At 67.7% G+C, this 112,930-nt stretch carries 97 protein-coding genes (1 of these 97 cut by a window edge); 41 read left to right on the top strand and 56 right to left on the bottom strand.

What is annotated here, in order from left to right; genetic code table 11:
- Positions 1 to 45: 45 nt before the first annotated feature.
- The 7 genes from ACIGJB_RS24200 to ACIGJB_RS24170 form a co-directional block, all read right to left on the bottom strand.
- Complete coding sequence (locus ACIGJB_RS24200) at positions 46 to 2,145, bottom strand: acetate--CoA ligase family protein (RefSeq protein ID WP_483732522.1); 2,100 nt, start codon at positions 2,143 to 2,145, stop codon at positions 46 to 48.
- 26 nt (positions 2,146 to 2,171) lie between these two features.
- A complete protein-coding gene (locus ACIGJB_RS24195; protein ID WP_483732521.1) occupies positions 2,172 to 3,158 on the bottom strand; it encodes a tripartite tricarboxylate transporter substrate binding protein in 987 nt (328 codons plus the stop codon).
- Between the two features lie 75 nt (positions 3,159 to 3,233).
- Positions 3,234 to 3,587: a Zn-ribbon domain-containing OB-fold protein gene (locus tag ACIGJB_RS24190; protein WP_483732520.1), complete on the bottom strand. Its 354-nt coding sequence runs from the start codon at positions 3,585 to 3,587 to the stop codon at positions 3,234 to 3,236.
- The gene (locus ACIGJB_RS24185) at positions 3,584 to 4,729 is read right to left on the bottom strand and encodes a thiolase family protein (protein WP_483732519.1); all 1,146 of its coding nucleotides are present in this window, start codon (positions 4,727 to 4,729) and stop codon (positions 3,584 to 3,586) included. The genes ACIGJB_RS24190 and ACIGJB_RS24185 overlap by 4 nt, the downstream gene beginning before the upstream one ends.
- Position 4,730: 1 nt before the next feature.
- On the bottom strand, positions 4,731 to 5,972 hold the full coding sequence (locus tag ACIGJB_RS24180; protein WP_483732518.1) for an ABC transporter substrate-binding protein: 1,242 nt from the start codon (positions 5,970 to 5,972) through the stop codon (positions 4,731 to 4,733).
- Positions 5,973 to 6,039: 67 nt separating this feature from the next.
- Positions 6,040 to 7,101 carry a cyclase family protein gene (locus ACIGJB_RS24175; protein WP_483732517.1) on the bottom strand — a complete coding sequence of 354 codons (1,062 nt, stop codon included), beginning with the start codon at positions 7,099 to 7,101 and terminating at the stop codon, positions 6,040 to 6,042.
- Position 7,102: 1 nt separating this feature from the next.
- On the bottom strand, positions 7,103 to 7,921 hold the full coding sequence (locus tag ACIGJB_RS24170) for an IclR family transcriptional regulator (protein WP_483732516.1): 819 nt from the start codon (positions 7,919 to 7,921) through the stop codon (positions 7,103 to 7,105).
- Positions 7,922 to 8,185: 264 nt separating this feature from the next.
- Between ACIGJB_RS24170 and ACIGJB_RS24165 the strand changes: the two genes are divergently transcribed.
- The 3 genes from ACIGJB_RS24165 (at position 8,186) to ACIGJB_RS24155 (ending at position 12,720) form a co-directional block, all read left to right on the top strand.
- Entirely contained in the window at positions 8,186 to 10,297 is a 2,112-nt protein-coding gene (locus ACIGJB_RS24165; protein ID WP_483732515.1) for a 3-hydroxyacyl-CoA dehydrogenase NAD-binding domain-containing protein, read from the top strand.
- Between the two features lie 72 nt (positions 10,298 to 10,369).
- Positions 10,370 to 11,620: a CaiB/BaiF CoA transferase family protein gene (locus ACIGJB_RS24160; protein ID WP_483732514.1), complete on the top strand. Its 1,251-nt coding sequence runs from the start codon at positions 10,370 to 10,372 to the stop codon at positions 11,618 to 11,620.
- A 122-nt stretch (positions 11,621 to 11,742) separates the two neighbouring features.
- Entirely contained in the window at positions 11,743 to 12,720 is a 978-nt protein-coding gene (locus tag ACIGJB_RS24155) for a Bug family tripartite tricarboxylate transporter substrate binding protein (RefSeq protein ID WP_483732513.1), read from the top strand.
- Between the two features lie 85 nt (positions 12,721 to 12,805).
- On the opposite strand, the gene ACIGJB_RS24150 is transcribed toward ACIGJB_RS24155, so the two are convergent.
- Positions 12,806 to 14,536, bottom strand: a complete 1,731-nt coding sequence (locus tag ACIGJB_RS24150; RefSeq protein WP_483732512.1) for a sigma-54 interaction domain-containing protein — start codon at positions 14,534 to 14,536, stop codon at positions 12,806 to 12,808.
- A gap of 183 nt (positions 14,537 to 14,719) precedes the next feature.
- On the opposite strand from ACIGJB_RS24150, the gene ACIGJB_RS24145 reads away from it, so the two are divergent.
- From ACIGJB_RS24145 to ACIGJB_RS24130, 4 genes are all read left to right on the top strand, one after another.
- Positions 14,720 to 16,267: an acyl-CoA carboxylase subunit beta gene (locus ACIGJB_RS24145; protein WP_483732511.1), complete on the top strand. Its 1,548-nt coding sequence runs from the start codon at positions 14,720 to 14,722 to the stop codon at positions 16,265 to 16,267.
- 63 nt (positions 16,268 to 16,330) lie between these two features.
- Positions 16,331 to 19,645 (top strand): acetyl-CoA carboxylase family protein, encoded by a 3,315-nt coding sequence (locus tag ACIGJB_RS24140; protein WP_483732510.1) that lies wholly within the window; start codon positions 16,331 to 16,333, stop codon positions 19,643 to 19,645.
- Positions 19,646 to 19,697: 52 nt separating this feature from the next.
- The gene (locus ACIGJB_RS24135) at positions 19,698 to 22,160 is read left to right on the top strand and encodes a CaiB/BaiF CoA-transferase family protein (RefSeq protein ID WP_483732509.1); all 2,463 of its coding nucleotides are present in this window, start codon (positions 19,698 to 19,700) and stop codon (positions 22,158 to 22,160) included.
- A gap of 45 nt (positions 22,161 to 22,205) precedes the next feature.
- Positions 22,206 to 23,228, top strand: coding sequence for a Bug family tripartite tricarboxylate transporter substrate binding protein (locus ACIGJB_RS24130; protein ID WP_483732508.1), 1,023 nt, complete (start codon positions 22,206 to 22,208; stop codon positions 23,226 to 23,228).
- Positions 23,229 to 23,264: 36 nt separating this feature from the next.
- Here the strand turns inward: ACIGJB_RS24130 and ACIGJB_RS24125 are convergent, their stop codons facing one another.
- The 5 genes from ACIGJB_RS24125 to ACIGJB_RS24105 all read right to left on the bottom strand — a co-directional run bounded on the left by ACIGJB_RS24125 (position 23,265) and on the right by ACIGJB_RS24105 (position 30,668).
- Entirely contained in the window at positions 23,265 to 23,918 is a 654-nt protein-coding gene (locus ACIGJB_RS24125; protein ID WP_483732507.1) for a DUF2894 domain-containing protein, read from the bottom strand.
- The gene (locus ACIGJB_RS24120) at positions 23,911 to 24,561 is read right to left on the bottom strand and encodes an OmpA family protein (protein WP_483732506.1); all 651 of its coding nucleotides are present in this window, start codon (positions 24,559 to 24,561) and stop codon (positions 23,911 to 23,913) included. Before ACIGJB_RS24120 ends, ACIGJB_RS24125 begins: the two co-directional genes overlap by 8 nt.
- Positions 24,558 to 27,956 (bottom strand): DUF802 domain-containing protein, encoded by a 3,399-nt coding sequence (locus ACIGJB_RS24115; protein ID WP_483732505.1) that lies wholly within the window; start codon positions 27,954 to 27,956, stop codon positions 24,558 to 24,560. Before ACIGJB_RS24115 ends, ACIGJB_RS24120 begins: the two co-directional genes overlap by 4 nt.
- A 10-nt stretch (positions 27,957 to 27,966) precedes the next feature.
- A complete protein-coding gene (locus ACIGJB_RS24110; protein ID WP_483732504.1) occupies positions 27,967 to 28,698 on the bottom strand; it encodes a DUF3348 domain-containing protein in 732 nt (243 codons plus the stop codon).
- A gap of 179 nt (positions 28,699 to 28,877) precedes the next feature.
- Positions 28,878 to 30,668, bottom strand: coding sequence for a cytochrome c biogenesis protein DipZ (locus ACIGJB_RS24105; protein ID WP_483732503.1), 1,791 nt, complete (start codon positions 30,666 to 30,668; stop codon positions 28,878 to 28,880).
- A gap of 206 nt (positions 30,669 to 30,874) precedes the next feature.
- On the opposite strand from ACIGJB_RS24105, the gene ACIGJB_RS24100 reads away from it, so the two are divergent.
- The 3 genes from ACIGJB_RS24100 to ACIGJB_RS24090 all read left to right on the top strand — a co-directional run bounded on the left by ACIGJB_RS24100 (position 30,875) and on the right by ACIGJB_RS24090 (position 34,138).
- Positions 30,875 to 31,618 carry a response regulator gene (locus ACIGJB_RS24100; protein WP_483732502.1) on the top strand — a complete coding sequence of 248 codons (744 nt, stop codon included), beginning with the start codon at positions 30,875 to 30,877 and terminating at the stop codon, positions 31,616 to 31,618.
- 35 nt (positions 31,619 to 31,653) lie between these two features.
- A complete protein-coding gene (locus ACIGJB_RS24095; protein ID WP_483734650.1) occupies positions 31,654 to 32,922 on the top strand; it encodes an ATP-binding protein in 1,269 nt (422 codons plus the stop codon).
- Between the two features lie 616 nt (positions 32,923 to 33,538).
- A complete protein-coding gene (locus tag ACIGJB_RS24090) occupies positions 33,539 to 34,138 on the top strand; it encodes a thioredoxin family protein (protein ID WP_483732501.1) in 600 nt (199 codons plus the stop codon).
- 258 nt (positions 34,139 to 34,396) lie between these two features.
- Here ACIGJB_RS24090 and ACIGJB_RS24085 read toward each other — a convergent pair whose 3' ends face one another.
- The gene (locus tag ACIGJB_RS24085; protein WP_483732500.1) at positions 34,397 to 34,690 is read right to left on the bottom strand and encodes a GYD domain-containing protein; all 294 of its coding nucleotides are present in this window, start codon (positions 34,688 to 34,690) and stop codon (positions 34,397 to 34,399) included.
- A 247-nt stretch (positions 34,691 to 34,937) separates the two neighbouring features.
- A complete protein-coding gene (locus ACIGJB_RS24080) occupies positions 34,938 to 35,450 on the bottom strand; it encodes a MarR family winged helix-turn-helix transcriptional regulator (protein ID WP_483711855.1) in 513 nt (170 codons plus the stop codon).
- Between the two features lie 136 nt (positions 35,451 to 35,586).
- Between ACIGJB_RS24080 and badH the strand changes: the two genes are divergently transcribed.
- The 4 genes from badH to aliA are packed head-to-tail and all read left to right on the top strand — an operon-like array spanning position 35,587 to position 40,056.
- Positions 35,587 to 36,354 carry a 2-hydroxycyclohexanecarboxyl-CoA dehydrogenase gene (badH, locus tag ACIGJB_RS24075; RefSeq protein ID WP_483732499.1) on the top strand — a complete coding sequence of 256 codons (768 nt, stop codon included), beginning with the start codon at positions 35,587 to 35,589 and terminating at the stop codon, positions 36,352 to 36,354.
- 42 nt (positions 36,355 to 36,396) lie between these two features.
- Positions 36,397 to 37,179 carry a 2-ketocyclohexanecarboxyl-CoA hydrolase gene (gene badI, locus ACIGJB_RS24070; RefSeq protein WP_483732498.1) on the top strand — a complete coding sequence of 261 codons (783 nt, stop codon included), beginning with the start codon at positions 36,397 to 36,399 and terminating at the stop codon, positions 37,177 to 37,179.
- Between the two features lie 29 nt (positions 37,180 to 37,208).
- Entirely contained in the window at positions 37,209 to 38,360 is a 1,152-nt protein-coding gene (gene aliB, locus ACIGJB_RS24065; protein ID WP_483732497.1) for a cyclohexanecarboxyl-CoA dehydrogenase, read from the top strand.
- Between the two features lie 46 nt (positions 38,361 to 38,406).
- The gene (gene aliA, locus ACIGJB_RS24060) at positions 38,407 to 40,056 is read left to right on the top strand and encodes a cyclohexanecarboxylate-CoA ligase (RefSeq protein ID WP_483732496.1); all 1,650 of its coding nucleotides are present in this window, start codon (positions 38,407 to 38,409) and stop codon (positions 40,054 to 40,056) included.
- 73 nt (positions 40,057 to 40,129) lie between these two features.
- Here aliA and ACIGJB_RS24055 read toward each other — a convergent pair whose 3' ends face one another.
- The 3 genes from ACIGJB_RS24055 to ACIGJB_RS24045 form a co-directional block, all read right to left on the bottom strand.
- A complete protein-coding gene (locus tag ACIGJB_RS24055; protein ID WP_483732495.1) occupies positions 40,130 to 40,432 on the bottom strand; it encodes a DUF2917 domain-containing protein in 303 nt (100 codons plus the stop codon).
- Between the two features lie 36 nt (positions 40,433 to 40,468).
- Complete coding sequence (locus ACIGJB_RS24050; RefSeq protein WP_483732494.1) at positions 40,469 to 41,437, bottom strand: alpha/beta fold hydrolase; 969 nt, start codon at positions 41,435 to 41,437, stop codon at positions 40,469 to 40,471.
- Between the two features lie 144 nt (positions 41,438 to 41,581).
- Entirely contained in the window at positions 41,582 to 42,190 is a 609-nt protein-coding gene (locus ACIGJB_RS24045) for a TetR/AcrR family transcriptional regulator (protein WP_483732493.1), read from the bottom strand.
- 295 nt (positions 42,191 to 42,485) lie between these two features.
- Between ACIGJB_RS24045 and ACIGJB_RS24040 the strand changes: the two genes are divergently transcribed.
- From ACIGJB_RS24040 to fahA, 4 genes are all read left to right on the top strand, one after another.
- Entirely contained in the window at positions 42,486 to 42,860 is a 375-nt protein-coding gene (locus ACIGJB_RS24040) for a helix-turn-helix domain-containing protein (protein ID WP_483732492.1), read from the top strand.
- 462 nt (positions 42,861 to 43,322) lie between these two features.
- The gene (locus tag ACIGJB_RS24035; protein ID WP_483732491.1) at positions 43,323 to 45,026 is read left to right on the top strand and encodes an FAD-dependent oxidoreductase; all 1,704 of its coding nucleotides are present in this window, start codon (positions 43,323 to 43,325) and stop codon (positions 45,024 to 45,026) included.
- Positions 45,027 to 45,083: 57 nt separating this feature from the next.
- Positions 45,084 to 46,403, top strand: coding sequence for a homogentisate 1,2-dioxygenase (gene hmgA / locus ACIGJB_RS24030; protein ID WP_483732490.1), 1,320 nt, complete (start codon positions 45,084 to 45,086; stop codon positions 46,401 to 46,403).
- A gap of 82 nt (positions 46,404 to 46,485) precedes the next feature.
- A complete protein-coding gene (fahA, locus tag ACIGJB_RS24025) occupies positions 46,486 to 47,754 on the top strand; it encodes a fumarylacetoacetase (RefSeq protein ID WP_483732489.1) in 1,269 nt (422 codons plus the stop codon).
- Positions 47,755 to 47,769: 15 nt separating this feature from the next.
- Here fahA and ACIGJB_RS24020 read toward each other — a convergent pair whose 3' ends face one another.
- The 9 genes from ACIGJB_RS24020 to ACIGJB_RS23980 form a co-directional block, all read right to left on the bottom strand.
- Positions 47,770 to 48,165, bottom strand: a complete 396-nt coding sequence (locus tag ACIGJB_RS24020; RefSeq protein WP_483734649.1) for an ApeP family dehydratase — start codon at positions 48,163 to 48,165, stop codon at positions 47,770 to 47,772.
- A gap of 67 nt (positions 48,166 to 48,232) precedes the next feature.
- A complete protein-coding gene (locus tag ACIGJB_RS24015; protein ID WP_483732488.1) occupies positions 48,233 to 49,060 on the bottom strand; it encodes a beta-ketoacyl synthase chain length factor in 828 nt (275 codons plus the stop codon).
- Positions 49,057 to 50,262: a beta-ketoacyl-[acyl-carrier-protein] synthase family protein gene (locus tag ACIGJB_RS24010; protein WP_483732487.1), complete on the bottom strand. Its 1,206-nt coding sequence runs from the start codon at positions 50,260 to 50,262 to the stop codon at positions 49,057 to 49,059. Before ACIGJB_RS24010 ends, ACIGJB_RS24015 begins: the two co-directional genes overlap by 4 nt.
- Before the next feature lie 41 nt (positions 50,263 to 50,303).
- On the bottom strand, positions 50,304 to 51,092 hold the full coding sequence (locus ACIGJB_RS24005) for a polysaccharide deacetylase family protein (protein ID WP_483732486.1): 789 nt from the start codon (positions 51,090 to 51,092) through the stop codon (positions 50,304 to 50,306).
- 85 nt (positions 51,093 to 51,177) lie between these two features.
- Complete coding sequence (locus ACIGJB_RS24000; RefSeq protein WP_483732485.1) at positions 51,178 to 53,604, bottom strand: MMPL family transporter; 2,427 nt, start codon at positions 53,602 to 53,604, stop codon at positions 51,178 to 51,180.
- On the bottom strand, positions 53,601 to 54,209 hold the full coding sequence (locus ACIGJB_RS23995) for a LolA-related protein (RefSeq protein ID WP_483732484.1): 609 nt from the start codon (positions 54,207 to 54,209) through the stop codon (positions 53,601 to 53,603). Before ACIGJB_RS23995 ends, ACIGJB_RS24000 begins: the two co-directional genes overlap by 4 nt.
- Positions 54,210 to 54,213: 4 nt before the next feature.
- Positions 54,214 to 55,185 carry an LpxL/LpxP family acyltransferase gene (locus tag ACIGJB_RS23990; RefSeq protein WP_483732483.1) on the bottom strand — a complete coding sequence of 324 codons (972 nt, stop codon included), beginning with the start codon at positions 55,183 to 55,185 and terminating at the stop codon, positions 54,214 to 54,216.
- Positions 55,179 to 56,900 carry an AMP-binding protein gene (locus ACIGJB_RS23985; protein ID WP_483732482.1) on the bottom strand — a complete coding sequence of 574 codons (1,722 nt, stop codon included), beginning with the start codon at positions 56,898 to 56,900 and terminating at the stop codon, positions 55,179 to 55,181. Before ACIGJB_RS23985 ends, ACIGJB_RS23990 begins: the two co-directional genes overlap by 7 nt.
- Before the next feature lie 13 nt (positions 56,901 to 56,913).
- Positions 56,914 to 57,624: a COG4648 family protein gene (locus ACIGJB_RS23980; protein ID WP_483732481.1), complete on the bottom strand. Its 711-nt coding sequence runs from the start codon at positions 57,622 to 57,624 to the stop codon at positions 56,914 to 56,916.
- 255 nt (positions 57,625 to 57,879) lie between these two features.
- Here ACIGJB_RS23980 and ACIGJB_RS23975 point away from each other — a divergent pair, with 255 nt between their 5' ends.
- From ACIGJB_RS23975 to ACIGJB_RS23960, 4 genes are all read left to right on the top strand, one after another.
- Positions 57,880 to 58,140, top strand: a complete 261-nt coding sequence (locus tag ACIGJB_RS23975) for a phosphopantetheine-binding protein (protein WP_483711837.1) — start codon at positions 57,880 to 57,882, stop codon at positions 58,138 to 58,140.
- 41 nt (positions 58,141 to 58,181) lie between these two features.
- Positions 58,182 to 58,931 carry a 3-oxoacyl-ACP reductase FabG gene (gene fabG / locus ACIGJB_RS23970; protein ID WP_483732480.1) on the top strand — a complete coding sequence of 250 codons (750 nt, stop codon included), beginning with the start codon at positions 58,182 to 58,184 and terminating at the stop codon, positions 58,929 to 58,931.
- Positions 58,915 to 59,745, top strand: coding sequence for a glycosyltransferase family 2 protein (locus tag ACIGJB_RS23965; RefSeq protein WP_483732479.1), 831 nt, complete (start codon positions 58,915 to 58,917; stop codon positions 59,743 to 59,745). The genes fabG and ACIGJB_RS23965 overlap by 17 nt, the downstream gene beginning before the upstream one ends.
- 135 nt (positions 59,746 to 59,880) lie before the next feature.
- Complete coding sequence (locus ACIGJB_RS23960) at positions 59,881 to 60,384, top strand: cupin domain-containing protein (RefSeq protein ID WP_483732478.1); 504 nt, start codon at positions 59,881 to 59,883, stop codon at positions 60,382 to 60,384.
- A gap of 40 nt (positions 60,385 to 60,424) precedes the next feature.
- Here ACIGJB_RS23960 and ACIGJB_RS23955 read toward each other — a convergent pair whose 3' ends face one another.
- Positions 60,425 to 61,852 carry an aminotransferase-like domain-containing protein gene (locus ACIGJB_RS23955; RefSeq protein WP_483734648.1) on the bottom strand — a complete coding sequence of 476 codons (1,428 nt, stop codon included), beginning with the start codon at positions 61,850 to 61,852 and terminating at the stop codon, positions 60,425 to 60,427.
- Positions 61,853 to 62,129: 277 nt separating this feature from the next.
- On the opposite strand from ACIGJB_RS23955, the gene ACIGJB_RS23950 reads away from it, so the two are divergent.
- The 5 genes from ACIGJB_RS23950 to ACIGJB_RS23930 are packed head-to-tail and all read left to right on the top strand — an operon-like array spanning position 62,130 to position 66,176.
- The gene (locus ACIGJB_RS23950) at positions 62,130 to 63,722 is read left to right on the top strand and encodes a cbb3-type cytochrome c oxidase subunit I (protein WP_483732477.1); all 1,593 of its coding nucleotides are present in this window, start codon (positions 62,130 to 62,132) and stop codon (positions 63,720 to 63,722) included.
- Between the two features lie 23 nt (positions 63,723 to 63,745).
- Positions 63,746 to 64,423 (top strand): cbb3-type cytochrome c oxidase subunit II, encoded by a 678-nt coding sequence (locus tag ACIGJB_RS23945; protein ID WP_483732476.1) that lies wholly within the window; start codon positions 63,746 to 63,748, stop codon positions 64,421 to 64,423.
- Positions 64,386 to 64,988, top strand: coding sequence for a c-type cytochrome (locus tag ACIGJB_RS23940; RefSeq protein ID WP_483732475.1), 603 nt, complete (start codon positions 64,386 to 64,388; stop codon positions 64,986 to 64,988). Before ACIGJB_RS23945 ends, ACIGJB_RS23940 begins: the two co-directional genes overlap by 38 nt.
- Entirely contained in the window at positions 64,988 to 65,614 is a 627-nt protein-coding gene (locus ACIGJB_RS23935; RefSeq protein ID WP_483732474.1) for an SCO family protein, read from the top strand. The genes ACIGJB_RS23940 and ACIGJB_RS23935 overlap by 1 nt, the downstream gene beginning before the upstream one ends.
- Positions 65,601 to 66,176 (top strand): hypothetical protein, encoded by a 576-nt coding sequence (locus ACIGJB_RS23930; RefSeq protein WP_483732473.1) that lies wholly within the window; start codon positions 65,601 to 65,603, stop codon positions 66,174 to 66,176. Before ACIGJB_RS23935 ends, ACIGJB_RS23930 begins: the two co-directional genes overlap by 14 nt.
- Positions 66,177 to 66,186: 10 nt before the next feature.
- On the opposite strand, the gene ACIGJB_RS23925 is transcribed toward ACIGJB_RS23930, so the two are convergent.
- The 7 genes from ACIGJB_RS23925 to ACIGJB_RS23895 form a co-directional block, all read right to left on the bottom strand.
- Positions 66,187 to 67,893, bottom strand: a complete 1,707-nt coding sequence (locus tag ACIGJB_RS23925) for a nitrite/sulfite reductase (RefSeq protein WP_483732472.1) — start codon at positions 67,891 to 67,893, stop codon at positions 66,187 to 66,189.
- Positions 67,894 to 68,021: 128 nt separating this feature from the next.
- Entirely contained in the window at positions 68,022 to 68,585 is a 564-nt protein-coding gene (locus ACIGJB_RS23920; RefSeq protein WP_483732471.1) for a YcbK family protein, read from the bottom strand.
- Positions 68,582 to 70,234 carry a L,D-transpeptidase family protein gene (locus ACIGJB_RS23915; protein WP_483732470.1) on the bottom strand — a complete coding sequence of 551 codons (1,653 nt, stop codon included), beginning with the start codon at positions 70,232 to 70,234 and terminating at the stop codon, positions 68,582 to 68,584. Before ACIGJB_RS23915 ends, ACIGJB_RS23920 begins: the two co-directional genes overlap by 4 nt.
- Before the next feature lie 206 nt (positions 70,235 to 70,440).
- Positions 70,441 to 70,617: a glycine zipper 2TM domain-containing protein gene (locus ACIGJB_RS23910; protein WP_211946512.1), complete on the bottom strand. Its 177-nt coding sequence runs from the start codon at positions 70,615 to 70,617 to the stop codon at positions 70,441 to 70,443.
- Positions 70,618 to 70,762: 145 nt separating this feature from the next.
- Positions 70,763 to 71,638 (bottom strand): NAD(P)-dependent oxidoreductase, encoded by an 876-nt coding sequence (locus ACIGJB_RS23905; protein WP_483732469.1) that lies wholly within the window; start codon positions 71,636 to 71,638, stop codon positions 70,763 to 70,765.
- Between the two features lie 228 nt (positions 71,639 to 71,866).
- Positions 71,867 to 71,989 (bottom strand): hypothetical protein, encoded by a 123-nt coding sequence (locus tag ACIGJB_RS23900; RefSeq protein ID WP_483732468.1) that lies wholly within the window; start codon positions 71,987 to 71,989, stop codon positions 71,867 to 71,869.
- 193 nt (positions 71,990 to 72,182) lie between these two features.
- Positions 72,183 to 73,202, bottom strand: coding sequence for a tripartite tricarboxylate transporter substrate binding protein (locus ACIGJB_RS23895; protein WP_483732467.1), 1,020 nt, complete (start codon positions 73,200 to 73,202; stop codon positions 72,183 to 72,185).
- 257 nt (positions 73,203 to 73,459) lie between these two features.
- On the opposite strand from ACIGJB_RS23895, the gene ACIGJB_RS23890 reads away from it, so the two are divergent.
- The gene (locus ACIGJB_RS23890; RefSeq protein WP_483732466.1) at positions 73,460 to 75,223 is read left to right on the top strand and encodes an IlvD/Edd family dehydratase; all 1,764 of its coding nucleotides are present in this window, start codon (positions 73,460 to 73,462) and stop codon (positions 75,221 to 75,223) included.
- Positions 75,224 to 75,226: 3 nt separating this feature from the next.
- Positions 75,227 to 75,907 carry a GntR family transcriptional regulator gene (locus ACIGJB_RS23885; RefSeq protein ID WP_483732465.1) on the top strand — a complete coding sequence of 227 codons (681 nt, stop codon included), beginning with the start codon at positions 75,227 to 75,229 and terminating at the stop codon, positions 75,905 to 75,907.
- A gap of 12 nt (positions 75,908 to 75,919) precedes the next feature.
- Here the strand turns inward: ACIGJB_RS23885 and ACIGJB_RS23880 are convergent, their stop codons facing one another.
- The gene (locus tag ACIGJB_RS23880; RefSeq protein WP_483732464.1) at positions 75,920 to 76,885 is read right to left on the bottom strand and encodes a GlxA family transcriptional regulator; all 966 of its coding nucleotides are present in this window, start codon (positions 76,883 to 76,885) and stop codon (positions 75,920 to 75,922) included.
- Between the two features lie 208 nt (positions 76,886 to 77,093).
- On the opposite strand from ACIGJB_RS23880, the gene ACIGJB_RS23875 reads away from it, so the two are divergent.
- Together ACIGJB_RS23875 and ACIGJB_RS23870 are read left to right on the top strand one after the other, a co-directional pair.
- Positions 77,094 to 78,326, top strand: a complete 1,233-nt coding sequence (locus ACIGJB_RS23875) for an MFS transporter (protein WP_483732463.1) — start codon at positions 77,094 to 77,096, stop codon at positions 78,324 to 78,326.
- A gap of 23 nt (positions 78,327 to 78,349) precedes the next feature.
- Positions 78,350 to 78,553, top strand: a complete 204-nt coding sequence (locus ACIGJB_RS23870; protein WP_483732462.1) for a hypothetical protein — start codon at positions 78,350 to 78,352, stop codon at positions 78,551 to 78,553.
- A 61-nt stretch (positions 78,554 to 78,614) separates the two neighbouring features.
- Here ACIGJB_RS23870 and ACIGJB_RS23865 read toward each other — a convergent pair whose 3' ends face one another.
- The 4 genes from ACIGJB_RS23865 to ACIGJB_RS23850 all read right to left on the bottom strand — a co-directional run bounded on the left by ACIGJB_RS23865 (position 78,615) and on the right by ACIGJB_RS23850 (position 83,038).
- On the bottom strand, positions 78,615 to 79,790 hold the full coding sequence (locus tag ACIGJB_RS23865; RefSeq protein WP_483732461.1) for an L-rhamnonate dehydratase: 1,176 nt from the start codon (positions 79,788 to 79,790) through the stop codon (positions 78,615 to 78,617).
- A 193-nt stretch (positions 79,791 to 79,983) separates the two neighbouring features.
- Complete coding sequence (locus ACIGJB_RS23860; RefSeq protein WP_483732460.1) at positions 79,984 to 81,006, bottom strand: 4-hydroxythreonine-4-phosphate dehydrogenase PdxA; 1,023 nt, start codon at positions 81,004 to 81,006, stop codon at positions 79,984 to 79,986.
- Positions 81,007 to 81,028: 22 nt separating this feature from the next.
- On the bottom strand, positions 81,029 to 81,994 hold the full coding sequence (locus ACIGJB_RS23855; protein ID WP_483732459.1) for a Bug family tripartite tricarboxylate transporter substrate binding protein: 966 nt from the start codon (positions 81,992 to 81,994) through the stop codon (positions 81,029 to 81,031).
- A gap of 93 nt (positions 81,995 to 82,087) precedes the next feature.
- A complete protein-coding gene (locus ACIGJB_RS23850) occupies positions 82,088 to 83,038 on the bottom strand; it encodes a LysR family transcriptional regulator (RefSeq protein WP_483732458.1) in 951 nt (316 codons plus the stop codon).
- A 143-nt stretch (positions 83,039 to 83,181) separates the two neighbouring features.
- Between ACIGJB_RS23850 and ACIGJB_RS23845 the strand changes: the two genes are divergently transcribed.
- Positions 83,182 to 84,114 (top strand): dihydrodipicolinate synthase family protein, encoded by a 933-nt coding sequence (locus ACIGJB_RS23845; RefSeq protein WP_483732457.1) that lies wholly within the window; start codon positions 83,182 to 83,184, stop codon positions 84,112 to 84,114.
- Between the two features lie 25 nt (positions 84,115 to 84,139).
- Here ACIGJB_RS23845 and ACIGJB_RS23840 read toward each other — a convergent pair whose 3' ends face one another.
- From ACIGJB_RS23840 to ACIGJB_RS23830, 3 genes are all read right to left on the bottom strand, one after another.
- Entirely contained in the window at positions 84,140 to 85,069 is a 930-nt protein-coding gene (locus ACIGJB_RS23840) for a LysR family transcriptional regulator (RefSeq protein WP_483732456.1), read from the bottom strand.
- 126 nt (positions 85,070 to 85,195) lie between these two features.
- The gene (locus ACIGJB_RS23835; RefSeq protein ID WP_483732455.1) at positions 85,196 to 87,397 is read right to left on the bottom strand and encodes a cation:proton antiporter; all 2,202 of its coding nucleotides are present in this window, start codon (positions 87,395 to 87,397) and stop codon (positions 85,196 to 85,198) included.
- A complete protein-coding gene (locus ACIGJB_RS23830) occupies positions 87,394 to 88,335 on the bottom strand; it encodes a LysR family transcriptional regulator (RefSeq protein WP_483732454.1) in 942 nt (313 codons plus the stop codon). The genes ACIGJB_RS23835 and ACIGJB_RS23830 overlap by 4 nt, the downstream gene beginning before the upstream one ends.
- Positions 88,336 to 88,504: 169 nt before the next feature.
- Between ACIGJB_RS23830 and ACIGJB_RS23825 the strand changes: the two genes are divergently transcribed.
- Together ACIGJB_RS23825 and ACIGJB_RS23820 are read left to right on the top strand one after the other, a co-directional pair.
- Entirely contained in the window at positions 88,505 to 89,470 is a 966-nt protein-coding gene (locus ACIGJB_RS23825) for a 3-hydroxyacyl-CoA dehydrogenase family protein (RefSeq protein WP_483732453.1), read from the top strand.
- Positions 89,467 to 90,336, top strand: a complete 870-nt coding sequence (locus tag ACIGJB_RS23820; RefSeq protein ID WP_483732452.1) for a beta-keto acid cleavage family enzyme — start codon at positions 89,467 to 89,469, stop codon at positions 90,334 to 90,336. The genes ACIGJB_RS23825 and ACIGJB_RS23820 overlap by 4 nt, the downstream gene beginning before the upstream one ends.
- Before the next feature lie 11 nt (positions 90,337 to 90,347).
- Here the strand turns inward: ACIGJB_RS23820 and ACIGJB_RS23815 are convergent, their stop codons facing one another.
- Complete coding sequence (locus tag ACIGJB_RS23815) at positions 90,348 to 90,590, bottom strand: hypothetical protein (RefSeq protein WP_483732451.1); 243 nt, start codon at positions 90,588 to 90,590, stop codon at positions 90,348 to 90,350.
- A 253-nt stretch (positions 90,591 to 90,843) separates the two neighbouring features.
- Here ACIGJB_RS23815 and ACIGJB_RS23810 point away from each other — a divergent pair, with 253 nt between their 5' ends.
- The gene (locus tag ACIGJB_RS23810; RefSeq protein WP_483732450.1) at positions 90,844 to 91,173 is read left to right on the top strand and encodes an H-NS family nucleoid-associated regulatory protein; all 330 of its coding nucleotides are present in this window, start codon (positions 90,844 to 90,846) and stop codon (positions 91,171 to 91,173) included.
- A 35-nt stretch (positions 91,174 to 91,208) separates the two neighbouring features.
- Here the strand turns inward: ACIGJB_RS23810 and ACIGJB_RS23805 are convergent, their stop codons facing one another.
- On the bottom strand, positions 91,209 to 91,706 hold the full coding sequence (locus ACIGJB_RS23805; protein WP_483732449.1) for a hypothetical protein: 498 nt from the start codon (positions 91,704 to 91,706) through the stop codon (positions 91,209 to 91,211).
- A 125-nt stretch (positions 91,707 to 91,831) separates the two neighbouring features.
- Here ACIGJB_RS23805 and ACIGJB_RS23800 point away from each other — a divergent pair, with 125 nt between their 5' ends.
- Together ACIGJB_RS23800 and ACIGJB_RS23795 are read left to right on the top strand one after the other, a co-directional pair.
- Positions 91,832 to 92,521, top strand: a complete 690-nt coding sequence (locus ACIGJB_RS23800; RefSeq protein ID WP_483732448.1) for a heavy metal response regulator transcription factor — start codon at positions 91,832 to 91,834, stop codon at positions 92,519 to 92,521.
- Positions 92,518 to 93,954, top strand: a complete 1,437-nt coding sequence (locus ACIGJB_RS23795) for a heavy metal sensor histidine kinase (protein WP_483732447.1) — start codon at positions 92,518 to 92,520, stop codon at positions 93,952 to 93,954. The genes ACIGJB_RS23800 and ACIGJB_RS23795 overlap by 4 nt, the downstream gene beginning before the upstream one ends.
- A 22-nt stretch (positions 93,955 to 93,976) precedes the next feature.
- On the opposite strand, the gene ACIGJB_RS23790 is transcribed toward ACIGJB_RS23795, so the two are convergent.
- Entirely contained in the window at positions 93,977 to 94,924 is a 948-nt protein-coding gene (locus tag ACIGJB_RS23790; RefSeq protein ID WP_483732446.1) for a LysR substrate-binding domain-containing protein, read from the bottom strand.
- A 112-nt stretch (positions 94,925 to 95,036) separates the two neighbouring features.
- Here ACIGJB_RS23790 and ACIGJB_RS23785 point away from each other — a divergent pair, with 112 nt between their 5' ends.
- From ACIGJB_RS23785 to ACIGJB_RS23775, 3 genes are all read left to right on the top strand, one after another.
- On the top strand, positions 95,037 to 96,866 hold the full coding sequence (locus ACIGJB_RS23785; RefSeq protein ID WP_483732445.1) for a gamma-glutamyltransferase family protein: 1,830 nt from the start codon (positions 95,037 to 95,039) through the stop codon (positions 96,864 to 96,866).
- A gap of 75 nt (positions 96,867 to 96,941) precedes the next feature.
- A complete protein-coding gene (locus ACIGJB_RS23780) occupies positions 96,942 to 97,913 on the top strand; it encodes a Bug family tripartite tricarboxylate transporter substrate binding protein (RefSeq protein WP_483732444.1) in 972 nt (323 codons plus the stop codon).
- 1 nt (position 97,914) lies between these two features.
- Entirely contained in the window at positions 97,915 to 98,421 is a 507-nt protein-coding gene (locus tag ACIGJB_RS23775) for a GAF domain-containing protein (protein ID WP_483732443.1), read from the top strand.
- A gap of 19 nt (positions 98,422 to 98,440) precedes the next feature.
- Here ACIGJB_RS23775 and ACIGJB_RS23770 read toward each other — a convergent pair whose 3' ends face one another.
- From ACIGJB_RS23770 to czcI, 4 genes are all read right to left on the bottom strand, one after another.
- The gene (locus tag ACIGJB_RS23770) at positions 98,441 to 101,665 is read right to left on the bottom strand and encodes a CusA/CzcA family heavy metal efflux RND transporter (RefSeq protein WP_483732442.1); all 3,225 of its coding nucleotides are present in this window, start codon (positions 101,663 to 101,665) and stop codon (positions 98,441 to 98,443) included.
- A gap of 12 nt (positions 101,666 to 101,677) precedes the next feature.
- Positions 101,678 to 102,901, bottom strand: coding sequence for an efflux RND transporter periplasmic adaptor subunit (locus ACIGJB_RS23765; RefSeq protein ID WP_483732441.1), 1,224 nt, complete (start codon positions 102,899 to 102,901; stop codon positions 101,678 to 101,680).
- Between the two features lie 20 nt (positions 102,902 to 102,921).
- Entirely contained in the window at positions 102,922 to 104,202 is a 1,281-nt protein-coding gene (locus tag ACIGJB_RS23760) for a TolC family protein (RefSeq protein WP_483732440.1), read from the bottom strand.
- 172 nt (positions 104,203 to 104,374) lie between these two features.
- Positions 104,375 to 104,743, bottom strand: a complete 369-nt coding sequence (czcI, locus tag ACIGJB_RS23755; protein ID WP_483732439.1) for a cation efflux protein, CzcI family — start codon at positions 104,741 to 104,743, stop codon at positions 104,375 to 104,377.
- A gap of 149 nt (positions 104,744 to 104,892) precedes the next feature.
- Here czcI and ACIGJB_RS23750 point away from each other — a divergent pair, with 149 nt between their 5' ends.
- A complete protein-coding gene (locus ACIGJB_RS23750) occupies positions 104,893 to 107,241 on the top strand; it encodes a heavy metal translocating P-type ATPase (protein ID WP_483732438.1) in 2,349 nt (782 codons plus the stop codon).
- Positions 107,242 to 107,609: 368 nt separating this feature from the next.
- On the opposite strand, the gene ACIGJB_RS23745 is transcribed toward ACIGJB_RS23750, so the two are convergent.
- The 6 genes in view from ACIGJB_RS23745 to ACIGJB_RS23720 are tightly spaced (at most 43 nt apart) and all read right to left on the bottom strand, a layout consistent with a single transcriptional unit that may run on beyond the window.
- Positions 107,610 to 108,509, bottom strand: a complete 900-nt coding sequence (locus ACIGJB_RS23745) for a polysaccharide deacetylase family protein (RefSeq protein ID WP_483732437.1) — start codon at positions 108,507 to 108,509, stop codon at positions 107,610 to 107,612.
- A 10-nt stretch (positions 108,510 to 108,519) separates the two neighbouring features.
- Positions 108,520 to 109,572, bottom strand: a complete 1,053-nt coding sequence (locus ACIGJB_RS23740; protein ID WP_483711794.1) for a bifunctional UDP-4-keto-pentose/UDP-xylose synthase — start codon at positions 109,570 to 109,572, stop codon at positions 108,520 to 108,522.
- A complete protein-coding gene (locus ACIGJB_RS23735; RefSeq protein WP_483734647.1) occupies positions 109,569 to 110,501 on the bottom strand; it encodes a formyltransferase in 933 nt (310 codons plus the stop codon). The genes ACIGJB_RS23740 and ACIGJB_RS23735 overlap by 4 nt, the downstream gene beginning before the upstream one ends.
- Entirely contained in the window at positions 110,501 to 111,478 is a 978-nt protein-coding gene (locus ACIGJB_RS23730; RefSeq protein ID WP_483732436.1) for a glycosyltransferase, read from the bottom strand. The genes ACIGJB_RS23735 and ACIGJB_RS23730 overlap by 1 nt, the downstream gene beginning before the upstream one ends.
- Positions 111,457 to 112,632: a DegT/DnrJ/EryC1/StrS family aminotransferase gene (locus tag ACIGJB_RS23725; protein WP_483732435.1), complete on the bottom strand. Its 1,176-nt coding sequence runs from the start codon at positions 112,630 to 112,632 to the stop codon at positions 111,457 to 111,459. Before ACIGJB_RS23725 ends, ACIGJB_RS23730 begins: the two co-directional genes overlap by 22 nt.
- 43 nt (positions 112,633 to 112,675) lie before the next feature.
- Positions 112,676 to 112,930 carry the 3' portion of a DMT family transporter gene (locus ACIGJB_RS23720; RefSeq protein ID WP_483732434.1) on the bottom strand. 117 nt of this gene lie beyond the right edge of the window, so the window shows 255 of its 372 coding nt (coding positions 118-372); its start codon lies off the right edge, out of view; the stop codon is at positions 112,676 to 112,678.

Genomic DNA, 112,930 nt, shown 5'->3' with positions numbered 1-112,930 from the left:
GGAGAATGTTCGTATGCCGCCCGGGAACGCCGGATCCACCGATCCTTAGAGTGCGTCTGGTTCCACTTCGATCAACGCGTCCACCACCACCACGCCATCGGCGTTCACCATCACCGGATTGAGGTCGACCGACCGGATCGCGCCGCCAGCCTTGTGAACCAATTCTCCGACTTGCACTGCTAACCGGCACAGCGCGGCGATATCCACCGCGGGCTCGCCGCGCACGCCGTGCAGCAGCGGCGCGATGCGCAGCGTAGCCAGCGCCCGGGCCACGTCGGCCTGCTGGCAGGGCGCGAGCAGCACGGCGGTGTCGCACAGCACCTCGACGTACTTGCCGCCATCGCCCACCACCAGCACCGCGCCGAATACCGGGTCCCAATGCGCGCCGATCATGCATTCGCGCTGGCCGCGCGACATGCGCGCCACCACCACGCCCTCGCAGGTGGCGCCCATGGCCTGCAGCGTGCGGGTCTGGGCCGTGAAGGCGCTGGCCACCGCTTCCGGGTCGTTGCAGTGCAGGGCCACCAGCCCGTGCTCGCTCTTGTGCGGCACCTGCGGGGAACTTGCCTTGACTGCTACCGGGGCGCCGATACGTTGCCAGGCCGCGACCGCGGCATCCACGTCGTGGCAGACGTAGTGTTCGACCACCGGCATGCCAGCAGCGGCAAGACGGACGAGACTGGCGGCCTCGCTCAGCGTCGCGCCGGTTCCGGCACTCGCCCGCTGCGCCGGGGCCACTGGCAGCGCAGGCTCGCCCTCGGCCGCAATCTGGCGCAGGCGTTCCTGGTGCGATACCAGTTGCGAGAAAGCGGATAGCGCTTCGGCGGTGTTGGCGTAGGTCGGCAGGCCGGCTTCGCGGAATACGTCCGCCACGGGCTGTTGCCAGACCGCGACCGCGATGGGCTTGCCCGCGGTGTCGGCAAACGCGGCGGCGTCGCGTGCAAAGCGCGGCACGTCGTAGCCCATGCCGGAGACGGGAATGTCGAGCAGGAACAGGTCGGCAGCGGGATCGCTTGCTACCACTGGCAGCACTTCCCCGAACAGCGCGCTGTTGGAGAGCAGCGCCGCGGTGACATCGACCGGGTTTGTAGTCGTGGCAAAGCCGGGCAGGCGTTCGGCGAGCGCGGCCCGCGTGGCGTCGGACAGCGGCGCAAGCGTCAGTCCGAAAGCCTGTGCCGCGTCGGCGGCCATGACGCAGCTCGCGCCCGAGTTGCTGACCGCCACCAGCCGGCGCCCGCTGGTATCCCAGCCACGCAGGTACAGCGGCGCGCAGCGCGCCAGTGCGTGCGCATCATTCACGCGCCAGATGCCGTGGCGGTCCAGGAAGGCGTCGACCGCGCGGTCTTCGTTGGCAATCGCGCCCGTGTGCGACGCCGCGGCGCGCTGGCCGTCCTGCGACCGGCCGGCCTTGACCGCCACGATCGGCACGTTGCGGGCCCGCGCCACGCGCGCGGCTTCGGCCAGCACTTCGGGATCGGTCAGGCTTTCCAGGTACAGCAGCACCAGCCGCACGCCGGGATCATGGGCGACCGACAGCGCCAGTTCGCTGACCGTGACGTCGGCCTGGTTGCCGGTGGCGTGCATATGGCGCACGCCGATGCCCTGGCCGCGCAGCAGCCCGTAGACCATGGCCGCCACGCCGCCGCTCTGGCTGACGACCGCCACCGGCCCGTCCTGCGGCGGCACCTCGATGAACATGGTGGAGAAACTCGCGATGGCGCCACTGCCAAAGTTGGCCAGCCCCTGGCTATTCGGTCCCACCAGCCGCAGGCCGCTGGCGCGCGCGGCGCGCACCATCTCGTCCTGCTGGCGACGGCCTTCGGCGCCGGCCTCGCCAAAGCCGGATGCGATCACGATGGCCGCCGCCACGCCGAGCCGCGCGCAGTCATGCACGGCCTGCACGGCGGCCTCGCCGGCGACGATGATGATGGCCAGTTCGGGGACTTCCGGCAGCGCGTCGAGCGAAGGGTAGGCACGCAGGCCCTGGAGGGAATCGCGCTGCGGGTTGACAGGGTAGAGCGTGCCGGCGTAGCCGTGCGTCTTCATGTAATGGATGGGCCGGCCGCCGATCTTGTGGATATTGTCGGAGGCGCCGATCACGGCAATAGAGCGTGGGGAGAGCAGGGACTGGAGTGGGGCGGTCATGAGCAGGGCGTAGGCGTTGAGAGAGGTCAGTCGATGGTGGCGCCAGAGGTCTTCACGACCCCGGCCCACTTGTCGATTTCCCGCCCGATGAAGCGGACGGTGGCCGGAGGATCGGTCCATTCGGCGGCGAAGCCCTGCGTGGCGAAGCGCGCGCGCACCTCCGGATCTTGCAGCACGGCCTTGAGCGCGCCATTGAGCGTGGCGATCACAGCGGGCGGCGTCCCGGCCGGGGCCAGCAGCGCGTTCCATGCGCTGGCCTCGTAGCCGGGCAGGCCGGCCTGCGCGATGGTCGGCGTGTCGGGCGCGGCCGGCGAGCGCGTCGCGCCCGTGATGGCGAGCGCCTTGAGCTTGCCGTCGCGCACGAACGGCATGGCCGACAGCATGGTGTCGAACATCACGGTGGCCTGTCCGCCCATCACGTCGGTCAGCGCGGGCGCGCTGCCCTTGTATGGCACGTGGGTCATGTGGATGCCCGCCATGCTGTTGAACAGTTCCGCGGCGAGATGGGTGGACTGGCCGTTGCCGGAACTGGCAAACGTGACCTGGCCCGGCCGCGCTTTGGCTAGCGCGATCAGCTCGGCCACGTTGCCAGCCGGCGTCGCCGGTGCGGTCACTAGCACCAGCGGGCCACGCGTGAGCAGGCTGACCGGCGCGAAGTCCTTGCGCGTGTCGTAGCCGGGTTTGCTGAACAGCGTCATGTTGATCGCGTGCGCGGTCGTGGCGACCAGCAGCGTATAGCCGTCGGGCGCGGCCTTCGCCACGGCCTCGGCGCCGATATTGCCGCCGGCGCCGGGGCGGTTCTCCACCACGAGCGGCTGGCCGAGCTTTTCGGAAAGCTTCTGACCGACCACGCGGGCAACGATATCGGTCGGCCCGCCCGGCGGATAGGGCACCACCATTCGGATCGGCTTGTTCGGGAACGACTGTGCCTGCGCGGCCGGCAAGGCCGTGGCGGACAGGGCCAGACAGGAAATCAGGGCGAGCGCGTGCCGCCGGGATCGATTCGGTGCCAAGGGATACTCCGGTTGTGGATGCCGGCCGGGACGGACAGGCGCTGCCGGCAAGGCGCCAGAGGCGGCGCTGGTTCGCTACTCGCGCCGGAAACGAAGCAGCGTGCCTTCGCCGAAGCGCAGGAAGCCGGCCTTCACCCGCTCGCCGATCGCTACGCCGGGCTCGGCATGGCCCATCACGCGCGGGCCTTCCTCCAGCGTGGCCAGCACCAGCGTGTAGGGCGCCAGCGCGCGGAACGCTTCATCCGGCGCGCGGCTGATCTCGGTCACGGCATGGACAGTCGCCAGTCCACTGGCATCTCGCCAACGTAGTTGCAGCCCGCCGCAGGCGCGGCACGCATGGCGTTCCAGCGGCTGCCATGCGCCGCAGTCGTCGCAGCACTGGTAGCGCACCATGCCGGCATCGAGGCCCGCTGTGTAGGGATGGGTCATGGCATGGCCTCCAGCACCAGGCTGACGTGGGATGACAGCACGCCGCCATCGGCATGGAACAATGCGCGCCGGCGCGTGCCGGCCTGGCGCTCGCCGGCACGGCCGGCGAGCTGGCGCGCGGCTTCGGCCAGGTGCATCAGGCCACCGGCCACGCCCGAGTGCCCGAAGGCCAGCAAGCCGCCGTGCGTATTGAGCGCCAGCGGCCCGCCGCGTCCGAAATCTCCCGCGCGCAGCCGCACATGCGCCTGTCCGCGTTCGGCCAGGCCGAGTTCTTCCAGCAGCATGACCAGCGTGATGGTGAATGAATCGTAGATCGCCAGGTAGTCGATGCTGTCCACGCCGCCGCCGGCCTCGGCAAACGCGCGCCGCGCGGCGTCGGCGGCGCCGGTCTGCATGATATTGTCGATGGCGCTCAGATGCTGGTGCCGGTGCGCCTGGCCCGCGCCCGCGATGCGCACTGGCGTGCCGGCTCCGGGCTCGGCGGAAACAACCACGGCAACCGCACCATCGGAGATCGGGCAGCAATCCGACAGCCGCAGCGGCGTGGCGATCGCACGCGCTGCACGTGCGTCGGCCAGCGACAGCGGTTCGCGCAAATGCGCATCCGGGTGGCTTGCGGCGTGTTCGCGCATCAGCACGGCAAAGCCCGACAGCGCATCGGCATCCATGCCGACTTCGTGCGGGTAGCGCGAGGCCAGCAACGCGTAGTAGGCCGGCACCGAAGCGCCGTTGGGCACCTCGACATGCGGTTCGCCGACCTGCGCCAGCGTCTGGATCGACTGATCGCGGCTCTGGCCGCTGAGGCGATTCTCGCCGGCCACGACGAGCACGTGGCGGCAGCGGCCGGCGCGCACCAGCTCATGCGCGAGCATCGCCATCACGCCGCCGGTGGCGCCGCCCGCGGCCACGCCGTGCGCATAGGCTGGCGTGAGCGAGGCGTACTCGCAGAAGCGGTCGGCCAGCATCAGGTGCGGCAGCGTGGTGGCGTAACCGCACAGCACGCCGTCGATGTCCGCGCGTGCCAGCCCGCTGTCGGCCAGCGCGGCATCGGCGGCCTGCGCCATCAGGGTCAGCGGCGTGCTGCCCTCAAGGCGGCCGAAGCGCGTATTGCCGGTGCCGCGTATGTAGCTTTTGCTCGCCATATCAACGCTTGAGCAGCGGGCATTGCGACTTCGACACCGGCATGAAGGCCTGGTCGCCCGGCACCGTCGCCAGCACCTTGTAGTAGTCCCACGGATACTTGGACTCGGCCGGGCTCTTCACCTCGAACAGGTACATGTCGTGGATCATGCGGCCGTCTTCGCGGATGCGGCCGTTCTTGGCAAAGAAGTCGTTGATCGGCATGGATTTCATCTTCTTCATGACCGCGGCGGTTTCGTCGGTGCCGGCGGCCTGAACGGCTTTCAGGTAGTGCATGACCGACGAATAAGCGCCCGCCTGGCTCATGTTCGGCATCTTCTTCACCTTCTCGAAGTAGCGCCGCGACCAGGCCCGCGTGGCGTCGTTCATGTCCCAGTAGAAGGCCTCGGTCAGCACCAGCCCGGCCGCCGTCTTCAGGCCGATTGCGTGGATATCGTTGATGTAGAGCAGCAAGCCGGCCATGCGCTGCGCGCCGTTGCGGGTCAGGCCGAATTCCGACGCGGCCTTGATGGCGTTGACGGTGTCGCCGCCAGCATTGGCGAGGCCAACCACCTGGGCCTTGCTGGCCTGTGCCTGCAGGAGATAAGAAGCAAAATCGCTCGCGCCGATAGGGTGGCGCGCGGCGCCCAGCACCTTGCCGCCGGTTTCATTGATCACTGCGGTGGCCGAGTCCTGCAGGGTGTGGCCGAAGGCGTAATCGGCGGTCAGGAAGAACCAGGTCTTGCCGCCGCGCTGGACCATCGCGCGCGCGGTGGTGTTGGCCAGCGCATAGGTGTCGTAGGCGTAATGCACCGACACCGGCGTGCACAGGTCGTTGGTGATGCGCTCGCTGCCCGGGCCGGAGAACACCACGATATGGTTCTTCTGCTTGGCCACATCCAGCACGGCCAGCGCCGGCGCGGAGGCCGCCACGTCGAGGATGGCATCGACATGGCCGGTATCAAACCATTCGCGTGCCTTGTTGGCGGCGATGTCGGCCTTGTTCTGGTGATCGACCACCACCAGTTCGATCTTCTTGCCCAGCACGTTGCCGCCGAAGTCGTCGATGGCCATCTGCGCCGCGGTCGCGCTGCCGCGGCCGGTGACATCGGCGTACAGGCCGCTCATGTCGAGCAGCATGCCGATCTTGACCACGTCGTCGGAGATCGCGGCCTTTGGCTGGGCCTGCGCGCCGCCGCAGGCAAGCGCGGCGGCCACGGCGAGCGTGCCGGCGGCCCTGCGGAACATCGAATGGCGTTGCTTCATGGGGTCTCCCTGGCTTGTCGTGCGCGTCGCGCGCGTCTCGTGTTTCGTACGGTGTCGTGTGATGCGGTCAGACCGTGGCGATGGGCGTTACCGGCGAGCCCACCGCGCCGGGCAGGCGCAGCGGCGGGGCGGTGAGCTGGAAGCGCGTGCGGCCATGGGCGCGCAGCCAGTCGGCTAGTTCGCGCAGATACCACAGCTCGCCCAGCGGCAGGCCCAGCTTGAACAGGCAGTGGTGGTGCAGCGGCAGCAGCGGGTGGTGCTTGTCGCCATCGGGCGCGGGCCGCGCCGGATAGCGCTCGACGGCATAGTTGTCGGCGACCAGCGCGGCAATGCCGGTATCGGTGATCCATTGCAGCAGCTTCTCGTCGCGCCCGTCCAGCGCGCAGCAGCTGTGGTGCAGCACCGCTTCGTCGGGCTCGCGCTGCATCGACAGCACGATTTCGGCAAAGCCGGTGCGCAGCAGCAGCATGTCGCCGGGCTCGACCTCGGCCTTGGCGGCATCCATGGCGTACATCAGGTCGTCGTAGCCGACGTTGCGGAAATCCATGCCGAAGCTATGCGCGAGGTCCACCAGCACGCCGCGGCCCTGCATGCCGCTGACCGCGAAGTTCTCGATGCCCAGCGCCTGCGCGGCGCTGTGGTCGTGGCCGTGGCCGCACGGGTGGGCCGCGAAGTTGTCGTCCTCGGCATAGTCCATTGGGCCGACGATATGCTCGTTGGCGCGAAAGCCGTTGTAGTAGACGCGTTCGGGCCTGCCGTCGCCATCGGCATCGAACAGCGCGCCCACGTGCGCGAGCGAATCCCATTGCGTGCTGTACTGCAGGCACATCAGCACCTGGTCGTCGCTGAGCACGTCGATGGCGGCCGGATCGACCTTCGCCAGCGGAAAGTTCACGTAAGGAATATCGTCGCGGAACGTCGGCCGCAGCACCGGCGCGTGTCGGCGCGGATTGAGCTTGTTGCCGCCCGGGTAGTCGAGCGGCAGCGACAGGCAGAAGCTGCGGCCGGCCTGCACCTCGCGCGCACCCTTCACGACCTGCTCGGGGCCGATCAGGTTGATGCGGCCGAGCTGGTCGTCGGGGCCGAAATCACCCCAGTTGGAACCTTGCGGACGTTGCTTCCAGCGCATGTCATGCCTCCTGTCGGGCGCGTGGCCGGGCGGCCGGCCGTTGTGGTTCGATTGCGGGGACGGTGCTCGCGAGCGGGCGCCAGTGCTGCTGGATGGCATCGGCCTCGCGCCGCAGCGCGCGCGCCATGGCGGCTTCGCGGTCGGTGATCCGTTCATTGAGCGCGGCGATGCTGATGGCGCCAAGCGGATAGCCGTCGGGCCCGGGCAGCGCGATGGCGATGCCGCCCATGCGCTCGACTACCACGTCCAGCAGCACCGCGTAGCCGCGTTCGCGCGTGGCCTCGATATGGCCGAGCAGCATGGGCCGGCTGAAACGCGGATAGCGGCGCATGGCCGGCGCGATGCCGTCGAGCACGGCCTCGATCTCCGCGTCGGGCAGGGCGGCCAGCAGCGCCAGGCTGCCGGCGCCGATGCCCAGCGGCCGGCGGCTGCCGATCTCCAGGTAATTGGCACGGATCGGGAACGTGCCCAACCGCAGTTCGATGCAGACCGATTCGCAGCCGCTGGGCACGGACAGGATGGCACTATCCTGGAAGGCGTTCGCCAGCCGGATCAGCGCTGGCCGGACCAGCGGGCGCAGGTCGGTGCGCTGCACGGTGGTGGCATGCATCGTCAGCCATTCCGGGCCCGGTGTGAATGCCTTGGTGGCAGGGTCGCGTTCCACCAGGCCTTCTGCCACCAGCGTTTCCAGCAGCCGCAGTGCCGATGCCTTGTCGACGCCGGCGGCGTTGGCAAGGTCGGTCAGGCGGCTGTTGCGGGCATCGGTCAGCGCGCGCAGCAGGCGGCAGGCCTTCTGCAGCGAAGTGCTGGGAGTGGTCACGCGGGGTTGTCTCCTTGTCAGGCTTTCATTACGTGAAACCTGTAGGTGCGGTTATAGGCCAATACACAAGGGCCGTCATTCTGCGACGCAGAAAAATTTCGCCGCTTGAAACTCCGGGCTGGTCATCGATGCGACGCGAGGGCGCCACTCCATAGGCAAATGTCCCGGCGTCAAATTGCATTTGACATTTTGTCAATCACCATTGGGATTGTATAGCCAGCTTATCGAGGCAGAATGCTAGGTTGACCTCATTCGGAGACAACCATGACCAACGAAGCATCCGTCGTCCGCGCAGTTCGCCAAGGCGACGTGCTGGTGATCAGCCTCTGCAACCCGCCGGTCAATGCCTTGGGCGTTGCCGTGCGCCAAGGCCTGAAGCAGGCCATCGAGCAGGCGCAGGCCGATGCCGGCGTGCGCGCCGTGCTGGTCGTGGGCGAAGGCAAGACCTTCATCGCCGGGGCTGACATCCGCGAGTTCGGCAAGCCGCCGATGCCGCCGTCGCTGCCCGAGGTTTGCAATCTGATCGAAGCGAGCGGCAAGCTGGTGGTTGCCGCCATCCATGGCCCGGCGCTCGGCGGCGGGCTGGAAGTCGCCATGTCGGCGCACTATCGCCTGGCGCTGCCGGGCGCCAAGCTCGGGCTGCCCGAAGTCAACCTGGGTCTGCTGCCCGGTGCCGGCGGCACGCAGCGCGCGCCGCGCCTGATGGGCGCCAAGGCCGCCGCCGAACTGATGCTCAGCGGCAAGCACCTGTCGGCCAAGGCCGCGCAGGCCGCCGGCCTTGTCGATCGCCTCGCAGAAGGGGAGGATCCCGTGGCTGCCGGCCTGGCCTATGTCAACGAACTTCTCGAGCAGGGTGCCGCGCCGCGCCGCACGCGCGACCTTGCCGTTGCCGACAAGCCTGCCGCGCTGGCTGACCTTGACGCCCTGCAGGCCGAGACCGCGAAGAAGAGCCGCGGCCTGTTCTCGCCGCTGAAGATCATCGAATGCGTGCGCGCCGCCGTGGAACTGCCGTTCGACGAAGGCGTGGCGCGCGAGCGTGCGCTGTTTGTCGAATGCCTGAACAGCCCGCAGCGCGCGGGCCTGGTCCACGCCTTCTTTGCCGAACGCGAAACCGCCAAGGTGCCCGAAGCGCGCGGCGCCGCGCCGCGCGCGCTCAACCGCGTCGCCGTGATCGGCGGCGGCACCATGGGCGCGGGCATCACCGTGGCCGCGCTGGACGCCGGCCTGCCGGTGGTGATGATCGAGCGCGACGCGGAGTCCATCGCGCGCGGCCAGGCCAATGTCGAGAAGGTCTACAACGGCCTGATCGCCAAGGGCCGCATGACCGAGGAAGGCAAGGCCGCGATCCTGTCGCGCTACACGCCCAGCACGTCGTATGAAGCGATTGCCGACGTCGACCTGGTGATCGAAGCCGTGTTCGAGGACATCGAAGTCAAGAAGGCCGTGTTCCAGGAACTGGACCGCGTGTGCAAGCCGGGCGCGGTGCTGGCCACCAATACCTCGTATCTCGATATCGACGCGATTGCGGGCAGCATCTCGCGCCCGCAGGACGTGATCGGCCTGCACTTCTTCAGCCCGGCCAACATCATGAAGCTGCTGGAGATCGTCGTGCCGGCCAAGGTCAGCCCCGACGTGGTGGTGACCGCGTTCGAGCTGGCCAAGCGCATGAAGAAGATTCCGGTGCGCGCGGGCGTGTGCGACGGCTTTATCGGCAACCGCATCCTCGCCGTGTACAAGCAGGCCGCCGACTACATCATGGAAGACGGCGCCAGCCCCTACGAGATCGACGAGGCCGTGCGCGGCTTCGGCTATCCGATGGGGCCGTTCCAGGTGACCGACCTGGCCGGCGGCGATATCGGCTGGGCCACGCGCAAGCGCCGCGCCGCCACGCGCGACCCGAAGGCGCGCTATGTCGAGGTTGCCGACCGCATCTGCGAGCGCGGCTGGTTCGGCCAGAAGACCGGCCGCGGTTTCTACCTCTACCCGCAAGGCGCGCGCGTCGGCCAGGCCGATCCGGAAGTGCTCGCCATCGTCGATGCCGAGCGCCAGAAGAAGGGCATCGTGCCGCGCAAGTTCACGGCCGAGGAAATCATGCGCCGCTATATGGCGGCGATGGTCAACGAAGGCGCCAAGGTGGTGGAAGAGGGCATCGCGCTGCGTCCGCTCGATGTCGACGTGACGTTCCTGTCCGGCTACGGCTTCCCGCGTTTCCGCGGCGGCCCGATGCAGTACGCCGACATGGTCGGCCTGCCGAAGATCCTCGAAGATATCCGGACCTTCGCCAAGGAAGACGCGCTGTTCTGGAAGCCCGCGCCGCTGCTGGAAAAGCTGGTCGCGGAAGGCAAGGATTTCGCCAGCCTGAACCAGGCGCGCTGAACCCTGCGCTGGCCACAGTAGTTCATTGCGACGCGGCCAACCTTGCCACGTCGCAGCCCATGGAGACGAACAATGCAAACGACAACGGAACAATCCCCGGGCATCGACTTCCCGCTGGAGGGAGTGCGTGTGCTGGACCTGTCGCGCGTATTCGCGGGGCCGCTGTGCGGCCAGGTCCTGGCCGACTTCGGCGCCCAGGTGGTCAAGGTCGAACACCCCGGCCGCGGCGACGATACGCGCGACTGGGGCATGCGCATCGGCAAGACCGAGACCACGTACTTCAACAGCATGAACCGCAACAAGCGGTCCATCACGCTGGACCTGCAGAGCAAGGAAGGCGTGCAGATAGTCTATGACCTGCTGCCGCAGTTCGACGTGGTCATCCACAACTTCAAGACCGGCGGCGCCGAGAAGCTGGGCCTGGGCTATGAGCAGCTCAAGGCCATCAAGCCCGAGCTGATCTACTGCGCCGTGTCCGGCTACAACAGCAGCGGCCCCGAGGCGAAGCGTCCCGGCTATGACCTGGTGATCCAGGGCGAGGCCGGCTTGATGGCGCTCAACGGCGAGGCCAACACGCCGCCGCTGAAGTTCGGCGTGGCCGTGGTGGACCTGATGACCGGCATGTATGCCGCGCAGGCGGTGCTGGCCGCGCTGTTCCGCCGCGAACGCAAGGGCAAAGGGCAACTGATCGAGATGGCGCTGTACGACTGCGGCCTGATGGTCACCGGCTACTACGGTCTGGACGCCATGCTGCTGGGCCATGATCCGGCGCGCTACGGCAACGCCCATCCGTCCATCGTGCCTTACGGCATGTTCGAGTCCGCCGATGGTCCGCTGATCATCGCCGTGGGCAACAACAGCCAGTTCGACAAGTTCTGCCGCCAGGTCATCAATCGCCCGGACATCGTCGAGGATCCGCGCTACGCGACCAATGTCGAGCGGGCGAAGAACCGCGAGACGCTGACCCCGCTGATCACCGGCCTGATCCGCAGCTTTGCGCGCGACCTGCTGCTCGAGCGCATGACGGCCTGCGGCATCCCGTGCGGCAAGGTGGCCGGCCTGCATGAAGCCCTGACCAGCGAGCGGACCCGCCAGGGCGGCTTGCTGCGCGAAATGCCGCACCCGGTGGCAGGCAGCACGCATGTCTTCGCGCCGCCGTACCGCATCGACGGCCAGCGTTTGCCGATCCGCAGCGCGCCGCCCACGCTGGGCGAAGGCACGCGCGCCGTGCTGCAGAACCTGCTGCAGCTGAGCGACGCGCAACTGCAGGACCTGCAGGCGCGCGACGTGCTGACGCTGCCGGAAACACCGGGCAACGCCTGATCATTCGGGCCGCGCCGACGTCATGAGCGTCGGCGCGGCCAGGCCTGGCAAGGGGGTCCGATGGAGACCTTGCACTGACTCAAACTGGAAGAATTAAAGTGCGCATTCGAAATTTCACCCGTATGGTTCATTCCCGCCGCCGCGCCATCCTGGCACTGGCCGCAGCGCCGCTGCTGATCAGCAGCGCGTTCGCGCAGGCGTGGCCGGCCAAGCCGATCAAGCTCGTCGTGCCGTTCCCGCCGGGCGGCCCGACCGACACCGCGTCGCGCATCGTCGGCCTGAAGCTGGGCGAGGCCCTCAAGCAGCCCGTGATCGTGGAGAACCGCGCCGGTGCATCGGGTTCCATCGCGGCCGCGCAGGTCGCCAAGAGCCCTGCCGACGGCTACACGTTCATGATGCTGGCCACGCCGACGCTGCTGGCCCCGTACCTGTACAAGAAGGCCGGCTACGACACCACCAAGGACTTCACGCCGGTGGCCACGGTCTATGACCTGCCCATCGTGGTCGTGGTGAATCCCACGCTGCTGCCGAACGTGACGGACCTGTCGAAGCTGATCGCGCAGGCCAAGGCCCAGCCCGGCAAGCTCAACTACACCAGCTCGGGCGCCGGCAGCTTTGGCCACCTGAGCATGGAACTGCTCAAGCAGATGGGCGGCTTCGAGATGCAGCACGTGCCGTACAAGGGCGGCGTGCCTGCGATCAGCGACACCATCGGTGGCCAGGTGCCCATCATGTACGCTGACCTTGTCGCCGCGCTGCCGCACATCCAGGCGGGCAAGCTGCGCGCCATCGCCGTCGGTTCGCCGCAGCGCGTGGCCATGCTGCCGGATGTCAAGACGATCGCCGAGCAGGGCTTCAAGGGCTATGACGCGGTGTCGTGGGGCGGCCTGCTGGCGCCTCCGGGAACGCCGAAGGATATCGTCGACCGCGTCTCGACCGAAGTCGGCAAGATCCTGGCGGACAAGGATGTCCAGGACAAGATGCTGAAGGCCGGCGCCATCGCCAGCTATCAGAATCCGGCGCAGATGGGGCAGCGTATCCGCCAGGATTACGCCAAGTGGGGCAAGGTGATCCGCGAGAAGGGGATTGCGGTGGAGTAAGGGGTGTTGGGGGCGTCATCAACGCCCTCAAAATACCCGCATGTTAGCTCCCCTCTCCCGCTTGCGGGAGAGGGGAGAAACCCATTCACCGCCCCGGCCCGCGCTCCAGGATCTTGTACAGATGCGAGCGCGAGATCCGCAGTTGCTCGGCCGCACGCTTCTTGTTGCCGCCATGGCGCGCAATCGCGTCCACCACAGCCGCATAGGCAAGTTCGCTCATTCCTCCAGCCGTCTCGTTCACCGGCAACGTCGCCGTTGAGGTCGGCACGCTACCCGTGTCAGCGTCTTCATGCGAATACGCGCGCGCCAGCGGATGCACCGCCGCTTCACTCTCCGCACCCACCAGCCCGCGCGCCGCTTCGCCGCGCGCAAAGTCCACGACGCGCAGCGTGCGGCCGTCGCAGAACACCAGCGCTTCCTCGATGCGCTGGCGCAACTGGCGCACGTTGCCGGGCCATGGCTGGCCCGCCAGATGCCGCGCCACATCGAGATCGATCTTCGGCAAAGGCACGCCATTGCGCGAGCAGAATGCGCTCACGAAATGCTGCAGCAACGCGGGAATGTCTTCGCGCCGCTGGCGTAGCGCTGGAATGCGCAGCACCACGCCGCTGAGCCGGTAGTAAAGATCGAGCCGGAATCGCCCCGCATCGATCAGCGCCGGCACATCGCGGTTGGTGGCCGAGATCAGCCGGAAATCGACCCGCTGCGCACGGCGGCTGCCGAGCCGCTCGACCATATGGTCTTCCAGCACGCGCAGCAGCTTGACCTGCATCTCCATCGGGATGTCACCGACCTCATCGAGGAAAACAGTGCCGCCGGCCGCGAGTTCGAGCTTGCCAGCCTGTCCCTGGCGATGGCTTCCGGTGAAGGCGCCGGCCGCGTGGCCGAACAGTTCGGATTCGATCAGCGTGGCGGGCAGCGCCGCCAGGTTGAGGCTGACGAGCGGACGTTCGCTCACCGGTTCGCGTCCCGCACCATGAATGGCGTTTGCTACCAACTCCTTGCCCGTGCCGCTTTCGCCGAGGATCAGCACCGGCACGTCGAGCCGTGCCACGGTCTGGATTTCGCGGCGCAGGCGCTGCATCGGCGCGCTTTCGCCGATCAGGCCCAGCGCTGGCTGGGTGTCGCGCAGGCCATCGAGTTCGCGCTGATAGCGTGCGACCTGCGAGCGCAGTTCCGACAACTCGTCGTGCATGCGGACCATGGCCTCCGGCCCCTTGAACAGGACCTGGCCGATGGCCCCGACCACCTCGCCGTCCTGCCGGATCGGAATGCGGTTGACCACGCGCGTGACGCCGTTCATCTGCTGCAGTTGCCCGATCTCCGCCTTGCCACTCGCCACCACCTGCGGCAGCCGCGAATTCGGGATGACCTTCGCAGCGGGGTGCCCGATGCCTTCACCGGCGTCCAGACCCAGGAACTTCTCGTGTACGGGACTGATGAAGCGCACGAGGCCGTCCCGGTCGGCCACGGTGATGGCCTGGTACGGGTCGGTCAGGAAGTGGTCGAGGATCGCGCTGGCGAAAGGCACCGTGCCAAGGAAGTCGAACAGCACCGCGTGCGTGTCAGCGCGGTGCAGCAGGATCAACTGGTGGGCACCGTCCTCCAGGCACAGGCCGATGTAGCGGTGTTCGCCGGCATCGACCGGAAACAGGCGGCGGCCATGAGCGCGGTCGGAAGCCTGGTCACAGGCGGCTTCGGCGGCATTGGCCGTGGCGGAGTCGGCACAGACCCCGACCGCGGCGATGCGTTCGCCATCTGATCGGCGAACCACGACGCCGAGCGGGGCGGCTGCACCGGTCGTTTGTGTTGCCATTGAGGACACATCAGGTCTCCGTTGGTGTCCTGTATGCGGACACGCTCTGTCGTTATGGCGGACATCATAGACTGTGAGAAAAAAATCCTCCATGAAATCAAAGGGGATCGGAGTGTCTTCAACATGGCACGGCTTGTGCGGTATGAATCCGACACATCATCCGACGACATCCGGAGACACGCCGTGACCTGGCAACCCGAAATCGACGAACTGGCCTACCGGCGGCGCCTTGCCGAGCGCATGGGCGGCGAAGACAAAGTGACGCGCCACCGCGAGGCCGGCAAGTTGACCGTGCGCGAGCGCATCGCGGGCATCGCCGATGAAGGATCGTTCCGCGAAGTCGGCGGCCTCAGCGGCAGCGGCCGCTATGACAGCAACGGCCGGCTGGTGGACCTGGTGCCGTCGAACCTGGTGATGGGCCGCGCGCAGGTCGGCGGACGGCCGGTCGTGCTGGTCGGCGACGACTTCACCGTGCGCGGCGGCGCCAATGACGGCGCGGTCGGCGACAAGCTGATCCACGCCGAGAAGATGGCGCATGACCTGCGCCTGCCGATGATCCGGCTGGTGGACGGTACCGGTGGCGGCGGCTCGGTGCGCAATATCGAGATCAAGGGCCATACGCTGATCCCTACCATGAAGGTGTGGCAGCACGTCGTGGAAAACATGTCCGTAGTGCCGGTGGTGTCGCTGGCGCTTGGATCGGTCGCGGGCATGGGCGCGGCGCGCGTCGCAGCGAGCCACTACTCCGTGATGGTCAGGGAGACCTCGCAGGTCTTCACGGAAGGCCCGCCCGTGGTGGCGCGCATCGGCCAGCAACTCACCAAGAGCGAACTGGGTGGCAGTCATATCCACACGCGCAACGGCGTGGTGGACGACGAAGTCGCCACCGAGCAGGAGGCCTTCGCACAAGCACGCCGCTTCCTGTCCTATCTGCCCGCATCGGTGCATGAACTGCCGCCCCGCACCCCACCCACCGATGATCCCGCGCGCCGCGTCGAGTGGCTGCTTGCGGCCATCCCGCGCGATGGCCGTGCGGTCTACAAGATCCGCCCGATCGTGCAGGCGCTGGTGGACGATGGCTCCTTTTTCGAGACCGGCCGGCAGTGGGGCTGCGCCATCGTGACCGGTCTTGCGCGGCTGGACGGCTGGCCCGTGGCGGTGATCGCCAGCGACCCGTACTTCCATGGCGGCGGCTGGGACAGCGCCACCGCCGAGAAATTCACGCGCTTCGTCGACCTGGCGCAGGCTTTTCATCTGCCCGTGGTCAACCTGGTCGATACCGCCGGCTTCCAGATCGGCCTGGAAGCGGAGCAGGCCGGGACCATACGCCATGGCGTGCGCGCGCTGGCCGCGGTGTACCAGGCGACCGTGCCGTGGTGCTCGGTGATTTTGCGCAGGGCCTACGGCATGTCCGCCGCCGCGCACCAGCATATGGGGCGGTTCAATTGCCGCTACGCCTGGCCTTCGGCCAACTGGGGCGCGATGCCGATCGAAGGCGGCCTTGAAGTCGCCTACAAGGCCGAGATCGAAGGCGCCGACGACCCGGTGCAGAAGCGCGCCGAGATCGAGCAGCGGGTGCGCAGCCTGACCTCGCCGTTCCGCAGCGCGGAGGCCTTCGTTATCGAGGACATCATCGACCCCCGCGAGACCCGTACGCTGCTGTGCGAATTCGCCAATCTGGCCGCGCCGCTGCGCGAAGCCGGCATCAGCCGGTTCGGCATCCGGCCCTGAACAAGATTAAACACCGTTGGACTGGCCGCAGAAGCCAGACCCCATCTGAACAAGGAGACCGAATTGAAGAAGCTGCTGATCGCCAACCGGGGCGAGATTGCCCTGCGCGTCCTGCGCGCCGCACGTGACCTGGAGATCGCCACCGTCGCGGTGTATTCACAGGACGATGCCAGCGCGCGGCACCGCATGCTGGCCGACGAGGCGATTGCCCTCGACGGCTCGGGGCCGGCCGCGTACATCGACATTGCGGGCATCATCGCCGCGGCGAAGGCTTCCGGTAGCGACGCGATTCATCCGGGCTACGGCTTTCTCAGCGAGCGAGCGGACTTCGCGCAGGCATGCATCGACGCCGGCATCACCTTTGTCGGGCCGACCATCGAGCAGCTTGCCCTATTCGGCGACAAGGGCCGGGCGCTTGAACTGGCGATGGACAGCGATGTCCCCGTAATGCCCGCGACGCGCGGCAGTGCATCGCTTGAAGAGATCACCAGCTTCTTCGACGCGCAGGGCGACGCCGGCGTGGTCATCAAGGCGGTAGGCGGCGGCGGTGGCCGCGGCATGCGCGTGGTGCGGCGGCGCGAGGACCTGGCCGAAGCCTATGCACGCTGCCGGTCCGAGGCGGCCTCCGCGTTCGGTGTCGATGCGCTCTATGCCGAGCGGCTGGTCAGCCGCGCGCGCCATATCGAAGTGCAGATTGCCGGCGACGGTGCCCATGTCATCGCGCTGGGCGAGCGCGACTGCACCTTGCAACGACGCTTCCAGAAGCTCGTGGAGATCGCGCCAAGCCCTGTCCTGCGGCCGCAATTGCGCGAGGCCATCATCAAGGCTGCGCTGCGGCTCGCACGCCGCGTGAACTACCGCAGCCTGGGCACCTTCGAGTTCCTGGTCGAGGAAACCGCATCGGGCGAGCAGAAGGACTTTGTCTTCATCGAGGCCAATCCGCGCCTGCAAGTCGAGCATACGATCACAGAGCAGGTCACGGGCGTGGATCTCGTAGCGCTGCAGATCGGGCTGGCTGCGGGGCGCACGCTCGGCGAACTGGGCCTGGATGCCGCCGCGCCGCCGCAGCCGAAGGGCTATGCCATCCAGGTCCGCGTCAACGCGGAAATCACCGATGCACAGGGCCTGGCGCGGCCAGCGTATGGCCGGCTGGAACGCTTCGACCCGCCTTCCGGTCCCGACGTGCGTGTCGATTCGCATGGCTACACCGGCTACGAGCCGTCGCCCAACTTTGATACCCTGCTAGCCAAGCTGATCGTGACCAGCGCGGCCCCGAAGTTCGATGCCGCAGTACGACGCCTGCAGCGCAGCCTGGCAGAGTTCCGCATTGTCGGCGTGCCGACCAATATCGACCTGTTGCGCGCACTGGTGCAGCGCGATGACTTCCTCGCGCAAGACGTGCATACGCGGCACTTCGAAGCGATCTTGCCGGAACTGGCGGCATCGGCCGCGGCCATCGCGGACGCCGGGCGTGCGCAGGAGGCGATGCTTGGCGGCGCAGCGCGCCCATCGTCGCACACGCCCCGAGCATCGGAGCCCGAGGAAGAACTGGAAGATGGGCTGGTCGCGATCCGCGCGCCGTTGACCGGCCGCGTGGTGGAGATCTCCGTCGCAATCGATGAGATCGTCAAGCCCGGCCAGACCGTGGCCGTGCTCGATGCCATGAAGATGGAGCACGCGATTGCGGCCGAGTGCGGCGGACGCGTGGTCGACCTGCGGCTGGAGAACGGCGCGCTCGCGTCGGAAGCCCAGATCCTGATCGTGCTGGAACAGGTTGAAGCCGATGGCGTCTCCGTTGTAGCGGCGCAGAAGGTCGATCCGCACGCGATCCGCGCGGACCTGCAGCGCGTGCTGGACCGGCATGCCATCCTCGAAGACGCGGCGCGGCCCGACGCTGTGGCCCGTCGCCGCTCGCGCGGCCAGCGCACCGCCCGCGAGAACGTGGCCGACCTGTGCGATGCGGATTCCTTCGTGGAATACGGCGCGCTGGCGCTGGCGGCGCAATCGTCGCGCCGCACCAGAGAAGACCTGATCGCCAACACGCCCGCTGACGGCCTGATCACCGGCATTGGCAATATCAACGGCAGCCTCGTCGGCACGGACCGCGCGCGCAGCGCAGTGATGGCCTACGACGCAACGGTGCTCGCCGGCACGCAGGGCAAGCGCAATCACATCAAGACCGACCGCATCGTCGAGGTCGCGCTGCGCGATGAACTGCCGCTCGTGCTGTTTGCCGAAGGCGGTGGCGGCCGGCCTGGCGACGTGGATTTCCCCTCGGTGTCCGGCCTCTACCAGCCGTCGTTCTCCGCGTTCGCGGAGCTGAGCGGCGAGGTGCCGGTGGTCGGCATCGTGTCTGGCCGCTGCTTCGCGGGCAATGCCGCGTTCCTCGGCTGCTGCGATGTGATCATTGCCGACAAGTCCGCGAACATCGGCATGGCGGGGCCTGCGATGATCGAAGGCGGTGGTCTCGGCATCTTCCGCCCCGAGGAGGTTGGCCCCGCGTCCGTGCAATTCGCCAATGGCGTGATCGACGTGCTGGTCGAGAACGAGGCCGAAGCCGTGCAGGTCGCCAGGCACTACCTGTCGATGTTCCAGGGGCGCATCGAACACTGGAGCGCGCCGGACCCGCTGGCGCTGCGCCATGTCGTGCCCGAGAACCGCCTGCGCGTGTACGACACGCGCAAGGCCATCGAGGGCATTGCCGATGCGGGCAGTGTGCTGATGCTGCGCGGCGGCTTCGGCGCCGGCATCCACACGGCGCTGGCGCGCGTGGAAGGGCGGCCTGTGGGCATCATGGCCAACAACCCCTATCACCTTGGCGGTGCTATCGACGCCGATGCTGCCGACAAGGCGTCGCGCTTCATGCAGCTGTGCGATGCGCATGGGCTGCCGATCATCTCGCTGGTCGACACCCCGGGATTCATGGTCGGCCCCGAGTGCGAGGCGCGTGCGCAGGTGCGCCATGTATCGCGCATGTTCCTGACGGCTGCCAAGCTGCGCGTCGCGCTGCTGGCGGTGACCCTGCGCAAGGGCTATGGCCTGGGCGCGATGGCCATGGCCGGCGGTGGCTTCCGCTCGGCGAACTTCACCGTGTCGTGGCCCACTGGCGAGTTCGGCCCGATGGGTCTGGAAGGTGCCGTCCGGCTTGGCTTCAAGAAGGAGCTGGAGGCGGTGCCGGACGGCCCCGAACGCAAGGCGCTGTTCGAGCAGCTGGTCGCGCAGTCGTACGAGCGCGGCCACGCGATCAACACGGCTGCGGCGGTGGAGATCGATGCCGTGATCGACCCGGCCCAGACGCGCAAGTGGATCGCGCAGGGCATTGCGTCGGCCGAGGTGCGCAGCCGCCGCGAACGCCGCGGGTTCGTCGACGCGTGGTAAGCGCGATGGCAGCGGCATCACGGTTTCCGTCCATCACAGCCAGGGAGTTTCCATGATCATGAAAGGACCTGACCCGGCGCAGCTCGCGCTGGGCGGGCTGCGCGTACTCGAAATCGGCACCGGTCCGGCGCTGGCGTACGCGGGCAAGCTGTTCTCCGACTTCGGCGCTGAAGTCATCAAGGTCGAAAGCCCGGCGGGCGACGCATGGCGGCAGATGCCGCCGCTGGTCAGCGTGCCCGGCGCCGCCCAGCCGGAAAGCGCGCTGTTCGCATGGCTGAATACGAACAAGCGCAGCGTCACCGCCAATGCGGCAGATGTCGATGACAACGCGTGGCTGGCACAGCTTGCGCGCACTTGCGACGTGGTGCTCGACGCGCGCGCCCTGGAGGAAGGGCCGGGCATCGTTGCCACGCCGGTCTGGTCAGGTGCGGCCGGCGGCCATGAGCCGATCGAGGTCGTCCTCACCTGGTTCGGGGAGAGCGGCCCCTACAGCGGGTACGCGGGCGCGGAAGCCGTGTGCCGGGGCCTTGCCGGCGCGGTGCACGGCAGTGGTCCGTCAGACGGTCCGCCCCATATGCCGCACGACGTGCAGACCGCGATCGTGGTCGGCCTGAGCGCGTTTTCGGCGGCAGTCGCCGGTCTTATTGGCAACGCGCAGGGCAGCCGCCGATACGTGCTCAGTGAACACGAATGCGCCTTCAGCGTGGTCGAGATGGAAGCCGGCATGGTGCCCGACAAGCGCCACCCGCTGCGTCGCCTTGGCGTCAACCGCTTCTGCGGTACGCATCCGGCGGGCATCTTCGAGACCGCGAAGGGCTGGATCGGCATCTTCACGCATACGCTGCCGCAGTGGAAGGCGCTGTGCGACGCGATCGGGCGCCCCGAACTAGGCGACGATCCGCGCTTCGCAAACGGGCAGGAACGCATGGCGCGGGCGGACGAGATCGACGATCTGCTGATTCCCGCGTTCCGGACACGCACGGCGAGCGAGTGGTTCGAGATCCTCGGTGACAAGAAGCATCCGACGGTCATCGTGCCGACCATGGAGGAATTGCTGCGCCAGGACGTCCATCGTCAGCGCCATGCGTTCGTGCCGGTCGAAGCCGCGGGCGTTACGTTTGAAGGCCCGGTCGTGCCGCTGCGTCTCGACGCAGCGGGACCGTTGCATGGCGGTCCTGCGCCAATGAAGGGTGCTCACGATGGCTTCTATCGGGCTGCCGGGCTGGATCATCAGCCGCACCGCACACTCAGGAGAACGTCGTCTTCGGAACTGCCGCTGAAGGGGCTGCGCGTGGTCGACCTGACGATGGGCTGGGCGGGGCCGCTTGCGTCCCGGACGCTGGCCGACTTCGGCGCGGAGATCATCAAGGTCGAGAGCACCGGCTATCCCGACTGGTGGCGCGGCGCCAACTTCACCGAGGAGTTCTATCGGGATCGGCTGTACGAGAAGAACACCAACTTCAACCTGATGAACCGCAACAAGCTCGGCATTACGCTGGACCTGACGCGGCCCGAGGGCAAGCAATTGCTGCTCGACCTGGTGGCGGGCGCCGATGCGGTCATCGAGAACTACTCGGCCGAAGTCCTGCCGAAGCTCGGCCTCGACTACGAGGCGCTGCGCGCCGTCAACGAGCGCCTGGTCATGGTGTCGATGCCGGCCTTCGGGCTTGGCAATGCGTGGAGCAACACGCGGGCGTATGGCGGCACGCTGGAACAGGCCAGCGGGCTGCCGCTCCACACCGGGCATCCGGACGGGCCGCCGGCCATGACGTCCTACGCCTACGGCGATCCGATCGGCGGACTGAACGCCGGCGCCGCGATGCTGCTCGCGCTGTTTGCGCAGCAGTCGACCGGCAAGGGCCGGCATCTCAACCTGTCGCAGGTCGAGGCCATGTTGCCGATGGCCGCGCCGTTCATCATCGAGCAATCGGTCAGCGGCGCAGTTTCGCCGCGCCAGGGCAACCGCCATCCGTTGAATGTGCCGCACGGCTGCTTCCGCTGCGCGGGCGACGATGCGTGGATCGTGCTGACCGTCACTGATGCGGAATGGCACGGCCTGTGCCGCGCCATCGGCAGGGGCGATCTGGGTGCGGAAGCGCAGCTTGCCCACGCGGCGGGGCGCCGTGCGCAGCAGGACAGGATCGACGCCGCCATCACATCGTGGAGCGCGGGCCGCGATCCGGAGGACGCCATGCGCGTGCTGCAGCAGGGCGGGGTTGCCGCTGGCGTGGTTCGCCCCATGTCGCAGGTGCTGCAGGACCCCCACCTTCGCGCACGGGGCTTCTGGCGTGACATGGAACGTGCCTGCAGCGGCACGTACACCGCCAGCACGCCGTGGTTCCGCACCGCAAACGAGGCCATGCCGATCCGCAGCGCGTCGCCGACGCTCGGCGAACACACCGAAGAGGTGCTCACGCGCGTGCTGGGGCTGAGCGCGGCGCGGATCGCGGAACTCGAACGCATGGGCATCACGGGCAAGACGGCGCAGCCGAAGTCATCAGGCAAGGCCGCGTAGGTCAACAAGGCATTCAGGAACACCCAGGAAGAACAGGAGACAAGCATGCAAGAACTCGATTTTTCTACGCGCTGCCGCCGGGCAACAGGCCGCTTCAGACTGGCCGCTGCCGCGCTGGTCGCGTTGACTTGCACGATCGCAGGGCCGGCCGCTGCCCAGAGTGCGAACTGGCCGAACAAGCCCATCCGGATGATCGTGCCGTTCCCGGCGGGGTCGTTCACCGACACGGTGGCGCGCGTGCTGTCCGAGCACCTGAGCAAGTCGCTCGGCCAGCCGGTGATCGTCGACAATAAGGCCGGCGCGAACGGGCTGATCGGCGTGGGCGAGGCTGCCCGCGCGGCGCCGGACGGCTACACGCTGCTGGTCACCAATTCCAGCAGCATCACTATCAACCACCAGGTCTACAAGAAGAGCAACTACAAGCCGAAGGACTTCACGCCGGTCACGCTGGTGCTGGAGGCGCCGTTCATCCTCGTCACGAACCCGGAGTGGTCGCAGAAGAACGCAGTCGGCACGGTGCCGGAGCTGGTGAAGTTCGCCACGCAGAATCCGGGCAAGATCAGCTACGGCTCGGCGGGCCCCGGCAACATCGCGCACCTGAGCTTTGCGATGCTGAACAACCGCACGAAGATCAAGACCACGCATATCCCGTACAAGTCCGCGGCGCAGGCGGAGTTGGCCGTCATGAGCGGCGAACTGGAGACGGCGTTCGACACCTGGAGCGCGCTGCCGCAGATCAAGGTCGGCAAGCTCAAGCCGCTCGCCGTCAGCTCGTCCAAGCGCATGACGCAACTGCCGGATGTGCCGACGCTGGAGGAGCTTGGCATTGCGCCGTTCAATGTGACGTTCTGGATCGGCATGCTCGCGCCGGCTGGCACGCCGCCGCAGATTGTCCAGAAGCTCAATACCATCACGCACGGCCTGCTTGAAGACAGCAAGGCAAAGACGGCGCTGGGGCAGCAGGGCGAGGTGGTGATGATCGACCCGGCCACGTTCGCGAAGCGCATCGAGAAGGAGGATGCGAGCTGGGGGACCGTGATCCAGCGCGAGGGGATTACGCTGGAGTGAACTGCTCGGGGCTGGCACCGGTGATGACCGGTGCGACTACTTCCTCCCCCTCCCGCGAACGACCTTCTTCACCACGCCGGCGCGCGGCGCTTCCTTGACGGCCGCGGCGCCGCCGCCATGCATCTGTTCCAGCCACGTCAGCGCATCGACATAAGACAGGAACTGCTCGAAGTACGCGGGTGACATCTCGCGCATCAGCGTCAGGGAGCGATGCACGAGATGGCTGGAATTGAGCGGACCCGCATGCTCGGGCACCCGCTCCAGCGATTGCTGCAACTGCTGGCTCGCGCTGACGCGCGTCCAGGTATCCCGGAAGTAATCGATCAGCTCCGGCTCGACGCGCAATGCGTCGCGCGGAGCGCTGCGCGGCGCTGCGCCAGGAGCTGGAGCAGCATCTGGCAGAGTGGCCTGGCTCGCGATGTAGTCGACTACCTCCGCCAGCGCGCCGCGCGTGGGCAGGCGTGGTGGAGGCGCATCGCCGGCGTCCGGTGAGGCGGCGCATTCGACGGCCTCACCGTATGCGATGACCAGCTCCGACAGCCGGCCATCGAGCAGGCTGCGCGCGTCGCCACTGTGGCCAGCCGCGCGCCGTGCCATCGCTTCGATCAGGCGAAACCGGACCGGGTCGACGCGGTCGGCGCCGCGCTCGCGCCAGGCGGCCAGCGTGTCGAGCACGGCGCCGCTAGCCATGCGGCTTCCCCGTGCCCATGGATACGCGCGGAACGGGGGCGATCTCCACGCGCCGGTTGCGGGCGCGGCCAGCCTCGTCGGCGTTCGACGTGACCGGCTGCTCCGCGCCGAATGCAGCCGAGAACACGGACGCGGCCGGGATGCCGGCTTCGATCAGCGCGCGCGTCACCGTCAAGGCGCGTTGCGCGGAAAGTTCCCAGTTGTCGGCAAACCGCCGGTTGCGTTCGCTCACCTGCTGGTCGTCGGTGAAGCCGCTCACCATCAGGATCTCGTCGCGCGAGCGCAGGTAGGCCGACAGCGGGCCGGCCAGGCTCTTCAGCACGTCACGGCCCTGCGGCTGGAGCTGGTCCGAGTTGAGCGCGAACAGCACGCTGCCATTGATGCCGATGCGGCCGTTCACCAGCGTCACGCGTCCGGCGGCCAGCGGTGCCGCCAGCGCCTTTTCCAGGCTTTCGCGGCGCTGCATTTCTTCCTGGCGCTGCTTCGCTTCCTTCTCCAGCCTGGACGTGAGCTCCATTTGCGCGCCGATGACGCCCAGCAGGATCAGCACGAACGCCCCCAGCACCACCGACATCAGGTCGCCAAAGACGGCCCAGGTCGGTACGGACGGCTCGACGCCTGCGTCGATGTCGTCGTCTCTCATGCCGCCTCTGCGTTGGATGCCTGCTGTCCGGCAAGCTGCTGCAGGTCGTCAAGCACCTGCTTCTGCGAGCGCATGCTGAGGTCGACGACCTCGCGTGCCTGCGCCACGTAGTAGGCCAGCTGCTCGTCGCTGCGCGCCATGGATTTGTCGAGCGCGGTTTCGATGCGTTCCAGGTGCGCCATCAGCTTGTCGTTGGACTCGCTGAACATCTGCACGGCCACGCCCAGCGCCTCGCCAAGGCTGGCCACTTCGACGGCGCTGCCCGTGACTTGCGCGGCCACGGTGGCGAGCTTGCCGGTTTCCGATTCGACCTGGTCGTGGAAGCGCGTGCCGACACGGTCGAGCAGGTCGGCCGTGGTGGCAACGAGGCTGTCGACGGCCACGCGCTGTTCGGTGGAAGCATGGTTGACCGCATCGAGCAGCGTGCCCAGCGTTTCCAGCAGGCGGCCGCGCTCTTCGAGCATCGTGTTGTCGCGCGCCATGCTGTCGGCGAGCTTCTGGCGCAGTTCGGCGATCACCTCGGCCGCGGCCTTGGGCGCTTCGGTGGCGGCCTGCACCAGGCGCGAGACCTCGGCGATGGTGTGGCTGGCCTGTGCCTGCGTCTGGGCCGCGATGTCGCGCGTAGTCTGGGCCAGCGTATTGCAGAGTTCCTGCTGGCGGTTGGTCGTGTGCGTCGTGGTCTGCTCCCATTCCTGTCGCAGCGACGCAGCCATGCTGCCCAGCGTCTCGGTCCACGCGGTCATGCGCTGCTCGTCGCGCGCGGCCATTTCGGCCTGCAAAGCGACCGCGGCCTTCGGGGCCTGCTCGGCGGCCTGCACGAGGCGATCGATCTCGGCGATGGTGGTGCTGGCGTGCGTGCGCGCTTCGGCCGAAATATCGCGTGCCGTCTGGGCCAGTGCGTCGGTGATGGCTTGCTGGCGGCCAGCGGATTGCGCGCTCTCCTGTTCGATCTGGGCGCGCAGCATTGCAGCCATGCCGGCTAGTGCCTCGGTCCATGCGGCAAGGCGCTGCCGGTCGCGCGAAGCCAGTTCTTCCTGGAGCGCGACTGCAGCCTTCGGGGCCAACTCGGCGGCCTGCACGAGGCGGTCGATTTCGGCGATGGTGCTGCTGGCGTGCGTGCGGGCTTCATCGGACATAGCGCGTGCCGTCTGCGCCAGCGTTTCGGTGATCTGTTGCTGATGTCCGGCGGCGTTGGCGCTGGCCTGCTCCATCTGCGTGCGCAGCGTCGCGGCCATGCCGGCCAGTGCTTCCGTCCATGCAGTCAGACGCTGCTGATCGCGAGTGGCCAGTTCTTCCTGCAGCGCGACGGCTGCCTTCGGGGCAAGCTCTGCCGCCTGCACGAGACGATCGATCTCGGCAATGGTGCTGCTGGCGTGCGTGCGCGCTTCAGCGGACATAGCGCGTGCCGTCTGCGCCAGTGTCTCGGTGATCTGCTGCTGATGGCCGGCGGCGTTTGCGCTGGCCTGCTCCATCTGCGCGCGCAGCGTAGCGGCCATGCCAGCCAGTGCCTCGGTCCATGCGGCCAGGCGCTGCTGGTCGCGAGACGCCAGTTCTTCCTGCAGTGCGACGGCAGCCTTCGGGGCCAACTCGGCGGCCTGCACAAGGCGGTCGATCTCTGCGATGGTGCTGCTGGCGTGCGTGCGCGCCTCGGCGGACATAGCGCGCGCGGTCTGCGCCAGCGTTTCGGTGATCTGCTGCTGGTGGCCGGCGGCGTTGGCGCTGGCTTGTTCCATCTGCGTGCGCAGCGTCGAAGCCATGTTGGCGAGGGCTTCCGTCCATGCGGCCAGGCGCTGCTGATCGCGGGACGCCAGTTCTTCCTGCAGGGCCACAGCGGCCTTGGGAGCCTGTTCGGCGGCCTGCACCAGGCGCTCGATCTCGGCGACAGTGTTGCTGGCATGCGCGCGGACTTCCGCCGACATGTCGCGCGTGGTCTGCGCCAGGGCGTCGGCGATTTCCTGGTGGCGGCTCGCGGTGTGCGCGCTAGCCTGTTCCATTTCGCTGCGCAGGTTGGTGGCGATGGCACCGAGCGTTTGCGCCCAGGCCTGCAGCCGCTGTGCATCCTGTGCCGACAGTTCCTGCTTTAGTTCGGCATGCGAGCCGGCCAGGGTCTGCACCATCGAGGCCGCGTGCTGCTCGAACGCTGCCGCCGCGCTGGCGATGGCTTGCTGGCTGTCGCCGGCCATCTGCTCGCTGACGCGCGCTTGCTGCGCCAGCGCATCGTTCCAGGTTCCGGCGGCGCTGGCCGCCGTGGCGTCCAGGCGGGCGGCCACGTTTTCCAGCAGGGCCGCCGAGCGTTGATCGAAGGTCCGCGTGAAGCCTTCGAGCGTGGCGCGCAGGTCGCCGGCCTGCGCTTCGCTGGTGCGCTGATGTCCCGCCAGCGCCTGCTTCCACAAATCCGCGACGGTCGCCGTGCTGTGCTCGAAGCGGCTCGACAGGCCATCGAGCTGTTGCTTCACGGCGTCCGTGACCGTGGTGTGCAGGGCCGCCGTTTCGCGTGCGATGCCTGCCATGGTGAACTCGACGGCAGGCTGGATGGCTGCGCTGGCGGTGCGTGCGCTGTCGGCGATGCTCTGCGTCAGCGATTGCTGCACGGCATCGGCCAGCCGGCCGTACGCGGCGTCGGTGCGGTCATGGAAGGCGGCCTGGCTGGTGGCCAGCCGTTCGGACATGGCCTGGTGCTGCTGCGCCATGGTGGTCATCATGGCCTGCAGCCCGTCGACCAGCGTGGGCATCACGTCCGCCTGACGCTGCAGCAGCCGGAAGGCCTCTTCGCGCTGATGGGTGCGCGAGAACGGGCGCAGCGTGGTCGCGATGCGGGCGTCGAGCGCCTGCGCGGCCTCGATGCGCTCGCGCCGGCACAACGTGGAAAGCAGGCCCAGCATCGCCGAGGTGGCGACACCGGCCACGGACGTGCCGAACGCAAAGCCCAGTCCCTTGACCGGCGCGGCCAGTGAGGCGCGGATGGCATCGAGGTCCGAAGCGCCTTCCAGCGCGATGCCGGTGCCGCGCAGCGTCGCCACCATGCCCAGGAACGTGCCGAACATGCCGAGCAGAACCAGCAGGCCGACCAGGTACGGCGTCAGGGCCGGGCCGGGCAGGGCGGCGCGCTCGCCTTCGACGCGCAGACGCACGGCATTGCGCAGGTTCGCAGGCAGCAGATCGACCCATGCGCCAAGGCTGGTGGGGGCTTCGGACAGTCCCGCAACGGCCTGGGCCAGCGTGCCCGTGGCCTGGTGGTAACGCTTCAGTTCAAACGCACCGGCCAGGTAGAAGCCGCCGATCAGCAGCGTGACGGCCAGCGCCAGCACGTTGGTGCCCGCGTAGCCGGCGCCAATCCAGCCCACGACGGCCAGGCCTGCCAGGAAAACGACGATTTGGATAAGGGTTCTGGTCATAGTGGTTGGTTTAGCTGTCACGCAGCGCCGCCAGCAAGGCTTCGACGGGTTGGTAACGGATGTCCAGCTCGGCGCGCAGCACGCTCTGCATATCGTTCTGGAAGACGGTAAGCCAGGCACCGGGCGTCACGGGCGCCGGGGCGCCCGTCGGCCGCGCGCCGGCCAGCGCGGCTTCCTCGGCCTTGCGCAGGCGCGTGAAGTGCGCTTCGAGCATGCCCGGAATGGATCCCAGCAGCGCCTGTTCGCGCGCCCCCAGCACGCGTTCCATGACGCCATCTACCATCGCCAGCCGTGCCATGCCGGGGGACTGGGCCGCCAGCATCGTGCGCAGGCGGCCGCGCAGGCTGGCGATTTCCGTCTCCATGGTCTGCTGCGAAGTGACGTATCGCTGGCGGAACGCTGCATAGTCGATGACGGTGCCTGCCGGCTCTGGCAGAGCCTGGCGCGGTCGTCCGCGTGGCCGGTTGCCGGCCGCCTTGTCATCGGCAATGGCCGTGGCCAGCGCGGTGCGCACGCGGACGCACTGGGCTTCCTCGGCCTCGGCCGCGCGCGTTCCCGCCGAGGCCGGCGGATTGCCGTTCAGCGCCGCGGACAGTGCGATCGCCTCCGTCCAGCCGAGCCATTGGCTGAGCTGGGCCGAGAGCGACTGGCCGGATTCGGGGGCATCATTGCCTGTCAGGCGAACCAGCAGGCGGATCAGCGTCGGACCGCTGAAACCTGCGCGCCGTGGTGCTTGGAGCATATCGCCAGAGCGAAAAATCCAGCATTTTACTCGGACGCGGGTGCGATTTCGCCGCATTTGTGGCCAGACCAGACTGGCTGGCCCCAAAGCAGCGATTTGATGGGGCGGTTCACGCAGGCTTTGCCTTCGCCCGCCGCCCGAAAACAAGCGCGAATCCGCCGCGAAATGCGCAGGGGAGGCTAGCCGAACGTGAACGCGTAAGCCTGTGCGCCGGGATCCAGGAAGCGGATTTCAAACGTATGCTCGCCCACCGCGCCGGCCTGCCGCACCAGCTGGTAGAGCCGCGTCTGCGTGACGGCGCCGTTGCCGCCCGCATCGGTATCGGCGCCATGGCTCGTGCCGGGCGGCTTGCCGTCGATCGTCACGACGAAGCGGACCGCCCGGCCATTGGCCGCTGGCCCCAGCACCAGGTGCAGGTCGCGCGCGTGGAAGCGGTAGCGGATGGCGCCATCGGCCCGGTCCAGCGTGGCTTGCTCGGGGCCGACCGTCCATTGGCCGGACAGGCCCCACTCGTTCAGGAGCAGCTTGCCCACGGTGTACTGCCGCGATGCGTCTTGCCGCATCGCGCCCGGCGAGGCGAAATTCACCGCCTGGCTGTAGCCGATATAGGTTTCGTCGGAGCGGACATTGCGCAGGTCCGGCGCAGCCTGTGCACCGCCCGCTTCGGGCTTGACGACATCGCCAGTCATGGCGTGGTTGCCGGCTTCGGCCAGCAGGGTCTGGATGACCCGTTCCGAGGTTGCGTAGTCGCCCTCGCCGAACTGGTGGTGGCGGATATTGCCGCGCGCGTCGACAAAGTAGGCGGCCGGCCAGTAATGGTTATGGAACGCGCGCCAGATGCGGTAATCGCTGTCCACGGCCACGGGGAAGCCGATGCGGAAGTCCGCCACCGCGCGGCGCACGTTGTCCGGCAACTTCTCGAACGCGAACTCGGGCGTATGCACGCCGACCACCGTCAGGCCCTGGTCCTTGTACTTGTCCGCCCACGCGCGCAGGTAGGGCAGCGTGCGGATGCAGTTGATGCAGGAATAAGTCCAGAAGTAGACCAGCGTGACTTTGCCGTGCAGTTGTTCGCGCGACAGCGGCGGCGAATTGAGCCATTGCGTGGCGCCGTCGAGCGTTGGCAACTGGCCTTCGACGCGCAGGGGGCCGGGGAAGCGTGCGTTCGTGTCATTGGCGGCGAGCAGTACGCCATTGCCTCGGTCGGGTCCGGCGGTGTCGTTGGCGGCCTGCGGAGCGGGGCTCTCCTTGTGCAGGGCATCGACCAGCGCCTGTTCGAGCCGCACCGGGCCGCTGGCGGACAACTGTGCCAGCAGGCCGGTGTCGGCGCCGAGTCCGATCGCCAGCACGCCGCCGAGCACGCCGGCACCTAACCCCCGCCGCAGCCACTGGCTCGCGCCCAGGGATCGCTTCATCAGCGCGAAGACGCGTCCGCCGAGGCCCAGCGCCGCTGCCAGCGACGTCGCCGCGCCAGCGGCATAGGCCGCGAGCGACAGGGACGTCGAGACACTGGCGCCATGCAGCGCGGCTCCGGTCAGCACCAGGCCGAGGATCGGCCCGGCGCAAGGCGCCCACAGCAGCCCGGTGGCAATGCCGAGCAGCAGCGATCCCCAGGGCGAGTCGGAGGCCGGCCCCGACGCACTGCCGCCGGCTAGCCGGTTGCCGAGCGCCACGACGGGGCGCGCGAGGATCTCCGCCACGCGGGGCAGCAGCAGCGACAGCCCGAACACGGCCAGCAGCGCCAGCGCGCCGATCCGGCCATAGGCATTGGCGCGCACGGCCCACGCGCCACCGGCCGACGCCAGCGAGGCCACCGCGGCAAAGGTCAGCGCCATGCCCGCCAGCAACGGCAGCCGGCTGCGCAGGAATGGCTGCCCGGCCCGGCTGAGGACAAAGGGCAGGACGGGCAGGATGCAGGGGCTCAGGATGGTTAGGACTCCACCTAGGTAGGCAAGGATCAGCAAGGTCATGACGGGTGTCCTTTCGCTCGGGATTGGCTTGGTCCCTATCAGACCGGGCCGGCGTCGCCGCCATGTGTCGCCATGGCGCGGTTTTGTACCGCTTTGTGCGGCCGCAGCCGCCAGATACATGGCGATACACGCAAGACGGGCCACCCTCATACAATGCTGGCAAAGCAGGCTGCCCGATCCCTTCCACTTTTGCCGAGGCCACCACGATGGACGCACACGTCGACCACATCCTGATCGTCGATGACGACCGCGAGATCCGCGAACTGGTCTCCGCCTATCTGACCAAGAACGGCCTGCGCACGACGGTCGCGCCGGATGGTCGGCATATGCGGGCGTTCCTGGAGGCCAACACCGTCGACCTGATCGTCCTGGACGTGATGATGCCCGGCGACGACGGGCTGGTGCTGTGCCGGGAGCTGCGGGCCGGCAAGCACAAGGCGACGCCGATCCTGATGCTGACCGCGCGCGACGACGAAACGGACCGTATCGTCGGCCTCGAGATGGGCGCCGACGACTACCTGGCCAAGCCGTTCGCGGCGCGCGAGCTGCTCGCGCGCATCAAGGCAGTGCTGCGCCGCACGCGCATGCTGCCGCCCAACCTGCAGATCACCGAGGCCGCGGAAATCCTCGCGTTCGGCGACTGGCAGCTCGATACCACCGCGCGCCACTTGATCGACCGGGAGGGCACCATCGTCGCGCTGAGCGGGGCGGAATACCGGCTGCTGCGCGTGTTTGTCGACCACCCGCAGCGCGTGTTGAACCGCGACCAGCTGCTGAACCTGACGCAGGGCCGCGAGGCCGAGATGTTCGAGCGCTCGATCGACCTGCTGGTCAGCCGCCTGCGGCAGCGACTCCATGACGATGCGCGCGAACCCAGGCACATCAAGACGGTGCGCAACGAGGGCTATGTGTTCGCCGTACCCGTCGAGATCCGGGAGGCACGCCAGTGACGTTGCTCGCGCGCCGCTGGGCATGGCCCCGCACGATGGGGGCGCGACTGTTCCTGATCCTGTTCGCCGGGCTGCTGATTGCGCACGGGCTGTCGTTCGCCGTGCTGTTTTCGGAACGCTATATCTCTGCGCGGCAGGTGATGCTGGGCACGCTGGAAACCGACGTCTCCACGTCCATTGCCATTCTGGACCGGCTGCCGGCCAACGAGCGGGCGCAATGGCTGCCCCGCCTGAATCGCGGCAACTATCAATACATCCTCGGGCCCGGTTTGCCCGGCATCCCGGAGATGTCCCAGCGGGGGCAGGACATCGCCGACCGCATCATGGAGGCTAGCGGCGGCCGCTTTTCGGTCAAGGTGGAATCCATTCCGGGCGACGGCAAGCAGTTGCAGGCGCACCTGACGCTCAGCGACGGCAGCCCGCTGACCATCGACGTGCATCCGCGCATGACACCGATCGCGGAGTGGCTGCCTTATGTGCTGGTGATCCAGCTCTTGCTGCTGGTGCTGTGCTGCTGGTTCGCGGTGCGGCTGTCGATACGGCCGCTGGTGCAGTTGGCCGATGCCGCCGATGCGCTCGACCCGAACGCGAAGACGGCGCCGCTCGACGAGAGCGGCCCGACTGAACTGGCGCGCGCGGCGCGCGCGTTCAATGCCATGCGGGAACGCATCGCAACGTTCGTGGAAGAACGCGTGCAGATACTGGCCGCCATCTCCCATGACCTGCAGACGCCCATCACGCGCATGAAGCTGCGCGCCGAGATGGCCGAGGAGTCCGAGGAGAAGCGCAAGATGGTGAGCGACCTGGCGGAGATCCAGACGCTGGTGCGCGAAGGGCTTGCCTATGCGCGCTCCGCGCACGGTGGGGGCGAGAAGACTTCGCGGATCGACCTCGGGTCGTTTGTCGAGAGCCTGGTCTATGACTACCAGGACACCGGCAAGGCGGTCACGGTGCAGCAGAGCATCGGCTGTGCCATTGAAACGCGCCCGCAGGCGCTGCGCCGTATACTGACCAACCTGATCGACAACGCGATTAAGTTCGGTGGCGCAGCCGAACTGAACGTACGCCGCGACCAGGATGCCGTGGTCATCGAAGTGCTGGATCGCGGTGCCGGCATTCCGGAAGACAAGCTGGACGCGGTATTGCAGCCGTTTGTCCGGCTGGAGAATTCACGCAGCCGGGAGACGGGGGGCACGGGGTTGGGGCTGGCTATTGCACAGCAGCTCGCGGTGGCGATCGGTGGATCGCTGCGGCTGCGAAATCGGGAAGGCGGGGGGCTGGCGGCGGAGGTTAGGTTGGGGTGAAGGGGTGGCTTAGTAGGGGGAGGTTGTCGATCTTGGCAGGCGCGGCTGTTTCGCAGGCGTAGCCTGCGAGTCACTTTTTGTCCGAGCGACAAAAAGTAACCAAAAAACGCGTTTGCTTGTCCTAACGGACGAATATTGATCGTAGTGTGCGAAGAATTTCGTACGGGTACCCGCTTCAGAGCGTGCCCCGCTGCCTGCCGCGTGGAGCGCATCCGCATGCAGGCTCTCCGACAATGATTGAACCAGCCCCGAACCTGTCCGTGGCTCGACACTGCCACCGTTATCGCATCATCGCCTTCGGCTGCTGCGCGGCTCACTAGCCGGCAGGCGGAGGACATCAACGCCGCAGATGCTGGGGCTTCCCAAGAACGACGACCCCGTCATAACGAGAACCCCATCGGCTACGCCCGCGAAACTTGCAGTTCAGCGAAGAATTTTTTGTATGCGCCTGTATCACCGGCGCGCGGTGATACGCGAACACACGCACCGGGCCGCTACGCCATAAGCGCGCGATACATCGGTCGACTTCAATGGAGGTGTGCCAGCGCGATGGACGCGCCGACCACATTGCCCCAACGACCAGAGAGCGCGACCGGCGTCGCGTCCCAGCCCAATCATGCGCACCTCCCTTCGCGCCGCCATGGCAGCGGCCCTGCTCATTGCCATCTATGTCTTCAGCACCGGGTTCAGTGCCTCCGCAGGTCCGGCCGTCGCGGACCGGGGCAAGGCACCAGAGTTCACGGACATCGACCACTGGCTGAATTCCCCACCGTTGTCGATGCGAGAGCTGCGCGGCAAGGTCGTGCTGGTCGACTTCTGGACCTACTCGTGCATCAACTGCATCCACACGCTGCCTTACGTGAAGCAGTGGCATGAGAAGTACAAGGACCAGGGGCTGGTCGTGGTCGGCGTCCACACGCCGGAGTTCGCCTTCGAGAAATCGACGGCCAATGTGCAGGAAGCCATCAAGCGCTTCGGCATCCGCTATCCGGTCGCGCAGGACAACGCGTATGCCACATGGTCGGCATTCCACAACCAGTATTGGCCCGCCACTTACCTGATCGATGCGCAGGGCCGCATCGTCTACCACCACTATGGCGAAGGCAACTATGCCGAAACCGAAGCGGTGATCCAGAAGCTGCTGGCGCAGCGCACGTCACCGCCCGAGGATCCAAAATCGAAATCGGTCGTTGGGTCGGGGGCCGATCGTTCATAGACTTCAGGCAGGGCCGGCGGATTCACCGTGCGGCCATTGCAAGGAGTCTGCGTGGCGGTACCGTGATCGGCGCGGCCGTTGTCGTGTATGCGGCCCTGCGCTACCCGATTTATCCGCCCGGCTTCTACGACGACGAGCCTTCCCGGTCGAAGGCGCGGCAATCGCATTGAGGCCGGAAAGCGGAAAGCGGAAAGCACCTGGCACACGCAAGTGCGTCAGGCGCTTTCCGCTTTATCACTGCATCAGGGCGTCAACCCATCAACGCACCTTGCCGAGAATGCCCTGCATTTCGTCGGCATTGAACGCGCGCAGCGTTTGCGTGCGCACATTGCCCTGCGCGCCGATCGACATGCCGAAGGCAGTCATCGCCGCGTCATCCGATGCTTCCAGTACCAGTGCGATGTCATAGGCGCCGAGCGTCCAGTAAATGTCCTTTACCTGCACGCCGAATTGCGCCCCCATTTCGCGCACCGCGGCGGCGCGCTTGGTGGTTTCCTTCACGGTACGGATGCCCTGGTCGGTGAAGGTTGCCAGCACGAGATATCGGTTCATGATGTGTCTCCGGCAAGATGGATCGGCGCCGCCGGCGCAGCTGGCGTTGACGGTGGCTCGGGGCTTTCGGGGCTGAGGCAGAGCGATGCAGCCATCGCGCCTCGCGGAATAAGGCCCCCTCGCACCCGAGCAATCCCGCCATCACGCAAGTTGCAAGCCACTCGCCGTACCAGGCGGCTTTCCGGTATTCAGAGCTGGCGCGCAGCACGGTTTGCGGCTCGCGCCGTTGCACACGCGATACGGCGGGTCAGTCGCTTTCCGCGTCTGCCGCACCGGTGTCGAGTCCCTGCATGTTGTCCAGCAGCTTGAGCAGGTAGTGCAGCGTGTGCGTCAGGTCGTTCGTGGAAAAGCCCTCCAGCGCGCGCTCGTAGTAGTCGCGGATCTTCGGCTGCGCCTGGTGCAGCCACACCTCGCGTCCCGTTTCGCTCATGCGCACCAGCCTCGACCGACGATCGCGCCCGTCCGGCGCCAGGCTCACGTGGCCGTCCCGCTCCATGCGGCTGACCAGCCCGGACAGGTTCTGCCGGCTCACCATCAGGTAGCGCGCCAGGTCGCCCACGCTCATGCCGTTGGCGGCCTCCGGCCGCGACAGCGCACCCAGCACTGCCCACTGCTGCGTGGTCAGCCCCTCCGCTTCCACGGCACGCGAGCCGGTCTTATGCAACATGTTTGCACATTGATAGAGTCGGAAGAACAGCCGATTGGCGAGTTCCATCCGCGCGTCTGGGGCGATTGCGTCGCCAAATTCCGGGTTAACCATGATGCCATCCAATGATCGAGAGCCTTGCGCACTGACGAGACACCACCTAGTATAGGTCAATATATTTACCTAATTCAGTGACGATGCGTGACGCGATGGCGGCACGATAGCACTGGAGACCTCGTAGGAGAAAGCTGTGCAAGGACTCAAGGGCAAGACGGTCATCGTGACCGGAGGTGGCGGCGGTATCGGCGGCGCAACGTGTTTGCGCTTTGCGCGGGAAGGCGCGGCAGTGGGTGTGCTCGATCTGAGCGCGGATGCGGCGGCGAAGGTGGCGACCCTCATCACCGAGGCTGGCGGGCGCGCGCTGCCAATACGTTGCGACATTACCGACCGGGCCAGCGTGGATGCGGCCGTGGCGGCGGTACAGCAGGAACTCGGTCCCGTCGACGTGCTGGTCAACAACGCGGGCTGGGATGTGTTCAAGCCCTTTACGCGAACCGAACCGGCGCAATGGGAACGCCTGATCGCCATCAACCTGACCGGCGCGCTGCATATGCATCACGCGGTGCTGCCCGGCATGGTGGAGCGCAAGCAGGGACGCATCATCAACATCGCGTCCGACGCGGCGCGCGTGGGGTCGTCCGGCGAAGCGGTCTATGCCGCGTGCAAGGGCGGGCTGGTGTCGTTCTCCAAGACCATCGCGCGCGAACATGCGCGCCACGGCATCACGGTCAACGTGGTGTGCCCCGGACCGACGCAGACCGCGCTGTTCGAAGACTACAAGCAGGGCGCCGGCAACCCCGAGAAGCTGGTGGAAGCGTTCACGCGCTCGATCCCGCTGGGCCGCATCGGCCAGCCGGACGACCTGCCGGGCGCGATTGCCTTTTTTGCCAGCGATGACGCGGCATTCATCACCGGACAGGTACTCAGCGTGTCCGGCGGCCTGACCATGAACGGCTGATTGCCGGCGCTACACAAAGCATCCGACAGGAGACAGAACATCATGCAATACGAAGACATCCTCTATGAAGTCCGCAACGGCGCAGCCTGGATCATCATCAACCGCCCAGAGAAGATGAACGCGTTCCGCGGCCGCACCTGCGACGAGCTGATCCATGCGATCAACCGCGCCGGCTACGACCGCGAGATCGGCGCGATCGTGCTCGCGGGTGCCGGCGACAAGGCCTTCTGCACCGGCGGCGACCAGTCCGCGCATGAAGGCCAGTATGACGGCCGCGGCACCATCGGCCTGCCGATGGAGGAACTGCATAACGCCATCCGCGACGTGCCCAAGCCCGTCATCGCGCGCGTGCAGGGCTATGCCGTGGGCGGCGGCAACGTGCTGTGCACGATCTGCGATTTCACCATTGCCTCCGAAAAGGCCGTGTTCGGGCAGGTCGGGCCGAAGGTCGGGTCGGTCGACCCGGGCTATGGCACGGCCTTCCTGGCTCGCGTCGTCGGCGAAAAGAAGGCGCGCGAGATCTGGTACCTGTGCCGCCGCTATCCCGCGGCCGAGGCGCTGGCGATGGGGCTGATCAACGCCGTGGTGCCGCACGAGCAGCTCGATGCCGAGGTGCAGAAGTGGTGCGACGAGATCATGGAAAAGAGCCCGACCGCCATCGCCATCGCCAAGCGCTCGTTCAACATGGACACCGCCCATCAGAGCGGTATCGCCGGCATGGGCATGTATGCGCTGAAGCTCTATTACGACACCGAGGAATCGCGCGAAGGCGTCAGGGCTTTCCAGGAAAAGCGCAAGCCCGAGTTCCGCAAGTACGCGAAGTAATTCACCGGCAGGCAGACCGAGGAGACATCATGAATCCCTACCTCAATGAAGACCTGCAGGCGCTGGCGGAGCATGCGCGCCGGTTCGCGGATGAGCGCATCGCGCCTGGTTTCCTGGAGCGCGACAAGACGCGAGTACTTGACCGCACGCTGATGCGGCAGATGGGCGAGATGGGCTTTATCGGCCCGGAGCTGCCGGAGGATTGCGGCGGACAAGGCATGGGTTGCCTGGCCGCAGGGGTGATCCACGAAGCTGTCGCGCGCGCTGACCTGAGCATGTCATACGTCAACCTGCTGGCCTCGCTCAACGGGCAGATCCTCGCGCAGCATGCGTTGCCCGAGGTGGGGAAGCCCTGGCTGCAGCGGCTCACGCGCGGCGAGGCCCTGCTGGCGATCGCGCTGACCGAGCCCCGCGGCGGGTCGGACGCGGCGAGCCTGCGCCTGCGCATGGAGCGCGTGGGCGACAGCTTTGTGCTCAATGGCGAGAAGACGTCGATTTCCGCGGCGGACCAGGCCGATGCGGCCGTGGTCTTTGCGCGTACCGGCAGTGTCGAGGACGGCGCGCGCGGCATCTCGGCCGTGCTGGTGCCAATGGATCTGCCGGGCGTTACGCGCAGCCGCTTCGACTGCCATGGCCAGCGTGCGATCGGGCGCGGATCGATCTTCTTCGAGAACGTGCGCGTGCCGGCGGACCACTTGCTGGGCAGCGAAGGCCAGGGCTTTGTCCAGGTGATGCAGGGCTTCGATTTCTCGCGCGCGCTGATCGGCCTGCAGGTGCTCGCGGTGGCGCAGGCGGCGCTCGACGAGACCTGGGAGTATGTGGCGGAGCGCCAGGCCTTTGGCAAGCCGCTGTCCGCGTTCCAGGGCGTCTCGCATCCGCTCGCGGATTTCGAGACGCAGGTCACGGCCGCGCGCCTGCTGTGCCTGCAGACGCTGTGGCTCAAGGACCAGGGGCTGCCGCATACGGCCGAGGCCGCCATGTGCAAGTGGTGGGCGCCGCGGCTGGCCTACGACGTGGTGCACCAGTGCCTGCTGTCGTTCGGGCATGGCGGCTATGACCGCGGCGTGATGGAGCAGCGCCTGCGCGATGTGCTGGGCTTCCAGATCGGCGACGGCACGGCCCAGATCATGAAGACCATCATCGCGCGCGGCCGTGCCGGGCGCGCCGCGGTGCCGGCCTGAATCGGCGGGCGCCGGGCTTTCCATACAAGAACAGAGGAGACAAGCCATGGATTTCGACGCGGTACTGATTGCGCCGCGCCGCGCGGCGAGCGTGGCGGCGGGGCTGTGGCACGACCGCACCATCAACGACTATTTCGATGCCAGCGTGGCACGGTCGCCGGACGGGGCAGCGTTGACGTCGCTGCAGGTGGAAAGTGGAGCGATCAGGCGCTTCACGTGGCGGCAGCTCGATGCGGTGGTCGCGCGTATCGCCGTGGGGCTGAGCCGGCTCGGGATTGCGCGCAATGACGTGGTGTCTTGCCAGTTGCCCAATGGCTGGGAAGTTACGACGCTGTACCTGGCTTGCGCGCGCATTGGCGCGGTGCTCAATCCGCTGATGCCGATCTTCCGTGAGCGCGAGCTGGCGTTCATGCTGGCGCACGCGGGCAGCAAGGTCGTGGTCGTGCCACAGCGGTTCCGCGGCTTTGACCATGCGGCGATGCTGGAGGGGTTGCGCGCATCGTTGCCGGAATTGCGGCATGTTGTGGTGACCGGGAGTGATGGCGCCGACGGGTTTGAAGCCATGCTGTGCGGGACCGATCGCGAGGAAGATCCCGATGCGCGCGCCATCCTGACGCGCCATCGTCCGGGCCCGGACGACGTCACGCAGCTGATCTATACGTCCGGCACCACGGGCGAGCCCAAGGGCGTGATGCATACGGCCAACACGCTGCTGTCGAACATCCTTCCGTATGCGGAGCGGCTGCACCTGAGTGCCGGCGACGTGGTGCTGATGGCTTCGCCGATGGCACACCAGACCGGCTTCATGTATGGCCTGATGATGCCGGTGGTGCTTGGCGCGCAGGCGGTGTTGCAGGACATCTGGGACCCGGTGCAAGCGGCACGGCTGATCCGCGAAGCCGGTGTCACCTTCACCATGGGATCGACGCCGTTCCTGACCGATCTGGCCAGCACGGTGGCGCAAGGCGAACCCGTGTCGAGCCTGCGTACCTTCCTGTGCGCGGGGGCGCCGATTCCCGGTGCGCTGGTCGAGCGCGCCCGCGCGGCGCTGGGCGCCAGCATCGTCTCGGCCTGGGGCATGACCGAGAATGGCGCGGTGACGACCACGCTGCCCGATGATGAGGAAACGCGCGCGTCGACGACGGATGGCGTGCCGTTGCCCGGCGTGGAGGTGAAGGTGGTGGACGGGCTCGATGCTGCCTTGCCTGCTGGCGAAATCGGGCGGTTGCTGGTGCGGGCTTGCTCGAATTTCGGCGGCTACCTCAAGCGGTCCCGGTTGAACGCCACGGATGCCGAGGGCTGGTTCGACACCGGCGACCTCGCGCGCATCGATGCGCAAGGCTATGTGCGCATCGCGGGGCGCAGCAAGGATGTGATCATCCGCGGCGGCGAGAATATTCCGGTGGTGGAGATCGAAACGCTGCTGTACCGGCATCCCGCCGTGTCGCAGGTGGCCATCGTCGCGTATCCGGACGAACGGCTGGGCGAGCGCGCCTGTGCCGTGGTCGTGCCCAGGGAAGGGCAGGCTTTCGACAAGCAGGCGATGGTGGATTTCCTGAAGGCGCAGAAGGTGGCGTTGCAGTACATCCCGGAGCGATTGCTGGTGTGCGACGCGTTGCCGGCGACGCCTTCGGGCAAGGTCCAGAAGTTCAAGCTTCGCGAAATGCTTAAGGAGCCGACGATCGAAGGTCAATAAAGCAATTAACCGACAAGAAATTCACCCATCTGCATGAGCGGGACGACGCGCGGCGTCGTCCCGCCAGAGACGGCTAGGGACCAGTGGCCAAGGGTTGGGCGAGCCCTAGCAGGCGCCTGAAGCGGCTGCGCCAGGTGCTTCCTGTCGTGGTGCCCGATCGGCAGCGCGTCACGCGCAAGGTGGCCGGGGTGACGGCGTAGAGCTCGACGCGGCTGGCTTCGGGCAGCGTAAAGCTCTCGCTGGCGGCCAGCGAGGCGTCCTTCGGATCGCCGTCGCGGATGAGCCACAGTTCGCCTTCGGTGCAGCGCACCGCGACGCGTTCGCCCGCATCCGCCACCACGCGCAGCGACGCGCGGGCGGGCAGGGTGGCTGTCATGTCGTTGCTGACCAGGAACATGTCGGTTCTCCCGTTTCACTGCAAGGCCAGGTCCGGCCGCGCCAGCCCGGGTACTGGTTGATCGGCTGCCGGTCGGATGAAACCGGCGATGCGGGCGATGACACTGGCGTCCTGCAGGATGCGCCGGTGCCCCAGGCCTTCCGTCGTCACTAGTTGCGATTGCGGCCACGCGCCGGCAATGGCGGCGCCGTCCTCCCAGCGCACTTCGCGGTCGTGGCGGTCATGGACGATCAGTGTCGGCGGTACGGGCCGGGTTCGGCCGATCTCCGGCACATTGAAGGCGGACCAGGGCATGCCCAGCCATTGCTCGCTGTCGCGCTGCATACGCGCTAGCACGCGTGGACCGATGCCGAGCCGCCAGGCCATGGTCGCGCAGGCAGCCTGCATATCGGCCGGCGGCCCCACCATCACGGCCGCGCGCACGGGCAGGCCTTCGCGAATCGCCAGCGCGGCGGCGGCACTGCCGAGCGAGTGCGATACCACCGCATGCACCGGGCCCGCGTGCCAGGCTGCCGCCAGCAGTGATCGCGACATCTCCAGCACGGAGGTCTGTGTGCTGCCGCGCACGCCGGCATCCGAGGCGCCATGCGACAGCGCATCGAACGCCACCACGCGCATGCCGGCTGCCAGCAGTCCATCGACAACGGCATGCCACTGGCCTGCATGGCCGCCCCAGCCGTGAGCAAGCAGCACGACAGGGCCCTTGTTGCCCCAGCGGTAGACGCGCACGCGCCGGCTGGGCCCGTGGCCAACGACCAATGCCCAGTCGGCACGCGCGCGCTCGACCACGCGCAGCGCGGCGCCGTTCGGGATCGCATGCGGGGGGCCAAACCACAGCCTTTCCAGCGCTCGCGCGGTGGCCGCCGGGTTGAGCAGGCTGCCGGCCTGCCAGCGCAGGCGCGTCAGGGCGTCCGCTGCGCGTTGGCCCGGAGCCGTGATCCTCGCGGCGGAGCCTGGCGTCGATGATGAATGTCCCTGCCTCACAACACACCTCCAACGGATTGGGCGCGCGGATCGGTCCGGATCAGGCGATTAGTACCTGGTGGTGTCTGCGCTGTTATAAAGAACGACCAGTCGTGCTTTTTTATGGGAAGTCGCGCGCCGTCGTTCGGGATCCTTCGTGGGTAGTCAGTTCGCCGTCGACGTCCGCGGACGGGCGCGTTCAAGCAGGCCGGCAAATGCGCGGCGCGCCATGGCTTCGGCGTCGGCGCGGCCCAGCAACTTGAACGATTGCTGGAACGACATACCGATGCCCACCATGTCGAAGGCAAACTGGCGTGCGTCGACATCCGGCGCTAACTGGCCTTCCTCGATGCCATCGGTCACCACGCGGGCGATGGTGCTGTGCCAGTCCTTCAGTGACTGCACCACCTGGTCGCGGATCGCGCCCGGCTTGTCGCGGTATTCCTGGCCAAGCGCCATGAATAGGCAGCGCCCCTGGGTTACCGTGCCGCCCAGCCATTCCAGGTAGCCTTCAAAGAGCGCCTCCAGTCGCGGCACGCCGCGGGGCTGGCGCATGGCGGGGCGCGCGACCATCGCGGCGAAACGCTCCGTGGCCAACTCCAGCACGGCCTGCTGCAGCGCTTCCTTCGACTTGAAGTGCGCGTAGAGTCCGCTCTTGGACATATTCGTGTCCGCCGCCAGGCTCGCCAGCGACAACTGCTCGAATCCCACCCGGGCGGCGGTATCGAGCGCCTGCTCGATGATGGCGTTGCGCGTAAGTTGGCCTTTTTGCATGGACTGCAGAATAGCACGACCGGTCGGTTTGTCAATGAGGCTTCCTTCTTTCGCACGGGGTGGTCACGTTCTGAGTCTTTTACGTCAACGCAATCGGCACATTGTCGTTACTGTCAGGGCGGTGCGACGATTCAGTGCAGTATCCGGCCCATAAATAGCCGGCTTTGGCCCCGGAAAACCTCGTTGCAAGAAATCTGCACAAAGTGTTTCGGCAGTTACATACGGAATGCTTTGCGTGCTCTATACTCGAATGCACGTCCGCGCACTTTTTTTTCACTGGTGACTGGAGACCGACATGAACAGTACAGCCGTGCCAAGAGGCGCTAGCGAACCGTTCCGGCAACTGCGGGCGTTGCGTCGAGCGCGCAAGCTGAAGCAGGAAGACGTTGCCCGCAAGGCGGGGATTTCGCGAGAAGCCTACCTGCGTGCAGAGTCTGGCCAGGCCGATCCGCGCATGTCGACCTTCCTGGCCGCATGCGAAGCCCTCGGGCTCGAAGTCGTCCTGGCGCCGCAGCATCTTGCTGCCGATGTAAACGCATTCATCGCCAGCCGCAATGGCGGCGTCACGGCAGCCTCGATGGCCGGCCAGCCGGCCGCCGCGAGTGCACCCGCGACCGCAGCCAGCCCGTCTACCGGTGGCTTCGGTTCCGGTACAGGCGAGGGGCACTAGCCAGGCTCCTGATGACCCTGCCGGACCGGCCACGTTCCAGACGTGGCTGGCGGAAGCAGGGGAACGCCGGAAAGGGGGCAGCAACCGGCACAGTGCGAGTTGGACTGTGCCGGTTGCTGTTGTCTGGATTTCGGCGTTTTTTCACTTCTGAACACTATCCCCATTTCAGACGGCGGCGGCCTGCTGCTGCCGGTATCGCGTCGCCCTGAAGTGACTCGACCGCCGCGCCCGCGAAGTCGCAGCGCTTGCGCGCTCCAAAAACCCCCGCATCGCCCATTTCCCCACTAGAACATCCTTGAGACCGTCTTATCGGCAACGGTTTGACACGTCCGTTGCTGGCGATTACGATATGGTAAATGCATTACGCATTCCGTAATTTTGCCTGAGGAGTCCTGCAAGGACGCAAGGACAAAGCTCCCAGGCCCGCGGCACAGCCGAATACCGGCGTGACCTGGAGACACCGTGGACACCAGCTCCGAGCCCCGTACCTTCGCGTACCAGCCTTGCGCCGAACAGCGCATGCCGCTGGAAGGGCACGGTTTGCCTGTGTCGCATCCTGTTGCGATCGTGGGTGCGGGGCCGGTCGGGTTGGCCACGGCGATCGATCTCGCGCAGCGGGGCGTGCCGGTGGTCTTGCTGGACGACGATTGCACGCTGGCCAGCGGTTCACGTGCGATCTGTTTCGCCAAGCGCACGCTTGATATCCTGGATCGCCTCGGTTGTGGCGAAGGCATTGCCGCAAAGGGCGTCAGCTGGCATGTCGGCAAGGTGTTCTTCGACGCGTCGCTGGTGTACCAGTTCGACCTGCTGCCGGAAAGCGGACACCGACGGCCGGCCTTCGTCAATCTCCAGCAGTACTACCTGGAAGGCTTCCTGGTCGACCGCGCCGCGGAACTGCCGGGCATCGACCTGCGCTGGCGGCACCGCGTCTGCGGCGTGGAGCAGGACCAGGATGGCGTCTGGCTGACCGTCGAGACGCCGGATGGCCGCTACCGGTTGCATGCGCGCTACGTGGTGGCCGCCGATGGCGCGCACAGCGCCGTGCGGGCGCTGATGGGACTCGAAAGCAAGGGCCGCGTCTTTCGCGACCGCTTCCTGATTGCCGACGTGAAAATGTCGGCGCCATTCCCCGCCGAGCGCTGGTTCTGGTTCAACCCGCCTTTCAACCGAGGCCAGTCGGCGCTGCTGCACCGCCAACCCGATGACGTCTGGCGTATCGATTTCCAGCTCGGCTGGGACGCGGACCCCGACACCGAGAAGCAACCGGAGCGCGTCATGCCGCGTATCCGCGCCATGCTGGGCGACGATGTCGATGTCACGCTTGAGTGGGTCAGCGTCTACACGTTCTGCTGCCAGCGCATGGACGCCTTTCGCCATGGCCGCGTGCTGTTTGCCGGCGACGCTGCGCACCGGGTGTCGCCATTCGGCGCGCGCGGCGCCAACAGCGGCGTGCAGGATGCGGAGAACCTGGCGTGGAAGCTGGCGCTGGTCCTGCAAGCCCGTGCCCCGGACGCGCTGCTGGACACCTACGCCAGCGAACGCGAGGCCGCGGCCGACGAGAACATCCGGCATTCCACGCGCTCGACCGATTTCATCACGCCCAAGAGCGCAGTGAGCCGCACGTTCCGCGATGCCGTACTGCGGCTTGCCCGCCATCACGCGTTCGCACGGCAACTGGTCAACAGCGGCCGGCTGTCACAGCCAACGGTGCTGGATGGCTCGCCACTCAATACGCCCGATGCCGACAGCTTTGCCGGCGCCATGGTGCCGGGCACTGCCTGTGCCGATGCACCAGTCGCCGCCGGCACGCCCGCCCAGGCAGCGTGGCTGCTTGGCGAAATGGGCGCCGGCTTTACGTTGATGGTGTTCGGCAACGGACAGGGCGTTTCGCTGGAAGCGCTTGCCGCCACGCCGGTGCCATTGGCTGTGCTGTGCGTTGTCCCCGCCGGCGAGCGCTGCGCGGACCCGACAGGCCTGCATGCCGTGACCGATACCGAAGGCCTGGCCGCGCGTCGCTATGACGCCCGCCCGGGCACCTGCTACCTGCTGCGCCCTGACCAGCACGTCTGTGCGCGCTGGCGCCGTTTTTCCGCGGATGCCGTGCTCCGCGCCCTGCAACAGGCGATCGGCATGCCGACCGCCAACCATGACCCTGCCACGGCCTAGCACGGCATGCCTCCCGACTCCGCCACGAACCTCCCGATCCCCGACGCTGATCCGACCATGAACCTCACGCACACCCAGCTGGCCGAACACGGCTACATGTCCGGCTTTGCCAACGAATTCGCCACCGAGGCGCTGCCGGGCGCACTACCCGTGGGCCAGAACTCGCCGCAGCGCGCGCCGTATGGCCTGTATGCCGAGCAGTTGTCCGGCACGGCCTTCACCGCGCCGCGCGCCCACAACCGACGTTCGTGGCTGTATCGCATCCGTCCGGGCGCCGTGCACAAGCCGTTCACGATGGTGGAGCAATCGCGCTTCCTGAGCCGCTTCGACGAGATCCCGGCGTCGCCGAACCAGATGCGCTGGAGCCCGCCGGCCATGCCGGCCACGCCGACGGATTTCATCGACGGCATCGTCACCATGGCCGGCAACGGCGGCCCGGAAGCCATGACCGGCTGCGGCATCCACCTGTACCTGGCCAACCAGTCGATGCAGGACCGCTTCTTCTACAACGCCGACGGCGAAATGCTGGTCGTGCCGCAAGAGGGCCGCGTGCGCTTCGTGACTGAAATGGGCAAGCTCGATGTCGAGCCGCAGGAGATCGTGGTGATCCCGCGCGGCGTGCGCTTCCGCGTGGAACTGCTGGATGGCACGGCGCGCGGCTATATCTGCGAGAACTACGGCGCGCTGTTCAAGCTGCCGGACCTCGGCGTGATCGGCTCCAACGGCCTGGCCAACCCGCGCGACTTCATGACGCCGGTGGCCGCCTACGAGGACCGCGAAGGCGATTTCGAACTGGTCGCCAAGTTCCAGGGCAACCTGTGGCGCGCCGATATCGGCCATTCGCCGCTCGACGTGGTGGCCTGGCACGGCAACTTCGCGCCGTACAAGTACGACCTGCGCCGCTTCAACACCATCGGCTCAATCAGCTTCGATCATCCGGACCCGTCGATCTTCCTGGTGCTGCAGTCGCCGTCGGACACGCCGGGCGTCGACACCATCGACTTCGTCATCTTCGGGCCGCGCTGGCTGGCGATGCAGAACTCGTTCCGCCCGCCCTGGTTCCACCGCAATATCGCCAGCGAATTCATGGGCCTGATCACCGGCGTGTACGACGCCAAGGCCGACGGCTTCGCACCGGGCGGTGCCAGCCTGCACAACTGCATGAGCGGCCACGGTCCCGATGCGGATACGTTCGCCAAGGCCACCTCGGCCGATACGTCCACGCCGCATCACATCACCGACACCATGGCGTTCATGTTCGAGACGCCGGGCGTGATCCGGCCGACGCCTTACGCGGAGCGCTCGGCATCGCTGCAGCAGGACTACTACACCTGCTGGCAAGGGCTGAAGAAGCATTTCAATCCGAACGAGCGCTGAGCACACGCTGCGCCACCTACATAAAACAAGCCAACGGCGCGCGGCAACGTCCGCGTGCCACAGACATATTCCGGAGTACCCGATGACCGCCCCGACTATCAGCTGGATTGAATCCGCCAACGACGGCAAGACCCATTTCCCCCTGCAGAACCTGCCGTTCGGCATCTTCTCCGCAAAAGGCCTGCCCGCACGCGTTGGCGTGGCAATCGGCAATGTTGTGCTGGATCTCGCCGCGCTCGACGAAGCCGGCTTGCTGCCCGCGGCAGCCAAGGGCAGCTTTGCCGCGGCCAGCCTGAACCGCTTTATCGCGCTGGGCAAGCCGGTGTGGTCGGAGACCCGCCAGCGCCTGACGGCACTGCTGTCGGGCACCGATGCCGCGCTGCGCGACAACGCCGCACTGCGCGATCGCGCGCTGGTGCCGATGGATCAGGTCACGCTGCACTTGCCGGTCGAAATCCCCGGCTATACCGATTTTTATTCGTCCAAGGAGCACGCCACCAATGTCGGCCGCATGTTCCGCGACCCGGAAAACGCGCTGCTGCCGAACTGGCTGGAAATCCCCATCGGCTATAACGGCCGCGCCAGTTCCGTGGTGGTGAGCGGTACCGACCTGCGCCGTCCGAACGGCCAGGTCAAGCTGCCGAACGAGGCGCGTCCGATCTTCGGGCCGTGCCGCAAGCTGGACTTCGAACTCGAAGTCGGCTTTATCGTGGGCAAGGAATCCGCGCTGGGCGAGCCCGTCAGCACCGCCGATGCGCCGGACCACATGTTCGGCATGGTACTGCTCAACGACTGGAGCGCGCGAGACATCCAGCAGTGGGAATACGTGCCGCTCGGACCGTTCAACTCCAAGGGCTTCGGTACCTCGATTTCGCCGTGGGTGGTGACCATGGAAGCGCTGGAGCCGTTCCGCCGTGACAATCCCGCGCAGTCGCCGGAGCCGCTGCCGTACCTGCAGCAGCACAGCAAGAATGCCTACGACATCGCGCTGGAAGTGGCACTGCGCCCGCAAGGCGCCGCTGCGCCGAGCACGATCTGCCGCACCAACTTCAAGGCGATGTACTGGACCATGGCGCAGCAGCTTGCGCACCACACGGTGTCGGGCTGCAATGTGCGCGTGGGCGACCTGATGGGCTCGGGCACGATCAGCGGTACCACGCCGGATTCCTACGGCAGCCTGCTGGAACTGACCCGCAATGGCGCCGAGCCGCTGAAGCTCGCGGACGGTAGCAGCCGCGCGTTCCTCGAGGACGGCGACGAAATCGTTATGAGCGGGTTTGCCCAGGGCAACGGCTTTGTCGTGGGCTTCGGCGAAGTCTCGGGCAAGATCCTGCCTGCGCCCAAGGCGTAAGAGGGATCAGGCGGATCAGGCGGCGCCGGGCAGCGTCACGTCGAGAATGACCGCCGCCCGGCCCGAAAGCAATCGCTTGCCGCCACCGCTGACTTCAAACGTGTAAAGCACGTTGGCGCCTTCGCCGCTGACGCGATGCGCTTCGATGGTCAGCGGTCCTTCAATATCGTCAAGCCGTTGAACGTCCATCACCAGCTTGCGCACACTGGCAAGGTAACCCATGCGCGGCCGCTGCGCGCCTTGCTGCAGCACTGCGCCATGCACGGCCATGGCCTGCGCCGCGTATTCCACGCCGCACACCGCGGCCAGCCGGCCATGCGCGCGCAGCGGATTGTCGACGCTGCGGTGGCTCGTGGCCTCGCAGCGGATGAAATCCGCATTCCAGTCGAGCACGCTGTCGAGCAGGCACATGCTGCCCTGATGAGGGATTCGGGCCGCGATCCAGGCGTGGTCCAGCGGCGTGTGCGGCGTTGGCACGTTATCCGCCCGTTCCAGGCCGCGCCGGTGGTTGCACGGCGACTTGCAGCTGCAAGTCTTCCAGATAATCGATCACGACCGTGCACGCCGACTGCATCGCTACAGCGTGCAGCAATGGCAGTGCGCGCGCAGTCGGTATCGAGCGGCGCAGGTGCTCCAGCGCGGCATCGTCCATCGGTGTCACGGGGGCATGCGCCAATCCCACTTCGATCCGTGCCAGCGATCGTTCCGACGCGCGCGGCGACAACAGCAGCGCCACGCCGAACGGCGCGGCAATGGGCCGCAGCGTGCGCAGCGGTTCCGGGTAATCGGAGTCGTAGGCGATCAGCAGGCACGGCTCCTGGTCGGCCGACACCTGGGCGGCCGCTTCCAGCAGGCCGGCGGCGAAGCTGGCATCCAGCGCGCTCAGCACATTGGCCGGGCGCATGGCGCGCGTGGCAATCGACCAGTACCCGGCCGCGACGTTGTGCACCGAGTTGTGGAAGCGCGTGGGCGACATCAGCGGCTCGGGCTGCGCCAGCGCTTCGCAGATCGCGTGGAAGTTGTGGCCGTCCGCGCTCGACGACGTGATCACCGTCGGCAGGTCCGCAGCATCCATGCCGCCAGCGTCCACGGCCTGTTGCCCGATGCCAAGCGCGAGCCTGACGGCGGTGCCGCTGCGGCGCCGCTCGGCCGGCGGCAGGATGGCCGGCGGCGCCAGTTCGGTTGGCGCGGGCTGGAAGGGCTCGCGGCCGGCGAGCACACCACCGGCCTGTGCCCAGTTGCCGAGCCCCGGGCCCAGCACGCCGATGCCTTCGATAAAGGCGAGAAGCGGTGCGCCCATGGTCATTGCCCGCCAGTTGCGTGCCCGAGCAGCAGGCTGCAGTTTGAACCGCCAAAACCGAACGCGTTGCTCAGCACATGCCGCAGCGGCTGTTCGCGGCTGGCGAGGCGGTAGTCGATCGCCAGCGCCGGATCCACCTGCGTGGTGTTGATGCCGCCCGGCAGCAGTCCATGGCGCAACGCCAGCGCGCAGATCACCGCTTCGAGCGCGCCCGCGGCGCCGAGCGTATGTCCGGTGGCGCCTTTGGTGGAGCTGCACGGCGTACCGGGCAACAGCGCGTTGAGCGCGCGCGCCTCGGCGGCGTCATTGGCACGCGTGGCGGTGCCGTGCAGGTTGACGTAGTCGACCTGTGCCGGCGCGACGCCGGCGCTGGCCAGCGCCTGCGCCATGGCCATGCGCGCGCCCAGGCCCTCGGGATGCGGCGCGGACATGTGGTGGGCGTCGCTCGATTCACCGATGCCAAGCAGCAGGACGGCGCCTTCCGGTGCCTGTTCCGATTCCGGCGCGCGCTCGACCAGCACGAACGCCGCGGCTTCTCCGATCGAGATGCCGTTGCGGTCGGCGTCGGACGGCCGGCACGGCTGGTCCGACAGCAGTTCCAGCGAATCGAATCCATACAGCGTGGTGTGGCACAGCGAGTCCACGCCGCCGACCACGGCCGCGTCGATCAGTCCCGCTTCCATCAGGCGGCGTGCCGAGGCAAACACCTTCGCCCCCGACGAGCATGCCGACGACACCGCGGCGGCCGGACCTTTCAGCCCGAAATACGCGCGCACGAAGCCGGGCAGCGAATACGGGCTGTGGGTGCCGGCATAGCTGAACCCAGCGGGCAGTGCGCCGGTCTGCGGGTCGCGCTGGCGGTAGGCCAGTTCGGTCTGCAGCACGCCGGCCGTACTGGTGCCGAGAAACACCCCGATACGGTCCGCGCCATACCGCGCCACGGCTTCCCTGACACGATCGGCGAAACCGTCCTGTTCCAGCGCGAGCAACGCGAGGCGATTGTTGCGGCATTCGAAGTCCGCCAGCGCAGGGGGAAGGGTGACAGCCTCTACGCCCGGGACTTCTCCGATCCAGGTATCGAGGCGGACGTCTGCGAACCGGCAGGGCGCCAGGCCGCCGCGCTGTTCGCGCAGGGCGCTCAGCGTGTCGTCAAGCCCGGTGCCGATGCAACTGGTGGCAGTGAAATGCGAGAGATGGAGCGGCGACACTGGGTCCGTTGTGTGAGGTGCGCGGGGGTGAATGGATTGTATCAAGCGGTGCGCGGGGCCTCCGCTGCCATGCCGGCGGGCAGTGTCACGCACTGCAGGCCGGCGTTGGCAATGGCCGCTAGCAGTCCTGGCAGAACCGTCGTGCAGTGCGGCTTGCCGGAAGCGTCGACGCCGCTGTTGCCATCGTGCAGCAGCAGCACATCGCCGGCGCCCAGGTTGCGCGTGAGTAGCCGGGCGACGCTGGCCGCGCGGTCGCCGTTGCGTGTGTCAAAGCCGCGACGGGTCCACGCGGCAAGCCGCAGGCCTTCGGCGCACAGCAGCGGTTCCAGTAGCGGGTTGCGCAGGCCGGCAGGGGCGCGGAAGAAGCGGGGCGCTTGTCCGGTGATATCGGCCAGCAGTTGCTGCGCCTCGCGGATCTCCCGCCGCATGCGCCAAGGCCCGAACAGCGAGAAATCGAGCCGGTGATGCATGCTGTGGTTTTCCACCGTGTGACCCCTGCGCACGATTTCGCGCACCAGTCCCGGATAGCGTGCCGCGCGTTCGCCGACGCAGAAGAAAGTGGCGTGCGCGCCCTGGACGTCGAGCAGATCGAGCACGCGTGGCGTCATTTCCGGATGCGGGCCGTCGTCAAAGGTCAGGGCGACGCTGCGGCCAGCCGCGCGCGGCAGGCGCAGCACGTTCGGACCCAGCCAGGTACTGCGCGGCCACAGTCCCACCGCCGCCAGCGTGGCATGCGTGGTGCCGACACCGGCCGCGGCCCATCCCAGCGTGGAAGGATCGGCCAGCACCGCGGCCCCCACATGCACCAGGCCTGCGCCGTACAGCAGCATGCCCGGCCTCCATTGGCGCGTGGGGACTGGCCGCTGATTGTGTGCCGGGACAGGCGGGTGGGTTGCAGGTTTCATCTCGGACGTCTTACGGTTGTCCGGCATCGGCGCGGCTCTCCGGCGCGCGCGCCAGGATGGCAGAGAAGCACAGCGCCAATACCGCTCCCGGCCCAACGGTCAGGCCGAAGGCCTTGAGCAGCGGCAGGTCCGACCAGGCCAGCAGCCCGAAGGCCGCCACGGTGGTCAGGTTTGCCAGCAGCAGCGATACCAGTGTATGCGCCGAAATGGCCGTCGTCGGCCCCGTACTGGCCGCGCCATTGAAGAACAGCGCGTAGTTCGATCCCACCGCCACGAGCAGCAGCAGGCCCACCAGGTGCAGCAGGTTGAGAGGCTGTCCCAGCGCGGCCAGCCCGCCCATGACAGCCAGGGCCGCGGCGGCAAGCGGCAGCACGGTCGCCAGCACGCGCCTGGGCGAACGCAGCGCCACCGACAGCAGCACCAGGATGGCGACCACACCGCCCAGCGACAGGTGCAGCGCCTCGCGCATATAGCCGCCGTAGAGCTCGTCCGATTCGCGCTTGAGGTCGACAAAGAGCGCATGGCTGACGCCGGCGCGGTCCAATGCCGCGCGTATCGGCTGGCTGTCCAGCACGTCGGTGGCTTTGGCCGACGCCGGCGCGCGCAGGGGCAGGGTGGCATGCCACTGGTCGCCATGCCGCGTGAGCAGCGCATCGATGGCCAGCGCCATCGAAGTGCCTTTCAGGTCTTCGCGCCGCAACGGCGCAGCCGTGCGGGCCTGGCCGGCTTCTGCCAGGAACGGGGCGAACAGCTCCCGGCGCACAGGTTGCTGCGCGACCGCCGCATCCAATCGCCGCGCCAGCTCGTCAGGCGGGGGCAGGCTGGCCTGGCGCGCGCGCTGCGTGGCGGCGCTGGGCAGGTAGCGCGCGGGGCTCTCATAGCCGCCGATGACGCCGGAAGCGACTAGCGGATCCAGTTGCCGCGCCACGCGCTCGGCGCCTTGCAGCACGGATTCCTGGTCCGGGCCGGACAGGACCACCAGATAGCGCACATCGGGCGCGCCGAGATCGGCGCGCAGCGAGGCGTCGAGCGCCTGTTCCGCCGCTGGCACGGGGCTCAGCGCCGACAGTTCGCGCCCCCACAAGGTGTCGTGGCGGGCCCACAGCACGGCACAGGCGGCGATGGCGATCACCGCGACCAGCCAGCGCAGCCGGCCGGCACGGGCCAGCAGCGCGGCCAGCCGCGTGCCGAGCGGCGTGACGTCGCGCAGGTGCAAGGTGGCCGGAACCAGGTGCGGCAGCACGAAGCGCGTGACCAGCGCGGCCGTGGCCAGGCCCGAGATCGAATACAGGCCCAGTTGCGCCAGCCCCGGAAAGCCCGACAGTAGCAGCGAGGCAAAGCCGCACACCGAGGTCAGCACGCCGAGCCGCACGGTCGGCCAGAAGCCCGCAATCCAGGCGCGGTTGTCGCGCTGCCCGCCACGCGTGTACTGCGCCGACTGGACGAACAGGTAGATCGAGTAGTCCACGGCCTCGCCGATCAGCGTGGTGCCGAAGCCAAGCGTCAGCCCGTGCACCATGCCGCCAAAGCCGAGGCTGACCGCCGCCACGCCGGCCAGCGCGCCGGAAAGCACCGGAACCAGCCCGAGCACGAGCAGCGGCACCGACCGGTACACCACCAGCAGCAGCGTGACGATGATCGCAACGCCGATGGCCGAGAGCCGTTCCACGTCGTGCCGGATCGTGTCGCGCGCCTTGACCGAGAACACGCCGGGCCCCGTCATCACCAGCCGGTAAGGCGCCGCCTTGGCTGCGTCGGCGAAAGCCGCGCGGATGGCGTCGATGGCCCTGGCCTGGCCATCGGTATCGGAACCCGCGCTGGCCGTCTGCGCGAGCAGCACGGCACGCCTGCCATCGCGAGAAGTCCAGGCGCCGGCATGCATCGGCACGCGCTGCTGTGCGTCGAGCTGCGACATCACCGACATCACCTCGCCCGTGGGGTCGCGCGGCAACAGCGATTTGGTGAAGAGCCCGGCAGGGGACGCCAGCAGGTCGAAAGTGTCCGCGACGGCCGCCGTGAGCCCCTGCTGCGAGAACCGTTCGGGCGTGACCGTCGGGCTCAGCAGGTAGCGGTGGTTGTAGAGATAGCGCTGGTCGGCCGCCTGGTTGACCGGCTCGCCGTTGCTGATGGCCGAGAAGCGCGCGTCCTTGCGCAACTGCGCGGCCATGGCGCGCGAGATGGCCGCTCGCCCGTCAGCATCGCCGCCTTCCACGCCGACCAGGATCAGGCGCGAGACCAGCCCTTCGCGCAACTGGTCGACCAGCAACTGCTGTTCGGCGCTTGGCATGCGCGGCAGGAAAGCCGACAGGTCGGCGTTAAAACTGGTGCGCGTGACGACAGCCGCGCAGGCCAGCAGCCACGCCAGCCAGAGGATCACGGCCAGGCGCGCGGCCGGCAGGGCGGTTGGACGCGGCCCGCCGCGCGGGGCGGGCATCATGGCCTGGTGGCGGGGCGGATCTTCATGACCGAGCGGTCGCCGTCGGCCTGGCGGATCTCCACGCTGTCCAGCGCGTCATGGGCGCCCTCGATGCGTACCTGGGTGATGATGGCCGCCATGCGCGAATCCGCGGGCGTCAGGGTCAGGGTCCAGCGATTCGCGCGGCCCTCCACGCCAAGCTTGTAGTAACGCTCCAGCGAGGAACGGTTGCCCGCCAGCGTGCCGCGGATACTTTCGATAAAGGCGGCGATTTCCGGGTAGTTCTGCAGCGGCATGGTGAAACGCTTGCCGCCGCGCTCCACGGTCATCATGTCGCCATCGAGCACCAGGTTTTCAGGCTTGGGGGCGACGGTGCGCTTCTCCAGGTGGTCCGGCGCGACGAAGACGAGTTCGCCGCTCGATTCCACCGGGCGCTCCAGGATGGCCAGGTACTTCTTCTCGGTGAACTGCACGCGGCCGGACTTGCGCTGCGCCAGCGTGGACATGAGCTGGTCGACGCCCCAGGCTGCCGAGCCGCTGTCAGCGGCGAACGCCGGAATGGCCATGCCGGGCAACAGCGCAACACCCAGCAACAGGGCTGGCAGGATCAGGCGGATTCGGCGCATGGGGTCAGGGCTCGTTGCCGGGCGGCGGCTGCTCGGACAGCGGCGGGCCGGCGTGCCAAAAGTCGTAGAAGTTGAACCAGTTATAGGGCGCGCTGCGGCAGAACTGTTCGAGCAGCGCGACGTAGCGCTGCAGCGCACCCTGTACCTCGGCCTCGCGGCGCCCGCGCGGAACCTGCGAGAAATCGGCCAGCCGCACGAAGTGCACATCATAGCGATTGCCGCCGCGATACAGCCCCGTGATAAAGAACACGGGCCGGCGCAGCATCGCCGCCATGCGCAGCGGCCCGGTCGGGAAACCTGTCGGCGCGCCGAGGAAATCGCACTGCTGGACCGGGTCGGTGGCGCGCTGCGACAGCGTGCGGTCGGCCAGCATGCCGATCATGTAGCCGCGGTCGAGGTAGTCGCGCACCTTGAGCATGGCGTCGACCTTGCCGAGCGTGATCATGTCGCGCCGCATGGCCGGGTTGATCGACTGCAGCACGTCGTTGAGCTTGTGGGCGTTCTCTTCGTACATGGTGATCGCGACGCGCATGTCCGGATGCTGGCGGCCCATCGCGCGGATCACTTCGAAGCTGCCCAGGTGCGCGCCGAGCAGGAACGCGCCCTGGCCGCGCGCAATGGTCTCTTCGAGCTGCTTCTCGCCGTGCAGGCGGATGTCGAACAGGTCGAAGCGTCCGTTGAGCAGGTAGATGCGGTCGTGGATCGTCGACGCGAACGTGAAGACGTGGCGGAAGCCGTCGATCCAGCCGGCCTCGCGGCCGAGCGCGCGGTCCATGTAGGCGCGCGATGCATGGCGCGCCGCCGGCGAGCACAGCGTGAAATAAGCTGCGATCAGCCGCAGCACCACGCGTCCGACCGGACGGCCGAGCGCCAGCGAGATCCACGTCATGATGCGCAACAGCGTGACGTTGCTGCGTTCCTCGCGGCTGGACCAGTTGGCGTCCAGCGGCTGTGCCTTGCGCAACCAGGTCAGCATGGCGATGCCTCCTGTCGGCCCTGGGCTGCCCGCATGGTCAGCGTGCCGCTGGCCACATCGCGTCCGCTCGCGCGCAGCGTAAAGCGGAGGGAGGCCGGGCTGGCGCCGGACGCTTCGGCTTGCCACTGGTGATCCACCTCGACGCGTTCACCGGGCCGGACCGGGCTGAGGAACTTGACCGTGCCGACCTGGCTGACCGCCACCGGGCGCCCCAGCGCCGCGCCGATCTGCAGGATTGCATGGTCCAGCAGCACGACGCCCGGCACCACGGGGTTGCCCGGGAAGTGGCCGGCCAAGGCCGGGTGCCCGGCATCGATCACAAAACCCGGTGCATGGCGTTGCGCAAGCTGGGCCGCGACCAGCGGCGCCAGCGCTTCGCGCGGCAGCTTGCCCGCGGCGTTGCGCGGCAGCTGGTCGACCACGCAAAGCGGGCGCGGCAGGAAGGCGGCATCGATGCGCCCGCGCAGCGCGTGCAGGATCCTTGTGGGCGCCATGCCAGGGGCCACGGCCAGCGCCACCAGGCGCACCACGCGGCCGGCGGCCTCGTCTTCGTGGACGTCGTCGGGCAGGAAGAAGGTGCCGTCCTGCACGCCTTCGATGCTCATGAGCTGCTGGTTCAGGTAGGCAAGCGAAGTGCGCTTGCCCGCGATCTTGATCATGTCGGCTTTGCGGCCATGAAGCCGGAAACGCGTGGCGTCGATCGGTTCGATGGCATCGCCGAGCGCGACGGGCTGGTCGATGTGGCCGCCCGCGGCCCACGTCACGATTGCGGAGCCGGTGTCGGCGGAAGGTTCGGGACGGTTGTCCAGCGTGATGCCCGGCAGCAGCGTCCAGGCCTCGGTGTCGGCCGTCGCGCGCGTGGCAAGCGCGCCGGTCTCGGTACTGCCATAGATCTCCAGCACAGGCGCCGCCAGGCCGGTCCGCGCCTGTCGCGCCAGGGCACGGCCCAGCGGCGCGGTGGCGCAGAGCACCAGGTCGGCCGGCGGCAGATCGCCGGCTGCCTGCAGCAGCGCGCGCAGGTGCACCGGCGAAGTCACCAGTGTGCGTGGCCGCGGTGCGGCATGCAGGGCGGCGCGGATATCGGCCGGATAGAAGGCCGGGGCCGAGGCCAGTGCCGCGCCGCCTTGCAGCGCCAGCATGACGGTGGCTTCCAGGCCGAACATGTGCTGCGGCGGCAGCGTACCGACCAGGGTCCAGGCGCGGCCATCGAGCAGCCCGAGGCGCTGCGCCGTGGCGCGGGCGCCGCGTACCATCGCGCCCCAGGTCTTGGCGTGCGCGACGGGCTGGCCGGTCGAGCCGGACGTGAACACGTAGGCCATCAGGCGATCGGCGGGGATCTCGGGGATGGCGGGTTGCGCAGCAGGTGGCGTGCGGTCGTCCGCGGCGGCATAGAAGAAGCGGGGCAGCGCCACGTCGCAATCGGCGTCGTCATGCAGGCAGAACACGTCAGGCGCGAAGGCCGCCAGCTGCCGCACCATGTCCGGCGTCTGCGACGGCGGCAGCAGGCTGACCTTGCCGCACAGCAGCGCGGCGCAGAGGCCGACCGCGAAGCGGTAGCGGTCGGCGCACGCATTGAAGACATGATGGCCGGCAGGCAACCGTGCGGCCAGCGCGTTGACGTCGGCCAGGAACCGGCTGGCCGTGATGGCCTGCCCGCTCGTGAGCGCGACGACGCTGTCCGGTGACGGGTGCGAAAGCAGTGGGAACGTGGTCATGGGCAACCCGCGCTCAGTGCGACGCGCTGGCACGGCTGGCGCGCTCGGCCATGACCGCCCGGTAGCCGCGCACGGCATCGAGCACGCCGGTATGCTTCGCCGCCGGCAGCAAGGCGCGCCGGCATGCGGCCTCGGCTACGAACATCAGCGCGACCAGCAAGGGCGTGCCGAGGTTGGCGAAGGTCGACCAGGCGGGCATCGGCGCCAGGGCGAACAGGATCAGCGATACGGCCGCAGTCAGCGCGAAAAACAGCGTCCAGGCCTGCGTGACACGCTTCGTGTAATGCCGCATGTCGGGCGTCAGCGGCCCATGCACGGCCGCCGCGAACTCGGTGCACAGCGGCGTGCCGCCGCGGCGCAGCGTACGGCCGAACATCGCGGCGAGCGCGAGGTTCGCGCCAAAGTGCTGCAGGAAGTAAGTCCAGCCGAAATGGGCGGCCAATGGCATGCGGCCGACCCACAGGGCGATGCCGCAAGCGGCCAGAAGGATCAGCCAGGGCAGGCGCCGGGCACAGCGCCAGGCGGCGGCCAGGGCAATCAGCCCGAATGGCGTCAGGCCCAGCATCAGCGCCCCGACTTCGGCGCCCGGCGTGTGCGCGGCGTGATGAAGAGCCGACTCATAGGCCAGGAAACCCACGGGCGCGGCAATCCAGCCGACGCGCTGCGTCAGCGGCGTGGCGTCGGAAGACGTTGCAGCGGGGTGGGGAAGGTGGCTCGAAGGCATTGAGGGGTTATTGTGGTGCAAAATACTCTTTTTCTGCCACCGAACCGGCACTTCGGGTAGTTTCCGGCGCGCCCGGACGGCGAGGCGAACGTTTTATACCTTAAAAGACCCGGCGGGCGCAGGGATGTTTCAGCAAAGTCGCTCCAATGTTGTTACTAAACTTCTCGTAGGTAGTGCGATGTGCCGCGCTTTGGTAGCATCGCCCCGCCATCTTCCGGCGCCTTTTTTGTGGCGGGGAAGAAGACCCTGACAAACATGAACGAACTCCAAACGGAACTCGCCAGCCTGATCATCGGCGAACTCGATATCGCGGACCTTAAACTGGATGAAGTCACGGCCGAAACGCCGCTGTATGGCGAAGGCTTCGGCCTCGATTCCATCGACATCCTTGAAATTGCGCTGCTGGTATCCCGCAAGTACGGCGTGGAATTGCGCTCGGACAATCCCGACAACAAGACGATCTTCGCTTCGCTGGGCAGCCTGGCCGACTATGTCGCGGCCAACCGCACGCGCTGAGCGCGGCGCAACTGGAAATCCGCCAGACAGGGGAGCAGCACATGGCGCAAGAAGGCACGCCGCAAGTCATGCGCAGGGTGGCGCTGGTCACCGGCGCGAGCGGTGCCATCGGCAGCGCCATCAGCCAGGCGCTGGCGCGCGCCGGACATGAGGTCTGGGTACACGCCAACCGCAATCTGGAACCGGCGGAAGCCGTGGCCGCTGCCATCCGTGCGGCGGGCGGCGCTTCCACCGCCATTGCCTTCGACGTGACCGACGCCGATGCCACCGAAGCAGCGCTGCAGGGCATCCTGTCGCACGGTACGGTGCAGATCCTGGTCAACAACGCCGGCATCCATGACGATGCGCCGCTGCTCGGCATGAGCCGCGAACAGTGGCGCCGCGTGATCGATGTCTCGCTGCACGGCTTCTTCCACGTCACCCAGCCGCTGCTGATGCCGATGATGCGCACGCGCTGGGGCCGCATCATCAATATGGCCTCGGTGGCGGGCGTGATGGGCAACCGCGGGCAAGCCAACTATGCCGCGGCCAAGGCCGGCCTGATCGGCGCCACGCGTTCGCTGGCGATGGAGATGGCGTCGCGCGGCGTGACGGTCAATGCCGTGGCGCCGGGCGTGATCGAATCTCCCATGACGGCGCTGGCGTTCCCCGCCGAGCGTATCCGCCAGCTGGTACCCGCCGGCCGCGCCGGCACGCCGGACGATGTGGCAGGCATGGTCGCCTACCTCGCTTCCGATGCCGCCGCCTATGTGACCGGCCAGGTGCTGTCGGTCAATGGCGGCATGGCCTGACTATCCTGCAATCATGGCCGTGCCGTCTCCCACCCATCTGGTACTGATCCCGAGCTACAACCCGGGCGCCATGCTGCGGCAGACCCTGCGCGCGGCGCGCGAGGCCTGGTGTCCGGTCTGGGTGGTGGTGGATGGCAGCACCGACGACAGCGTGGCGTGGTTGCAGGAGCAGGCCCGGAACGATTCCAGCCTGCGCGTGCTCGTCTTGCCGGAAAACCATGGCAAGGGCGCCGCGGTGATGCACGGCATCGAGGCCGCCGCCGCGGAGGGCTTCACCCATGTGCTGGTGATGGACTCCGATGGCCAGCACCCGGCGCACCTGATCGGCGAGTTCATGGTGGTGTCGATGCGCGAGCCCGACGCAATGGTGCTTGGCCGGCCGGTATTCGACGCAAGCGCGCCGGTCGAACGCGTGTACTGGCGCCGCCTGTCCAATTTCTGGGCGGACATGGAGACGCTGTGGGCAGGCGTCGGCGACTCGCTGTACGGCTTCCGCGTCTATCCGATCGCGCCGCTGCGCGCCGTGATGCGGGAAAGCCGCTGGATGCGCCGCTTCGACTTCGACCCCGAAGTTGCCGTGCGCCTGTGCTGGCGTGGCGTGCGGCCCGTCAACCTCGACGCGCCGGTGCGCTACTTTGATCGGAGCGCGGGCGGCGTTTCCCATTTCCGCTATCTGCGCGACAACCTGCTGCTGGCCTGGATGCACCTGCGGCTGACGGCCGGCTGCCTGGTGCGCCTGCCGCGGCTGGTCTGGCGGCGCCTGCATGCGTCGGCGGGCGGCAACAACCCGCATCCGCCGAACCGGGCCGCCTGATCAGGGCCTGCCCGAACTGTTGCCGGCTGCGTCGGCATCGTCCTTCTGCACTACGATTGTCTCAGGCACTGCCCGGGGTGGCGATGCGGCTGCCATGCCGCGCGTGGCGGGTGCCAATGCAAGAAGGAGAAGACCATGAAAGCGCATTCTTCGGACCATCGCTTGCAGCTTGCCTGGCTGGCGGCAGCGGCGCTCGCGTCATCGCTTGCGGCCGGGCTGGCCAGCGCCCAGGAGCCGGCCGCGGCCGGCATGGAGATGATCAATCCCGGCACGGTGAAATGGGGCGAGGCGCCGCCTTCGCTGCCCAAGGGCGCGAAGCTTGCCGTGCTCTATGGCGACCCGGGCAAGGACGGCCCGTTCGTCGTCCGGCTCAAGACACCGGCCGGATACAAGGTGCCACCCCACTGGCATAGCCAGGCCGAGAACCTGACGGTGATCTCCGGGACGCTCTATCTGGGCGCCGGGGACAAGATGGACATGGGCCATGCCCACGCCCTGAAAACGGGTGGCTTCCACTACCTGCCCGCCAAGGCCCATCACTACGCGTTCAGCAAGACCGAGACGGTCGTGCAGATCCACGGCACCGGCCCGCTGGACATCAACTATCTGGATCCGAAGGACGATCCTGCCAGCAAGTGACACTGGCTTCCCGCGCCGATAGCCGAGCCGATACCAAGGGCTAGGGCCGCGCGCTGGCTACGGCACCGGCCAGCCGGCCGAGCGTGGCCAGCGCGGTCTCGGCGCGCTTGTCCCACTCGTGCCCGTAGTTGAGCCGCATGCAATTGCGGAAGCCCGCTCGCGCCGAAAAGATCGGCCCCGGCGCAATGCTGATGCCGTGCGACAGCGCGAGCTGGTGCAGCGCCAGCGTGTCGGTGCCTTCGGGCAGTTCGATCCACAGGAAATAGCCGCCCGCCGGCCGCGTGGCGCGTGTCCCGGGCGGAAAGTGGCGCGCCACGGCCTGCGCGACGGCGTCCTGCCGCAGCATCAGCGCGTGCCGCAGCTGGCGCAGGTGGCGGTCATAGCCACCCTTTTCCAGGTAGGCGGCAATGGCAGCCTGCGCGGGCGCCGAGCCGGCCAGCGTAGTGGTCAGCTTGAGCCGTGCAACGTCGCGCGCAAAGTGGCCTGGCGCCGCCCAGCCCACGCGGTAGCCCGGTGCCAGGCATTTTGAAAACGACGCGCAGTGCATGACCAGGCCGGCCTTGTCGAACGCCTTGGCCGGCGTCGGGCGGCGCGTGCCGAAGTAAAGCTCGCCATACACATCGTCTTCGATCAGCGGCACCTCGTAGCGCGCCAGCAGTTCCACCAGCGCCTGCTTCTTGGCGTCTGGCATCAGCGAGCCGAGCGGGTTCTGGAAATTGGTCATCAGCCAGCACGCCTTGGGGCGGTGGCGCTCCAGGGCCTGCTCCAGCGCGCCGAGATCCATGCCCTCGCGCGGATGCGTGGGCACCTCGATCGCGGACAGGCCGCAGCGCTCCAGCGCCTGCAGCGCCGCGTAGAACGTGGGGCTTTCGATCACCACCGCATCGCCGGGGCGCGTGACGGCCATCAGGCACAGGTTCAGGGCCTCCAGCGCGCCGTTGGTAACGACGATCTCGTCGGCCTGCACGGTCAGGCCGTCGGCCAGGTAGCGCAGCGCGATCTGGCGACGCAGGCTCGCATTGCCGGGCGTCAGGTCGTCCACGCTGCTCCACGGGTCGAGCTTCTGCACCGTCGAGGCCATGGTCTTGGCCAACCGCTGCAGCGGAAAGAGCAGGGGACTGGGGAAGGCCGAGCCGAACGGCACCACGTCGCGCCGCATGGTCGATTCGAGCACCTTGAAGACCAGTTCGCTGACATCGATCGGGCCGGATTCCTCTGCCGGGGCGGAGGGTGTCTCCGCTTCAGGCGCCAACTGTCGCGAGCCCGTGGCGACGTAATACCCGGATCGCTCGCGTGCCCGGATCAGGCCGCGCGCCTCGAGCAGGTAATAGGCCTGGAACACGGTCGACTGGCTCACGCCGCGGCCTGCGCTGGCCTGGCGCACCGACGGCAGGCGGTCGCCCAGCCGCAGTACGCCGGCATGGATCGACTGGGCGATGTCCTCGGCCAGTTCTTCATAGCGTGTCATCTGGCGTCCGGCGGTTGTCATCTGATCTTGTCCTTTTGTCGATTGCGTCAACTGTAATGGACGCGGAGGGCAAGTACCAGGTTGTCTCCTGGCCCGCCACGTGGCTCCAGGGTCGACGTGACGGAATTGCGACAAATGGCCGCCCCCAGGAAACCTCTGCTCCGGTCGTTTCAGACAGTTTTGCTTCTGTTGCGCCGGAGCCGACGCCTCTAGCATTGGCCGGCCAACTCCCGGATGCGGCCCACCACGGATCGCGCCGGTTTCGCCCCCACATGCCATGGACCCCACCAGCCTGCTGCTGCTCACCTTCCTGCTGTCGATCGGCGGCCTGTTCGCCTTTATCTGGTCCCTGAGGAAAGGCCTTTTTGACCTGGAGTCGAGCGGGGCCCGGACTATCTTTGCCAGCGGCGAGGTGGGGCGGCCCGAAGACCCGTCAGGGTCCGGCGCGACCTTGGCGCCCGAAGCCGACCTTGCCGAAGAACTGGCGGCGCGCGCCCGCGCCGACCGTTCCAGCGCCTTGCCAGCCCTGATGCTCCTGAGTTGCGCCGTGGTCTGGCTGGTGGTCGCGTCCTTTGCGGGGCTGGTCAGCTCGCTCAAGCTGCACTTGCCCGACTTCCTGGTCACGCAGGCATGGCAGTCCTTCGGCCGCATGCGCGTGCTGCACCTGAACGCGGTTGCCTATGGCTGGGCGCCGATGGGCCTGCTCGGCCTGGCGATCTGGATGATGCCGCGCCTGCTGCGCACGCCGCTCAGCGGCGGCCGCTTTGCCTTGGTCGGCACGCTGATCTGGAACGCGGGGCTGGTGGCAGGTCTGGGCGCGATTGCCAGCGGCATCAACGCAGGCATGGAATGGCTCGAGATCCCGTGGCAGATCGGCCTGCTGTTCGCGGTGGGCGGCATGCTGATCGGCGTACCGCTGGTGCTGATGCTGCAGCGCCGGCAGGTGCATCACCTGTACGTCTCGGTCTGGTACATGGGCGCGGCGCTGTTCTGGTTCCCGGTGCTTTACATCGTGGCCAAGGTGCCGGGCGTGCATTTCGGCGTGGAACAGGCGACCATGAACTGGTGGTTCGGCCACAACGTGCTCGGGCTGTTCTACACGCCGCTGTCGATTGCCGCCGTGTACTACTTCCTGCCCAAGGTCATCGGCAAGCCGGTGCAGTCGTACAACCTGTCGCTGCTGGGCTTCTGGACGCTGGCGTTCTTCTACGGCCAGGTCGGCGCGCACCACCTGATCGGCGGACCCATTCCCGGCTGGCTGATCACGCTTTCCATCGTGCAGAGCGTGATGATGATCATCCCCGTGGTGGCGTTCTCGGTGAACCAGCACCTGACGCTCAAGGGCCATTTCGGTGTGCTGAAGCATTCGCCGACGCTGCGCTTCATCGTGCTCGGCGCGGTCATGTACACGCTGGCCTCGGTGCAGGGCTCGTTCGAGGCGCTGCGCTCGCTCAACGCCATCACGCACTTCACGCATTTCACCGTGGCGCACGCGCACCTGGGCATGTATGGCTTCGTGTCGATGGTGATCTTCGGCGGCATCTACTTCGCCATGCCGCGCATCGTCGACGCGCCGTGGCCGAAGCCGGCGCTGATTTCTGCGCATTTCTGGCTGGTGGCTGGCGGGTTTGCCATCTACCTCGTGACGCTGTCGATCGGCGGCGTGCTGCAAGGGTTGGCGCTGCTGAACCCGGCGCGGCCATTCATGGAGTCGGTCGCGGTGACCCTGCCGTGGTTGCAGGGCCGCTCGATCGGCGGCGCACTGATGACACTGGGCCACCTGGTGTTTGCCTGCCACTTCGCGCTGATGGCGTTCCGTCCGGCCACGCTGCGGCAGGGCGACCGCGTGGTTTCCGAATCCCTGGCCTGAATGACCGACGACGATCGACGACGATGGAAAACGAACTGAAGCTCGTAGGCGGCGCCATGGTGACGCTGTCGCTGGCCACCTGCGCCATGATCGTGGTGCCCTTCCTGCAACTGAAGGACGTGCCCGCTCCGAAGGAACTAGCGCCCTACACCAGCGCGCAATTGCGGGGCCGGCAGGTCTACATGGCCAACGGCTGCATCGCCTGCCATACCCAGCAGCCCAGCTCCACGGGCGCGGGCATAGCCGACGCGCAGCGCGGCTGGGGCCGGCCCTCGGTCGCGGCGGACTATCACTATGACGACCCGCCGCTGCTCGGCACCATGCGCACCGGCCCCGACCTGTTCAATATCGGCGTGCGCCAGCCCAGTGCCGACTGGCACCTCGGGCACCTGTACCAGCCGCGCGCGTATGTGCCGGGCAGCATCATGCCGGCCTATCCGTTCCTGTTCGAGACCAAGGACAGCGACGCCGTCGGCAAGGATGATCGCGTCGTTGCGCTGCCGCCCGGCGCCGCCCCGGCCGGGAAGGCCGTGGTCGCCACGCCGCAGGCACTGGACCTGGTGGCCTACCTCACCGGGCTGCGCCACACCTATCCCGTCCTGACCCCGACCGAAGCGAGCCTGGCCAAGGGCCTCGTACTCGCCGCCAGCTCCACGAAGAACCATGCCGCAGATGAAGCCCCCAAGCAGCCACAAGACTGAACACGCCGACCCGCACGAGCAGCACAACCAGGTGCCGAAGATCGTGCTGGGCCTGGTCGCCGGACTGGTGGTCTGGGCCGCCAGCTATATCTGGACCGAGCGCGCCGATGGCCTTGCCCAGCTTGGCGATCGGCGCGATGCGCAGGCGCTGGCCCAGGGCGCTGCCGCTGGTGGCGCCCGCGTGGCAGACGGCAAGCAACTGTTCGCGGCCAACTGCCAGGCCTGCCACCAGGCCACCGGCCAGGGCTTGCCCGGCGTCTTCCCGCCGCTGGCCGGATCGCCGCTGGTGACGGGCGATCCGGTGGTGCTGTCGCAGATCGTGCTGCACGGGCTGACCGGGCCCATCGAGATCCTGGGAACGACCTATAACGGCGCGATGCCCGCGTTCGGGGAGCAACTCGGCGATGCCGAACTGGCCGCGGTGCTCACGCATATCCGCAGCCAGTGGGGCAACAAGGCGCCCGCCATCGACGCGGTAGCTGTGGGGGCGGCCCGCAAATGGAGCGAATCTCGCAAGGACCCGTGGCATAGCGACGAACTGCACAAGCTCGCCGGAGCGCAGTGATGGCGGGCGGCTGGCGGGGTACGCTGGTTGCGACTGCCCTCGTCAGCGCGCTGGCGCTGTTCGCCTTTGCCCACGCGACACGCGGCTTCCGCGTGGTGACGTCTGACGGTGCAAGGCAATTCGACCTCGCGCGAGCCCCCGTTGCGCTGCCGGATATCGAACTGGCCGATCCCTCCGGACGCCGCTTTCCCTTGCGCGGAATCGGCAATGCGCAACGGCAGACGCTGGTCACCTTTGTCTACACACATTGCCTCACGGTCTGCCGCAGCAGCGCGTCAGGGCAAGCCTACCTGCAGGCGCAGCTGATTGCGCGCGGTCTTGCCGGGCGCTACCAGCTGCTGGCCATCAGCTTCGATCCGGGCCGTGACACGCCTGAGGTACTCAGTGCTTATGGCCGCAAGCAGGGGGCCGATCCCGCCATCTGGCGCATGGCCACGGTAGCGGATGCCGCTGACTTGCCGGCGTTGCTGAAGGCGTTCGGCGTCGTCGTGCTGCCGGATGGCCGCGGCGATTACGTCCACAATGCCGCGCATTTCCTCATCGACGCGCAGGGCCGGCTGGCCCGCGCCTACGACATCGACCGGCCGGACGCGGTGCTGGCCGACATCGTCCATGCGCGGCGCTGAGCGGCCCGCGGTGGTCTGGCTGCCCGGCGCGGCGCTGGCCGTGCTGGCGCTGCTGCGCGGGTGGCTGGAGGCCTCGATGTTCCGGCATATGGCGATCGAACTGCCATCGCTCCTGGCACTCGGCATGGTTGCGGCCGCGTTGTGCTGCCGGTTTGCGCGTGGCATTGCATGGAACCGGCGCGGCTTGCCGGGGCTGGCGGCCGCCACCGCCATCGCCAGCTACTGGATGCTTCCGGTCGCACTGGATCTTGCCGTGCTCGATGTGCGCTGGTCCGTCGCGAAAGTGGCGAGCATGATCGTGGCCGGCGCCGCGCTCGGTATGTCCTGGGCGCGTGCCGGCATCGTGCTGCAGGCGTTTTTCGCGATCAACTGGAGCGCGATGACACTGGTGGCGGGACTGCTCTACCAGGACGCGCCGCAACAGCTTTGCAGCGTATACCTGGCGGATCAGCAAGGTGCGGCAGGACGCGCGCTGGTTGTCTTTGCCGCAGCCGGGTTGGCGGCCTGGATGGTGTCGGTGATCCGCAGGCTCGGCCGCGACGAGGCCGGCCCGCGGATCTGAGTGCCATCCATCAGCCGCGGGCGGCCTCCGCCTGCTGCCGGCGCAGGGCGATCGCCGGGTTCTGGTAGACCGCCGTCTTGAACGGTTCGAAACCGACGCGCTCCACCACATCGATAAAGCGCTCTGCATCGCTGTCGCGCATTGCCAGGTAGCTCTGGATCAGTAGCTCGATGACCTCGGGAATCTCGTCGCGTGCAAACGATGGCCCGATGATGCGCCCGATTGCCGCGCCGGACGGCCCGCCCTGGCGTCCGCCGATCGTGACCTGGTACCACTCTTCACCGGCCTTATCGACGCCGAGGATGCCGATATGGCCAACGTGATGGTGCCCGCACGAGTTGATGCAGCCGGAGATGTTCAAGTCCAGTTCGCCGATCTCGTAGAGATAGTCGAGATCGTCGAAGCGCTGCTGGATCGCTTCTGCCAGCGGAATCGACACCGCATTGGCGAGCGAGCAGAAGTCTCCGCCCGGGCACGCGATGATGTTGGTGAGCAAGCCGATATTGGGTGTGGCGAGGTTCCACGTCTGCAACTGCTGCCACAGTTCGTGCAAGCGCGTGCGGCGCACGTCGGCGATGATCAGGTTCTGTTCGTGCGAGACGCGCAGTTCGCCGCTGCCGTAGCGGTCGGCGAGATCGGCCGCGGCTTCCATCTGGTCGGCCGTGATGTCGCCGGGCGGCGTGCCGGTTGCCTTCCGCGACACCGTGACGGCGGCATAGCCAGGCACGCGGTGCGCATGCACGTTGCTGCGCAGCCAGCGCGCATAGCGAGGATCGGCTGCGGCAAGCGATGGGTTCGGGTCTTCGTCGTTGGCTGCGCAAGGCGCGTAGTCCGGGGTGGTGAAGCGCGTGGCGATCTCGCGCACGAAAGCGGCGTCGACCGTATCGGGACCGCCGCGAATGCCTTGCCAGTGTTCGTCGACTTGCTGCGCGAAGACTTCCGGCGTGAGGTCTTTCACGAGGATCTTGATGCGTGCCTTGTACTTGTTGTCACGGCGGCCATGCAGGTTGTAGACGCGCAGGATGGCCTGCAGGTAGGTCAGCAGGTCCGACCAGTGCACGAACTTGCCGATCTCCTTGCCGACCATCGGCGTGCGGCCCATGCCGCCACCGACCCAGACGCGGAAGCCCGTCTCGCCATCGCGCTCGACTGCCTGCAGGCCGATGTCGTGCACGCCCACTGCGGCGCGGTCCGTGCTCGCGCCGCTCACGGCGATCTTGAACTTGCGCGGCAGGTAGGCGAATTCGGGATGGAGCATGGACCACTGCCGGATGATTTCGCACCACACCAGCGGGTTCACCACCTCATCGGGCGCAATGCCGGCGAAGTGGTCGGTAGTGGTGTTGCGGATGCAGTTGCCGCTGGTCTGGATCGCGTGCATCTGCACCGTGGCCAGCTCGGCCAGGATGGCCGGCGCGTCTTCCAGGCGCGGCCAGTTGAACTGCATGTTCTGGCGCGTGCTGAAGTGGCCATAGCCGCGATCCCAGCGCCGCGAGATTTCCGCAAGCTTGCGCAGCTGCCGCGAGACCAGCATGCCGTAAGGGATGGCAACGCGCAGCATCGGCGCATGGCGCTGGATGTAGAGGCCGTTCTGCAGGCGCAGTACGCGGAACTCTTCTTCCGAAAGCTCGCCGTTCAGGAAGCGCGCGGTCTGGTCGGTGAACTGCGCAACGCGCTCGTCGACCAGTTGCTGGTCGGTGGAATCGTAGAGGTACATGGGGGCTGGTCTCGCATCGCTCTGGGCTTACCACGCCGGCAGGCGTGGACCAGACTCAAGGCTAGCGATGAGCCCCTCCTGCGCACAGCAGCAGTCGGGTGCGTTTTTTGCCGTAGCAGTGCGGGAGTTCAACCCCAGTGCCGCACGCGCCCCGTATCAACGTGCACGAAATCCTCTTGCGCATAGAAGCCCACACCGCCAACGCCGAGCGACATGGCGGCATCGCGCAAGTCCGCCAGCGTCACGCCGGGCAGGCGGATGTCGATGGCCTTGCCGTCCATATGCAGGCTGTGCTTCGCGACACCGCCACCGCCCGTGCGGCGTAGCCGCGCGTTGGTGACGGGACTGCGATAGCCCGAGATCACCTGGAACGGCGACTCGCTGCCCAGTGTCCGGCGCAAGTCAAACAGCAAGCCAAACAATTGCGGGTCGATCACGCCGACTTGGCCGGAATAATGGTCGCGCAGGAAGCGGTTGAGCGTGGTCTGTGCCTGCGGGAGCACCTGTTCGCCCAGCGCGTACACCAGCGACAAGTGCTCGCCGGTATGCGTATGGTCGAATGACAGGCTGCGAGCGCCGGGCGCGTTGGCCAAGGCCAATTGCGGCGACAGCGCGGCCAGGCCGGCGCCAATCGCCAGGCCGCCGGTGTGTTGCAGGAAGCGGCGGCGCGAAGGATTGCGAGAGTGTTTCATGTCGGGTTCTGCGTTGGCGCGGGGCGGGCAAGGGCGTCTGGTGTAGCCGGTGCCGCGGCAGGCACACTGGCCGGCCGGCGCGCCGCGTTCTGCCGCAGCGCCTGGTCCAGCAGCTTGTCCTGGCCGTAAATGTCAGGCAGGAAGTATACCCGGCCATCCGCGCGGGCGATGGCGGTGCCATAGGCCAGCACCACCGGCAGCGGCTGCTGCAGTGCCACGGTATTCGACTGGCCCTTGGTCATGGCCTGGCGGATGCGTGCCTCGTCCCAGCCCGGCATGTCCTTGAGCACGAACTGCGCGAGCGCCACGGGCTCTTCCACGCGGATGCAGCCATGGCTGAAATCGCGCCGGTCGCGCTTGAACAGTTGCGGCGTGGGCGTGTGGTGGAGGTAGATGTTCTGGTTGTTCGGGAACACGAACTTGATGTCGCCGAGCGCATTCATGGGGCCGGGGCGCTGGCGGATGCGCATCTGGCCGTTCAGCACGGCGTCCAGGTTGGCATCGGAGAGCGTGGTCACGGCCTTGCCGTTGGAGACGAACTCGAAGCCCTGGCGCGTGAAGTACCCCGGATCGCGCCGCAGTCGCGGAATGGTCTCCGAGCGCGCGATCGATGGCGGCACGTTCCAGTACGGGCTGAACTCGATGTAGCGCATGTCCTCCTTGAACAGCGGCGTGCGCGTGTCCAGCGCCTTGCCGACGATGACCTTCATCTCCAGCTTGATGTCGAGCTTGCCGTCCGTGTACTCATAGGCGCGCAGCATGAACTCGGGGATGTTCACCACGATCACGCGCGGGCCGTCGGCGAGCGGGGTCCAGCGCAGCCGCTCCATGATCAGCTCGATCTGGCGCACGCGCGCCGCCGGAGGGGTATTGAGCTGGGCCAGGGTGGCGGCGCCGATCGTGCCGTCCGCCTCCAGGCCATGGCGCGACTGGAAGGCCTTGACGCTGCCCACGAGCGCACCCGAATAGCGTTGCGGCACGGGCGCGTCGGCAGCCATGTCGCCAAGCGTCTTGAGGCGGGCAGCCAGTTCGCCAATGCCGCTGTAGGGCTGTCCGCTCGCCAGCTTGCCGCCGGGCAGCCCCGGCAGCGGATGTTCCCAGCCCGGTTGCGCCGCGAGCTTGCGATAGCGTGCCAGCGCATCGCGCAGCGTGCCGTAGAGCGGGAAGGACGGCGCGGCTTCGCGGATGGCGTCGGGCAGGCGATGGCTGGCCACGGCGGCGCGCAGGTAGCTGTCGGGCTCGAACAGCGCCGACTCCGGCGGCGTGAAATTGGCATGCACCTTGCGCGGATCGACGCGCCCGCTGTGCAGGTCCGACAGGTAGCGCCGCATGGCGTCGCTGAGCGCGTTGTCGAGTTTCTCCACGGCGTCCGGCGCCGCTTGCGGGTTCGCGGCGGCCTGCGCCAGCGCGCGCTTCAGGCCGTCGGCGTCGTAGTCCTTCGGCGCCAGGCCGTCCGCCTCGGCGCCGGCCAGCGCCGCCACGGCCTGTTGGGCGTCGGGCGTCGGCCGTCCACCGGCGAACCATAGCGGCTGTGCGCCGGCGCTTGCGGCGCAGGCCAGCAGCCAGGCAGCGAGCGTGCCGCCGATCCAGTGGCGGGCATTGCGTGCGGGAATGGGGGACAGGCGCTTGCGAGGCGTGGCGGGTGTCATGGAGATCGGGTAGATGTGGCTTGCCCGCCTATCGTAGCCGAATAAAGCGGGAATCCGGGCGGCCGGGACCGTGTAACAAAATTCTTCAGCGCGCGTGCAAAAGCGCTGAAGCCGGCCTTGTCACGGTGCCCCGGCACCAATGCAAACGCCCGCTGCGCGAGCAGCGGGCGTTGGGGCGAGGGCTTGGCTGGCGTCCGGTCCAGGGCTTACTTGCCCAGTTCGTGGCCCACCACGCCGCCCACCACGGCACCACCCACGGTGCCGGCGGTGCTGCCGTGCGTCAGTTCATGCCCCGCCACGCCGCCGGCGACCGCACCCGTCGCGGTACAGCCGGCCAGGCCCATGCCAGCGCTGATCACCAGCGCGATTGCAAGTTTCCACATGGTCATCTCCTGTACCGTGCACAGGTGACCCCAGCCACCCGTGCTCCTGACTACAGCTTAGGCAGGACGATCCATCGGGCCTTTCAGGCGCTTGCCGATTGCGGTGTAGGAATTATCGGACGGCCGCGGGTGCCGTCCGCATCGCTCATTCCGCGGAGAAGCGGCGCAGCCGCTTGATCAGCGACGAGGTGTCCGAGCGTCCGCAGCCCATTTGCTGCAGGTCGGCATAGAACTGGTCGACCATTGCGGTGACGGGCAGGCTGGCGCCGTTGCGGCGCGCCTCGTCGAGGCAAAGGCCCAGGTCCTTGCGCATCCAGTCCACGGCGAAGCCGAAGTCGAACTTGTTATCGATCATCGTCGGGCCGCGGTTCTCGAGCTGCCAGGAACCGGCCGCGCCCTTGCTGATGACGTCGAGCACCAGCCGCATGTCGAGGCCGGCGCGCTCGCCGAATGCAATCGCTTCGGACAGGCCCTGGATCAGCCCGGCGATGCTGATCTGGTTGACCATCTTGGCGAGCTGGCCGGCCCCTGCGTCACCGACGCGCGTCACGGCACGCGCATACGCGCCGATCACCGGCTCGGCGCGCGCATAGGCCTCGGCGTCGCCGCCGCACATGATGGTCAGGATGCCTTTCTCCGCGCCGACTTCGCCGCCCGATACGGGGCCGTCGACAAAGTGCAGGCCGCGCTCTCGCGCCGCCGCGTAGAGCTCGCGCGCCACATTGGCGCTGGCAGTGGTGTGGTCGACGAAAATGCAGCCAGTGGGCGCAGTGAAGAAGGCGCCGTCGGGGCCGATCAGCACCGAGCGCAGGTCGTCGTCGTTGCCGACGCACGAGCACACCACGTCCGCCTGCCTGACGGCCAGCGCCGGTGTTTCCGCCGCGTTGCCGCCAAATTGTGCGACCCAGGCCTGCGCCTTGGCGGCGGTGCGGTTATACACGGTGACTTCATGGCCCTTGGCGGCAAGATGGCCGGCCATATGGAAACCCATGACGCCAAGCCCGAGGAATGCGACGCGCATGCTGCGACTCCGTAACTGATTGGATATTGTTGGATATTCGGTGATGCGCGGGCGGCTCCGGCAACTCCGGCAGCTCCTGTAGCAGGCACCACATGGAGACGCGCCGCGCGGGGAGGCATGGCCTCTGGCGCAGAGTATACGGCTGCCGCAGCGATTGTTGCCGGTCATTGCCGGTCATTGCCGGTCGCTGCCGATTGTTGGCGGTCCCTTGCAGAGGCGAATACCGCGCTATCCCTGGCCCAGGATTGCCTTCCTGACCAGTTCCGACTGCCGGTTGCAGTGCATTTTCGTCATCAGCATGGCGATCTGCTTGCGCACGGTATTGGCGCGTGCCGGGCGGTTTCCTGTCATGGTGGGCGAAATTCGGCCAATGCCAATGCCCCAAACGGGGGGATGGCGATTCTGGCTTGCCATACCGCTCCGGATCTGTGCGGCCACATCGTCTCGGCCAGGGAGTACGCGACGTGGGCGGACAGTCGCGCCGGAAGCCGTGGCCCGAACGGGTACCCCGCCCAGGCCATTTCCGTTTCCGGCCAGCGCCTGCTTAATCCGGCTTTACACCCGCATCACGAATCACCGTATTCCACTTCGCCATTTCCGCCTTGATGCGCACACCGGTCTGCGCCGGATTGGTCCACGTGGCAATGGCGCCTTGCTTGAGCAGCGCATCCTTGACCTCCGGTTCCGCCAGGATCTTCTTCAGGTCGGCGCTCAGGCGATCGATCACGGGCGCCGGCGTGCCGGCCGGCGCGACGATGCCGAACATGGAACTCACCTCAAAGTCGTTCAGGCCCGCTTCGGCGGCGGTAGGCACGTCGGGCAGGGCGCTCACGCGCTGGGCCGAGGTCACCGCGAGCGCGCGGATCTTGCCACCCTTCACATAGGCCTGCGCGGCGGGCACCGTTTCCACCATGCTCAGTACCTGGCCACCGATCAGGTCGGTCATCGCGGGGCCGCTGCCCTTGTATGGCACGTGCAGCATGTCCACGCCGGCCATGCGCTTGAACATCTCGCCGGCCAGGTGCTGCGGCGAGCCGTTGCCGGCCGAGCCATAGGTGATGGTGCCCGGCTTCGACTTGGCCAGGGACACCAGTTGCGGCAGCGTGGTGGCGTTGACGGACGGATTGACCACGAACACCAGCGGCACGGTGCCGACGATGGCCACCGGCGCAAAGCTTTTCTCGATGTCGTAGGGCACGCGGCTCTTGTACAGCGCGGCGTTGATCGCATGGCTGGTCAGCGCACCCATCAGCAGCGTGTAGCCATCGGGCGCCGACTTGGCGACCAGGTCCGCGCCGATATTGCCGGCGGCCCCGGCGCGGTTGTCCACCACGACTTGCTGGCCAAGCGTGGCCGACAGGCGCTGGGCCAGCGTGCGGCCGATCACGTCGGTTGCGCCTCCGGGCGGGTAGGGCACCACGAGGCGCACCGGCTTGTTGGGGTAGTCGCCGGCAGCGGCCAGCGACGGGGCCAGCAGCAGGCTGGCGCACGCCAGCGACGACAGCAGCAGCGCGCGGCGCGGCGCGCGAACGCCCCGGCCGGGCATGGGGGAAATGCCGGACATGTGAGTCTCCTGTGCCGGGATCTTGTGGGAATCGGGGGGAAGCCGCGGCGACTCCTGGTGCCGCATCGCTGATGATGCCCGGCTCGTCATCGTGGCCAAGTGTAGGGTGGACCTCTTGATTGATGAATCAGAATTTTTCTATCGACTGATCTGAAAATTGGATTAGTCAACCTGGGCGCGCAACCCACTTGCAGCGTGGGCGCCAGGCCAGCTAAGCTTCGCGTCTCGATTATCAATAATTTTATTGGAGACGCAGGATGCCTTCCTCCCGAGATCCGAAGCAGTCGCCCGACACGCCCGCAAGCACCCACGGCTTGGCCAAGGGCCTGACCAATTACGGCGACACGGGCTTCTCGCTGTTCCTGCGCAAGGCGTTCATCAAGGGCGCGGGCTTCACCGATGACGCGCTGTCGCGGCCGGTCATCGGGATCGTCAATACCGGCAGCAGCTACAACCCGTGCCACGGCAACGCGCCGCAACTGGTGGAGGCGGTCAAGCGCGGGGTGATGCTGGCGGGCGGCCTGCCAGTGGACTTCCCGACGATCTCGGTGCACGAGAGCTTCTCCGCGCCGACCAGCATGTACCTGCGCAACCTGATGTCGATGGATACCGAGGAGATGATCCGCGCGCAGCCCATGGACGCGGTGGTGCTGATCGGCGGCTGCGACAAGACCGTGCCGGCCCAGCTGATGGGCGCGGCGTCGGCAGGCGTGCCCGCCATCCAGCTGGTGACCGGGTCGATGCTGACCGGCGCGCACCGCGGCGAACGGGTCGGCGCCTGCACCGACTGCCGCCGCTACTGGGGCCGCTACCGTGCCGACGAGATCGATAGCACCGAGATCGCCGACGTCAACAACCAGTTGGTGGCCAGCGTAGGAACCTGTTCAGTGATGGGCACGGCCAGCACCATGGCCTGCGTGGCCGAAGCGCTCGGCATGATGGTGAGCGGCGGCGCGTCGGCGCCCGCGGTGACGGCAGACCGCGTGCGCGTGGCCGAGCGCACCGGCACCACGGCGGTCGCCATGGCCGCCGCGCGCCTGACGCCGGACCGCATCCTGACCGGCAAGGCCTTCGAGAACGCGCTGCGCGTGCTGCTGGCCATTGGCGGGTCGACCAACGGCATCGTCCACCTGACGGCGATCGCCGGGCGCCTGGGCATCGATATTGACCTGGCGGGGCTGGATCGCATGAGCCGCGAGACCCCGGTGCTGGTGGACCTGAAGCCGTCGGGCCAGCACTACATGGAGGACTTCCACAAGGCCGGCGGCATGCTCGCGCTGCTGCGCGAGCTGCGTCCGCTGCTGCATCTGGACACGCTGACCGTCTCCGGCCGCACGCTTGGCGAAGAACTGGATGCAGCACCGCCCCCATTCACGCAGGATGTGATCCGCACCGCGGCCAGCCCGATCTATCCGGCCGGCGGCCTGGCGGTGCTGCGCGGCAACCTGGCGCCGGGCGGCGCCATCATCAAGCAGTCGGCCGCCAACCCGGCGCTGATGGAGCATGAAGGGCGCGCCGTGGTGTTCGAGAACGCCGAGGACATGGCGCAGCGCATCGACGACGACGCGCTGGACGTCAAGTCCGACGATATCCTCGTGCTCAAGCGCATCGGTCCGACCGGCGCGCCGGGCATGCCGGAAGCCGGCTACATGCCAATCCCGAAGAAGCTTGCCCGGGCCGGCGTGAAGGACATGGTGCGCGTGTCGGACGGGCGCATGAGCGGCACGGCGGCCGGCACCATCGTGCTGCACGTCACGCCGGAAGCCGCCATCGGCGGCCCGCTGGCGCTGGTGCGCAGCGGTGACCGCATCCGCCTGTCGGTGGCGAACCGCGAGATTGCGCTGCTCGTCGACGACGCCGAGCTGGGCCGCCGCGCGGCGGAGCAGCCGGTGGAGCGCCCGCGCGCCGAACGCGGCTATCGCAAGCTGTTCCTGGAGACCGTGACGCAGGCCGACCAGGGCGTGGACTTCGACTTCCTGCGTGCCACGCAGACCGTCGATATCGTGCCGAAGCAGGGCTGAGCCATGGGCGCCACCACCACGGCGGTCACCGATATTGACGGCGGCGATGCGATGCAGCAAGTCGTCGAGACGCTCGAGGAAGACATCGTCTTCGGCCGCCTGCACCCGCGCGAGCGCCTGACCGAAGATGCGCTGATGGCGCGCTTCGGCCTGAAGCGCCACGTGGTCCGGCAGGCGCTGTCCGAGCTGGAGCTGATGGGCGTGGTGGAGCGGCGGCGCAATGCCGGCGCGTTGGTGCGCGCCTTCGATACGCACGAAGTGGTGGAACTCTACGCCCTGCGCGAGGTGCTGGAGTGCCATGCGGCGGGGCTGATCGCCATGCCGGTGCCGCCGCAGCGCCTGCAGGCGCTGATCGACGTGCAGCAGCGCCACGATGCCGCCGTGGCGGCCGACGATGCGCGCGCCGTCTTCCGCATCAACCAGCAGTTCCACCGCGAACTGTTCGCGCTGTCGGTCAACGGCGTGCTGCAGCAGGCCATCGGCGAATACGCGCGGCGCACCCACCCGATCCGCTTCGGCTCGCTGGCCGCAGCCGCTTACCGCGAACGCGCCCGGCAGGAGCACTGGGCCATGATCGAAGCGCTGCGCGAAGGGCGGCGCGACGACCTGGTGGCGCTATGCCGGCGGCACTTGCTGCCGTCGAGGGATGCCTACCTGGCAGCAGAAAAGGCGCGCGGGCGGTAAGCCGGCATTGCACTAGCCCCGGTGAGCGTGCCGGTATTCCCCGGGCGTCATCGGCTGGACCTTGTTCCAGCAGGAACGGAAGGCCTGCACGCTCGCAAAGCCGCATTGGCCGGCGATGTCCTCGACCGGCAGCGAAGATGCCGCCAGCAGCCTGCGGGCCTTGTCCATGCGCAACGCAAGCTGGTACTGCTTGGGCGTCAGCCCTGTTTCCCGTGCGAACACACGCGACAGGTGCCTGACGCTGGTGGCGAAGGTCCCGGCGAAAGACGGATCGGACACGCTGACGGACAAGTCCGTGGAGATGGCATCCTGCACTGCATGAACCAGCGCATTGCCGTGCGAGCGGGAGCGGAATTTCGAATCCAGCTCCGGGTCGCCGCCGAAGCGCCGGAACGGCACCACGTTCTCGCGCGCCACGCGAATGGCGGCGTCATCGCCAAAGGCATCGGCCACGAGCTGCAACGCCATGTCGATGCCCGACGCCACGCCCGCCGAGGTCCAGATATTGCCGTCGCTGACGAAGACGCGGTTGTCCAGTACGGTGGCGCGCGGATGCTTGGCGCGCAAGCGGCTCACATGGGCGTAGTGCGTGGTGCACAGGCGACCGTCGAGCAAGCCGGCATCGCCGAGCAGGTAGGCGCCCGTGCACACCGCGGCGATGGTCGAGGTTTGCTTTGCACGCGCCGCCACGCCGCGCAGCCATTCCGAGGTATCGCGCCAGCCCTGGGAACGGATCAGCGTATTGGTCATCTTGCTGCCGATGGCCAGCACGAGGTCATCCGCCAGCAGCCGTGCCGGCAGCGGCGCGACCCGGCTCAGTTCTATGCCCTGGAATGCCTGCACGCTGGAATGCGGCCCGACGCAGCGCACGCCGAGCGGCCCGATGCCGAGTTCGGCAACCGTCGACAGGATCTGCAGCGGCCCGGCCAGATCCAGCATGTGGATGCCGGGCAGCATCAGGAAATATGCGGTTGCCATGGGCCTGAGCTTCGTGATGCCTTGTGGAATTGGATGGAGAAACAGAAGTTTGCCATGTCGTCGCAATGGTGGCTAATTTTTCCGGACGTCCGCGAATACCAAGCATGGCCGAAAACTTGCCATATACGTCGGGTCGTTTGCTGGAAGGCGATTTGCGCGGCGCATAGGATTGCAGTGCCCCTCAACGTTTGCGACAGGATTCACCGACATGAACAGCCACCCGATATCCCGCCCTGTCACGCTGCTGCTGGTCGCCACCGGCTTTGCGGTGATGTTCGCGTCGACCGCCGTCAAAGGCGTCTATCAGGTCTACTTCGTGGAACTTGCCACGCACTTCGGCCAGGGGCGCGCGCAGTTCGCGTGGTCGGGCGGATTGTTCATGCTGGCCACCGGCCTGATGTCGCCCGTGGTGGGTGCGCTGAGCGACCGCGTCGGGCCGCTGCGTACCGCGGCGATCGGTGCGTTGGCGGCAGGCATTGCGTATGCCGGCGCGGCCTGGTGGCACCAGTCGCTGGTCTGGTTCAGCCTTGCGTTCGGCATCGCCGGCGCGTTCGGGCTGGCCGCAATGACTTTCGTGCCGATGGGCGTGCTGGTCGACCGCCTGTTCGAGGCGCGCCGGAAAGGGCTGGCCTATGCCGTGGTGACAAACGGCACGGCAATCGGCTTTATCGTGCTGTCGCCATTCTGGATCTGGCTGCAGCCGCAGGCGGCGTGGACGACGGTGTTCTGCGCCGTTGGCCTGGTCTTCGCCGTGCCGGTGGCCGCCACGCTGTGGTGGCTGTCGCGCTGGGAGCCGTCCGCGCCTGCGACGGCCAGCACGCAGGCGCAGGCCTCGGCCTGGGCCATTGTGCGGCGTGATCCGGTGTTCTACGTGCTGGCAGCGGGGTTTTTCGGCTGCGGCGCGACCATGGCCTTTATCGACGTGCACCTGCTGGCGCACTGGCAGGATCTTGGCGTGCCGCGCCTGGAAATGGGCTACGCGCTGAGCGCGCTCGGGGTGCTGGAGTTGGCCAGCGGCATCGCCTCCGGGGCGCTCGCGCTGCGCTTGGACAAGCACCGGCTGCTGGCCGGCTTCTACGCCATGCGCTGCGCGGCAATGCTGTTGCTGCTGGTGCCGCAGGCCGGCGTGCTGCCGTTTGCGCTGCTGTTCGGCAGCAGCTACCTGGGCACGGTCATCCTGACGTCGATGTTCTGCTTCGAGCGCTACGGCAGCCAGGTCAAGGGCAGGGTGTTCGGGCTGCTATTCCTGATCCACCAGGCCGGCGCGTTCCTGTCGGTTCAACTGGGTGCGCGCTCGTTCGAAGCGACCGGCAGCTACGTGCAGACGATCGTCGCGCTCGGCGTGGTGACCGGCTTTGCGGCCGCGTGCGCGTGGCTGGGTTTGCGTGGCGTTGCCAGCGTGCCGCCGGCCCTGCACGTCGCCGCAAGCGCCCGGCGCTGAGCACGGGGGGCGGAGATTCAGCAATGTCCGCGATCCGATTCCTGTTCGTCGTTGCCTGCCTGCTTCCGCTCATGCTGGCGGCCCTGCAGACGGGCAGCCGCACGGGCATGGTGGCGGCATGGTCCGGCATCGCCTTGCTGGCCGCGCTGCTTGGCCTGGTGGACGTGTCGGCCTACGTGCAGGCCCGCGTCGACGGGGTGCTCTTCGCGACGGCCTGTGGCGGATGACGGTGACCGACGCGCGGCATTCCAGCGGGGGCGGCGCGACCGCCCCGTCCAGGCACGGGGTTCAGCCGATGATGTCGAAGTCGCCGAAATGCTCGTCGTTCAGGGTCAGGCCCAGGCCGGGCAGGTTGTCGTCCAGCTGCAGGTAGCCGTTGTCCGGTGCCGGGTCGCCCTTGAAGATGTAGTAGAACAGTTCGTTGCCGACTTCCACGTCATGCACCGGGAAGTACTCCGACATGGGCGAAGCGGTGGAGGCCATGGTCAGGTGGTAGTTGTGCATCTGGCCGGCATGCGGGATCACCGGTACCGACCAGGCCTCGGCCATGGCGTTGATCTTCTGTGCCGCGGTGATGCCGCCCACGCGGTTGGTGTCGTACTGGATCACGTCGACCGCGCGGCGCTCGAGCAGGTCCTTGAAGCCGTACGAGGTGAACTCGTGCTCGCCGCCGGAGATCGGGAAGGGGCTCAGCTTCTTCAGTTCGGCATAGCCCTCGATATCGTCGGCGATGACCGGCTCCTCCAGCCAGCGCGGGTTGAACTCGGCCAGGCGCGGCACCATGCGGCGCGCGTATTCCAGCGTCCAGCCCATGTAGCACTCCAGCATGATGTCGACGCCGTCGCCCACCAGTTCGCGCAGCAGGCGCACCTGCTCCAGGTTCTTCTGCATGCCGGCGGGGCCGTCCTTGGGGCCGTAGCCGAAGCGCATCTTCATCGCGGTGAAGCCCTGGTCCAGATAGCGCTGGGCTTCGCCCAGGAAGGCGTCGCGATCGTCGTTGTTGTAGAGCTTGGAGGCATAGCACCAGATCTTCTCCTTGGTGCGTCCACCCAGCAGCTTGAACACGGGTTTGCCCACCGCCTTGCCCATCAGGTCCCACAGCGCGATGTCCACTGCCGAGATCGCGGCCATGCCGATGCCCTTGCGGCCCCAGGCATGGGTGCGGCGGTACATCTTCTGCCACAGGTATTCATTGTCGAACGGGTCCTGGCCGATCACGATCGGGGCCAGGTACTGGTCGATAACCTGCTTGGCCACGCGCGGTGCCAGCGCGCAGTTGCCGATGCCGACCAGGCCGCTGTCGGTCTCGACCTCTACCACCAGCCAGCCATGGAAGCGGAACGAGCCCATGGCGTCGCCGCGGTCGAACAGGATGTCCGTGGCGTTGGTGCAGAAGTGGGCCTGCGGGGGCACGGTCTTGCCCTTCCATTCGAATACCCGGGCGCGGACGTTGGTGATCTTCATGATTTGGCTCCTTTTACGGCAGAAATACGGTTGTTGTCAGGCTGGCTTGCCGGCGCCGCGACTGCGCGCGCGAGTGCGCCCTCGGCCGCGGTCTCGGCGGCCGTGTTCAGGTTTGCGTGGTGGCCGCGGGCCGGCGGGCATGCCGGCGCCGCGTTAGCAGGGCGGGTCTAGGCCGGCCTGTCAGGATGCGTGCTCACTGCTGCGCGGCGGCACGTCTTTGCGCACCCATCTGGCAGGCAATCCGGAACGCCTGCAGGATCGCGCCGGGATCGGCCCGGCCTTGCTGGGTGATGTCGAACGCGGTGCCGTGCGCCGGCGTGGTGATCGGCACCGGCAGGCCGCCCTGGACCGTGACGCCGCGCGAGAAGCCCATCAGCTTGATGCCGATCTGGCCCTGGTCGTGGTACATGGTGACAATGGCGTCGAACTGGCGCTGGGCCGGTCCGCCCTGCACCTTGAGGAAGATGGTGTCGGCGGGGAAGGGGCCTTGCGCCGCCACGCCGCGCGCCTCGGCATCGGCCACGGCGGGTGCGATCACGTCGATCTCCTCGCGGCCAAAGGCGCCGTTGTCGCCGTTGTGCGGATTGAGGCCGCATACCGCGATGCGCGGCGCGCCCATGCCGGCATTGCGCAGCGCCTGGTCGATCAGGTCGATCGCAGCGCCCACGCTGTCGCGCGTGATCATGGCCGGCACGTCCTTGAGCGCCACGTGCGAGGTCACGCGCGAGGTCCACAGGCCATCCAGCACATTGAACTCGCAGAAGGCGCCGCGATGGCCGAGCTGTTCGGCAAACCAGTGCAACTCGTCGTTGTAGCCCATGCCGGCGGCATGCAGCGAGCTCTTGTTAAGCGGGCCAAACAGGATGGCGTCGGCCTGGCCGGCCTGGGCGAGTTCCAACGCCAGCGCGAGCGTGCCCAGGCTGTAGCGGCCGCCTTCGGCACTGGCGGCGCCGCGCGGATAGGCCGGCTTGCCTTCCAGCTCCCAGTGGTACAGGCGCGGACCGGCGTCAGTGCCGTCGAAACCGAGGCGGCCGGTCTCGGGCAGCGCGAGGTCGACGCTGGCCAGCCTCAGGGCGTGGCGCCATTCGTCGCGATCGGCAATCAGCAGGATCTGCGCCTGCGCCGCGCTCGGATCGGCCAGCAATCTGGCAACCAGTTCAGGGCCGATGCCGGCGGGATCGCCAAGCACCATGGCGATTCGGGGACGTTGAGTCATGGCGGATGCGGTGGATGCGGGTTCAGTCAAGCTTGACGCCGAGTTCGGCGATCAGCTTGCCGTAGCGGGCATATTCGCTGCGCGAGAACGCATCGAACTGGCTGGCATTGAGCGTGCCGGGCACCGCGCCGACATCATTCAGGCGGCGCACGGTGTCGGGGTCCTTCAGCACGGTGGCGAGCGCCGCGCTGATTTTCTGCAGCGTGGCGGCAGGCGTGCCAGCCGGCGCATAGACGCCATACCAGGCATTCATCTGGATGCCGGGCACGCCGGCTTCGGCCAGCGTCGGCACGTTTGGCAGCAAGGGCGAGCGCTGATCGGCGGTCACGGCCAGCGCGCGCAACTTGCCGGACTTGATATGGCTGATCACCGAAGGCATGGTCTCGAAGCTCATGTCGACCTGGCCGCCCATCAGGTCGACCAGCGCGCTGCTGCTGCTCTTGTACGGCACATGCAGCAGCTGGCCATGGATCTGGTGGGCAAACGCCGCGCCGGCAAGATGCTGGGTGCTGCCGACACCGGAGGAGCTGTAGCGGAATTTGTCGGGGCTGGCCTGGATCTGGGCCACCAGCGCCTTGACGTCGCGAGCCGGCACCTGGTTGTTGACCACCAGCACGTTGGGCACGGAGGACACCAGCGCGACCGGAGCGAGGTCCTTGAGCGGATCGAACTGGAGCTTGAGCAGGTGGGGCGCGATCGCCTGCGAGGTGACCACGCCCATCAGCAGCGTATTGCCGTCCGGCGCCGCCTTGGCGGTGATGTCGGCGGCAATGGTATTGGAGGCGCCGGGCCGGTTGTCGACCACCACGGGCTGCTTGAGGATGGCGGCCAGCTTGTCGGACACGATGCGTGCCATCACGTCGGTGCCGCCGCCCGGTGCCGCCCCGACCATCAGGCGCACGGGCCGGGAATCCTGGGCCTGGACCGCGCCCACGGCGGCGGTCAGGCCGATCAGTCCGGCGCAGGCGCCAGTGATCCATCGTTTCATGCGGGTCTCCATCTTCGTTGTCAGTCTTTGCTGTTTGAACGAACTATACGGAGAGGAGTGCTAATCAACTACTGAGCATTTTTGAATGGGTGATCACCTGTGGGAATACCTCTGCGCATTGCCGGCCGATTTAAGCAGGCCGATCAGTTCCCGTGCCGCCGCCGACAGCGTGCCGCCGCGCCGGGTGACGATGCCGAAGGTCTGGTGGCGCGACTGCAGCCGCACCGGCAGGATGCGCAACATCTTCTGACGGGCAAACAGCTCCGCCACGCTGGTGGGCAGCAGCGACACCAGCCGCTCGCCGCTCTGGAGCAGGGAGACCGTCACGAACGTGGACGAGGTCGAGATCACGTTGGCGGGCAGGCTCAGGCCAGCCAGATCAAATTCGCGCTGCAGCAGTTCGTGCATCGGCATCTGTCCCGGGTAGACGATCCAGCGGTAGCCGGCCAGGTCGGCCAGTGCCAGGACCTTGGCGCGTGGCGCCGGGCGGCCATGGCCCACTACCACCGACACCGGCTCTTCGCCGATGGGCTGGTAGTGGTAGCGGTCGGGCTGCCCGCTCACCAGCGCCCGGCCGAGCACCAGGTCCAGGCGGCCGTCGTCCAGCAGGTCGAGCAGGCGCACGCTGGTGTCCTCGACGAGGTGGAGCGCAACCCTGGGCTGGGCGGCCTGCATGGTTTCAAGCGCCGGCACCAGTACGTCCGGCACCGCGCCCATGATGGTGCCCACCGCAAGCTGGCCGCCCTGGCCGGAACGGATCTCGGCCATGTCCTGGCACAGCGCGCCCAGGTCGGTGGCCATCAGCCGCGCATAGCGGATCACGCAATGGCCGAACGGGTTAGGCCGCATGCCGCTGCGCGAACGTTCGAACAGCGGCGCATCCAGCATGCCTTCCAGCTCCTGCAGCGCCTTGCTGGCCGCCGACTGGGTCATGGCCATGGCCGCGGCGGCCTGGTGCAGGCTCTTGTGTTCGTCCAGCGCGATCAGCAGCTGCAGCTGCTTCATGCGCAGCCGGGACATCAGGACGTCGAGCGTGGTCTTCATGGGGCAGGGCGGGCGTGAAGGACAGCGAAGGTGAGTCGAAAAAGCGATCACATAATGGAAACGATTCAATATACATTGCGGCCGGCCGCGCCGTATATTGGGCCCCTGCCGGCCGTTGCCGGCTCCATCAAGAAGGAGACCACATGAGCACGTCCGCCGCACGGCCCGTCCATCGCGGGGTATTCCCGGTGGTGCCCACCATCTTCGACGCGCACGGCGCGCTGGACCTTGACGGCCAGCGCCGCTGCATCGACTTCATGATCGATGCCGGTTCGCACGGCCTCTGCATCCTGGCCAATTTTTCCGAGCAGTTCGTGCTCGGCGACGACGAGCGCAGCCTGCTGATGAAGACCGTGCTAGAGCATGTGGACGGCCGCGTGCCGGTGATCGTCACCACCACGCACTTCAGCTCGCGCATCTGCGCGGAGCGCAGCCGGGCCGCGCAGGACGCCGGTGCCGCCATGGTGATGGTGATGCCGCCCTATCACGGCGCCACCATCCGCGTGCCCCAGCGCGGCATCTACGAGTTCTTCGGCGCGGTGTCGGACGCCATCGACATTCCTATAATGATCCAGGACGCGCCGGTCAGCGGCACCACGTTGTCGGCGCCGTTCCTGGCACACATGGCCAGGGAGATCGCCAACGTCTCCTATTTCAAGATCGAGGTGCCGCAGGCCGCGGCGAAGCTGCGCGACCTGATCGAGCTGGGTGGCGGCGCCATTGTCGGCCCATGGGACGGCGAAGAGGCCATCACGCTGATGGCCGACCTGGAGGCGGGTGCCACCGGGGCCATGACCGGCGCCGGCTACCCGGACGGCATCCGCCGGATCATGGACGCCTGGCAGGCCGGCGATGCCGAACTGGCGGCGCAGCACTACCAGCAATGGCTGCCGCTGATCAACCATGAGAACCGCCAGGGCTGGCTGGCCACGGCAAAGACGCTGATGCAGGCGGGCGGCGTGATTGCCTCGGACGCGGTGCGGCACCCGTTGCAGCCAATGCATCCCGCCACGCGCGAAGGGCTCCTGCGGATCGCGCGCCGGCTGGATCCGCTGGTGCTGCGCTGGGGGCGCTGAAGGCGCGCGCGGGACTAAAGCAAGACTAGAGCGCGGAGGCAGCCCGCAAGGCATCGATGATGACGCTCATCGAGGCTGTGACCGGGCGGCCCCGCCGCGTCACGATGCCGTAGGGCCCGAGCTTGCGCGGCAGCGGCAGCGGCAGAACGGCCAGGGCCTCCAGGCTGCGGTAATACGCCGCGACCGATTCCGGCAGCACCGCGATCAGTTCGCTGTCCGCGAGCAGCGACGTGGTCATCAGCACGGCGGCGGTCTCGATGGTGGAGGGCGGCGGCGCTACGCCCGCGTCCTCGAAGGAGCGGTCGAGCAGCGCCCGCATCGGGCTGGGGCGCGGTTGCATGATCCATGGATACCGGGTCAGCTCGGCGAAGGAGGGGCGCCGCCGCCGGACCAGCGGATGCTGCGGTCCGACCACGATCGCCAGTCCTTCCTCGCCCAACTGCTCGAAGTCGAGCCCGCTGCTGTCCCAGCCTTCGGGTACGCGGCCCAGCACGATGTCCAGCTGGTCGCGTTCCAGCAGCTGCACCAGCAGGTCGCTGGTGTCGACCTGCACCACCACTTCGAGCTGCGGATGGTCGCGGTTGAGGCCGCGGATCACGTCCGCCAGCAGGCCCGGCGTCGGCGCCATGACCGCCCCCACGCGCACGCGGCCGATCTTGCCCGATTCCAGGGCCACCAGCTCATCGCGCAGGCCGGCCATGTCGGCGAACACCAGCTTGGCATAGCGCGTCGCCGCGCCGCCGAAGCGCGTCGGCCGCAGTCCGCGCGCATGGCGCTCGAACAGCGACACGCCCAGCAGGTCTTCCATGTCCTGCAGCATCTTGCTCACCGCCGGTTGTGTCAGCGTCAATGCCTCGGCGGCCTGGCGCAGCGAGCCGCGCTCCTCGATGGCAAGCAGCAGGCGCAGGTGCTGCATTTTCAGGCGGCCGTGCAGGGTGGTGACGGAAGGGATCATCGGGAAGAGGGCGGGCGGGGCGACTGCGGGGACCGGGCGGGCGATCCGCGATTGTTTATCGCCGGCCGGAACAGCGTCAACTGTTCACCATGCGACCGCATTCTGCGCAGCGACCGGAACTGGGCATCAACCAGGATCGCCCGGTTCCCCGCTGCGGGGGCTGTCCACCGGACCGGGCGCCGGGCGCGCGGATGGCGCGGCCGGCTTCTCGCGCAGCGAGTTCCACCGGGCGCGCCGCGTTCCTCCCGCGCTCAGGGGCGGGCGCACGAGGTTGGCCTGCCAGGCGTGCTGCATGATCTGCTCGATCTGGTTGAACGCCTGCTTCGAAATCACCGCTTCCTCGCGCATGGACGCCAGCGAGTGCTGCCCCTTGCGCAGCGCAAACAGCATCAGCAGGCGCCGCTCCAGCGCCACCGTGTAGTCGCCGAACTGCTCGCGCATCTGCGCGAGGCCTTCGCCGGCGGAGTGGAAGCGCTCTTCGAGCACACCGTCCAGCACGGTAGTCATGCGCGCGCCGAACACCGGCGTGAGCAGCGAGCGGTTGTAGCGGCGCAGGCGGTCCAGCACGGTCTGCCGGCAGATCAGCAGCTCGAAGCGGTCGGCCAGCGCGCGTGCCAGCGGACGGTCCAGGCCCAGCCACTTGTGCAGGAAGAGCGCGATCCGGTAGCCCAGGTGGTACTGCAGGATGGCCCGCGCCGCGCGGTTGTAGCCGATGCGGCCCTGCTCGCGCGCGGCGTCGATCATGTGCGAGGTGTTGCGCATCATGGCATCGAGGTTGGCCACCGAGATCACGCCGTCGCCGTATTCGGGAATCAGCTCGCGTTCGCGGGTGGCCAGCGTGACCAGGCCGATGGTCAGGCGGTCGCGCTCGGACAGCGCGCTGTCGAAGTCGAACTCGGCCGAGCCCAGTTCGATGCCGCGCCGGTAGTGCTGCGCGACTTCGCGCGCGGCGGCCGGCGGCAGGTCGAAGGTGTCGGCCACGCGGCCCAGCATGGCCTCGACCTCCTCGGTCGACAGGCGAATGGCCTGCTGCTGCAGCGCGCGCTCCTGCGGCGAAAGCTGGTTGAGGCCAAGCCGGTGGATCAGCCAGCGCAGCGTGGTGCCGTTCAGCAGCAGGCTGACCAGCACGAAGCCCGTGGCCAGGATGGCGACGAAGTGGCGCACCGGATGCGGCAGCGCGGTGTTCTCGGCGATGCCCAGCGCCAGCACCAGCGTGACCGCGCCGCGCAGGCCGCCCCATGCGATCGCCAGCTTGAACGGGCCACTGATCGGCGCGCTCAGCCGCAGCCATGACAGCACCGGGAGCAGGCCGAACAGGGCCAGCAGCCGCGCCGCCAGCGCGGCCACCACCAGCACCGCCAGAAGCCAGCCGTGCTGGATCGTGACGCCAGCGAGCAGCGACGGCACGCGCACGGCGGCCAGCAGGAACACCACGGCGCCCGCGATGCCCGCGAACTGTTCCCAGATCATGCGCAGGTGACGCCAGTTGGCGGGCGTCAGGCGCGTCGGGCCGAGCGCGCTCACCATCAGGCCGGCACAGACCACGGCCACCACCCCGGACACGCCGAGGAGCTGTTCCGCCAGCAGGTACAGCGGGTAGGGCAGCGCCAGCGTCAGCGCGCTTTCGGCCATGGCCAGTCCCGATAGGCGCGGCAGCAGCTCGGCCACCAGCCGGCCGGCCAGCGTGCCGCACAGCACGCCGCCAGCGAAGGACCACGCCAGCTCGCGCACGCCGGCGCCGAGCGTGGCCTGCGCGCCGTGGCCCGTGAGCATGGCGACGAGCACGCCGACGATGGCGATGGCCGCGGCGTCGTTCAGCAGGCTCTCGCCCTCGACCAGCCGGATCAGGCGCGCCGGCGCGCCCACGTCACGAAAGATGGCGATAACCGCCGCGGGATCGGTGGTGGCCACCACGGCCCCAAGCAGCAGGCAGGCGGTCAGCGGCATGCCGCTGGCGGCAGCGGTGGCCAGGCCGATCACGCCCGTGGCGACGATCACGGCGACCACGGCCAGCAGCAGGATCGGCGCCGCGTCGGGCAGCATGCTGCGCACGTCGGCGGTGAGCGCGGCGTGGAACAGCAGCGGCGGCAGGAAGATCCACAGGTAAGCCTCGGGCGGCAGTTCCGGGTCGATCAGCGGATGCAGGAAGTGCCGCGCGAACTCCGGATGCGCGGCATCGATTGCCACATACCCCGCGCCGATGGCGATGCCGATGGCCGACAGCAGTGTCGATTCCGGCAGCACGAGGCGCGCGGCGGCGACCTGCACCACGGCCACGATCGCCAGCAGGACGCCAGCCAGCACCAGGACGTCGACGAGCAGGCTCATGCATCCACCTCGGCACTGGCCGCTTCCGGCTGGCCGCGGAAGTGGGCGAGGTGCGCGCGCACGGCATCGGCCAGCTCCGCCGCGGCGGGTGACAGGCTGCGGTTGCGCGGTGTCACCAGCCCGATCGAACGCTCCGTCACGGGCCCCGTCAACAGCCGCTCGACAATGCCCGGCTGGCGCACCGTGCCGGCGGCGATTTCGGGCAGCGCGGCCACGCCGAAGCCGCACTCAACCATGGCGGCGATCGTGGCCAGGTGCTCGGCCTCGAATACCGGCTGGAAGCGGATGCGGTTCTGCAGGAAGGCCCACTCGGTGTACTGGCGCACACTGCTCGGGTGCGTCATCGACACATGCGGCGCGCTGGCGGTGTCGGCCCAGCGCAGCGGTCCCGTGCCGCGTGCCAGCGGATGCGCGGACGGGATCAGCAGCACGAAGCGGTCGGACAGCAGGGGCTCGTAGTGCAGGTCGGCCTGCTGCGGATCGGCCGCGGTCAGCGCGAAGTCGACATCGCCCGAACGCACCAGGTCGAAGGCGGGGCCGGACAGGGTATCGAACACTTTCAGCGCCACTTCGGGACGGGCGCGGTGGTAGTCCATCAGCACGCGCGGCAGCATGCGCGCCGCCAGCGAGGGCAGCGCCGCCACGGCCACCTGGCCGCGTTCGGCGCTGGCAATGCCCGTGACCGCGTCGATCGCGCCACGGAACGCCGCCTGCAGCAGCGCGGCCTGCTGCATGAAGACCTGGCCGGCGGCGGTCAGCCGCACCGTGCGCGTGGTGCGGTCGAACAGGCGCACGCCGAGCGATTCCTCGATCCGCAGGATCTGGGTCGAGAGCGCCGATTGCGACAGGTGCAGCTGGGTGGCCGCTTGCCGGAAATTGAGCGTGCGGCCAAGCACCAGCGTGGTCTCGATGTCACGCATCGACAGGTTGATCTTCATGGGCGATGGCGTCCCGGGCAGGTTCCGGGTCGGTGGATTGATCTCGAATTCAGATCATTTTATCCATAGAATCAACTTCATCAATCAAAGCGGCTTCTCTACACTGCTGCCATTCCCTATTCGGCGGTGGCCAAGCGTGCCTGCCGCCTTCGCCATGCCAAACGACACTATGAATTCTGCCCACTCCATCTCGCCTGGCCGCCCTGGCGCCGCCCATGCCGTGGTAGTCGGCGGCGGCACCATGGGGGCCGATGTCGCCGTGGTCCTGACCCGGGCGATGTGCCGTACCACCGTGATCGAGCCCGATGCCGACCGCGCCGGCGCGCTGCCGGGCCGCGTCGCCACCAACCTGGCGGCGATCGGCCGTGCCGAAGGCGCCGAGCGGCTTGCGGTGGTGCCGGACCTGGACGCGGTGGACTGGTCGTCGGTGGACCTGGTCATCGAATGCATCCCCGAGCGCCTCGAACTCAAGCAGGCGCTGTTCGCGGACCTGTCCGCCCGTGCGCTTCCCGATACGGTGCTGGCCAGCAACAGTTCCAGTTTCCCGATCAGCGCCATCGGCGACGGCCTTGCCGGGCGCGAGCGGATGCTGGGCCTGCACTTCTTCATGCCGGCGCACCTGGTGCCGCTGGTGGAAGTGGTCATGGGCACGGGCAGCGACGAAGCCTGCGCCGATGCGCTGATCGCCTTCATGCGCCGCTGCGGCATGGTGCCGGTCAAGGTGCGCCAGGACCTGCCCGGCTTCCTGGCCAACCGGCTGCAGCACGCGCTGTCGCGCGAAGCCTTCAGCCTGATCGACCGCGGCATTGCGTCGGCCGCGGACGTGGATGCCGCGGTGCGCTTCGGGTTTGGCTTCCGCTTCCTGGCGGCAGGGCCGGTGCTGCAGCGCGACCATGCCGGCATCGACGTGCATGCGGCCGCCGGGGCGACCATGTACCCGACCTTCTGCAATGACGACCATCCCGCGCGCTGCCTGAGCGAGCGCGCCGCCGACGGCCGCCACGGCATGAAGACCGGCGAAGGCTTTTACGCCTGGACACCCGAAACCATTGCCGCCGAACGCGCACGCTATGACCGGCTGTTGCGCGCCGGCCTTGACCTGATTGCCCCCGAACTGCCCGAGATCCAGCCATGACGCAAGCCACCCAAGCCACCCAGGCCCCCATCCAGCAGCCGCTGGCCAGTTCGCCGCTGATCATCACCGTGGCGCCCAACGGCGCCTACAAGCGCGCCGCCGACCATGCCGCGGTGCCTTTGACCGCCGCCGCGCTGGCGGCCGACGCGAAGGCGTGCCTGGACGCCGGCGCCGCCATGATGCACATGCATGTGCGCGACGCAGAAGGGCGCCATTCGCTCGATGCGCAGACCTACCGCGAGGCACTGGCCACGGTCAGGCAGGCCGTGGGCGATGCCTTGCTGGTGCAGGTCACCAGCGAGGCCGCCGGCGTGTACAAGGCCGCTGAGCAGATGGCGATGGTGCGCGAGCTGCGTCCCGAAGCGGTATCTGTAGGCCTGCGCGAAATCGCCGTCCCGGACGTGAGCGAGACCGAGCTGGCGGACTTCATCGGCTGGCTCGCGCGCGAGCGCATCATGACGCAGGTGATCCTGTATGACGCGGCGGATGTGCAGCGCTGGCAAGCCATGCGTGAACGGGGCATGGTGCCGCCCGGCGCATGGTCGGTGCTGTATGTGCTGGGGCGCTATTCGGCGGGACAGGTATCGTCGCCGCGCGACCTGCTGCCGTTCCTGCAGGTGGCCGACGGAACCTTGCCGTGGTCCATCTGCGCGTTCGGCCGCGAGGAGAATGCCTGCGTGACCGCAGCGGCAGCGTTTGGCGGCCATGTCCGCGTGGGCTTTGAAAACAACCTGTACCTGCGTGATGGCAGCCTGGCGCCGGGCAATGCAGCGCTGGTCGAACAGGCCGCCCAGGGCGGGCTGATGCTGGGCCGCCCGCTGGCCACGGCCGCGGACGCCCGCCGCATCTATGGCGAAGTGCGCTGAGCCATCACGGCTCAGGCGCCGTCGGAGAAGGAGTCGGGCGTGCGCGGACCGCTGCGCCCGCCGTCGGTGAACGGATCGGGGGTGCGCGGGTTGCTGCGCGCGCCATCGGTGAAGGCATCGCGCGGGCTGTGGATGCTGCGCGCGCCGTCCAGATAGGGGTCAGGCGCGCGCGGGCCCGCGCTCGCGGTCGTGGCCACGCTGGCGAGCGTGGCGGCCATTGCCGTGGTCATCAGGGTATGTTTGAGCAGTCGCATGGTTTATCTCCTTAGCCGGCCGGTCAGGGCTTGACCAACCATGCGGCCAGTCTAGGGAGGCGTGCCGCACAGCAGCATGACTGCGCCATGACAATGGTGTCATGGGCCCGCGCCGGCGGGTCGCAGGCAGCGTTTCGCGGGATGCTTCGCCAAACACGGTAAAATCCCCGGAATCACACCGGCGCCGCCTGGCGCCGGTCTTCCATTGCACCGCCGGAATCGGAGACATTGCGGCGGGCTTCTCACAATACTGATGCCTGAGTCTGAATCAGCCAAGCTTGCCGCGATCACGTGGATTCGCGAGCAAATGGACAACTACGCCCTCACGCTTGACGACCTGATGGCCGCCGGATGCTTTGACGGAGAACCGTCAGCCGGGCAGGTCGCGGCTGCGGAAATTCCTGAGGCAACGCATCAACAAGCGCCCGGCGACGCTGCTGCGGTGCAGCCGCCGCCAAAGAAGGCCACGCTGCTTTACCGCAATGCAATGGGACAGAGCTGGGACGGTACCGGGGAGTATCCGGACTGGCTTCAACGCGCGGTGAACGCGGGCCAGTCGATCGATTTCTACCGCGTCGACTGAGCCACCTGCCGGCCTGGCAGGCGCGCCAGGACGTGTCAGGGCAGGGCGGGGAAACCGCTGAAAGGGCCGGCGAAGGCGGCCGTGGAAGCCATGGCGGCAGCATGCCCATAGTGGGCAAGTGCCGTGATCGGCAGCTCGGTCAGCGCGCCGATGGTGCATCCGTCGGGCGCGGCGCAGAGGCTGATACGGCTGCTGTCGCGCTGGGCGGGCTTCTCTTTCTCGGCGCTGCCGTTCCCGTCGTGCAGTTGCAGCGGAGTGCCGTCACTGTCGGGGTCGCTCATGACGCGAACGGCGCCATCCGCGCAATGCGGTGCCGGAACGAGTGCCGCTTCGGCGCTCGCCTTGGCCGCCGCATGACGTTCGGCCAGCGACAAGCCGGCGGCCTGCACCACGGCACAGGCTGACGTCTCGGATGCGGCGTGGCCTGCACCGGGCAGCGCCGCTAGCGGAAGGCACAGCAGTAAGAAGCGGAGATTGGGGCGTTTCATCGGCGGAGCGTGGAACCAATAGGTGCGTTCGGTGTCGATGGCCATTTTACCGGGCCCGCTGGCGCGGATGCGTCACCTGCAGATGACATTTTTGACATCTTGCGCCGCGCAGGGCCGGACTCGGCTAGCGTTATGCCTGCGGCGCAATGGTGCCCGCCGAAAGGACCCGCATGCGTATCCTGATTGTCGAAGACGAGCCCAAGGCGGGCGATTACCTGCAAAAGGGGCTGGCCGAATCCGGTTTTGTGGTCGACCTTGCGCGGGACGGCATCGACGGCCTGGCGCACGCGCGCGAGCAGCCCTATGACCTGATCGTGCTCGATGTGATGCTGCCCGGCCTGGACGGCTGGAGCGTGCTGCGCGAGCTGCGCCGCGAACGCGATACGCCGGTGCTGTTCCTGACCGCGCGCGACGAGCTGCAGGACCGCCTCAAGGGCCTGGAAATCGGCGCCGACGACTACATGGTCAAGCCATTCGCGTTCGCCGAGCTGGTCATGCGCATCCGCACCATCCTGCGCCGCGGGCCGCTGCGCGAAAGCGAATTCATCGAACTGGCCGACCTGCAGATCGACGCGATCCGCCGCCGCGTGACGCGGGCGGGGCAGAAGATCGACCTCACGTCGAAGGAATTTGCGCTGCTCTACCTGCTGGCGCGGCGCCGCGGCGAGGTGCTGTCGCGCTCGCTGATCGCCTCGCAGGTGTGGGACGTGAACTTCGACAGCAATACCAACGTCGTCGATGTCTCGATCCGCCGGCTGCGCGCCAAGGTGGACGACCCGTTCGACCGCAAGCTGATCCACACGCGGCGCGGCATGGGTTATGTGCTCGACGAAGGCGAGCCGCGCCTGGGCGACGCGTGAAGCGGCTGACGTCCTCCCTCACGGCGCGGCTGACGCTGGCGTATGGCCTGGCCACGGCGGCGATCCTTGCAGGCGTCGCGGCCTACCTGTCGGGCGCACTGTCGGCGCAGTTGCAGGGGCGTGACGAAAGCGAGCTGGTCGGCGAAGTGCTGCTGGTGCGCCACCTGCTGCGCGAGGTGCGCAATGAAGACGAGGTCCGCGCCGATACGCACCGGTTCGCCGATATCGCGATGGGGCATGAGGGTTTGATCCTGGTGGTGCGCACGCCGCAAGGCGAGCCGCTGGTTACGCTCAATCCGCGCAACGAGGCCATTCCGGCGCTACCGGTGCTGCCCGTCACCACGCAGCCGCAGAAGTCCATGCTGCAGGCGTGGCAGCCGAAGAGCGGGGCAGAGTCGTCGGCCATCGCGGCGCTCGGCCAGCTGGGCGACACGGGCCGTTCGGTGGAGATCGTGGTGCTGCGCGATGCCGGCTATCGCGTGGCGCTGATGCGCGAATACCGCCACCGCTTGCTCGCGGCAACGCTGTGCGGCGCGGCCGTGGCGGCCGCGCTGGGCTTCGTGCTGGCGCGGCGCGGATTGCGGCCGCTGCGGCGCATGGCGGCCGATGCGGCCGCGGTGACGACAAGCCGCCTGGCCACGCGCCTGGACGTCGGCAGCGCCCCGGCCGAATTGCGCGAACTGGCCGGCGAACTCAACGGCATGCTGGCACGCCTGCAGGACAGCTTCTCGCGGCTGTCCGCGTTTTCCGCGGACCTGGCGCATGACTTCCGCACGCCGATCAGCAACCTGGTCGGACAGACCGAAGTCACGCTGGCGCAGAGCCGCAGCGTGACCGAGTACGAGGCCTTGCTCGAATCCAACCTGGAAGAATACGAGCGCCTGTCGCGCATGATCGAGAACATGCTGTTCCTGGCGCGTGCCGACCACGCGCAGGTCGCCATGGGCGTGCGCGCACTGGATGCGCGCGTGGAACTCGACAAGGTCGCCGAATACTTCGAAGCGGTCGCGGCGGACCGCAACGTGAGGGTGTCGGTGAATGGCGCCGCCAGCATTCATGCGGACCAGACGCTGTTGCGCCGCGCGGTCACGAACCTGCTCGACAATGCCTTGCGCCATGCGCCTGCAGGCAGCACGGTACGCGTAGAGGTTTCGCGTCGCGCGGGCGAAGAGGGCGGCGCCACCTCCATCCGCGTGGTCAATGCGGGGCCGGCAATCGCTCCCGAGGTGTTGCCGCATATATTCGGCCGCTTCTTCCGCGCCGATCCCTCGCGCCGCAATTCGGCGGCTTCCACCGGGCTCGGCCTGGCCATCGTCGATTCGATCATGCGTTTGCATGGTGGCCGCGCGCTGGTCAGCAGCACTGACGGCGAGACCGTGTTCGCCCTGCTGTTCCCGGCAGGGAACGAGCCTCGGCCACACGTGGCGGGTTGAAACCATTGCGGCTTGTGTTGCCTCAGGCCTGCCTCCCCACCTCCGCTACGCTAGCCACCAGCGCCGCGATCTTTTCATCCTCGCCCGACTCCCTTCGCCACATCACGCCCACGGGCGGCAGGTCCCAGCTCAGCGGGTGCGGCAGCGTCGTCGCGCCTTCGGCCTCAACCAGCTCGGCGGCGACGCCTCTTGGCACGATGGTGATGGCGCCCAGATGGCTGCGCAGCACGGTGGCCATGGTCTTGATCGAGTAAGTTTCGACGATCGGCGTAGGCTGCGCCACGCCCGCCACCGCGAACATGGTGTTGATGGTGCGGCGGATCGGCGTATTGGGCGGCGGCAGCAGCCAGTCGCGTTCGGCCAGGCGGCCCCAGTCCAGCGCGCTGCGTGACAGTCGAGCCGCCGCCCGGCTTGGCACCACCAGTACCGGCTCTTCGCGGTAAAGCGGACGCTGCGCGATATCCTCGCCTGGCACATAGAACGTGCGCGCGATCACGCAGTCGAGTTCGTGGGCGCGCAACGCGGCCACCAGTTCATCCGTAGTGCCCTCGCGCACCAGGACCGAGATGCGGGGCGAGCGCGCCAGCCCGACGGTGCAGGCGGCGTCCAGCACCGGCCGCGCGATGTACGGAATCACCCCCAGGCGCAGCCGCCCCGGCAAGCCGGCCTCGATCACGGCAACCTCGCGGCCGAGCGCATCGGCGTCGGCCAGCGCCAGGCGGGCATGCGCAAGCACGCTCAGGCCGGTCGGCGTCGGCGCCAGACCCTGACGCGTGCGCGTGAACAGCGGTACCGCGAAGATGTCCTCGATCTCGCGCAGCATCTTGGTGACGGCCGGTTGCGACAGGTTCATCTCGGCGGCGACGCGCGAGACCGACCGCTGCCTTTCCAGCGCCAGCAGCAGCGGCATGTGCCGGAGGCGCAGCCGCGAAATGACGCGGTGGACCAGGTTGTCGGAAGCGATGGACATGGTGGTGCGGCGCAGTGTAGTCGTATAACCAATCGGTAATGCAATGATAACCAAAGACGTTATTGCGGTTATTTCATGATCCTATACTGGCCAGAACCCTGGAGCCCTACTCATGTTCACTACCCGTCCGGAAATCGTCGGCACCTTTGGCGTGGCGGCATCGACCCACTGGCTGGCCACGCAGACCGCCATGGGCGTGCTGGAGCGTGGCGGCAATGCCTTCGACGCGGCTGCGGCGGCCGGCTTCGTCCTGCAAGTAGTGGAGCCGCACCTGAACGGGCCTGGCGGCGAAGTGCCGATCCTGTACTGGAGCGAGCGCGAGCGCCGCGTGCGCTCGGTCTGCGGGCAGGGCGCCGCGCCGGCGCTGGCGGATCCGGCGCACCTGCGCGCCATGGGACTCGAATTGATGCCCGGCATCGGTCTGATGCCGGCCACGGTGCCGGGCGCGTTCGGCGCGTGGCTGACCATGCTGCGCGACCAGGGCACGTGGTCGCTGGCCGACGTGCTGGCGCCGGCCATCGGCTATGCGCGCGACGGATTCCCGCTAGTCCCGCGCATCTCGCGCGCGATTCTTGCCGTGCAGGCGCTGTTTCGCGACGAATGGCACAGTTCGGCTGAAACCTGGCTGCCCGGCGGCAAGGTGCCGCGCCCCGGCAGCCTGCATACGCTGCCCGCGCTGGCAGCGACCTACACGCGCATCATCGACGAAGCGCAGCAGCGCAGCGACACACGCGAAGGCCAGATCGATGCGGCCATGGACTGCTGGTATCGCGGCTTCGTGGCACGCGAGATCGACAGCTATTGCCGCAACACGCATGTACGCGACACCACCGGCGACAAGCACACGGGCCTGCTTCGGTACGAGGACATGGCCGCATGGCAGCCTGACGTGGAAGCGCCCGTCACGCTGGACTTTGGCCGCTATACCGTTGCCAAGTGCGATATCTGGAGCCAGGGGCCGGTGTTGCTGCAGCAGCTTGGCATGCTGCGGCAAGCGGACCTCGAACAGCATGCCCCGGATTCGGCGGAATTCGTCCACCGGATTGCCGAGGCCTGCAAGCTGGCCATGGCGGACCGGCTCGCGTGGTATGGCGATCCGCGCTTCGCGGCCAGCCCGCTTGCCGCGCTGCTGGACGGCGGCTACCTGGCCGGCCGCGCGCAGCGCATCGGCGAGCGTGCCTCGTGCTCGATCGACCCTGGCATGCCGGGCGGCATGGCCCCGCGCCTGCCCGACTTGGAAGCCGCGGTGCGCACGCTGCAGCGCGCCGACGTGCGCTTTGGCGTGGGCGAGCCGACCTTTGCCGAACTGCCGCCGGTGTCGGAGTGGGCAGAGCGCGAGCTGTTCGTCGGCGACACCTGCCATGTGGACGTGATCGACCGGCACGGCAATATGGTGGCCGCCACGCCGTCCGGCGGCTGGCTGTCGTCGAGCCCGACCATCCCCGCACTGGGCTTCGCCCTCAACACGCGCCTGCAGATGACCTGGCTCGAACCAGGCCTGCCTAACTCGCTCGCGCCGGGCAAGCGGCCGTGCACGACGCTGTCGCCTTCGCTAGCGCTGCGCGACGGCGAGCCATACATGGTGTTCGGCACGCCCGGCGGCGACCAGCAGGACCAGTGGTCGCTCGCGTTTTTCCTGCGCCATGCGGTGCATGGCATGAACCTGCAGGAGGCCATCGACGCGCCCGCCTGGCATATCGACCATTTCCCGGGCTCGTTCTGGCCGCGCCAGACCGTGCTCAACCGGATCACCGTGGAATCCCGTTTCCCCGAAGCCACGCTGGCCGCACTGCGCGACCGCGGCCACGAGGTGCGCGTGGGCGACCCGTGGTCCGAAGGGCGCATGTCCGCTTGCACGCGCGAACGCGACGCGCAGGGCCGCCTTGTGCTGCGCGCCGGCGCCAATGCGCGCGGCATGCAAGGTTATGCCGTCGGACGCTGAATGCGGCCATCGATCAACAGAGGAGGGCGCGGGCAGCGGCACGCTGGATCGCGCGAGAGAGAGGAGAGCAAAACCATGACATCCATCCTGAAACGACTGCTGGGCGGCGTCGCCGCGCTGGCATTTTGCGCGGCCGCGCAGGCCGCGGACGCCTACCCGCAGAAGCCGATCACGCTGATCGTGCCGTGGGCCGCGGGCGGTTCCACCGACATCCTCGCGCGCGTGCTGTCCGAGCACCTGACGCGCTCGCTCGGCCAGCCGGTAATCGTCGACAACAAGCCGGGCGCGTCGGGCAATATCGGCTCGGCCATGGTCGCGCGCGCCAAGCCCGATGGCTACACGCTGCTGGTCGGCTCGATGAGCACGCATGCCATGAACCCGGCGCTGATGCCCAACATGCCGTTCCGCGGCGTCGAGGATTTCACGCCGCTGGGCCTGCTCGCCTACGTGACCAACACGATGGTGGTGCATCCGTCCGTGCCCGCGCAGAACCTGAAAGAGCTGATTGCCTACGCCAAGGCCAACCCCGGCAAGCTGGCCTATGCGAGCGCGGGCCCAGGCTCCACCAACCACCTGAGCGCGGTGCTGTTCGAGCGCATGGCCGGCGTGCAGATGCTGCACGTGCCGTACAAGGGCGGTGCGCCGGCGGTGGTCGACACGGTCGCCGGCCAGACGCAGGTGCTGTTCTCCGCGGGCACGCAGACGCTGCCGCACGTGAAGGCCGGCAAGCTGCGCCTGCTGGCCGTGACGGAAGCGAAGCGCTCGCCGCTGTTGCCCAATACGCCGACCGTCGCGGAGACCGTGCCCGGCTATGAACTGGCCGTCTGGTACGGCGCTTTCGGCCCGAAGGGCATGCCTGCCGACCTGGTCGCGCGGCTGAACCGCGAAATCAATACGGTAATGGCGCTGCCTGAGGTCAAGAAGCAGATGAACGCAATCGGCGTGGAGACCGCCACGTCGACGCCACAGCAGTTCGGCACCATCCTGCGCAACGATGCGGACCGCTACGGCAAGCTCATCCGCGAACTCGGCATCCATGGAGAATGACGTGAGTGCTGCCCTGGATCACGCTGCGGACTTGCTGGTTTGCGCCAATGGCCTCTGCGATGCGCTGCAGCGCTCGGCCAATCCGATGGAAACGCTGGATGCCGTAGGCGCGGCAACGCTGCGGCTACTCGGCCCGGGATTGCTGACGATCAACGCGTGGCATGCGGGGACGGGGGAAATCGAGCGGATCTGGTCGTCGGACCCTGCCGCCTATCCGCCGGGGGGGAAGAAGTCGAAGCCGGACAGTCCCTGGCGCCGGCAACTGCTCGAAGCCGGGCAAGTCTTCGTCGGCGAGGGCGACGCGGCGCTGGCCGCCGTGTTCGACGACGTTGCACTGATCCGCTCGCTGGGATGCACGGCCGTCGTCAACGTGCCGCTGTGCAAGGCCGGGCAGGTCTTTGGCACGTTCAACTACCTGGCCGACCGTGCCGCCTGGGACGCACGCGAGATAGCGGCGTTGCGCGTGCTCGGGAATCTCGCGGCGCCCGCGGTTCACGCCACGCGCTGATCAGTCCGTCCTTGCAGGACTAGCTGACCGGATCCCGCACCAGCGCACTGCGCACGCCTTCACCGGCGCCCATCTGCTCATCGCGACGATGCGCAAGCCGGTACAGCACCGGCAGCACCAGCAGCGTCAGCGCCGTCGACGACACGATCCCGCCGATCACCACTGTAGCCAGCGGGCGCTGCACCTCGGCGCCGGTGCCCGTGGCAATGGCCATCGGGATGAAGCCGAGCGAGGCTACCAGCGCCGTCATCAGCACTGGCCGCAGCCGGCTCAGCGCGCCCGAATGCACGGCCTCGTCGAGCGCCAGTCCTTCCTCGCGCAGGCTGCGGATGAAGGAAAGCATGACCAGCCCGTTCAGCACCGCCACGCCGGACAGCGCGATGAAACCGACCGCCGCCGAGATCGACAGCGGAATGCCTCGCAGCCACAGGGCAAGGATGCCGCCTGTCAGTGCGAACGGAATGCCGGTGAACACCAGCAGGCCGTCTTTCAGGTTGCCGAACATCGCGAACAGCAGCACGAATACCATCAGCAGCGCCAGCGGCACGACAATCTGCAGGCGGTGGGTGGCCGACTGCAACTGCTCGAACGTGCCGCCCCAGGCGATCCAATAGCCGGCAGGAATCGTGACGCGTTCGGCAATCGCGGCCTGGGCATCCGGCACGAAACTGCCGACATCGCGCCCGCGCACGTTGGCGCTGATGACGATGCGGCGCTTGCCGTTCTCGCGCGAGACCTGGTTGGGGCCGGGCGCGATGTCGAACGTGGCGATCTCGCCCAGCGGGATATAGCTGGTGCGGGGCGCGGCGTCTGACGAGTTCATGCGCATGCCGTTGGCGGAGACGGGCCGCGCGTCACGCGGCAGCGGAATCGGCAGGCGGCGCAGGGCGTCGACATCGGCGCGCACATCTTCGGGCAGGCGCACGGCAATGCGGAAGCGCCGGTCGCCCTCGAACAGCGTGCCGGCATCGCGCCCGCCAATGGCGATGGCGACGGTGTCCTGCACATCGGTCATGTTCAGCCCGTAGCGCGCTGCGCGGGCGCGGTCGATGGCGACGGTCAGGACGGGCAGGCCGGTAGTCTGCTCGACCTTGACCTCAGCCGCGCCCGGGACCGATTGCAGCGCCGAGGCGATCTTCTGCGCCGTGGCTTCGAGCACTGCATTGTCGTCGCCGAACAGCTTGACCGCGACATCGCTGCGCACGCCCGAGATCAGTTCGTTGAACCGCAGCTGGATCGGCTGCGAGAACTCGTAGCGGTTGCCGGCGATGGTCTCGAGTTCCGACTGCATCTGCGCGAGCAACTGGTCGCGCGTCTTGCGCGGATCCGGCCATTCGCTGCGCGGGCGCAGCATGATGTACGCATCCGATGCATTGGGCGGCATCGGGTCGGCGGCGATCTCGGCGGTGCCCGTGCGCGAGAACACGCGTTCGACCTCCGGAAATTTCTCCTTCAGGCGTGCCTCGACCTGCTGCTGCATCGCCACCGACTGGCTCAGGCTGGTGCCGGGGATGCGCAGCGCCTGCACGGCGATATCGCCTTCGTTCAGGTTCGGGATGAACTCGCTGCCAAGCCGCGTCGCGACCAGGCCGCTCAGCACCACGGCAACCGCGGCGAAGGTCAGCACCACCGGCGTATTGGCGACGGCGCGGCTCAGTGCGGGTGCATAGAGATTGCGCGCCCACTGCATCACGCGGTTCTCCTTCTCCGCGACGCGCTCGCCGATGAACAGCGCCACGGCGGCGGGCACGAAGGTCACCGACAGCAGCATGGCGCCAATCAGCGCAAGCACCACCGTGATCGCCATCGGGTGGAACATCTTCCCTTCGACGCTGGACAGGGCAAAGATCGGCACGTAGACGATCATGATGATCAGCTGGCCGAACACCAGCGGGCGGCGTGCTTCCCGGGCCGCGGCAAACACCTCGTGCAGGCGTTGACTGCGCGTAAGCGGGCGGCCGTGGTGCTGCTGCGCGTGTGCCAGGCGCCGCACGCAGTTCTCCACAATGACCACCGCGCCATCGACGATGATGCCGAAGTCCAGCGCGCCCAGGCTCATCAGGTTCGCGCTGATGCGGTAGGTGGCCATGCCGGTGAAGGTGAACAGCATCGACAGCGGAATCACCAGCGCGGTAATGACCGCCGCGCGGAAATTGCCGAGGAACAGGAACAGCACCGCCACCACCAGCGCCGCGCCTTCGAGCAGGTTCTTCTTCACGGTGGCGATGGCCTTGTCGACCAGCACCGTGCGGTCGTACACCGTCACCGCGCGCACGCCCTCGGGCAACGAGCGGTTGATTTCGGCCATGCGCGTGTCCACCGCGCGCGAGACCGCGCGGCTGTTCTCGCCGATCAGCATGAACACCGTGCCGAGCACTACTTCGCGTCCGTTGTCGGTAGCGGCGCCGGTGCGCAGTTCGCGCCCAAGGCCGACCTCGGCCAGGTCGCGGATGCGGATGGGCTGGCCCTGCGCGGTGCCGACGATCACATCGCGAATATCGTCCATCGAGCCGACCTGGCCCGGTGCGCGCACCAGGTACTGCTCGCCGCGCCGTTCGATGTAGCCTGCGCCCACGTTGCTGTTGTTCTTCTCCAGTGCCTGCACCACGTCCTGCAGGCTCAGCCCATACGACGCCATGCGTTCCGGGCTCGGTGCCACAAGGTATTCGCGCGCGAAGCCGCCGATCGTGTTGATTTCCGTCACGCCGGTGACCGTGCGCAGCTGCGGCTTGATGATCCAGTCCTGGATTTCGCGCAGGTCGGTCGGCGTGTAGCGCGTGCCATCAAGTTTGCGTGCGTTGTCGTCAGCTTCGACAGTCCACAGGTAGATCTCGCCAAGGCCCGTGGAAATCGGCCCGAGCTGGGGCGTGGTGCCGCCGGGCAGTTTCTCGCGCGCCTCCTGCAGGCGCTGGTTGACCAGCTGGCGTGCGAAGTAGAGGTCGGTGCCGTCCTTGAAGATCACGGTGACCTGCGACAGTCCGTAGCGCGACAGCGAGCGCGTCTGCTCCAGCCCGGGCAGGCCGGCCATGGCGGTCTCGACCGGGTAGGTGACGCGCTGCTCGGTTTCCAGCGGCGAATAGCCGGGCGCCTCGGTGTTGATCTGCACCTGCACGTTGGTGATGTCGGGCACGGCGTCGATCGGCAGGCGGCTGTAGCTGTACAGGCCCAGCAGCGCCATGCCTAGCACGCCCAGCAGGACCAGCCAGCGCTGTTCGATGGCAAAGCGGATGATGCGTTCAAACATGGTCGGCTCCGGTTAGTGGGCATGCTCGGCGCCGGCCTTGCCTTGCTCGGCCTTCAGCACGAAGCTGTTGCGCGCCACGTAGCGGGCGCCGGGCTGGAGGCCCTGCACGATCTCGATATGCTTGCCGTCGCTGCGCCCCGTAGTGACCTGTCGCGCTTCAAAGCCGCCGGGCACCTCGACATAGACCATTGGCTGGCGGCCTTCGGTCTGCACGGCTTCGCTTTCGACGACAACGGGGACTTCCGTTTCCTGTCCGGCCACGCTAACGGTGACGAACAGTCCGGGCCGCCACGCCATGTCGGGATTCGATACCGTGACGCGCGCGGTGGCAGTGCGTGTCTGCTGCCCGAGCAGCGAGCCCACGTAGGACACGGTTCCAGCGGCGGTGCCGTCAAATGCGGTGGAAGCGATGCTGACCTTTTCGCCGAGCCGTACCTGGCTCAGGTCCTTGGGCGCGATCACGAACTCGGCCCAGACCGTGGCGAGGTCGGAGATCGTGAAGACGGTGGTGTCCGCCGCGACCGCTTCACCAAGCGCCAGGTGCTTCTCGACGACGATGCCGTCGAACGGCGCGCGCAACTCGAACTGGTTGAGCGCGGCCGACGCCGGCCGCGCGCCGATGGCGGTGAGCTTCTGGGTGGCGTTGTGCACGGCGATCTCGGCTTCCTGCAGCGCGGTGCGCGCGGCCAGGAAATCCTGTTCGGCCGAGATCTTCTCTTCCCACAAGCGCCTTTCGCGCGCGTATGTCGTGCGGGCCAGTTCCATTCGCTTCTGCGCGGCCAACAGTTCGCTGCGCTGGTCGGAAAGCTGCGTGCTGGCCAGCACGGCCAGCAGGTCTCGCTTCTTCACACGCTGGCCCAGCACGGCGGGCACGGCTTCAGCCACCCCCGCCACGCGTGGCACGACGTGGGCGGTGCGGTCTTCATTGAAGCGGATCTCGCCGGGAAACTGCGCGGCGGCCTGCACGCGGCCGGGGCCGGCGGTGCGCAGTTCCAGCCCGGCATTGCGGATTTGTTCGGGCGTCATCGCGATACGTTCGGCGTCGTGCGAGGCGGCGGCGGGTGCGGAGGCGCCGTCTTTGCCCTGCGGCTTCGTTGCCTGCCCGCTATGGTCGTGGCCCGCTTCATCGTGGCCGTCGCCGATGCCGCGTCCGGTGAACAGCAGTGCGGCGGCGGCCAGCACGCCGGCCCCGATGATTGCGGCGATGGCATTGCGTTGAGTCTTGGTGATTGCCATGGGAGTCCTTGGTGGGCCGCTCAGCGGCCGAGCATGCGGTCGATGGCGGTGGCGGCCTGGTAGGTGGCGGCCACGGCGCCGAGATAGCGCACGCGTGCCTGCAGCAGCGTGCGCTGGGCGTCCAGCACTTCGAGATAGGGGAACTTGCCCGCTTCGAATCCCTGCGCCGCCGCCTGGTAGGCGCGCTGCGCGGCCGGCAGCACGGTCTGGCGCAAGGTCAGCGCGCTGTTGCGCGACAACGCCAGCTGGCTCGACGCCTGGCGCAGGTCGCTGGCCAGCCGCACGCGCGTGGCGCGGCTTTCGTCGGCGGCCTTGTCAGCCTGGCGGATCGCCGTGTACAGATTGCCTTGGTTGCGGTCGAACAGCGGCAACGGCAGCGAGACGCCGAGCACCGGGTAGTAACCGCGGTCCGATGCATTCTCGCGCTTGGCGCCGACGCTCACGGTCACGTCGGGATATTGCCGGCTGCGCTCGACATTGACGATTGCCTGGCGCCGCGCCATCTCGCTCTGGCTGGCGCGCATGGCGGGCGCGGCATCGAGTGTTTCGTCGAGGGCATTGGGCAGGGGCCGCGATGGCAGGGCTTCCAGGTCGCCGCTTGCCGAAGCGAATGCCGGCGCCTGGCTGCCCCACTGCGCCGCCAGTTGCTGGCGCGAGGTGTCCAGCGTGGCGCGGGCCTCGGCCAGTTCCAGTTCGGCGTTGGCCTGCTCGACTTCCGCACGCGTCTGCTCTACGGGCGAGACCTTGCCCGCGGCCACGCGCCGCGCCGCGGCTTGCATCCCGCGCGTGGCAATGCCCAGCGAGCTCTCGGCCAGGCCGACGCGCTCCTGCGCCACCAGCACCTGGAAGAAGGCGCCGATCACCGCGGCGCGCAGGTCGGCCTCGGCGCTGCTCAGTTGCGCGCTGGCCAGTTCGCGGGCCTTCTGCGCGGCGTCGATGCGGGCCGAGCGCTTGCCGCCCAGCTCGATCGGCAGGCTCACCTGCGCGGTGGTGGTGCGCGACGCGCTGCGTGTGTCTTCCATCTCGTAGCCGATGACAGGGTTCGGGATGGTGCGCGCCTGCGTGATGCCGCCTTCGGTAGCGTCAAGTTCACGGTAGGCTGCGGAAAGGGCAGGGCTGCGCGCGGTGGCCAGTGCCAGGGCGGCGTCCAGCGTCAGGATGCCTTGCGGTTCGGTCGTGTCGGGCGCTTCTGCGGAGCGCTGCAAGCGCGGTGCAGGCGGCATGGCCGCATCGGCGGCGGCATGCGCAAGCGGGGCGAGCAGTGCGGCTGCCAGTCCCAGCTGTATCACTACGTGTTTCATCGGGTATCACCAGATCGAAGCCAGGGAACACCGGCGCGATACCGCCACGCGCGCGAATGCGCACGCTGACGGCGGTCACGCCGCGAGATCCGTCGATCCGGGATGCCGGCACTGCGCGGTTAGCGCAGATGTGGCAAAGGCAGAAGATGGGCCGTAGCCCCGAACCGGCGGATTACGCCAGTTGCAGCCACTGGGGCCGATCCGGTTCGCGCGCGGGTACCGAGCCGTAGTTCACGGGCAGCACGCGGTAGCGAACGGTGATGAAGTGATAGGACACAGGCTGTGTCGCAGCCGGCACCATAACGTGCGAGCCGGCGAAATGGCATATCGCACAATCGGCATCGGGCAGCTTGGTGCTGGTCTTGCCGTGGGCGTCGGCCTCATGCTTATGCGTGTGATGGCCGAAATGCCAAGCCGGCGCGGCGCCGGTCGCCTGCTGTTGCTGCTGCTCGCGCCCGTGCTCGCAGAATGCGGCTGCGCTCGCCCAGGTGAACTGGAGCGGCAGCATGATGGCGAACAGGAGGATCAGCAGGCGGCGCATGGCCGCGATTATAGCGGCGCCTTACGGCCCTCTGGCAAGCGCAGGCTGCGTCACCCTGACTCGGATGAGGTCTCGTCGGCGCCCTGCTTGACTCTGTAGCCGCTACAGGGTCTTCAATGACATCAGGTCAAACCAGCGGGAAAGAAGAAATGGCTCGCACGACACCTGAAGACGCCTTGCCACACGAACACACGCGCAGCAAAACGGACGCCGGCCATGGTCACGAGCACGCCCATGAGCACCACGATCACGATCATGGCCACCAGCACGAGCATGATCATCATGACCACGCGCCGCAACCGGCCGCGTGCTGCGGTGGCGGCTGTGGCACGACGATCAGCGTCGCGCCCGTGGTGCCCACGGCGATTCCGCCCAACGCACGCTCGGCAAGCTACCGGATCGACGCGATGGACTGCCCGACCGAGGAAACGCTGATCCGCAACAAGCTCGGCGGCATGGATGGCGTGGCGGCGCTCGATTTCAACCTGATGCAGCGCGTGCTGACCGTGCACCACACGCTGGCCTCGGCCGATCCTGTTGTAAAGGCGATCGCGAGCCTCGGCATGAAGGCCGAACCGCTGGTCGCGGAGCAGGCCGCGCCGTTGCCCGCCGCGGAGCACAAGCCGTGGTGGCCGTTGGCACTGGCCGGCGTGGCCGCAGTCGGAGCCGAAGCCACCGAATGGCTGGGACTCTGGGAGCCGTGGCTGCCGGCGCTGCTGGCCATTGCTGCCGTGGCGTTGGGCGGACTGACCACCTACCGCAAGGGCTGGATCGCGCTGCGCAATGCCAACCTGAATATCAACGCGCTGATGAGCATTGCCGTGACCGGCGCGCTGGTCCTGCGGGAATGGCCGGAAGCGGCGATGGTCATGGTGCTGTTCGCGCTGGCCGAACGCATCGAGGCCGCGTCGCTGGACCGGGCGCGCAATGCCATTCGCGGCCTGATGGCAATGGCGCCCGAGCACGCCACTGTGCTGCAGGTGGATGGCAACTGGGCTGCCGTGCCGGCGGCCGGCGTGGCAGTAGGGGCGCTGGTGCGACTGCGCCCCGGCGAACGCGTCGCGCTGGACGGGCGCGTGGTGCGCGGCCAGTCCGCGCTGGACCAGGGGCCGATCACCGGCGAGAGCGTGCCGGTCGACAAGGCCGCCGGCGACGCGCTGTTCGCGGGCTCCATCAACCAGTCCGGCGAGATCGAGTACGAAGTCACCGCGCCGGCCGACGATTCCACGCTGGCCCGCATCATCCACGCCGTGGAAGCCGCGCAGGCCAGCCGCGCGCCGACGCAGCGCTTTGTCGACCAGTTCGCTCGCATCTACACGCCGACCGTGTTTGCCATCGCGCTGGCCGTGGCGGTGGTGCCGCCGCTGGCGATGGGCGCGCCGTGGGTGGAGTGGATCTACAAGGCGCTGGTGCTGCTGGTGATCGCCTGCCCGTGCGCGCTCGTGATCTCCACGCCCGTGACCATCGTCAGCGGCCTGGCGGCCGCGGCGCGGCGCGGCATCCTGATCAAGGGCGGCGTCTACCTGGAGCAGGGCAAGGACCTGTCCTGGGTGGCGCTCGACAAGACCGGTACCATCACGCACGGCAAGCCCGCGCAGACCGATTACGCGAGGCTCGTCGACGACGCGCCGCAGGCGCGCGCGATTGCCGCCAGCCTGGCCGCGCGATCGGACCACCCGGTGTCGAAGGCCGTGGCCGCGGCGGCACAGGCAGATGGCATTGCCTTGCTGGATGTGACGGAATTCGAGGCGCTGGCCGGACGTGGCACGCGCGGCCGTATCGATGGCAATGACTACTGCCTGGGCAACCACCGGCTGATCCACGACATGGGCGCGTGCTCGCCCGAACTGGAGGACCGGCTCGAGGCGCTGGAGCGGCAGGGCAAGACCGTTGTGCTGCTGGCCCGTCTGGACAACGACGGTGCGGCGGTGGCTCAGGCCATGTTCGCGGTGGCCGACACCGTGCGCGACACCAGCCGCCAGGCCATTGCCGAACTGCACGCGCTGGGCGTGAAGACCATCATGCTATCCGGCGACAACCCGCATACGGCGCAGGCCATCGGCGTGCAGGTTGGCATCGATGAGGCGCGCGGCAACCAGTTGCCGCAGGACAAGGCGGACGCCATTGCCACGCTGGCGGCCGATACGCATGCGGCACGCGGCAAGGTCGGCATGGTTGGTGACGGCATCAACGATGCGCCGGCCCTGGCGCGGGCCGATATCGGCTTCGCCATGGGCGCGGCGGGCACGGATACCGCGATTGAAACTGCAGACGTGGCGCTGATGGATGACGACTTGCGGAAGATTCCTGCTTTCGTGTGGCTGTCGCGGCGCACGTCGCGCATCCTGTGGCAGAACATCACGCTGGCGCTGGGTATCAAGGTGGTGTTCCTTGCGTTGACGGTGGCGGGGATGGGGACGATGTGGATGGCGGTGTTCGCCGATATGGGGGCCAGCCTGCTGGTGGTGTTCAACGGGCTGCGGTTGGCTCGGCGGTAGGGGGGCTTTGATAGGGTTGCCGTCTCGCTTGCCGACTAGTGAGCCGCGCAGCAGCCGAAGGCGATGATGCGATAACGGTGGCAGTGTCGGGCCACGGACAGGTTCGGGGCTGGTTCAATCATTGTCGGAGAGCCTGCAGGCGGGCGCGCACCACGCGGCAGCCGGGCAGACTCCGAAGCACGTACCCGTACGAAATTCTTCGCACGCTACGATCAATATTCGTCCGTTAGGACAAGTAAACGCGTTCTTTGGTTACTTTCTGTCGCTCGGACAGAAAGTGACTCGCCGGCTACGCCGGCGAAACAGCGGCACATGTCAAGAGCGACAGGCTAATCATCCCCGCGCCCCTTCCGGCGAAGAGCCGTATGTCAGGGCTGGATGATCAGCTCGCCGCTGCGCCCGTCGATAGCGCCCCATGTCACGGGAAGTTCCGGCAGGGTAGTACGATCGATGTGCCGGTAGCAGGTAGCCATCGACACCAGCTCATGCCCCTGCGCCCGCCAGCCCTGCAGCAGCCGGCGGAACACCGGCGCCAGCTTCCCGCCTTCCAGCTCCGTATGCAGCGTGAAGACATGGTCGCGCATGCCGCCCGCGCCTTCCGTCAAACGCAGCACGGCCTCATGGACGTTGTCCTCGGTCAAGCCATCGACGCCGATCATTTCATCGAGCGTCGGCAGCGTGGTCGGCATCTGCACATGGCGGCACGCCACGCCGCCGATGGTCGGGATGTACGGCGCGGTGCCGCGCCCGTCCGATGCATAGGCCATGCCCCAGTCGTCGATCTGCCGAAAAGCCTCGTCGTTCATCTGCCAGCCGGCCGCGCCGTGCGTGGGCGGGGCTTCGCCGAAGATGTCGACGTAGCGGTCGAACGCGTTCTGCATCTGCCGGCGCGTCCAGGCCGGATCGCGCTCGCGCACGTTGTCCTGCCAGTAGACGTGGTCCCAGGTATGGATGCCGCATTCGTGGCCGGCCGTGCGCGCCGCGCGCATTTCGGCGGCCGCCTTGCGGCCGATGTCCGGTCCCGGCAGCAGTACGCCATACATCAGCGTGCGCAAGCCGTAGTTGGACACCACCGAGGTGCGCGACACCTTCTTCAGGAACCCGGGCCGGAACACGCGGCGCAGCGCCCAGCCGGTGTGGTCCGGGCCCAGGCTGTACAGGAAGGTGGCCTGTGCCTGCACCGCATCGAGCATGGACAACAGCGCCGGCACGCCTTCGCGCGTGCCGCGCAGCGTGTCGACGTCGACCTTGAGGGCGATTCTGGCCATGGATCCGCGCTCAGTTGGCGCCGTCGACCAGGGTGCGCGCTTCCACCACCTTGTCGCGGTACGCTTCGAAGATCCGGCGCAGCGCCTGCTCCATCGTCACCTCGGGCTTCCAGCCCAGTTCCTGCATGGTGTTGTCGATCTTCGGCACGCGGTGCTGCACGTCCTGGTAGCCCTTGCCGTAGAAGTCGCCCGACGAGGTCTCGACGATCTGCGTCTTGCGCGCCTCTTCGGCGTACTCCGGGTAGTCGGCGGCCATCTTCAGCATCATCTCGGCCAGTTCGCGCACCGAGTGGATGTTGGACGGATTGCCGATGTTGAAGATCTTGCCGCTGGCGACGCCGTCCTTGTTCTCGATGATGTGCATCAGCGCCGAAATACCGTCCGAGATATCGGCAAACGCGCGCTGCTGCGCACCGCCGTCAACGAGCTTGATCGGCTCGCCACGCACGATATGACCCAGGAACTGCGTGACCACGCGCGAGGAGCCTTCCTTCGATTCGAAGATCGAATCGAGCCCGGCGCCGATCCAGTTGAACGGGCGGAACAGCGTGTAGTTCAGGCCCTGCTCCATGCCGTAGGCGTGGATGACGCGGTCCATCAGCTGCTTGGAGCAGGCGTAGATCCAGCGCGGCTTGTTGATCGGGCCGTAGATCAGCGGCGAGGCTTCCGGGTCGAACTCCTCGTCCGCGCACATCCCGTAGACCTCGGAGGTCGACGGGAACACCAGGTGCTTGCCGTACTTGACGGCGCTGCGCACGATCGGCAGGTTGGCTTCGAAGTCGAGTTCGAACACGCGCAGCGGGTTGCGCACGTAGGTGGCCGGCGTGGCGATGGCCACCAGCGGCAGGATCACGTCGCACTTGCGGATGTTGTACTCGATCCACTCCTTGTTGATGGTGATGTCACCCTCGAAGAAGTGCATGCGCGGATGATTGACCAGGTCGCCCAGGCGATCGGACGACATGTCCATGCCGTAGACCTCCCACGACGTGGTTTCCAGGATGCGGCGCGTCAGGTGGTGGCCGATGAAGCCGTTGACGCCAAGAATCAGGACCTTTTTCATCGGTTTTCCTCGTTGGATGGTTCGGTAAGAATGGTGGCCAGCGACGCAGCAGTGACCGGCTTGGATGCGGCGTCGAGCAGGGTATCAATGCGCACCTGGCCGCCGTCGCCGCACAGGCCGACGATCTGGCCCTGGCTGACGTGCAGGCCGGGACGCCAGCCGGTCGGCAGCGTCGGCGCGGACATCGGCAGGCGCGCCTGCGCCACGACGAAGCGCTGGCCGGCAAGTTCGGTGAACGCGCCCGGGTAGGGCGGCGCCACTGCGCGGATCAGGTTGTAGACCTCGGCCGCGGGGCGGTTCCAGTCGATGCGGCCGTCTTCAGGCCGGCGGCCCGAGAAGTAGCTGCCTTCGGCCAGCACGTTGGGCAGCTGCGGCGTTTTGCCCGCCATCATGGCAGGCAATGCGCGCCAGAGCGTTTGCTCGGCGGCCACGGTGACCTTCTCGAAGACCTCGCCGGCCGTGTCGTCCGGCAGGATCGGCACGGAGGTCTGGTCGACGATGTAGCCCGCGTCGGGCTTGGCTTCCATCGCGTGCAGCGTGGCGCCGGTCTCGGTCTCGCCGTGCAGCACCGCCCAGTTGACCGGCACGCGGCCGCGGTACTTCGGCAGCAGCGAGCCATGCATGTTGAATGCGCCTTGCGGGGCCAGCGCCAGCACGCTGGCCGGGATCATCGAGCGGTAGTAGAACGAGAAGATGACATCGGGCCTGGCGTCGCGCACGGCCTGTGCGATGGCCGGGTCGGTCGGGTCCTCGCCGTACTGGAACGGGATGCCCAGTTCCGCCGCCGTATCGGCCACGCGGCGGAACCAGATGTTCTCGTCGGCGCGGTCGCGATGCGTGATGACCAGCGCCACCTCCACGCCGCGCGCATGCAGCACGCGCAGGCAGCGGTCGCCGACGTTGTGGTAGCCAAAGACAACCGCGCGCATCATGCCTCCGTCCGTTGGCGGGCCGGGTCAGCCTCGAGCACGGCCTTGATGCGGTAGCGCGGCCGGTCGCGCACTTCCTGGTAGATGCGGCCCACGTATTCGCCCAGCAGGCCCAGGCCGAACAGCAGGATACCGATCAGGAAGAAGTTCATGGCGAACAGGGTGAACACACCCTGCACTTCCGAGCCGAACAGGAACCGGCGGATCAGCAGCACCACGAACAGCACGCCGGACAGCAGCGACAGCACCGTGCCGATGGCCGAGAACCACTGCAGCGGCACGATCGAGAAGCCGGTGACCAGGTCGAAGTTCAGGCGGATCAGCTGGTACAGCGAGTACTTGGACTCGCCGGCGTGGCGCTGCTCGTGGCCGACCTCGATTTCCACCGGGGTCGACGCGAAGGTGTAGGCCAGCGCGGGAATGAAGGTGTTGACCTCGCGGCACGCATTGATGGTGTCCACCACGTTGCGGTCATAGGCGCGCAGCATGCAGCCCTGGTCCGTCATGCGGATGCGGGTGATGCGCTCGCGCAGCCGGTTCATGGCGCGCGACGCATAGCGGCGGAAGGCCGTGTCGTTGCGCTGGCGGCGGATGGTGCCCACGTAATCGTGGCCTTCGCGCATGGTCTGCACGAGGCGCGGGATTTCCTCCGGCGGGTTCTGCAGGTCGGCGTCCAGCGTGATGACGATCTTGCCGCGCGTGTGTTCGAAGCCGGCCAGGATGGCCATGTGCTGGCCGAAGTTGCCGTTGAACAGCACCACCCGGGTCACGTCCGGGCGCTTGTGGAACTGCGCGGCCAGCATCGCCGCGGAGCGGTCGGCGCTGCCGTCATTGATGAAAATGATCTCGTACGAGTCGCCAAGGCTGTCGAGCACCGGATACAGGCGGTCGAACAGGGCCTGCAGCCCGTCCTCTTCGTTGTAGACCGGAATGACGACCGAAACCTCGACCGGACTCATTTGGAGAGACGTTTGCATGTTTCGCTAAGAGTTGCGCAGACCCGTTCCACATCGGCGGCCTGCATGGCGGGGAAGAGCGGCAGCGTGACGATGCCGCGCCCGATGCGCTCGGCGTGCGGCAGCATGCCTTCGCGCCAGCCAAGGGAACGGTAGTAGGTGAAAAGATGAATCGGAGGATAGTGCACGCCGGTGCCGATACCGCGCTCGCGCAGGGCCTGCATGACGTTCTGGCGCGCTTGGGGCGCACCGCCTTCCAGGCGTTCGGTGGGCAACACCACCTGGAACATGTGCCAGTTGGTGGTGGCCTGATGCGGATCGAGCGGCACCGGCAGTTCGATGCCGAGTTCGGCCAAACCGGCATCGGCCGCGCAACGGAAATAGGTCTCGGCCAGTTCCGCGCGGCGCGCGGTGATGGCATCGAGCTTGCCGAGCTGCGCGAGGCCGATCGCGGCGTTCACGTCGGTCAGGTTGAACTTGCCGCCGGGTTCCTCCACGTCCATGCCGTCCATGCCGGAGCGGATCACGCCCTGCAGGCGCAGGCGCTCGGCGCGCACGGCTTCTTCCGGCGTGTTCATCACCAGGCAGCCGCCTTCGACGCTGGTGATGTTCTTGTTGGCCTGGAAGCTGAAGCTGACCAGGTCGCCGAAGGCGCCGATGCGCTGGCCTTGCCAGCGCGAATCGATGGCCTGCGCGGCGTCTTCGATCACGCGCAGCTTGTGCTTGCCCGCGATGGCGTAGAGCCGGTCCATGTCGACCGGCAAGCCTGACAGGTACACCGGCATGATGGCGCGCGTGCGCGGCGTGATGGCCGCTTCCACGGCGTCCAGGTCGATATTGCGCGTGCGCGGGTCGATGTCGACGAACACGGGCTTCGCGCCGACCGCCAGCACCACGTTGGCGGTGGCGACCCACGTGATCGGCGTGGTGATGACCTCATCGCCCGGTCCGATGTCCGCGATGCGCAGCGCGATCTCCATCGTCGCCGAACCATTGGCGAAGGTGCGCACGGGACGCCCGCCGAAGAGCTGGGACAGCGCGTCCTCGAACGCCTGCATCTTCGGGCCGGAGGTGATCCAACCGGAGGCCAGCACCTTGCCGACTTCGGCAATGGTGCCGGCGTCGATCTCGGGCCGGACGAAGGGAAGGAATTCGGAAGCGGCGGTAGCGGTCATCGGATAGCTTGCCAGTAGAGATTCAGCTTGGTTGGACGCCGGATCACGAGCGCGCGATCAGGAATACGCCGGCCAGGATCAGCAGGATGCCGCACACGCGCAGCGGGCCGATCATCTCGCCGAACAGCCAGTACGCGGCCAGCGCGTTCACCACATAGCCGAGCGAGAGCATCGGGTAGGCGATCGACACGTCCACGCGCGACAGCCCCACGATCCACACGCCCACGCTGACGACATAAAGCGTCAGGCCGGCCAGCACGGGCCACTGGGTCAGCACGCGCAGGGCGGTCATCAGCAG

It is taken from the genome of Cupriavidus sp. C2SS-8b (assembly GCF_057073745.1).
The sequence above is the reverse complement of the archived record's forward strand: the minus strand, read 5'-3'. Positions and strand labels throughout refer to the sequence as shown.

What these genes read in the sequence shown, in the direction of transcription:
- ACIGJB_RS24200 (WP_483732522.1), bottom strand. Translation starts at nt 2,145, where the DNA reads ATGACCGCCCCACTCCAGTCCCTGCTCTCCCCACGCTCTATTGCCGTG.
- ACIGJB_RS24190 (WP_483732520.1), bottom strand. Translation starts at nt 3,587, where the DNA reads ATGACCCATCCCTACACAGCGGGCCTCGATGCCGGCATGGTGCGCTAC.
- ACIGJB_RS24185 (WP_483732519.1), bottom strand. Translation starts at nt 4,729, where the DNA reads ATGGCGAGCAAAAGCTACATACGCGGCACCGGCAATACGCGCTTCGGC.
- ACIGJB_RS24180 (WP_483732518.1), bottom strand. Translation starts at nt 5,972, where the DNA reads ATGAAGCAACGCCATTCGATGTTCCGCAGGGCCGCCGGCACGCTCGCC.
- ACIGJB_RS24175 (WP_483732517.1), bottom strand. Translation starts at nt 7,101, where the DNA reads ATGCGCTGGAAGCAACGTCCGCAAGGTTCCAACTGGGGTGATTTCGGC.
- ACIGJB_RS24165 (WP_483732515.1), top strand. Translation starts at nt 8,186, where the DNA reads ATGACCAACGAAGCATCCGTCGTCCGCGCAGTTCGCCAAGGCGACGTG.
- ACIGJB_RS24160 (WP_483732514.1), top strand. Translation starts at nt 10,370, where the DNA reads ATGCAAACGACAACGGAACAATCCCCGGGCATCGACTTCCCGCTGGAG.
- ACIGJB_RS24155 (WP_483732513.1), top strand. Translation starts at nt 11,743, where the DNA reads ATGGTTCATTCCCGCCGCCGCGCCATCCTGGCACTGGCCGCAGCGCCG.
- ACIGJB_RS24150 (WP_483732512.1), bottom strand. Translation starts at nt 14,536, where the DNA reads ATGGCAACACAAACGACCGGTGCAGCCGCCCCGCTCGGCGTCGTGGTT.
- ACIGJB_RS24135 (WP_483732509.1), top strand. Translation starts at nt 19,698, where the DNA reads ATGATCATGAAAGGACCTGACCCGGCGCAGCTCGCGCTGGGCGGGCTG.
- ACIGJB_RS24130 (WP_483732508.1), top strand. Translation starts at nt 22,206, where the DNA reads ATGCAAGAACTCGATTTTTCTACGCGCTGCCGCCGGGCAACAGGCCGC.
- ACIGJB_RS24125 (WP_483732507.1), bottom strand. Translation starts at nt 23,918, where the DNA reads ATGGCTAGCGGCGCCGTGCTCGACACGCTGGCCGCCTGGCGCGAGCGC.
- ACIGJB_RS24120 (WP_483732506.1), bottom strand. Translation starts at nt 24,561, where the DNA reads ATGAGAGACGACGACATCGACGCAGGCGTCGAGCCGTCCGTACCGACC.
- ACIGJB_RS24115 (WP_483732505.1), bottom strand. Translation starts at nt 27,956, where the DNA reads ATGACCAGAACCCTTATCCAAATCGTCGTTTTCCTGGCAGGCCTGGCC.
- ACIGJB_RS24110 (WP_483732504.1), bottom strand. Translation starts at nt 28,698, where the DNA reads ATGCTCCAAGCACCACGGCGCGCAGGTTTCAGCGGTCCGACGCTGATC.
- ACIGJB_RS24105 (WP_483732503.1), bottom strand. Translation starts at nt 30,668, where the DNA reads ATGACCTTGCTGATCCTTGCCTACCTAGGTGGAGTCCTAACCATCCTG.
- ACIGJB_RS24100 (WP_483732502.1), top strand. Translation starts at nt 30,875, where the DNA reads ATGGACGCACACGTCGACCACATCCTGATCGTCGATGACGACCGCGAG.
- ACIGJB_RS24095 (WP_483734650.1), top strand. Translation starts at nt 31,654, where the DNA reads ATGGGGGCGCGACTGTTCCTGATCCTGTTCGCCGGGCTGCTGATTGCG.
- ACIGJB_RS24090 (WP_483732501.1), top strand. Translation starts at nt 33,539, where the DNA reads ATGCGCACCTCCCTTCGCGCCGCCATGGCAGCGGCCCTGCTCATTGCC.
- ACIGJB_RS24085 (WP_483732500.1), bottom strand. Translation starts at nt 34,690, where the DNA reads ATGAACCGATATCTCGTGCTGGCAACCTTCACCGACCAGGGCATCCGT.
- ACIGJB_RS24080 (WP_483711855.1), bottom strand. Translation starts at nt 35,450, where the DNA reads ATGGTTAACCCGGAATTTGGCGACGCAATCGCCCCAGACGCGCGGATG.
- badI (WP_483732498.1), top strand. Translation starts at nt 36,397, where the DNA reads ATGCAATACGAAGACATCCTCTATGAAGTCCGCAACGGCGCAGCCTGG.
- aliB (WP_483732497.1), top strand. Translation starts at nt 37,209, where the DNA reads ATGAATCCCTACCTCAATGAAGACCTGCAGGCGCTGGCGGAGCATGCG.
- aliA (WP_483732496.1), top strand. Translation starts at nt 38,407, where the DNA reads ATGGATTTCGACGCGGTACTGATTGCGCCGCGCCGCGCGGCGAGCGTG.
- ACIGJB_RS24055 (WP_483732495.1), bottom strand. Translation starts at nt 40,432, where the DNA reads ATGACAGCCACCCTGCCCGCCCGCGCGTCGCTGCGCGTGGTGGCGGAT.
- ACIGJB_RS24045 (WP_483732493.1), bottom strand. Translation starts at nt 42,190, where the DNA reads ATGCAAAAAGGCCAACTTACGCGCAACGCCATCATCGAGCAGGCGCTC.
- ACIGJB_RS24040 (WP_483732492.1), top strand. Translation starts at nt 42,486, where the DNA reads ATGAACAGTACAGCCGTGCCAAGAGGCGCTAGCGAACCGTTCCGGCAA.
- hmgA (WP_483732490.1), top strand. Translation starts at nt 45,084, where the DNA reads ATGAACCTCACGCACACCCAGCTGGCCGAACACGGCTACATGTCCGGC.
- fahA (WP_483732489.1), top strand. Translation starts at nt 46,486, where the DNA reads ATGACCGCCCCGACTATCAGCTGGATTGAATCCGCCAACGACGGCAAG.
- ACIGJB_RS24020 (WP_483734649.1), bottom strand. Translation starts at nt 48,165, where the DNA reads ATGTGCCTGCTCGACAGCGTGCTCGACTGGAATGCGGATTTCATCCGC.
- ACIGJB_RS24015 (WP_483732488.1), bottom strand. Translation starts at nt 49,060, where the DNA reads ATGACCATGGGCGCACCGCTTCTCGCCTTTATCGAAGGCATCGGCGTG.
- ACIGJB_RS24005 (WP_483732486.1), bottom strand. Translation starts at nt 51,092, where the DNA reads ATGCTGCTGTACGGCGCAGGCCTGGTGCATGTGGGGGCCGCGGTGCTG.
- ACIGJB_RS24000 (WP_483732485.1), bottom strand. Translation starts at nt 53,604, where the DNA reads ATGATGCCCGCCCCGCGCGGCGGGCCGCGTCCAACCGCCCTGCCGGCC.
- ACIGJB_RS23995 (WP_483732484.1), bottom strand. Translation starts at nt 54,209, where the DNA reads ATGCGCCGAATCCGCCTGATCCTGCCAGCCCTGTTGCTGGGTGTTGCG.
- ACIGJB_RS23990 (WP_483732483.1), bottom strand. Translation starts at nt 55,185, where the DNA reads ATGCTGACCTGGTTGCGCAAGGCACAGCCGCTGGACGCCAACTGGTCC.
- ACIGJB_RS23985 (WP_483732482.1), bottom strand. Translation starts at nt 56,900, where the DNA reads ATGACCACGTTCCCACTGCTTTCGCACCCGTCACCGGACAGCGTCGTC.
- ACIGJB_RS23980 (WP_483732481.1), bottom strand. Translation starts at nt 57,624, where the DNA reads ATGCCTTCGAGCCACCTTCCCCACCCCGCTGCAACGTCTTCCGACGCC.
- ACIGJB_RS23975 (WP_483711837.1), top strand. Translation starts at nt 57,880, where the DNA reads ATGAACGAACTCCAAACGGAACTCGCCAGCCTGATCATCGGCGAACTC.
- fabG (WP_483732480.1), top strand. Translation starts at nt 58,182, where the DNA reads ATGGCGCAAGAAGGCACGCCGCAAGTCATGCGCAGGGTGGCGCTGGTC.
- ACIGJB_RS23965 (WP_483732479.1), top strand. Translation starts at nt 58,915, where the DNA reads ATGGCGGCATGGCCTGACTATCCTGCAATCATGGCCGTGCCGTCTCCC.
- ACIGJB_RS23960 (WP_483732478.1), top strand. Translation starts at nt 59,881, where the DNA reads ATGAAAGCGCATTCTTCGGACCATCGCTTGCAGCTTGCCTGGCTGGCG.
- ACIGJB_RS23955 (WP_483734648.1), bottom strand. Translation starts at nt 61,852, where the DNA reads ATGACACGCTATGAAGAACTGGCCGAGGACATCGCCCAGTCGATCCAT.
- ACIGJB_RS23950 (WP_483732477.1), top strand. Translation starts at nt 62,130, where the DNA reads ATGGACCCCACCAGCCTGCTGCTGCTCACCTTCCTGCTGTCGATCGGC.
- ACIGJB_RS23945 (WP_483732476.1), top strand. Translation starts at nt 63,746, where the DNA reads ATGGAAAACGAACTGAAGCTCGTAGGCGGCGCCATGGTGACGCTGTCG.
- ACIGJB_RS23940 (WP_483732475.1), top strand. Translation starts at nt 64,386, where the DNA reads ATGCCGCAGATGAAGCCCCCAAGCAGCCACAAGACTGAACACGCCGAC.
- ACIGJB_RS23935 (WP_483732474.1), top strand. Translation starts at nt 64,988, where the DNA reads ATGGCGGGCGGCTGGCGGGGTACGCTGGTTGCGACTGCCCTCGTCAGC.
- ACIGJB_RS23930 (WP_483732473.1), top strand. Translation starts at nt 65,601, where the DNA reads ATGCGCGGCGCTGAGCGGCCCGCGGTGGTCTGGCTGCCCGGCGCGGCG.
- ACIGJB_RS23925 (WP_483732472.1), bottom strand. Translation starts at nt 67,893, where the DNA reads ATGTACCTCTACGATTCCACCGACCAGCAACTGGTCGACGAGCGCGTT.
- ACIGJB_RS23920 (WP_483732471.1), bottom strand. Translation starts at nt 68,585, where the DNA reads ATGAAACACTCTCGCAATCCTTCGCGCCGCCGCTTCCTGCAACACACC.
- ACIGJB_RS23915 (WP_483732470.1), bottom strand. Translation starts at nt 70,234, where the DNA reads ATGACACCCGCCACGCCTCGCAAGCGCCTGTCCCCCATTCCCGCACGC.
- ACIGJB_RS23910 (WP_211946512.1), bottom strand. Translation starts at nt 70,617, where the DNA reads ATGTGGAAACTTGCAATCGCGCTGGTGATCAGCGCTGGCATGGGCCTG.
- ACIGJB_RS23905 (WP_483732469.1), bottom strand. Translation starts at nt 71,638, where the DNA reads ATGCGCGTCGCATTCCTCGGGCTTGGCGTCATGGGTTTCCATATGGCC.
- ACIGJB_RS23900 (WP_483732468.1), bottom strand. Translation starts at nt 71,989, where the DNA reads ATGACAGGAAACCGCCCGGCACGCGCCAATACCGTGCGCAAGCAGATC.
- ACIGJB_RS23895 (WP_483732467.1), bottom strand. Translation starts at nt 73,202, where the DNA reads ATGTCCGGCATTTCCCCCATGCCCGGCCGGGGCGTTCGCGCGCCGCGC.
- ACIGJB_RS23890 (WP_483732466.1), top strand. Translation starts at nt 73,460, where the DNA reads ATGCCTTCCTCCCGAGATCCGAAGCAGTCGCCCGACACGCCCGCAAGC.
- ACIGJB_RS23885 (WP_483732465.1), top strand. Translation starts at nt 75,227, where the DNA reads ATGGGCGCCACCACCACGGCGGTCACCGATATTGACGGCGGCGATGCG.
- ACIGJB_RS23880 (WP_483732464.1), bottom strand. Translation starts at nt 76,885, where the DNA reads ATGGCAACCGCATATTTCCTGATGCTGCCCGGCATCCACATGCTGGAT.
- ACIGJB_RS23875 (WP_483732463.1), top strand. Translation starts at nt 77,094, where the DNA reads ATGAACAGCCACCCGATATCCCGCCCTGTCACGCTGCTGCTGGTCGCC.
- ACIGJB_RS23870 (WP_483732462.1), top strand. Translation starts at nt 78,350, where the DNA reads ATGTCCGCGATCCGATTCCTGTTCGTCGTTGCCTGCCTGCTTCCGCTC.
- ACIGJB_RS23865 (WP_483732461.1), bottom strand. Translation starts at nt 79,790, where the DNA reads ATGAAGATCACCAACGTCCGCGCCCGGGTATTCGAATGGAAGGGCAAG.
- ACIGJB_RS23860 (WP_483732460.1), bottom strand. Translation starts at nt 81,006, where the DNA reads ATGACTCAACGTCCCCGAATCGCCATGGTGCTTGGCGATCCCGCCGGC.
- ACIGJB_RS23855 (WP_483732459.1), bottom strand. Translation starts at nt 81,994, where the DNA reads ATGAAACGATGGATCACTGGCGCCTGCGCCGGACTGATCGGCCTGACC.
- ACIGJB_RS23850 (WP_483732458.1), bottom strand. Translation starts at nt 83,038, where the DNA reads ATGAAGACCACGCTCGACGTCCTGATGTCCCGGCTGCGCATGAAGCAG.
- ACIGJB_RS23845 (WP_483732457.1), top strand. Translation starts at nt 83,182, where the DNA reads ATGAGCACGTCCGCCGCACGGCCCGTCCATCGCGGGGTATTCCCGGTG.
- ACIGJB_RS23840 (WP_483732456.1), bottom strand. Translation starts at nt 85,069, where the DNA reads ATGATCCCTTCCGTCACCACCCTGCACGGCCGCCTGAAAATGCAGCAC.
- ACIGJB_RS23835 (WP_483732455.1), bottom strand. Translation starts at nt 87,397, where the DNA reads ATGAGCCTGCTCGTCGACGTCCTGGTGCTGGCTGGCGTCCTGCTGGCG.
- ACIGJB_RS23830 (WP_483732454.1), bottom strand. Translation starts at nt 88,335, where the DNA reads ATGAAGATCAACCTGTCGATGCGTGACATCGAGACCACGCTGGTGCTT.
- ACIGJB_RS23825 (WP_483732453.1), top strand. Translation starts at nt 88,505, where the DNA reads ATGAATTCTGCCCACTCCATCTCGCCTGGCCGCCCTGGCGCCGCCCAT.
- ACIGJB_RS23820 (WP_483732452.1), top strand. Translation starts at nt 89,467, where the DNA reads ATGACGCAAGCCACCCAAGCCACCCAGGCCCCCATCCAGCAGCCGCTG.
- ACIGJB_RS23815 (WP_483732451.1), bottom strand. Translation starts at nt 90,590, where the DNA reads ATGCGACTGCTCAAACATACCCTGATGACCACGGCAATGGCCGCCACG.
- ACIGJB_RS23810 (WP_483732450.1), top strand. Translation starts at nt 90,844, where the DNA reads ATGCCTGAGTCTGAATCAGCCAAGCTTGCCGCGATCACGTGGATTCGC.
- ACIGJB_RS23805 (WP_483732449.1), bottom strand. Translation starts at nt 91,706, where the DNA reads ATGGCCATCGACACCGAACGCACCTATTGGTTCCACGCTCCGCCGATG.
- ACIGJB_RS23800 (WP_483732448.1), top strand. Translation starts at nt 91,832, where the DNA reads ATGCGTATCCTGATTGTCGAAGACGAGCCCAAGGCGGGCGATTACCTG.
- ACIGJB_RS23790 (WP_483732446.1), bottom strand. Translation starts at nt 94,924, where the DNA reads ATGTCCATCGCTTCCGACAACCTGGTCCACCGCGTCATTTCGCGGCTG.
- ACIGJB_RS23785 (WP_483732445.1), top strand. Translation starts at nt 95,037, where the DNA reads ATGTTCACTACCCGTCCGGAAATCGTCGGCACCTTTGGCGTGGCGGCA.
- ACIGJB_RS23780 (WP_483732444.1), top strand. Translation starts at nt 96,942, where the DNA reads ATGACATCCATCCTGAAACGACTGCTGGGCGGCGTCGCCGCGCTGGCA.
- ACIGJB_RS23770 (WP_483732442.1), bottom strand. Translation starts at nt 101,665, where the DNA reads ATGTTTGAACGCATCATCCGCTTTGCCATCGAACAGCGCTGGCTGGTC.
- ACIGJB_RS23765 (WP_483732441.1), bottom strand. Translation starts at nt 102,901, where the DNA reads ATGGCAATCACCAAGACTCAACGCAATGCCATCGCCGCAATCATCGGG.
- ACIGJB_RS23760 (WP_483732440.1), bottom strand. Translation starts at nt 104,202, where the DNA reads ATGAAACACGTAGTGATACAGCTGGGACTGGCAGCCGCACTGCTCGCC.
- czcI (WP_483732439.1), bottom strand. Translation starts at nt 104,743, where the DNA reads ATGCGCCGCCTGCTGATCCTCCTGTTCGCCATCATGCTGCCGCTCCAG.
- ACIGJB_RS23750 (WP_483732438.1), top strand. Translation starts at nt 104,893, where the DNA reads ATGGCTCGCACGACACCTGAAGACGCCTTGCCACACGAACACACGCGC.
- ACIGJB_RS23745 (WP_483732437.1), bottom strand. Translation starts at nt 108,509, where the DNA reads ATGGCCAGAATCGCCCTCAAGGTCGACGTCGACACGCTGCGCGGCACG.
- ACIGJB_RS23740 (WP_483711794.1), bottom strand. Translation starts at nt 109,572, where the DNA reads ATGAAAAAGGTCCTGATTCTTGGCGTCAACGGCTTCATCGGCCACCAC.
- ACIGJB_RS23735 (WP_483734647.1), bottom strand. Translation starts at nt 110,501, where the DNA reads ATGCGCGCGGTTGTCTTTGGCTACCACAACGTCGGCGACCGCTGCCTG.
- ACIGJB_RS23730 (WP_483732436.1), bottom strand. Translation starts at nt 111,478, where the DNA reads ATGCAAACGTCTCTCCAAATGAGTCCGGTCGAGGTTTCGGTCGTCATT.
- ACIGJB_RS23725 (WP_483732435.1), bottom strand. Translation starts at nt 112,632, where the DNA reads ATGACCGCTACCGCCGCTTCCGAATTCCTTCCCTTCGTCCGGCCCGAG.